The sequence below is a fragment of the Tropicimonas marinistellae genome, assembly GCF_001509585.1.
Classification (GTDB): Bacteria; Pseudomonadota; Alphaproteobacteria; order Rhodobacterales; family Rhodobacteraceae; genus Tropicimonas; species Tropicimonas marinistellae.
On sequence record NZ_LNCI01000008.1, the window covers coordinates 169,560 to 260,240 of the forward strand.

Sequence of the window (90,681 nt, forward strand, 5' to 3'; positions counted from 1 at the left end):
ACATGAAAGTGGTAGTGATGCCCGTAGAAGGGACGGATCTTCTGGAGCCACTTGGTGTCCTTCCGTCGCGCAGATTTGCACAGCTCGATCTTGACCGGCGGGGTGACGAAAATCCGGTCTACTCGCGGGTCGGAAGCAGCGCGTTTGAGTATGGCGGCGTGCGCCTGGGTCCAGTTGCCATTGACGCGCCGCTGATCGGAGGAACGCACGCTGATGGATGAAATACTCTCACGCTGCTTCCGGCTTAGGCGTAGATTCGTGGCCGGAAGCATCCAGATATCGGCGTCCAACCCGACCTGGTGAGACGCGTGCCCGGATGTCATCGGACCTCCGCGTGGCTGGGAGATATCGCCGACGTAGAGACCCTTCCAACCAACAGTCGTCGCATAGGCCGAGAGGTCGCGGATGAAATCGATCATCTCGGGTTGACCCCAGTTGCGGTTGCGCGAGAGGCGCATCGCCTGCCACGTTGGTCCGGTTTCGGGGAGCTGTACATTTCCGGCCGCACAGCCCTTCGAGTAAAAGCCGATTGGCTGGGATTTCTGACGCGATGGTACATCCTTCGCACCAAACAATTGATTCGCCTTGGGCTCGGCCGCTACCGACACGGCGGCCAGAACCATCAGGATGGCGGCAACGGCGGTTCGGATGGTGGACATGCTGCTCTCTCCCCATCTGGTTTTACCCAGCGTAGCAGCAACAGGCCCAACAAAAAAAGGGCTATCAGGGGTGTAATGCCCATTTGTTGCGAGCCGGTCAAATCGGTCGCGATGCCGATGCTGAGTGGCGCGAGGTAGGAGGTTGCCTTTCCAGCGAGTGCGTAGAGGCCAAATACCTGGGTCATGCGATCATGCCGCCCCTGCCGGCAGACCATTGTGCGGCTGGCCGATTGCAAGGCGCCACCTGCGGCACCGATCCCGGCCCCGAGAACAAAAAAGGCAATGTCGGGCAGGCGCGATTGCCGTTCCACGGGAATGCCGAAGACGCTCTCTCGCGAGATGAACACGACGATCACGCACAACACGGTGAGGATGGCCACACAGCAGGCAATGACCGGTTTCGGTCCGAACCGACTGTCCGCACGACCACCGATCCAGGCAAAGATCGCAGCGGTTACGACGGCGATAATGCCGAAAATACCGGTTTCGACGACGCTCCATCCAAGAACGCCGGCTGCATACAGCCCGCCGAAGACGTAAAGCCCGTTGAGCGCATCGCGGTAGAACATGGAGGCCGCAAGGAACGAAAAAAGCGACGGCGCCGACGGCAATTGCCGAAGTGTCGATAGCAATTCGGGCCAAGCCGCGCGCGCGGCTTGCACGATGGGCACTTGAGGCCTGTTTCCGGTGTCCCTGACCCAAAGGAAGAACGGAATCATGAAGACCGCGTACCATATTGCCGTGAATGGTCCCACCAGGCGTGTACCCTCGCGCGCGCTAGCGTCGAGCCCGAACGCTGGCGGCGTGCCGAGCAAAGTCACTCCTTCCGCGTTCTCCGCAAAGAAAAGGAGCATGATGACGAGGGCCAGCAACCCGCCAACGTATCCGAAAGCCCAACCGCTTCCCGAGATCCGGCCGATCTCGTCACGATTTCCCAAGTCAGGAAGAATCGAATTTGTGAAGATCGTTGCGAACTCCATCCCCAACAGGCCGAGGGCGAAAAGGAGCAAGACGAGCGTTAGACTGAATTGCGCTGGATGGGCCAACCAGATGCCGCCTGCACCGATGACGTAGAGCGCCGAGAACACCCAGATCCAGGCAATGCGATGTCCGCTCTTGTCGGCCATGGCGCCAAGCAACGGTGCCAGAAGTGCAATCGCCAAGCCTGTGAATCCGATGGTGTATCCCCAAGTGGCCTGCGCGGCGGCCCCGTCCTGCAACAATTCCTTAACGTAGGGTGCAAAAATGAATGTGAGCAGCAGCGTATTGTAGGGCTGGCTGGCCCAATCGAAGAAGTACCATCCCCATAGACGTTTTCTTTGGGAGATCGCTTCCATTTTCTGCCCTGTGCCGCCGCCGCCTACGTGACGGCCATAGAGCATGTTCGAACGCAAGCCGGCAAGACGGTGTGCTTGGATTGACCCTCAATCGGTTACACGAAGCACTTTTCGGTGCGCGACCGGTAAGCCGTATATCGCCTGGTGCCGTCCGGTTTCCGTGGACAGGGGACTTGGATGGGTCAGCTCGACAACCTGAACACCGGAGCGTCTGACCACTGGATGCTCGGTCCGTGGGGCGTTCATCCCGGGTGTAGGCGATCGTAGGTCTTGACCGTTGCTTGAACGGATCCCGGTAAATGCTGGAACAATTGGCGCAGGATCTACCGCAGCGAGACTTGGCCTGGGCCCCAACGGGGTCCTGAACGCGGTGTCGGTGCCAAACTCAACGGACACTTCCGGCGTGGTGCTACTTGCGACCGTGATGGATTGCTTCCGACGAATCGCATCCCGCGTGGCAACCGCTGATTCATTTGCTCGCATATCCTTGTCGGACACACCTTCTGAACCTTGATTGTCGCCCTCCGCGAGGAGCGGTATGCCCGCTCTGACACGGGACGTTTCGCCCTTGCGGGCTCCGATGCGATCAGACAGGTTCCGTTGCGTCTGCGCATGCTGCGGGGCATCCACCGCCGAGACATGTGTAGCAGAGGGTGCGAGGACAGCGCCGAGTGTAAGCCCTGCCACGAGGAGGATTGCCGCTACAGCGGATAGGTGAACGAGGCTCAATCGGGTCATGGCTGCCTGCCTAGGGTTCCTTCGGAAGGATTCTCGCGTGTCGCTTCGGCAGCAGCAGGGTGACGTCATCGTCGCCTGCCGGCCGCTAATGCGAACATTGCGCGGTTTGCCCTAAGAATGCGTTACCGCCTAATGGAGTCAGTCGAAGAAGGGGGTGATCTGGGCAACGACGACGGAGTTTTCCGCAAGTGCGCGGTCCATCAGGTTCCGCTCTTCCTCAGGTACGTCGTGGCCGTCTGCAAGGCGCTCCTCCAGCGTGCCATATCCCGTCACGTCGAGAGGCGCGAGATCGGCTTGCTTGAGAAGTGCGACCGTCTCCCGAACGGCTTCGGCTTCGTCGACCCCCGATGCATAACACATGAGTGCCGCCCCGGTAGACGACTCCGGCAATCCGTCGCCGGCAGCGCGACCGACCTCGACCAAAAGCGTGAACACTTCCTGTCGGCGCTTCGCGGCATTTGACTTGGACTTCTTGTCTTTCATGAGCGGGGCCTATTCGTTCCGGCGCGCGATTCCAAGCCCCGTGCGCCGTTCGGGCGCCATTGTGGCGCTCACTCGGCGATACAGGCATCCGGCGACGGCAGAAGCGGTAGGTTGTGCGCGTGATCGGGACTTGCGAATACCTCCGGGATCGGGACCCAGGCGCGGTCGGCTTCGTAGAGATAGCGAAGCCCCGCGTGAATTGCCCGGCCGTCGCTGTCGTTGGAACGGAACCAATTCGCGGCATGATCAGCCCAAAGCGTTACGGCAAACCATCCCTCGGCATCTCCGGTCCGGATAGCTTCGGCCAGCAGTATTGCCGTCGCCGCGGACCAGCACGGATCGGTTGCGAGGCTGGCTGCGTAGAGCAGTGGGGCGAAGATCGGACTGTCTCCAGACAACGGCTCCGCCTCGTCGGCGACCAGTTGTTGCAGATGCGCGGCGGCGCACGTGAAGCTCGTGTTCGGAATCCTGTCTTCCAGCAGGCGTTGCAAAGCCGGCATCTCCCGTCTGGCGCAAGCTAGAAGCGGGGCACGCGCCTCGCCGGATGTCAGCGCAACTTGCGACTGGACATGTGGCAATGTTGGACATCGCACCCGACCGAGGTCGGCGGCCGTCAGATACCCCTGCAAGATGGCGGCTCGATCATGTGGTGGGAGTGCGGAATACGCCGGTTGCAGAGCCGCCCAGTAATCTGCGAGATCGTCGCGACCTAACCCGTCTTGCAGGAGATCCGCCAAGAGGATGGCCGTCGCGCCCGAAAATGCCGCCCGATCTGTATCCGGCTGACAGGCCGACATGCGGATTGCATCGTAGAGAGCCAGATCAGCCGACGTTTCGAGACGCCCGCCCTGGTCTTCTATGACGCGGGCAATCGCGTGGTGGTCTGCGCCGCGAACGCGGTCTGTTGGGGGGAACTGACGCGCGATTCCGCGAATGGTCGCCGGGCAGTTGCGTTCGACCGTCGCACGGAGATCCATGATCGCCTGCAGCGCCCGAAATCCAACCACGGGGAACCGATTTGCCAGCCTCACAGGGGAGAACCCCGCCCACGGGATTCGTCGGGTAGACGCTGCCTAGCTATATGATTCCATGCGTCTTTCGTTTTCGTTCACCGATTGGTCGCACATCGAGGACAATGCCGCCTCGCAGGGCGGCACTGGCCGGATTTCCGACAAAATGGTGAACGTTCTATGAAGAAACACCCGACATTTCCGTAGGATCAAGTCGCTACCTCGGGTCGCTTTCGCGAAATCAGTCCCGCAAGAGGTCGTTGATGCCGGTTTTCGAACGGGTTTGGGCATCCACCCTCTTAACGATCACCGCACAGTAGAGGTTGACCCCACCGCTTGACGGCATCGAGCCAGAGACCACCACGGAATAGGGCGGGACCTCGCCATACGTCACCTCGCCCGTGGTCCGGTCAACGATCTTTGTCGATTTTCCGATGAAGACGCCCATGCCGAGCACCGAACCTTCACGAACGATGCAACCCTCGACTACCTCTGATCGGGCGCCGATGAAGCAATTGTCCTCGATGATGGTCGGGCCGGCCTGCATGGGTTCGAGCACGCCGCCGATACCGACGCCGCCCGAGAGGTGCACGTTTTTGCCGATCTGGGCACAGGAGCCGACTGTCGCCCAGGTATCCACCATGGTTCCCTCGTCCACGTAAGCGCCGAGGTTCACGAAGGAGGGCATGAGTACAACGCCCGGCGCAACAAATGCCGATTTGCGTACAATGCAATTGGGAACCGCGCGAAAGCCCGCTGCCTTCCACTCGTTGTCGCCCCAGCCCTTGAACTTACTGTCGACCTTGTCCCACCAATGGCCGCCCTGCGGGCCACCGTCTTGCTGCTCCATGTCTTTCACGCGAAAGCCGAGCAACACGGCCTTCTTTGCCCATTGGTTCACGTGCCAGTCGCCGCTATCGAGCTTCTCGGCAACGCGCAATTGCCCGCGATCGAGGGCATTGAGCGTGTCCTCGATCGCTTCCAGCGTTTCGCCACCGGTGTGCGGGGTGATCGTGTCCCGGATCTCCCAGGCGGCTTCGATGGCAGCTTCCAGCTGCGCGTTGGTCTCGGCGGTCGACATGCGGCCTCTCCCTTGGTCCAATGCTTCCCGCCGAGCCTATAGTGCGGTGCTGCCCGGGTGGCAATCTGCCCGGTCAGGCGAAGAGCAGATCATCCACGACTTGGCCGTCGCCATCGGCATCCTCGACACCCAACAGACGGATAACGTCGCCGTCGCCCTTCAGAGTCAGCTTCCACCCCTCGTCGAACTCGGTCTGCCGGACGACAGCCTTTGCGCCGCCGCGCAGAGCCAGCGCATCAAGGTCTTCCGCGTCGTAGTCCGTGATCGTGTCCCGTTCGACCTTCCCATTCCGAAGGCCATTGAATACGAACGTGTCACCGTCTGCTCCGCCGACGAGCGTGTCGTGTCCACGACCGCCGTTCAGCCGATCGTAGCCCTCGCCGCCACGCAGCGTATCCGCGCCCTTGTGGCCCGCGAGTTCATCATTGCCGGTCAGTCCTCGAAGTGTGTCGTCACCGGCCCGGCCAAACAAATGGTCTCCGCCAGCGTACCCCAGAAGTGTGTCGGCCCCGGCCCCGCCACGTACCTCAATACGCAGGAGGCGCTCGTGGCTGCCATCCTCGTCGACCGTCAGCACGCCGCCCACGTTCTCGACCCAATAGGAGATCTCCACCTCGGGATCGAGCGGATTGACATCGCGGTGCTTGTACGCGCCGTCAAACTGGCCATAGGGAACCGCAACTTCCGTGTCGAGGTCGACGACCTTAGTCCAGTCCTCGGCCTCGCCTTCGTAGAATTCGTTATAGTACCTATCGCCAACCGCCGGATCGGCAAGCATGACGATGCCGGCCTCGGCACCGTCGACACCGGTTTCCCAGGCGCCTTCGGGCTCGCGAACATCCGGATCGCGCGGGTCGAGTTCGTAGGTTTCTTCGCCGAAATACCAGACGTTTCCCTCGCTGTCCTGGGCGTACCAGTCATAGGTATCTTCGATGACGAACCCGTTCTGGGTCACCACATCGTGCACCACCAAGCAGGTCACGCCATCCACCACACGGGTCTCGTCCGTCACGGTCACGGTGATGATCTCACCTTCGATGGCATTCTCGCTAATGAAAGTCGTGCCCGGTCGAAACGTCAGGTAGGGATTGTCGATGATTGTCGAGAAGTCGGAGTCGTCGGGACGGCTGGGCAATGTAATCATGATCTGTCTCCTGAGTGGCGCGTCGAAAATCGCTGACCCGGTCCCCCGCGCCTACTCGACGATGGCCGGGTCGCATCGAGTGGGCACCTAGACCGGGCGGCACACCATCCGGCGCTTGTCGGATTGGCCGCGGTCGTGGGCGCGTCGCGGCATATCCGACGGATGTCAGATGGCGTTTGCAGGGTTGTTCGTGGTAATTTTCCGCGCGACCAACGAGGGGAATCCACCATGTCCCGTTCCCTGCTGATCGCTCTTGCCGGCTTGGGCGTCGTGTTGATGGCCCTCACGCTGACCATGGCGGATGCGCTTTTGGAAGGTTCGGACGAAGTCTGGCTTGGCGGTGCGGCATTCGATTTTCTCGAACGTTTGATGCTGATCGGTGCACCGGTGATGCTGACATTCGTAGTATTGCGTCTGTCGCGGCTCGCTGCCCGGACGGATGACCTGGCACTCGGGCTCGAACGCGCCGCGCTCGAAGGCCGTGCGTGGAGGGCCCAGAGCCGAAGGTTTGTTCAGGGCCTGTCGCGGGCCATTGAGGATCAGTTCGACGCCTGGGGACTTACGCCCGCGGAGGCCGACGTTGCCGGTCTGCTGCTCAAGGGCGCAACCTTGCGCGAAATCGCGATTCTTCGCAGGACCTCCGAGGCGACGACACGCCAGCAGGCCCAAGGTGTGTATCGCAAGTCGGGGTTGGCGAGCCGGGCAGAGTTGTCAGCCTATTTCCTCGAGGATCTCTTCACTCTGAGCGAGGTTCAGACCGGCCCGTCTCAGAATGTCGAAAAAGCCCGTTTCGACGCCTGACGCGATTGAACTGATCATCCTCGAACGACGGTCGGGTGAATCACGAAAACGGCAAACCGGGCATGGCCTGTCACAACTTCACCCTTTTTTCGTAGCGGCTATGGCCTTTCTTCTGCCCGTCGGGCGGGCTAGCGTTCGTGCGTTAAAACGAGGGCAACAGGCGCAATGAACGACGATCCCCGAAACCGATCCTTCCGCGACGCACAGGAGGACATCCGGTCCACCTCCGGCGTTCCGGACACCGAGCAGACACGTTCGCCCGTGTATCGGCTGGCCTATGACGACTTGGACTTCATTCTGCGGGACGAATTGCGGCCGGTGCGGCTCCAACTCGAGCTTCTCAAGCCCGAAATCATGATGACCGAGCAGGGCGTCGATTCCACCATCGTCTTGTTTGGCGGCGCCCGGATCAAGCCGCCTGAGCAGACAACGGAGGCCACGACGCCCGCAATGGCAGAGATGAGCCGCTTCTACGAAGAGGCGCGCAGGTTCGCCCGCATCATGACCGAGCGCAGCCTCGCACGGTCCGGTGGGCGGGAGGACATCATTGTCACGGGGGGTGGTCCGGGCGTCATGGAGGCCGGCAACCGTGGCGCGGCCGACGCGGGTGGCAAGTCCATCGGCCTCAACATCGTGCTGCCGCACGAACAGGCGCCAAACCAATACGTAACACCGGAACTGTGCTTCAATTTCCACTACTTCGGTGTGCGAAAAATGCATTTCCTGATGCGCGCCCGTGCCATCGCCATCTTCCCCGGTGGATTTGGCACCATGGACGAATTGTTCGAGGCGCTCACCCTGATCCAGACCGGGCGGATGCGGCAGGTTCCGTTCTTGCTCTTCGGTCGGGATTTCTGGGAACGTGTGATCGATTTCGAGGCGTTGGCCGAGGTGGGCACGATCAGCGACGATGACCTCACGCTGTTCCGTATCGTGGAGACTGCCGAAGAGGCGGTGACGGCGATCGACACTTGGGACGGAGCCGGTACCAAGCGTGGGGTGATCCCCGGGCGGTAATCCGGAGGATGCCCCGGCGTTAAATGCGCGGGAATCGTTGCTATTTGGCGTGGATGGGCGCACCAAGGGACTGATTATTCAATCACTTGGAGCGACAGATATGACCAACCGCATATTGTGGATCCTGATGGGCCTCCTGGCCATTGTCGGCGGTGTTTTCGCCCTGGCCAATCCTTTTGCTGCCAGCCTGGCGGCCACCACGATCGCGGCCTGGATGTTCCTGATCATCGGAGTGCTGGAACTCGTCGCCGGCTTCCGGGTATCGGGCATCGGCGCCAAGATCTGGACTCTGCTGATGGGTGCGCTGGCGATCTATCTCGGCATCACCATCCTCAACAATCCGCTTCAGGGCATGGTGACTCTGACAGTAATGGTGGCGATCTTGTTTGCTGTCGGCGGAATTACCAAGATCGTGCTGGCGCTGTCTCTCAAGGACCGGCGGTTCTTCTGGCCAATTCTTCTGTCGGGCGTCGTCACGCTGATACTGGCGGTGATGATCTTCACCAACTTCCCGCAATCGGCGGTGAGCGTGCTGGGAATTCTGCTTGGTGTTCAGCTCATCTCCGATGGTGTCGGCGCGCTGTTCATGGCCATGACAGGGGATGGGCAGGAGGCCGGAGCGCCCGGTTCGGAATCCGAAGCTTGAAGTTACGGCGCGCGTCCTAGGCGCGCGCCCCGGTTTCCGCCGCGATCTGGGCCCGGCTTTTGCGGGCACGTTCGGTGGCCGACTTGAGCTGGCCGCAGGCCGCCATGATATCCTCGCCGCGCGGGGTCCGGATGGGGCTCGCGTAACCGGCCTTGTAGATGATATCGGCGAAACTCTCGATGCGCTCCCAGTCGGACCGCTCATAAGGCGCGCCGGGCCATTCGTTAAACGGGATCAGATTGATCTTGGCCGGGATGCCGGCGATGAGCTTGACCAGACGGCGCGCGTCGGCGTCGCTGTCGTTCACGCCGTTGAGCATCACGTATTCGAACGTGATCCGCTCGGAGTTGCTGAGGCGCGGGTAGTCGCGCAACGCGTTCAGCAAAGTCTCGATATTCCACTTCTTGTTGATCGGTACCAATCGGTCACGCACCTCGTCAGTGGTCGCGTGAAAGCTCACCGCAAGCAGGCATCCGATTTCTTCGGCGGCGCGCGCGATCTCCGGCACGATGCCAGAGGTCGAGAGCGTAATACGGCGGCGCGAGAGCGATATCCCTTCGCCGTCCATGACGATCTGCATAGCGTCGCGCACCGCATCGAAATTGTAGAGTGGCTCGCCCATGCCCATCAGCACGACGTTGGACACCAGCCGTGTTTCGTCCTTCGGGTTGCGGCCGGGCTCCGGCCACTCGCCCAGATCATCGCGCGCCAGCATGACCTGGCCCACGATCTCGCCGGCCGTGAGGTTACGCACGAGTTTCTGCGTCCCGGTGTGGCAGAACGAACAGGTGAGCGTGCAGCCGACCTGGCTGGAGATGCAAAGCGTGCCACGCCCCTCTTCGGGGATGTAGACGGTCTCCACCTCGTGCCCGCCGGCGATCCGCAGGAGGTATTTCCGCGTGCCATCCGCAGAGACCTGCCGGGAGACGACCTCGGGCACCTCGATGGTGAAGGCGTCCGACAGGTCTGCCCGATACGCCTTACCGAGATTGGTCATAGCGTCGAAGTCGCGAACACCCTTCTGGTAGATCCACTGCCAGATCTGATCGACCCGCATCTTGGCCTTCTTTTCCGGCGTTCCATGCGCGATCAGTACTTCACGCAACTGCGGCCGCGTCAGCCCAACCAGGTTGATCCGGTCGGTTTCGGGCAGTTTGCGGGCAATGGTGACAACGTCCTGCGTGACGGGGGCGCTGGCTGGCATGGAGGCAGATCCTTTGGGGTTGAGGCCCCGATATACAGTTTGTGCCGGGTTTTTCCAAGAGGGGCGGCGCGCTGTAATACGCTGGCGGCTCCACGATCAGGTCGCGCGTGACAACGGAAGCCCGATCTGCGCTGGCAGGTCGCGGGCCTCGTCAACATCAGCCAGCCAATCGGTCATCGCAACGCGGCACCCGTCGAGGCTCCGCAACGTATCATCCCTTGCATGAGGCGTTGACCAGCGGACGTTGCGAAAGAGCGTGGTGGGCGCCGGTGTCTGGCGCTTCAGGCCGATCAGCCAGTAACCGCCGTCGGGCGCAGGGCCGAGCACGGCGTCGTGGCGCCCGAGGGCGGAGAAGGCGTTGGCGATGTGACTACGACGGATACCGGGAATGTCGGCACCGACAAGTATGACCGGCCCCGGCGGCGCCGTGCGAAAAAGCCTCCGCATCCGCTCGCCCAGATCGCCACGCCCCTGCGGACGGCGCGGAAGGTGCGCAGGCCAGATGCGCGATGCCGCTCCTTCGGTATCGGGCGAAACAGCGAGCACGAGGGTCCATCGCGGGTCTTCGAGGCGTCGCAGGAGGTCAAGGGATTGATGGCGAAACCACCACGCGGCCTCCACCATGCCGATCTCACGGCCCAGTCGGGTCTTGACCCTACCCGGCCGTGGTTCCTTGAGCATCACGAGAAGCTGGGGTTGGGGCATCGTCAGGTGAAATAGGTGCGCAGTATACGATCGTAGATCGCCTTGAGTTGGCCAATTTGCTCCACGGAAACCCGCTCGTCTACCGCGTGCATGGTCTGGCCCACGAGGCCGAACTCCACCACCGGGCAATGGTGTTTCATGAACCGGGCATCCGAGGTGCCACCGGAAGTGGACAGCTCCGGCCGACGACCGCATTCCACTTGCACGGCATTGGCGACCAGATCCGACAGCGGACCGGGCGGCGTCACGAACGCCTCACCCGAAACGCGGGTACGTAGTTCGATCTCCACCCCGGTTTCCTCCGAAACCGCCTGTGCCTGCGCTGCCATCCAGGCGGTCAGGCTGTCGCCGCCGTGCAGATCGTTGAACCGGATGTTCACCGTGGCTGTGCAGCTCGCCGGGATCACGTTGGTGGCAGGGTTCCCGGCGTCGATCGTGGTCACGGCCAGTGTCGACGGATCGAAGTGCGCGGTCCCGTTATCCAGTTTGGCCTCCGAAAGCCGTGCCGCGAGCATCGCAATGGCCGCGACGGGGTTCTTTGCCCGGTGTGGATAGGCCACATGGCCCTGCACGCCGCGCGCCGTGAACCAGCCGGTGATCGACCCCCGCCGGCCGATCTTCATCATCTCGCCCATTTCGCTGGGGCAGGTGGGTTCGCCCACGAGGCAAACAGACATTGCTTCGCCTTCCGCCGCCATCCAGTCCAGCAATGCGACAGTCCCGTCGGTCGCGTCGCCTTCCTCATCACCGGTGATCGCCAGGAGGATCGCGCCATCGGGCGGTGCGTCACGTACCAAATCCACCGCCGCAGCGGCAAAGGCCGCCACGCCGGATTTCATATCCACCGCGCCGCGCCCCCAGAGAATGCCGTCGCGAATCTCAGCGGCGAAGGGTGCCACGCTCCACGCAGCTTCGTCGCCAACTGGCACCACATCCGTGTGTCCGTTGAACCCGAAGCTGCGCGCATGGCCCTTCGCGCCCCAGCGGGCAAAAAGGTTGGGAGTGCCGTTGCGGTCGACCCGCGTGCAGGTGAAACCCGCTGCTCCGAGCAACCGCGCCAGTAGTACAAGCGCGCCGCCCTCTTCTGGCGTCACGGATGGGCACCGTACGAGGTCGGCGGTCAACAGCACGGGGTCGGTCATCGGCTCTCCTTCGGGTCCTGTCCCGTTGGCCTAGCCGCTTTGCCGTCAGGCCGCAATCTTGGCCCGTTCCGAGGCAGTCTGCATCGGCGGCCAGGGGCGATCGGCGTCGGCGTCGATCCAGCGTATCACCCAACCTGGTATGGGTGGGCTCTCCGTCATTCCGCCGAGCGCCTCGATTACGCGGGTGGTCCGCACCAGACCATCGCGATCGGTAATCGCCATCCGCAAGAGCCCGTGTGACGTGCACTCTCCCGTCCGCCACATGGATTGCTCGGCGTAGAAGAATTTCTCGTCCCAGCCGATCATCCGCGTGCGCAATTCATAGCGGTCGAAGGCGCGTACTCGCTTGCGGTAGCGGAAGGAAGACCCGGCAATCGTCCCGCCCCAGCCGTTTGCCTTCAGCAGCGGCACGATACCGATCCGGTAGAACAGGGCCACGCGGCCAAGATCGTAGAGCGTGAGCGTGCGCCCATTATTGAGCTCCATCCACGGGTCGATGTCCCACGGCCAGCAGATGTGCTGCGCCACATGGGTGCCGGTCAGGGGCAAGGTCGACGCGTTCCGGGCGCGGAACACTTCCTTGGCGAGACGGAAGACGGGATACATGCGCGGCTCCTTTTCTGTCTCCCGTCAACTGAATGTTTACGTTCGCGTCAACTGTTACATTGCGGCAGAGCGGTTGCGCATGGAGCGCCTGCAGCTTACATCCTTCGCGCGAAAAGCATCGGAGCCACAGCACATGATCGCGATTATTCAGTTCATCGACCTGCTTCTCAGCGTCGCCTTCTTCATCATGATCGTGCACATCATCATGAGCTGGCTGCTGAACTTCAACGTCCTGAATTACAATCAGCCTCTGGTGCGCGGTATCTGGGACGGGCTGAACAAGCTTCTGGAGCCGATCTACGCGCCGATCCGTCGGTTCCTGCCAGATACCAGGCCGCTGGATCTCGCGCCACTGGCCGTGTTCATCCTGATCATCGCGGCGCGGGACATCTTCCTGCCTGCACTGGCCCGCTCCGTCTACTGATCCCGGTCCGCTCCCTGCTCTTGTTTACCGATTCCCGGTATGAAATGCTGCACGAATAACGAGCAGCAGAAAACACAGCAGGACCGGCCATGGCCGCCCCTAACCCCCACGACCTTCTGTCGACGGTTTTCGGATTCGATGCGTTCCGCTCGGGTCAGGCGGAGATCGTGGAAGCCGTGACCGCAGGCGAAAACACGCTGGCGATCATGCCGACGGGCGGCGGCAAGTCGCTCTGCTTCCAACTCCCGGCGCTATGCCGCGAGGGCGTGACGGTCGTGATTTCACCGCTGATCGCCCTGATGCGGGACCAGGTGCGCGCGTTGCGCGCCGCTGGGGTCGCCGCCGGAGCACTGACCTCCGGCAACACGCCGGAGGAAACAGATGCAGTGTTCGATGCGTTGGATCGCGGTGCGTTAAAGCTCCTTTACATGGCTCCCGAACGGTTGGCCTCTGGTGCAGCTGCCAACTTGCTCCGCCGCGCGGGTGTTTCGCTCATCGCAGTAGACGAGGCCCATTGCGTGAGCCAGTGGGGCCACGACTTCCGTCCGGACTATCTGCGGATCGGGGATCTGCGACAGGCACTCGGCGTCCCGCTGGCCGCCTTCACGGCGACGGCCGACGAGGAAACCCGGGAAGAAATCGTCACGCGGCTCTTTGACGGGTGCGCACCGCGGGTCTTCCTGCACGGGTTCGACCGGCCAAACATCCACCTCGCCTTTCAGGCCAAAAAGTCGCCGCGAAATCAGATTCTTGGTTTTGCCGCTGCGCGAAAGGGGCTTCCCGGTATCGTCTACTGCGGTACGCGCTCAAAAACGGAGGGGCTGGCCCGGGCTCTCGGCGAAGCCGGGCACGCGGCCTGCCACTACCACGGCGGCATGGAGCCCGATGCGCGGCGCGAAGTGGAACACCGGTTCCAGAGCGAGGACGGATTGATCGTCGTGGCGACTGTCGCCTTCGGTATGGGAGTGGACAAACCCGATATCCGATGGGTGGCGCATGCCGACCTGCCGAAATCCATCGAGGCCTACTACCAGGAAATCGGCCGCGCCGGCCGGGATGGAGCGCCTGCCGAGACGCTGACGCTCTTCGGCCCTGACGATATTCGGCTGCGCCGCTCGCAGATCGATGAGAGTCTTGCCCCACCGGAACGCAAGGCGGCGGATCATGCGCGGCTGAATGCACTGCTCGGTCTGGCCGAAGCATTGGGGTGTCGGCGGCAGGCATTATTGGCGTACTTCGGTGAAGCGCCGGAAGAACCGTGCGGGCATTGCGACCTTTGCGACCGGCCGCCAGAGACATTCGATGGCACAACTGCGGTCCGCAAAGCGCTCTCGGCAATCCTCCGGACGGGGGAGTTTTTTGGCACCGGCCATCTTACGGACATCCTGCTGGGTATCGTGACTGACAAGGTCTCCGCTCGCGGCCACGAGTCACTGCCGACCTTCGGCGTTGGAACCGAATATGACAGGCGCCAATGGCAGGCTGTGTTCCGGCAAATGATGGGGCACGACCTGGTACGCCCCGATCCGGAGCGGCACGGGGCGCTTCGGATGACCGACGCTGCGCGCCCGATCCTCCGCGGCGAGGCCTCGATCACGCTGCGTAAGGACAGTGTCGAGCGTGCAAAGGACCGGCCAGTCGTTCGGACGCTTGTGAGCGAGGAGGACGCACCGCTTTTGTCCGCACTAAAGGCAAAGCGTCGCGCGATAGCGGAAGCAGCGCGGGTTCCCGCTTATGTCGTTTTCAACGACCGCACGCTGATCGAGATGGCAGAGCGCCGGCCTTGCACGCTTGACGAAATGGCACAGATCGCCGGTGTCGGTGCGACCAAGCTGGAACGATACGGCGCGGATTTCCTGGAGGTCGTCTCAGGTGCCGGCAAAACGCCAATGCACCCCGCCCGCCGGCGACTTGCCGGTCGCGCGGAGGGTCAGGTGTTCGATCGGCTGCAAGCGGTGCAGAGCGAGTTGGTAAGGGGGCCAGATGGGATCGACAAGTTCCTGACATGCACCCAGTCGACGCTACGCCAGATTGCGGAACGGCGGCCGGGTTCACTGGAGGATATGTCGCGCATTCCTGGCATGGGAATGCAAAAGGTCGAGCGCTTCGGCTCGGCCTTCCTCGAGGTTCTCGAAGAAGCGTCGTGATCGGGGTGGAATCCGCCGGTACATGCGCTAGGTTCCGGTCCGCAGAATTTGGCAGGAGTTCCGAATGCTCGTTGTTATCTCGCCGGCGAAACGCCTTGACTGGTCCGCAGTGCCCGGCAAAACCATGTCACAACCCGCGTTCTCCGATGCCGCGGTCGAACTCGCCACGGTCGCGAGCCGGTTGTCGACAGGGGACCTCCAGGCGCTCATGGGCATCAGTGCCGAACTTGCACGACTCAACTCGGGGCGGTTCGCTGCGTTTGAACCGGACCCGGCACCGGATGCAACGCGCCCAGCGGCATTCGGATTTGCCGGCGATACCTATGCTGGACTTGAGGCGCGATCGCTCGAGCCGGACGAACTGGAATGGGCGCAGCGGCATTTGCGGATTTTGTCGGGGCTTTACGGCCTGTTGCGTCCACTCGACGCGATCCAGCCATACAGGCTGGAAATGGGCTGCCGGTTGAAGACCGACCGGGGCCGCTCGTTGTATGAATACTGGGCTGACCGGCTGTCTCGTGCGCTCAACGAAACAGCCGCCGAAATCGGTACGGACGTGTTGGTGAACTGCGCGAGCCAGGAGTATTTCGGGGCAGTCCCAGAGGCGTCTCTCGGGTTGCGGATCGTAACGCCGGTGTTTCTCGAGGATCGGCCGGGCGGGCCGAAGGTCGTCAGTTTCTATGCAAAGAAAGCCCGCGGGGCGATGGCCAGGTTCATCGTGCAGAACCGCCTAACGGACCCACGGTCGCTCGCAGAGTTCGATGCGGGTGGGTATGCATTCGATCGGCATCGCTCCGACCCAGATCGCCCGGTTTTTCTCCGTTGCGATCAGAACCGCGACGCCGCTTGAAGAGCGTTAACCGCAGGTTGCCACTCATTCCGCAGCAGTGGGCAACGGGTTGACCGGCGGACGGCGGCCGGGCGGGCAGTGCGACGTGATCATTTCGATGATGGGGTCCTTGCGCAAAGGTTTCGTCAGGTAGTCGTCGAGCCCGGAAGCGATGATTTCCTCCCGGTCTTCCGACAAGGCATTTGCGGTAAGGGCTATGATCGGGATGCGGCGTTCGGGCCGTTCTGTCTCGCGAATGCGGCGTGTCGCTTCCTTGCCGTCAACGATGGGCATGGAAATGTCCATGAATACCAAGTCCGGCGCGAAGCTTCCAAAAAGGTCAATTGCTTCCTGACCGTTTGACGCGAAGGCGAGGTCGATGTCGAGTTCCTTTATGATCTTTTGGAATACGAACTGGTTGGTGCGGTTGTCCTCGGCGGCGAGGACGCGCATTCGTGGCTGGTCAACGCGCGTTGCAGAGGGTCCGGGTTCAAGCGGCGCCGACGTTGATTGTGCCCCTGACGGTCGTGTCACTCCGGGCGATGGTTGTTCAGGAGCGGGTCCGGACCGGGTGGGCACGCGGCGGCGCGATGAAAAGGTGACCGCCGGCACTCCGGTTTCCATGGCTTGTTCGCTTGGCGGTGCTTCCGAGGTGTCTTCTTTGCACGAAGGGATCGAAGCCTTCAGGGGTGCCGCAGGGTTGGTCGCGGTGGCAGCCAACGTCGAAAGCGTTCGGAACAACTGGCTGCGAAGGATGGGGCGGACCAGCGTCGCGTCGACGGCTGCCTGCACCGCAGGCGCTGCAGCATTGTGTGGATCGGCGCACAAAAGGACCGTGGCCGTGTGCAAGCCCGCCCGGCGAAGTGCAGCCGCGAGATCCGTGCCGGTCGTGTCGGGTAGGTGCTCATCGATCATGACGATCTGTGGCGGAGCCTCCGTCCGTAGGGCGGCGAGCGCATCGCTGCCACCGCCCGCCTGACGGACCTGCAACCCCAACTGCCGGAGTTGCTTTGTGAGGATCACCTGGTCCAAGTCGTCGCCGCTGCCGACCATCATGGCGCGCACCTGTCCGGGTTCCAACCCGCGCGGAGCGGGACGCCGCGGCTCCGTCCCGGGAAGGGTTACGCCGAAGCCGAAGCAGGAGCCCTTGCCCTTCTCCGACTCAACCCAGATATCTCCACCCATACGGGTTACAATCTCCCGGCTGATCGCCAGACCTAACCCCGTGCCCTCGAAGCTCCGGTTCTTGTCTTCCTCCACCTGGGCGAAGGAGGCGAAGATGTGCTCCTGCATTTCCGGTTCGATACCGATCCCCGTGTCCTCCACGGTGACATGAATCTGCCAGGAGTTTTCCTCCGCCTCCATGCCGACCAACCGAACGAGCACATAGCCTTTTTCCGTGAACTTCACGGCATTGCCGATGAGATTCGTCAGAACCTGCCGGATGCGGCCAGGGTCGCCGACCAGCGTCGTCGGCAAGAAGAGATCGTAGTCCACATGAAGGTCCAGCCCCTTGTCGCGCGCCATCGGAGCGACAAGGGTCAGGACTTCGTGCAGCATACGCTCCATGTCGAACGGCTCCGGGCGCAGCGTCACGTGCTCTGCTTCCAGGCGCGAGAAATCCAGAACGTCGTTAATGATGGACAGAAGCGCTTCCCCGGAACTGCGGATCGTGCGCAGGTAGAGCCGTTGTTCTTCGTCCAACTCGCTTTCCAGCAGCAACTCGGTCATTGCCACAACCCCGTTCATTGGGGTTCGTAGTTCGTGGCTCATGTTGGCAAGGAAAGCCGACTTTGCCCGGCTCGCGGCCTCGGCGCGTGTTCTGGCCTCGCGCAGTTCCTCCTCGCGGGCAATCATCGATGTTATGTCCAGCGCCAGGCACACCATGTCGCCGTCTCGAGAGCGGCGATCCAGCATTCGGCAATACTGCCCGTTCCACAACCGGATGGTCACTTCCGGAATTTCCGGCCCATCCCATCTGTCCAGCATCTCACCGATCCAGTCGCTGGGGCTAGAATCGCCAGTATCGACAAATCCTTCATCGGTCGCGAGACGTAGGACCTCGAGGTAAGGAATTCCGGGCTGGATCGTTTCAGAGTAGTCAAAGAGTGCGAGCCAGGCAGAATTCGCGGCAATTAACCGGTCCTGCTGGTCGAATACCGCAAAACCGTCGGCAATCGTCTCCACCGAATCCCACAATCTGCGCTCTGCCGTTTCAACCATTTCTTCGGCGCGCGCCAACTCCTCCTGGGTCTGCGCGGCGCGGTCCTTGAGTTGTTCTGCCTCGTTTCGGACAACACGCACTTCTTCCCTCTGTTCCACAATCTGATCGGAGAGTTTCAGGGCGTGTTTGGATAGTTTCCGGTTTGCCTCGAACAGTTCGCGGCTCTTGAGATCCAGAAGCCGTTCGGCTGCTAGTCGAGCCCGGCGCTCCGATGCCAGCTTGTCCGTCAGTTTCATCGTCCGAATCTCCAAGGGGGCGGCAACAGGGCCGGGGGCCTTGCGAAGATCCTGACGTGACTAGGTGAAAGGAGATTTAATCGGCGCGGGATACGTCGTGGGGAATCGTTGTCAAACGGGACCGCGCCGTGCGACCGTTAAAGCAAGATCATTTCAGGGAGCAGATTTCCCATGCGCCGCATCCTGACGCCCGTTCTCATTCTCGCTGCCGCAATTATTCATCCGATCTCGACGGCTGCGCAACCGGCTGAGGATACCATTCCTCAGCGTCGGGTGATTGTGGAGCGGGACATGGATTATTACGGCGCGGACCTACGGGCGTTGTTTGACACGACCTATGAGGCATGTCGTAACGCCTGCCTGAATGACGCGGCCTGCACTGCATTCACGTTCAACGGGCGATCGAACAGTTGTTTTCCCAAGCGGGAGATGATCCGGCGGGAGCCGTACGAAGGGGCGCTGTCCGCCATCGTGGTCAATAGGCCACCGGGGGTGATGGAACGGGCACGGCTCCGAGCCGCCGAACTTCCGTTCATTCAATCCGGCGATCTCGAATTTGCCCGGGCTGAGGCTGAGGAACTGCCGCGCAGACATATCGTTGGTGGCTGGACGGTCGAGGCACTGGAGGCAGCTGTGCGCGAGGCACAGGACCGGGGCGATGCGGCCGCGGCAATGCGTTGGGCGGGCGGCGCCGTCGTCCTGACTGATCGACCGGATCATTGGCTGGATTACGCGCGGCACGCACTTCAGGCAACGGGCGGTGACAGGTCGCAAACGCGGCGCCTTCGAGCGCGTGCCTTGCCGGCGACGATAAACGCATACCTCCGTGCGGCCGCTCCCACCCTGCGCGGAGAAATCCTGCAGACAATGGCCGAAGCTCTTGAGGCGGCGAACCGGGGGCCTGCGGCCATACCGGCCCTTCGACTGGCAGAATCCGTCGCACCGAACCCGCGGGTATCCGCGGCCCTGGATCGGGCAATCGGGGCGTACGGATTCCGTATTGTCGATCACGAGGTACACAGCGATATCGCCGCGCCCGAATTCTGCGTGACGTTCAGCGAAGCGCTGGACGAAGGTACGGATTATGCACCCTATCTCCGGGTTCCGGGCGAAAGCCTTTCGGTCGAGGCTGACGGGCGGCAGATCTGCGTTGGTGGTCTCGAACACGGTCGCCGATATTCGGCATCTTTCCGCGCGGGCCTGCCCTCCACATCGGGCGAGCGGATGCTGCGGGACGTTTCGCTCAATATCTACGTTCGCGATCGTGCACCGTCGGCGCGGTTTCCGGGCCGGGCCTTCGTTCTGCCGCGGGTACCAGACGCCGCCCTGCCGATCGTCACGGTCAACTTGTCGGAGGTTGAACTGACCCTTCGGCGGGTGAGTGACCGCAATCTGATCCAGATGATCCAGGATAACCTGTTCGGTCAGCCGCTATCAGAATGGGAGGACCGGCGCTTCGCGGACTCGCTGGCCGAGGAGGTCTGGTCCGGCACCGGAGAGGTGGCGTCTGCACTCAACAAGGATGTCACGACGCTTCTGCCGATGACCGATGCGGTCGACGGCCTTCCTCCCGGGCTCTATGTCCTCAGAGCGGCTGTTCCCGGCACGGAAGCCCATGAGTTGGCGCCAGCGACGCAGTGGTTCGTGATTTCCGATATTGGTCTGTCGAGCATGAGCGGTGTGGACGGGTTACACGTTTTCGCGCGCGGGCTTGGCAGCGCCGAACCGCTCGCCGGGGCGGAAGCCTCTCTCGTGTCGCGGTCCAACCGCGTGCTCGCGGTCGCCGAGATGGATGACCAGGGCTACGCGCATTTTGCGCCCGGCCTGATGACAGGGCACGGAGGGGCATCGCCGGCGCTCGTAGTCGTTCGCCGTGGTACCGAGGATATGGCCTTCCTGCCGTTGACGGACCCCGAGTTCGACCTTTCCGACCGGGGCGTGGAGGGCCGCCCGGCGGCAGGACCGATAGACGTTTTCCTCGCAACGGATCGCGGCGCCTATCGCGCGGGCGAGACCGTCCACGCCACAGTGCTTGCCCGTGACGGAAATGCGCGCGCTATCGACATGCTGCCGTTGACCGCCGTCCTGACACGTCCCGACGGTGTGGAATACAGCCGCGTTGTGAGTGACGGAGGCCGTGTTGGCGGGCACGTCTTTTCGCTTTCGGTCGGGGCGACTGTGCCGCGTGGGACCTGGCGACTGGCAATCCACGCTGACCCGGAGATGCCGGCACTCGCCAGCCAGACGGTGCTGGTCGAGGATTTCCTGCCTGAACGGATCGACGTGAACTTGCAGTTGCCAGATACAGAGTTTGGCTTGATGGACAGCCCGCTGCTGCAGGTGTCCGCAACGTACCTTTTCGGTGCGCCGGGTGGCGACCTGCCAGTCGAAGGAGAGGTGCAACTGCGCGCTGCCGACGGCATTCGAGGCTTTCCCGGATTCCGGTTTGGTCTGCACGATGCGCCTTTCTCACCACACATGGCGGTGCTGGCCGCCGCTCGTACGAATGACGTGGGCGAAGCAGAGTTCCCGGTCGAGTTTCCGCAAGTCGATGCGCCAAACGGCCCGTTGGAAGCACATGTCACAGTGCGAGTCGCCGAAGGCTCGGGCCGCCCTGTGGAACGTCGTCTGGTCCGTGCGCTGGCTCCGGCGGCTCCGCTTGTCGGAATCCGCCCGGCGTTCGATGGCGTTGTGCCGGAAGGAACCGAGGCGATCTTCGACCTGATCGCCGTGGGTACGAGTGGGGCTGCAATGCCCATGCGGGTTTCCTGGAAGCTGAACCGGATCGAAACCCGTTATCAGTGGTTCTCACAATACGGAAACTGGGACTGGGAACCCGTTACCCGGCGCAGCCCGGTTGCGTCCGGCGAAGCTATGCTCGGCGTTGATCCTGTTCGCGTCGCGGCTCCGGTCGACTGGGGGCGCTACGAGTTAGTCGTGGAACGCAGCGACGGCCCTTACGTGGCTTCGTCGGTCGACTTCCATGCGGGCTGGTTCGCGCCGGCAGACGCTTCGTCGACGCCGGACATGCTCGAGGTATCGCTCGACAAACCCGCCTATCTACCGGGTGAAACGGCGTATCTTCGCGTTGTCCCTCGGCAGGCGGGAAAGGCCCTGGTGACAGTCGTTTCCAACCGGCTGATCGCAATGAAGACGCTGGAGCTCCCGGCGGGGGAGACCGTAGTCGACCTGCCCGTGACGGATGATTGGGGCGCTGGCGCCTACGTCACCGCGTCGTTTTTCCGCCCGCTCGACGGGGATGCCGACGTGCCGGCGGCGCGCGGGCCGGTAAGGGCGCTCGGTCTGGCGCATGCGGCAATCGACCCTGGCGCCGCGCGGCTCAACGCAACCTTTGATGTGCCGTCCACGGCGCCCCCGCGCGCGCCCCTTGACGTGGCGCTGAGGGTGGAGGGGATCGCACCCGGTACGGAAGCCTTCGCCACGATTGCTGCCGTCGATCAGGGGATCCTGAACCTCACCGGTCATCAGCCGCCCGACGCCTCTGGCTACTACTTCGGTCAGCGAAAACTCGGAATGGGGCTGCGCGACCTCTACGGCCGGCTGATCGACGGACGGACCGGCGTGCGTGGGCGCATTCGATCCGGTGGCGACGCCATGGCAGAGATGCGCATGCAGAGTCCGCCGCCCACCGAGGACTTGGTGGCGTTTTTTTCCGGCCCTGTCGAGGTCGGGACAGACGGCTATGCGCGGGCACGGTTCAACCTTCCGGCCTTTAATGGGCAGGTAAAACTGATGGCTGTCGTGTGGAGCGCCGACGCGGTTGGCGAGGCATCGGCAGATGTCCTGGTGCGCGATCCGGTGGTGCTCACAGCGTCGCTGCCCCGGTTCCTGGCGCCGGGGGATGATAGCCGATTGCTGGTTGAGTTTACGCAGGCAGAGGGAGCAACCGGGACTACGCACCTGTCACTCGCAGCCGATGGGATAGTACTCGACACAAGTGCCGTGCCCGCGGAGATTTCTCTGTCCGAAGGGGCGACAGAGCGGCTGGCAGTGCCGATGCAGGCGGAGGCATCGGGAGTTGCCACCATCGACATCGCGTTGGTGACACCCGGCGGCGATCGACTGGAGAAAAACCTGACACTTCCGATCGTGGTCAACGATCCGGAAAGCGCGCGGACCTCCCGTTTCTCCCTCGCGCCGGGCGCGCGGTTCTCCCTGTCGACAGACGTCTTCGCCGGGTTTGTTCCCGGTACCGGGTCAGCCACGCTGGCGATTGGCCCGCTGGGGCGGTTCGATGCACCGGGTCTCTTGCGGGCGCTCGATCGGTATCCCTATGGATGTACCGAGCAGGTCACAAGCCAAGCGTTGCCTTTGCTCTACTTCGATCACGTTTCGCGCGCGATGGGACTCGGCAATGGCGAGACGGTTACAGAGCGGATTGGGCAGGCCGTCGACACCGTGCTTTCGAGGCAATCCACAAGCGGTGGGTTCGGCCTTTGGCACCCGGGCGAAGACGACTTCTGGCTGGATGCGTATGTTACGGATTTCCTGGCGCGTGTGCGAACGCATGGGCATACCGTCCCTGAGCGCGCCTTTTCCCAGGCGCTGGACAACCTGCGCAACAAGTTGAACTACGCGCCGGACTTCGAGACCGGAGGCGAGGACGTGGCTTATGCGTTGTTCGTGCTGGCTCGCGAAGGAGCGGTGCCCGTCGGCGATCTGAGGTACTATGCAGACGTGAAGGGTCGGGCGTTTGCAACGCCGCTGGCCATGGCGCAACTCGGCGCGGCGTTGGCGCTCTACGGTGACCAAACCCGTGCGGATCGCATGTTCGCCTTTGCTGCCGACCAGCTCCTGTCCTCAATGCAGGACGAGGCGACGCCGCTTTGGCGGGCCGACTACGGTACCAACCTACGGGATCGTGCCGGTGTTCTCGCCCTGGCTTCGGAAGCTGGAACCATGGCAGTCGACCGCGAGCTGCTTTCGCAAACTGTCACGTCGATCGGCCGACCACGCTCAACACAAGAAGCTGCCTGGTCGCTGCTTGCGGCCCATGCTCTGATTGAGTCCGACAGTGCCGATTTCCTGATCGACGGCCAACCCGCGTCCGGACCTCTGGTGCGCATGTTGGAGGATAGCACCGCAGTCGCCCCCGTTGTCGTTACCAATGCGTCGAACAGGACAGCAGAACTCACATTGACGACGTTTGGCGTGCCGATCCAACCGGAACTCCGCGGCGGCAACGGCTATGCAATCGAGCGAGCGTATTTCACCATGGATGGCGTGCCGGCCTCTCCCGAGCAGGTGCCGCTGGGCACGCGCTTGGTGAGCGTGCTCACCGTCACGCCCTTCGATATGGTCGAGGCACGGCTCATGGTGGTGGACCCGTTACCGGCTGGGTTTGAGATCGACAATCCGAGCCTCGTACGCGGCGGCGACATCCGGCAGCTACCATGGCTGGAAACCGCAGATACGCGCACTGCCGAGTTTCGTGCGGATCGGTTTCTTGCTGCCGTCGACTGGCGGTCCGGCGAGCCGTTCCGCTTGGCCTACATCGTTCGGGCCATCACGCCGGGTAGCTACCACCACCCGGCGGCCAGCGTGGAGGACATGTACCGCCCGCAATTCCGCGGCCGGTCTGACAGCGGCCGGGTTATGGTGGTACCGTGAGGCGCCACGGAGTGCTGCTGCTGGCGCTGCTGCTTTTTCTGACGGCGGCGCTGAGGGACGCAGTCGATCGCTGGATCGTTGCCACCGAATTGCCGGTGCTCGTGTCCGAGACCTCCGTCGAGGTTCTGGATCGCGAGGGCCGCCTGCTACGGGCTTTCACCGTGGAGGACGGTCGCTGGCGGCTCGCTACCCGCCCGGACCGGGTCGACCCGCTCTATTTCCAGATGCTTGTGACCTACGAGGACAAACGGTTTTACCGGCATCGGGGCGTGGATTGGCTGGCGATGGCTCGGGCGGCGGGCCAAGCGCTCCGGTATGGGGAGGTTGTGTCCGGTGGCTCAACACTGACCATGCAGGTGGCGCGGCTACTCGAAAACGGAACGACCGGCGAGGTGAGGGGCAAGTTGCGGCAGATGCGGGTGGCGCTTGCATTGGAACGCGAGCTGTCGAAAGACCAGATTCTCGCACTCTATGTCGACCGTGCGCCATTCGGGGGAAACCTCGAAGGACTACGCGCAGCAACGCTTGCGTATTTCGGCAAGGAACCAAGGCGGCTCACACCGGCACAGGTGGCGCTCCTGGTCGCGCTGCCGCAATCGCCAGGGACCCGGCGACCGGATCGCGGACACGCGCGCGCTACCGAAGCCCGCGACAGGGTATTGTCGCGAATGGTGCGCGCCGGCGTTCTCTCAGCGGAGGCGTCCCGGGCGGCACGTGGCACACCCGTACCGATGGTTCGGCGGCCATTTCCCGCACATGCCCCGCACCTTGCCGAGCGGTTGCGAGCGGAGCATCCGTTGCGGAGCATTCATGCCACCACGCTGGACCGAGACCTGCAGATCGCGCTGGAGTATCTGGCGGCCGAGGTCGCGGCGGGCGCTGGAGAACGTTTGTCAGCGGCAATCATGGTGGCCGATCATCGGACGGGCGCGGTGCTCGCCAGCGTTGGTTCGGCCGGGTACGTCGATGAAAGGCGTGGTGGCTGGGTCGACATGACCCGCGCCCTGAGGTCCCCAGGATCTACCCTGAAACCGCTTGTCTACGGCCTCGCCTTCGACCTTGGTCTCGCGCATCCCCAAACATTGATCGAGGATCGTCCGGTTGCATTCGGCGGTTACGCGCCAGGCAATTTCGACGGGCAGTTTCGTGGCACGGTACGGGTGTCACAAGCTCTTCAGCTTTCGCTCAACGTTCCTGTCGTGCAACTTGCGGAAGCGATCGGCCCGCCACGCCTGATGGCGCGGTTGCGGCGGGCTGGCGTGGCGCCGGTTCTGCCAAACGGCACGCCCGGGTTGGCCGTCGCACTCGGCGGAGTCGGCGTGACACTTGAAGATCTCTTGAGACTCTACGGATCACTGGCCCGCGGCGGCCGCGTGATGCCTCTGCATACGAGTGTGACGGATGCGCCCCTGCCGTCGCCTCGGCTGGTGTTGTCACCCGAATCCGCTTGGCAAGTCGGGCACATCCTCTCTGGGGTCGCCCCGCCTCCACATGCCGCAAGGGTGAAACTCGCGTACAAGACCGGCACGAGCTACGGCCACCGCGATGCCTGGGCGTTGGGATATGACGGGCGGCATGTCGTCGGCGTCTGGATCGGCCGACCGGATGGCACTTCCGTTCCCGGGGCATTCGGTGGCGCCTTGGCGGCGCCGGCGTTGTTTCAGGTTTTCGACATCGTTGGATCTCGCACTGTGCCACTGCCACCGCCGCCACCGAGTGTTCTGCTCGTACCCACGGCCGAACTACCGCGGCCACTGCAGCGGTTTCGTCTGCGCAACGCGGCCTTCACCACACCCGCCGACGCGCCGAAACTGGCCTTTCCACCCGACGGTGCGGAGGTGCATGCGCCGGAGGGGCTGGTTCTCAAGGTCCGGGATGGGACGCCGCCATTCACTTGGCTGGTCAACGGAGCGCCACTGGTGCGGCAGACGCGCGCACGTGAGAGCATTGTGGACGTCGAGGGTCCGGGCTCCGTCACACTCTCGGTCATAGATTCCGCCGGGCGTGCGGCCCGCGGTTCCGTGACGCTCAGATAGACATCGCGGTTGCCGGACGGTTCTGCGGTCTCAGTCGGTTTGGTCGGACTTCTGCGCCAGCCTCGCCATCCCGTCGGTAAGACCCTCTGCGGAGGGACCCAACCGTGCAAGGAGCTCCTCCTGATACGACCGCGCCATTTCACTCAACTCCGTCATCATCTGGTGCCCGGCCTCAGTAAGAGTGAGAGTCACAAGCCGCCCATCGTCCGGGTTGGCTTCCTTGCGGATGTAGCCGGCCTCTTCCAACCGGGTTGCTGCGCGGGAAACCCGCGATTTGTCCATATCGACACGCCGGTGGATTTCCCGGACGCTGACCGGTCCGGAATGTGCCAGATGCGCCACGACCCGCCACTCCGGGCGTGAAATCCCGTACCGCTCGTGGTAGCGGCGCGAAAACTCGCGGCTCACCCGACCGGTGAGAACGGCGAGGCGATAGGGCAGGAAGGTCTCGAGGTCGAATGCGCTCACGGGGGGTCTCTTCTACAAGGTGCCCCTTTGCTGCGGCAAAGCCGCGAATACGTCAAGCGGGCTCGCCATTTCGCGACATTCCGGCCACGATAGAATGCGATCGCACATGAGTCCCCGAGGAGGTCCAATGACACCGGATTTCGCCCACAACCTCGCCGAGCGTCTCGCCGAGATCGAGGCCCAGGGTCTGATGAAGTACGAACGACCCATCGCCTCGCCGCAGGCCGGCCGGATCTCGGTTGATGGGCGCGAGATGCTGAATCTGTGCGCCAATAACTATCTTGGCCTTGCGGATGATCCTCGGCTCATCGCTGCCGCGAAAGCCTCGCTGGATCGCGACGGGTTTGGCATGGCCTCGGTGCGCTTCATCTGCGGAACCAAACCGATTCACAGGGAGCTTGAGCATGCGCTTGCGGACTTCCTGGGCAAGGATGACGCGATACTCTTCGCCGCCTGTTTCGACGCCAATGGAGGGCTGTTTGAGCCGCTGCTTGGGCCGGAGGATGCCATCATCTCCGACGCGCTGAACCACGCTTCGATCATCGACGGCATCCGTCTCTGCAAGGCGCGGCGCTATCGCTATTCCAACTCCGACATGGACGATCTGGAATCCCAACTTCGGACCGCGCGGGCAGAAGGTGCGCGGCACATCATGATCGCAACGGACGGCGTGTTTTCCATGGATGGGTACCTTGCGAGGCTGCCGGAGATCACCGCTCTGGCGGAACGCTATGAGGCGCTGGTCATGGTGGATGATTGCCATGCAACGGGATTCATGGGTCCGCAGGGGCGCGGCACACCGCATCACCATGGCGTCGCGCAGAAGGTGGACGTTGTGACCGGCACGCTTGGTAAGGCTTTGGGCGGCGCCATTGGGGGCTACATTGCCGGGCCGCAGGGCATGGTTGATCTCCTGCGGCAGCGAGCCAGACCCTATCTCTTCTCCAATTCGCTGCCCCCCTCCGTGGTGGCGGCCGGGATTGAGGCCTTGAAGATCGTCGAGGCGGGAGACGACATGCGCGCGAGGCTCTTCGACAACGCCGCCTATTGGCGAATGGGGTTGGAGCGGCTCGGTTTCGACCTGCTACCCGGCGAACATCCGATCATCCCCGTGATGCTGGGGGATGCCCGGCTCAGTCAGCAGATGGCAGCAGCGCTCTATGACTTGGGCGTCTATGTTGCCGGGTTCTTCTTCCCGGTGGTGCCGAAGGGGACGGCACGCATCCGGACCCAGATGAATGCCGCTCTCACCCGGGATAACCTGGACCAAGCGCTCGAGGCCTTCGCGCAGGCAGGCAAGGACAGCGGGGTGCTCGCATGACGACCACGTCAGGATCGGCCGCGGCCATCGCGCTCTACGAGGACCGTGCCGACATGCTCGCGGCGCGCTACGACGCGGTGCCGAACGAGCGGTTCTACGCTCCTGTGCGGCATCTGATCCCAATGCGCCCCTCCCGTGTCGCAGACATTGGCACCGCAACCGGTCGGGACGCGCGGTGGTTTGCCGACATGGGGCACAGCGTCGTCGCCGTCGATCCGGTCGCCGGGTTTCTAGACAGGGCGCGCCGGTCCGATACCAGGATCGACTGGGTTCGGGATGCGCTTCCCGACCTGCCGCGCCTCGTGGAACGGGGAGAAACATTCGATTTCATCAACCTGTCGGGCGTCTGGCAGCATCTCGACCCCGAGGAATGCGCCCGTGCAGCACCCGTGCTTCGCCGCATCGCTGCACCAAGCGCACTGTTGAACCTCGCGCTCCGCATCGGCCCGTCGCCACAGGGTCTGCCTGTCTTCCCGATCGATCCGAACGCGACCGCCGGTCTGTTCACGCAAGCCGGATTTGAGGAAGTGCTGCGTGCCGAGGTTGAATCGACCCAGGAGGCAAACAGGGCTGCCGGCGTCCGCTGGACTTGGCTCGTCCTGCGGGCCAAGGAGGGATGCAAATGACCCATGACATGAAGGCCCTCGCAAAAACGAAAGCCGCGCCCGGCCTCGACATGATCCGCGCCCCGATTCCCGAGATCGGGCCGGATGACGTGCTGATCAAGGTCCACAAGACCGGGATCTGCGGCACCGACATCCACATCTGGAACTGGGACGAGTGGGCGCAGCGCACCGTGCCTGTGCCGCTGGTGACGGGTCACGAATTCGCTGGTGAGATCGTGGAGATTGGTCGGCGGGTGGATGACCTGACCATCGGTCAGCGCTGCTCGGGCGAGGGTCACCTGATCGGCCATCATTCGCGGCAGGTCCGGGCGGGCAAGTTCCATCTGGACCCGGAAACCCGTGGTGTCGGGGTCAACGTGCCGGGAGCCTTCGCGGAATTCCTCTGTCTGCCTGCCTTCAATGTCGTGCCGCTGCCCGACGAGATCGATGACGAGATCGGCGCGATCCTCGATCCGCTGGGCAACGCGGTTCATACCGCGCTCTCCTTCGACCTCGTGGGTGAGGACGTGCTGATTACCGGTGCCGGCCCAATCGGGATCATGGCAGCCGCTGTCGCCCGGCACGTGGGGGCGCGTCATGTGGTGATTACCGATGTGAATCCGGACCGGCTGGCGCTGGCCGTGCAGGTCGCCGATGTGCGCCCGGTCAACGTGGCCGAGGAAGACCTACGGGATGTCATCGCCGAACTGGGTATGACGCAGGGGTTCGACATCGGGCTGGAGATGTCCGGCAATCAGGCGGCGCTGGATCAGATGGTGGAATCGCTCACCATGGGCGGGCGTATCGCCCTGCTCGGTATCCCTCCCGGCAAGTCGCCTGTCGATTGGTCGCGTATCGTCTTCAAGGCGATCACGATCAAGGGTGTCTATGGTCGCGAGATTTTCGAGACCTGGTACAAGATGATCGCCATGCTCCAGAACGGGCTGGAGGTTCGCAACGTGATCACGCACCGCTTCAGGGCGGCAGACTTTCGTGAAGGCTTCGAGACGATGCGCGGGGGATCTTCCGGCAAGGTGGTGCTCGATTGGACCTGAGTGACGGTTACTCAGCCGCGTGGCGCCGGTGCCCAGACCCAGATCGGTAGAGCGCGAGCAGCGGGGTCGGGTCGAGCCGCATCCTTCGCATCACGTTTTTCACGCGCCACAACATGTCCCATTCAAGCTTGGCCAGGGCGGGGTGGTGCGTCTTCCATATCCGTCGCCGGTGCAGCAGCCACCCGAGCCGCGATCTGCGAGACGAGGGGACCGGTACGTCGCCGAGCATTTCGAGCAGCAGGCGAGACTGCAATTCAAGCGCGAGCTCGAACTTCCAATGTCGGCATTTGCGGGCGATCCAGACCTGATCGAACCGGTTGGCCCCGGCCCTCGCCAGATCGGCGAGTTCGAGAAGGTAGCGCAAGTTGATATCGCCTTTCGACATGCCTTCGTCGTGCAGCATGTCGTGGGCGACGTTCATCACGAGTTGCAGCGTCAAGTCAGGGACACGGATCCGCGCAGCGCCAAAGGGCACCTCGCGCGTGCGCTCTTCCAATTCGCGTGGCGAGATGACCTCTGCCATGCGGTCGCCGAGGCGGAAATGCAGATCGACCGCGCCGACATCCTGCACCCGGTAGTAGCTGCCTGTGGAATGGCAATCGGCGCTGTCGGCAAAGACGTCATACCCAAGCCCGCGCAGAACGCGGTCCGCCACCTCGACCTCACCACGGTCAATAACGATGTCCAGGTCAGCCAGCATGCGCGCCACGTTTTCCACGGCCTCTGCCTCGGCAAGAACGGCGGCGCCTTTGATGGCAAGAGGCACGATTCCGGCCCGGTTCATCGCAACGGTGAGTTCTTCCAGCTGGGCCGCGAAGCGACTGTTGCGCTCCCCGTTGAGATGGAAGATCTCTTCAAGATAGGCAAGCGCCTCGGGCTCGACCGAACCGGCGACGGAGTCCCGACACAGTGAAAGATACAGGCGCGGTGTGATCAGATGCTCATTGGCCGTCGCAATACACTGCATCCAGTCGGTCTCGTCATTCACATCCCCGCGGATGCAAGCGGCGACCTGACCGAATGGAGATGTGCGTGGTAGATGACTTCCACGTGCCGTGGAGGGATCGTGAATCATATCAGATCCTTCCGGTTCGGGCCGGTCTGTGCCCAGACCTCGTTGATTCGCGCTACCCCGTCATCAAGATCACTGTAGGTCAGCTTGACGAAGTCGAGACCATCGGCGCACGCGGCCAGCGCATCGAAATCCTCTGACGTCATGCGCAGGTCGTTCGACCATGCGCCTTCGACGATAGTTGCAATGAATGAATCCTCGCCAAGCGGTTCGAGCTGTGCCGGTGCGTTGGTCTCGCGGTTAAGAACAACGGCGCACCGAACGCGCAGCGGTTGCGGGTCCGCAGAGGAAACGAGCGGCAGGTATTGGACGCACATCTGATCGTGCCGGACGAACCCAACATCTTCCTGAAGGTCCGGATGCAGGTGCGCCAGGATCGGCCATGCCCCGTCCTTCAAGGTGATGGGAAGCGGGATCGCTCGAACGGTTCCATCGGATTGCAAAGCCGCGAGATCGTCCCCCAACAAATCGAAACCGTGTGATGCAAGAGTTACGGAAAGCGTTGACTTGCCCGCACCGGGCGGGCCGACGATCAGCAAGGCTTCACCGTCCCGATGGAGCGTCGCCACGTGCAACGTGACACCCTCCGTCGCGCGCAAGGCAAGTTCGGTGATTGCCGATTTCAACCCGGGCCCGGCTTCTGTCCAACTGAACTCGTGGCTGTCCTCGCCACTCCGCGCAATTCCCACACCGTTCTCATGTTCGGTTACGATGATGTGTTTCTGTGCCGGCACCTGCGTTTCCAAATGCGAGAAAAGACCCCGCAACATCCGGTGTGCGCGATCGCCGGTGAAATGGATGCCGAGCCCGACGCCACAGATCGAAATGTTCGTGCGAGAGGTGATGCGGGCCGGGGATTTGCCAACCGAGATGAAATCGATTGCGCCAATCTCAGGGAGGTCATCGAGTATCGCCTGTGCATCGTAACCAATTGCATCGGCTTCTTCGGCGAGTTCTTCGACGCCGATGCCCCGTTCGATCAATGGCCAGAGGCGTTCAACCTGCGGACCGACGCCAAAAAGGTTCTGGCGTTCCGGCACGAACAAGTAGGGCGTTCCCTTTATTCGTGCGAGTCGGACGCCTTTTGCAGGAACGATGACGTAGTCCGGATCGGAAAAAAACGCACCAGACTTACTGGCTGGCTGTACGGCGGCACATAACATTGAACTCATCTCCACATTGAAACGTGCCCAATCAAACTCGATGGGGCACGTTTGCTAGGGTCAGTCGGCTACTGGCCTTATCGAAGCATCAGCGCTCTAGATGCCGTCGAATCCGCCACCGCCGCGGCCACCACGACCGCCACCGCCGCCGAAACCGCCGCCGCCGCCACCGTGGCCGCCACGCCCGCCGCCACCGTAGCCGCCACCACCGTGACCGCCACGACCGCCGCCACCATGTCCGCGTCTGGGACCTTTATCCCACCAGGATTCCGCACCGCCCGATTTCGCGACGTCCTGACCGGCCATTGCGGTCGAGAGCAGGAACGAGACTGTCGGAGGCGTCACAACTGCGTATTTGCCGGCTTTCGCGAGCATTTTACGGCGGGACGGCGACTGCAGCCCTTCGTCTTTTTCATGTTCGTTCATTGACTTTATCCATTCAAAAATTCATACCAAAATCAAAGCCCCACCCTCGTGGACCAGGCGATGATTTCCGATCGTTGCGAATTGAAGTGATTGGGTCAAGAATATTTGGAATTCCGCGTCATATTTTTAACTTATTCGTCGGAAATTGATTGTTTCTTCCCGAAATTTCTGGATAAGTTGCTGAAAATTAACGATCATATTTTCGCCACTATTGTCTCTATTTTGTAAACTAGAGCTTCGATTGTTTCCCGATTTGATATCTCCTTAGAAACAATCCTCGATATATCTCCCAATAGGTTCCCAGCGGAAACAAATCCTCCAGTCGTTCTGAATTACAATCGGCCATTTCGCTGCTGAGGCAAAAGGTCGGGTCATTGTGCGGGTTGCGATTCCGGACACCGCCGTGCGCGTTAGTCCTTGACATCGTTGCAAGTGCAACGATATGCGGTGGCAGCAACATTCTGACGTGCAGGAACCGTGAGGAGAACCAAATGACCCGCCACGATCTCCCCGAAGGCATGATCCGTGCCGCCTCGATCACCGGCCCGCATGAGGGATACATGCCGGGCTTTGGCAACGATTTCGAAACCGAGGCGCTCCCGGATGCGTTGCCCCAGGGGATGAACTCGCCGCAGAAGTGCAACTACGGCCTATATGGTGAGCAACTATCCGGAACCGCCTTTACCGCGCCGAGCCATCAGAACGAGCGCACGTGGTGCTACCGCATCCGCCCCTCGGTGAAACACTCCAGCCGCTATTCCAGGATCGACGTGCCCCATTGGCAGTCAGCGCCCAATGTCGTGCCGGACGTACAGTCGCTCGGCCAGTATCGGTGGGATCCGATACCGCACACTGATGTTCCGCTGACCTGGATCTCCGGAATGCGCACGATGACCACAGCGGGCGACGTGAACACCCAGGTTGGTATGGCGAGCCACATCTACCTCGTCACGGAGTCCATGACCGACGACTATTTCTTTTCGGCGGATTCCGAATTGCTTGTCGTGCCGCAGGAGGGCCGCCTGCGGTTTTCGACCGAACTCGGAATAATCGACCTGGAACCCAAAGAGATCGCCATCATCCCCCGGGGACTGCTGTACCGGGTGGAAGTGCTGGAAGGGCCTGCGCGCGGGTTCGTCTGCGAGAACTACGGGCAGAAGTTCGAATTGCCGGGGCGCGGACCAATCGGCGCGAATTGCATGGCGAACCGCCGTGACTTCAAGACGCCTGTTGCCGCGTTCGAAGACCGTGAAACTCCCTCGACAGTGACGATCAAGTGGTGCGGCCAGTTTCATCGCTGCGAGATCGGGCACAGCCCGCTCGACGTGGTCGCCTGGCATGGGAACTACGCACCCTGCAAATATGACCTCCGGACCTACTGCCCGGTTGGTGCAATCCTGTTCGACCACCCCGATCCCTCGATCTTCACAGTTCTGACGGCGCCGTCGGGCGTTCCGGGAACGGCCAATATCGACTTCGTTCTGTTCCGGGAGCGCTGGATGGTGATGGAGGATACCTTCCGCCCGCCGTGGTATCACAAGAACATCATGTCTGAGCTGATGGGCAACATCTATGGCCAGTACGACGCAAAGCCGAAGGGGTTCGTGCCGGGGGGCATGTCGTTGCACAACATGATGATCCCCCATGGGCCGGACAAGAACGCTTTCGAAGGGGCGTCGAATGTCGACCTGGGGCCGGAGAAGCTCGACAACACGATGTCGTTCATGTTCGAGACCCGCTTCCCGCAACATCTCACCGAGTTCGCGGGACAACAGGCGCCGTTGCAGGATGATTACATCGATTGCTGGAGCGATCTGGAAAAGAAGTTCGACGGTACGCCTGGCCGGAAGTGATCGGCCCAAGAAACGGCCGACGCTACCTGGGTTAAACCCGAGCGGCGTCGGTTTCTTTGGGTGTCAGGCTTTGACCGGCAGGACTGGTTCTCTTCCGGTCTCGGTCAGGAGCCACACATCCCGCCCCTCGATTACAACGGCGGAGAGGGGTCGGCCGTATCCGGCCCCGGTGTCGAGGTTCAGCCGATTGCCGCAATGCATGACTTCTTCGACGGGCGTATGGCCATGAACGATGAGCGGGCCGTGGTCGCGCGTGTCGGACAGGAACGGTTCCCTGATCCAGACCAGATCGTCACGTGACTGCTGGTCGAGCGGAATGCCCGGCCTGATCCCTGCATGGACGAACAGGCACGCGCCCTCCGAATATGGCGTTTCCAGACTGTCGAGCAGGGCAAGGTGCCGGGCCGGAACGGCCCGTTGGGCGTCCTCGTGAATTGCCTCGGCTGGCCGCTTGTCCGAAACGTCTACTCCATAGGACGCGAGTGTCTGCCGCCCGCCCAATGGAGGCGCGAGCCAGTCCAGATCGTCTCTGAGCTGGTCGCGGAGACGTTCGGGGTGCAGGAAACGTCGCATCATCCGGTCGTGGTTCCCAAGAAGGATGACATGTGGAGCGCCGGCTTCCCTGCAGTCCAGAAGGTAGTCTATGACTCCGCGCGTGTCTGGCCCACGGTCGGGCAGGTCTCCAAGGTGGACGACCGTGGCATCCGGATCGTTCACCGCGGACTTGTCCTCGGCAATTCGCCGATGCGCCAGCTTGAGCTTGTCGAGCTGACCGTGGATGTCTCCGATTGCGTAGGTTCGCATGATCCGCGCTCACAAATGCGGGCGCTCCGGTAGGGAGCGCCCGGGTGTCGGCTTGCATCCGGTTTGGCGGCCAAGCGGCCATTCGTCAAGCGACGGCGAACTCCAGCGGGCTTACATTGCGGAACAAGCCAGTCGCCTTGAGCTTGCCGATAACTTCCGGTGCAACGGGCGCGTCGACATAGAGTAGCGCGATGGCGTCCTTTCCCGGTTCAGAACGGCCAAGGGTGAAGTTGGCGATATTGACGCCGTTTTCGCCCATCGTTTGACCCAGCGTACCGATAATTCCCGGTACGTCTTCGTTGGTCGTGTAGAGCATGTGCGCGCCGATTTCCGCGTCGATGTTGATCCCCTTGATTTGGATGAAGCGCGGTTTTCCATCGGAAAAGACCGTGCCGGCGATGGAGCGTTCGCGCTGTTCGGTCACGACGGTCAGTTTAATGAAGGCATCGAAGACGCCCGACTTGCCCTGGGTTGTGCGCGAGACCTTCACACCGCGTTCGGCCGCCTGCAGCGGGGCGGAGACGAGGTTCACATCCGGATTGGACGCTTTCATCACCCCAGCGATGGCCGCGCAACCGAGTGCGTCGAGGTTCATCTCTGCAACCTTGCCGTCGTAGAGAATGTTGATCGCCTTGATCGGCTCTTCCGTCATCTGGCCAATGAATGCCCCAAGGTGCTCGGCCAGTTTGAGCCACGGTCCCATTACCTTGGCCTCTTCGGCGGTGACCGAAGGCATGTTCAGCGCGTTTTCCACGGCACCGGTGTTCAAGTAGTTCGACATTTGCTGCGCCACTTGCAGCGCGACATTCTCCTGCGCTTCGGTCGTGGAGGCGCCGAGGTGCGGCGTAACAACTACATTCGGCAAATCGAATAGCGGGTTTTCCTTCGCCGGTTCCTCGGCGAAGACGTCAAAGGCCGCACCGGCAACATGTCCGGATTTCAGCATCTCCGCCAGCGCCGCTTCGTCCACGAGGCCCCCGCGGGCGCAGTTGACGATCCGGACGCCCTTCTTGGTTTTGGCGAGGTTCTCTGCACTCAGGATATTCCGGGTTTTCTCGGTCAGGGGTACGTGAAGCGTGATGAAGTCGGCGCGCTGCAAAAGCTCGTCCAACTCCACCTTGGTCACGCCGAGCTTTGCGGCACGCTCGTCGCTGAGGAATGGGTCGTAGGCAACGACCTTCATGCGAAGGCCCACCGCGCGCTCGCAGACAATGCCGCCGATGTTGCCGGCGCCGATCACGCCCAGTGTCTTGCCGGTGAGTTCCACGCCCATGAACTTGGACTTCTCCCACTTGCCGGCGTGGGTCGACGCACTGGCTTCGGGGATCTGGCGCGCAACGGCGAACATCATCGCAATGGCGTGTTCGGCCGTGGTGATCATATTGCCATAGGGCGTGTTCATCACGATCACACCCTTCTTGGAGGCCGCCGTGATATCGACGTTGTCGACACCGATACCGGCGCGTCCGATCACCTTGAGGTTCGTTGCACGCTCAAGGACCTTCTCGGTCACCTTGGTTGCGGACCGGATGGCGAGGCCGTCGTAGTTGTGGATAAGCTCCAGCAGCTTTTCCGGCTCCTTGCCGAGCGTCGGCAGGAAATCCACCTCAATGCCATTGTCGCGAAAGATCTGGACGGCGGTTTCGCTGAGCTTGTCGGAAACGAGAACTTTGGGGGCCATATCAGGCACTCCTGTCTGAATAGGGAGAGACGGGGGGGGGGGCGGCGCCCCCCCCGGTGCATGCAGTGCTCGACGGGATCAGGCGTCGGCCAGTTGGGCGTTCATCTCGGTTTCGAAAGCCCAGACCAGCCATGGCACGAGTGCTTCGACGTCCGTGGTCTCGACCGTCGCGCCGCACCAGATGCGCAGGCCCGGAGGTGCATCGCGATAGGCGCCGAGGTCGTAGGCAACGCCTTCGGCATCCAGCCGCTTGGCCACGGCTTTCGCGAAGGCTGCGCCGTCCTTGATCCGGTCGTCGGTGAACTTGAGACAAACGCTTGTGTTGGACCGAACCGCGGGGTCGTCTGCAAGGAAATCGATCCAGTCGTTCTCGGCGACGAATTTCTCGATCACGGCGGTATTGGCGTCGGCGCGGGCAATCAGGCCCGCCAGCCCGCCCACGGATTTCGCCCAGGCCAGTGCGACGAGGTAATCCTCAACCGCCAGCATCGACGGGGTGTTGATCGTTTCGCCCCGGAAGATGCCCTCGATCAGCTTTCCACCCTTGGTCAGGCGGAAGATCTTCGGCAGCGGCCACGACGGCGTGTAGCTTTCGAGCCTTTCCACGGCGCGCGGGCTAAGGATCAGAACGCCATGCGCGGCTTCGCCGCCCAGCACTTTCTGCCAGGAGAACGTGGTCACATCGAGTTTGTCCCACGGAAGGTCCACCGCGAAGGCGGCAGAGGTTGCGTCGCAGATCGTCAGTCCCGACCGGTCTGCGGGGATCGCATCGCCGCTCGGCAGGCGCACACCTGACGTCGTGCCGTTCCAGGTAAAGACAACATCGCGGTCAAAATCCACCTCGGCCAGATCGACGATGTCGCCATACTCGGCGGTTCTCACCGTGGCATCGAGCTTCAGTTGCTTAACCACATCGGTCACCCACCCGGCGCCGAAGCTTTCCCAGGCCAGCATCTCCACCGGGCGCTCGCCCAGCAGCGACCACATCGCCATTTCCATCGCTCCGGTGTCGGACGCAGGAACGATTCCGATGCGGTAATCGGCGGGAATGCCAAGAACCTCGCGTGTCGTCTCGATGGCATCCTTGAGCTTCGCCTTGCCGATGGCGGCGCGATGTGAGCGGCCGAGGGCAGCGTCCTTCAGGGCGTCGAGCGTGAACGTGGGGGGTTTGGCACAGGGGCCCGAGGAGAAACGGGGGTTCGCCGGCCGCGCAGCCGGAGATTGAGTCGCCATTGGTGCTATCCTTCCAGATATATGCCCCTCGTTGGGGAGGGGTGTCCCGGGGCCGCTCATACGTCGCACGTGGTTGGTCTGGCAAGTCGCAATATCGGCGGGAACGGAGAGTTCGGCATCAAATGGCGACGGACGTGTTCACTATCGGAAACGTGCCCTGGCTGACTACAGGGATACCCGTGTCACCGCTCGGCAACGGCAAGGGGTGGCGAACGCCGCGCGTTCCTGCTTTATGCGCGTCGACTCGAACAAGCCGGAACGCGCCATGTATATCGTCACGTTGCTGACCGATCCCGCGACACCTCGTCTGGACCCTTCGTTCGTGTCCGCGCTTCGCACCGCCTGGGGCGGAGGCGCGGCACGCGCGTTATCGCCAGGTGTCGCGGTCGAGTTTCCGGTGCCGGATCTGCCATCGAACCGCTGGCAGGTCTGGGACGACATGCAACGCCTCGGTATCGACCTGGTGGTTCAACCGGCCGACAACCGCCGCAAACGGATGCTGTTGGCGGACATGGATAGCACGATGATTGGCCAGGAGTGCATCGACGAACTTGCCGATGAGGCCGGTGTGGGCGCCCGGGTCAAGGAGATCACCGCGCGGGCCATGAACGGTGAGCTGGATTTCGAGGGCGCGCTGCGCGAACGTGTCGGGTTGCTCAAGGGACTCCCCGAAACCGTGATCGGGAAGGTGCTGGCCGAACGCATCACGCTGACGCCGGGTGGGCGCGAACTGATCGCCACGATGAAGGCGTCCGGTGGCTATACAGCGCTGGTTTCCGGGGGATTCACGGCCTTCACGTCTCAGGTGGCGGCGGATCTTGGCTTTGACGAGAACCGGGCGAACCTGCTGCTCGTCGAGGACGGCCGACTGACCGGCGAGCCAGCGGAACCGATCCTTGGCAAGGAGGCGAAGGTTGCCGCCCTGAAGGAAATCGCCGCGCGGCTCGGGATTTCTCCCGACGACGTGCTCGCGGTGGGCGATGGGGCCAACGACCTCGGCATGCTGCATCTGGCAGGTACCGGTGTGGCGCTTCATGCAAAGCCCAGCGTTGCTGCCGAGTGCGATATCCGGATCAACCACGGAGACCTGACAGCGCTGCTCTTCATCCAAGGCTATGCGGCCGAGGATTTCGTCGCAGCACGCTAGGTCCATGGCCGGCCGTTCCTCACGGAAATTTGTTTACAAAATTGTTAATTAACGGTTGTGCTAAATAAATGAATGTCGCAGGTTGGGCGTATGACACGCCTGACTGACACATTTGCCGCCCTTGCCGACGAAACCCGCTTTGCCATCGTGGAGCGCTTGCTTGAGGCCGGGGCACGTTCCGCCGGCGAGCTTGCGGATGTCGCGCCCATATCCGCGCCCGCGATCTCTCGCCATCTCAAGGTGCTGCGCGAGGCCGGTGTCATCGACCAGCGCGTACAGGGCAGCCGGCGGATCTATTCGGCCAATCCGGCGGCGATCCGGGCGATTTCAGACTGGACCGTTTCGCATCGCACCTTCTGGGAAGGTGGTCTCGAACGGCTCGCAAAGGCATTGAAGGAAGAGGAGACAGACAATGGAAACGCTTGAAGATGTCCGGCTGGAACGGGTTTTTCCGGTCAGCGCGGAAGTTCTATTCCGCTTCATCAGCACGCCGGAAGGGCTGACAAGTTGGTGGGGCCCGGAAGGATTGTCAGTGCCGGAGCACGACCTCGATTTCTCCCGCAAGGGGCCGTGGTTCTCTGTCATGGTCAATGGCGAGGGGCAACGTTTCAAGGTCTCCGGCCACGTGACTCACGTGGACCCGCCGAAGTCGGTGGGATTCACGTGGGCCTGGCATGACGACGCGGACCGCCGCGGTTTCGAAAGCCACGTGACCTTCACGGTGACGGAAACCGACCGCGGCGCGCATTTGGTCATCGACCACCGCGGCCTGCCGGACACGGAGGCCGCCGAGAACCACACGAAAGGCTGGACCTCGTCGCTCGTCAAACTCGAGCGCCTGGCTGTTTGACATCGGATTTTCCACGCATCTCAACAGGAAAGGAAATCGGGATGCCCAAGTATGTATTTGCCTATCATGGCGGAAAGAAACCAGAGAGCGCCGAAGAGGGTGCGAAGGTCATGGCGGAGTGGCAGGCCTGGTACGAAGGGATGGGCGCGTCCGTCGTGGATGGCGGGAACCCGGTCGGGAAATCCTATACTGTTCACTCCGGCGGTGTGGACGAGAATGGCGGCGCGAACCCGCTTTCAGGCTACACCCTGATCAATGCCGACGACTACGAATCCGCAATCGCCCACGCCAAGGGATGTCCAATGGTGAAGGACGGCAGCGGCTCGGTCGAAGTGGCTGAAGCGATCGACATGTAGATCAATCGAAGACGCCGGGCACCGGCTGCATCTGGCCGGTGTCCAGCCCGCGCCGGCTGAGGACACGCGGGTCGAGAAATCTCGTAACCTCGGGGTGGTGGCGTTCCAGAACACCCAATGCCACAAGAATAGCCGCAATGGCGCATTCGCTGGCGCGCGTTGTCCCGTCTTCGATCTTGACTGCCACGCCGAGTTGCCGCTCGGGCAGGATCGCGACGAAGAACCCTTCTGCGCCGGTCTTCACTGCGCCGGCACCGCGCAGGGCCCGCATTAGTTCGGTGCAGGCGCGTCCTTCGCCAGCCACGAGATCGGGGTGGGACATCATTGCAGCGACCAACCTTGCTTGCGCTGACTGCCGCGTCCCCATTCCCTCCCTTGCAGCGGCAAAACCGGCCATGGCGCGTGCGACACCGGTGAGCGTGGCGGCGAAATTCGGCGCCGAGCAACCGTCGATCCCGAAGCCGGGGCTGGTTTCTCCCGTGACCTCTTCCCATGTCGCCCGCACGGCACTCTGAACGAGGTGGCCTGGGTCGATATACTCCGGCCCCGCACCCATGTACTTGGTGAGGGTCAGAAAGCCACTGTGCTTGCCGGAGCAGTTGTTGTGCAGTTGGCAGGGGCGTTCGTCGGCGCATAGCAAGTGCTTCAATGCCGCCCGATCCTCCGGTTCCTGTGGGCCGCAGCGCAGATCGGCGTCCGAAAGACCGAGGTCCGCAAGCCAGCGGGCCACGCGAGATGTGTGGATCGCCGCGCCGCTGTGGCTGGCGCAAGCCAATGCGAGGTGTTCGGTACCGAGGCCCGCCGCGTCTGCCGCGCCGCTTTCCACCAACGGCAAGGCCTGGACCATCTTCGCAGAGGACCGCGGGAGGACGACCTTGTCGATATCGCCCCAGGCGCGAACGACCTCGCCACGGGCATTGCAGACAACCGCATTCCCCCGATGCACGGATTCGCGGAACCCGCCACGCCAGAATTCCACCATTTCCACCGCTGGCATTGGGCCGCTCCTCACGCAAAATTCCGCCGGGAGGGCTTCACCCGCCCGGCAAATCTGCGTTACCATGCGAGACAGCAGGTTGAAATTCCTTCCGCGATCCGAAGAGTCCCCAGCCAGGGACCGTACGCGGTAGATGTGAGGCAGAGACAGCTGGAGGCTGTGAACGACATGATTTCCCGGATTACGACCGGCGTACTGGCCGGTACCATGCTCTTTGCGGGCGCGGCGATGGCGCAGGAATCCACCAATCGCGTTGCCGCAAAGACGGATTGGAGCGTCTTCGTGGAGTCCGACCCCACGGAATGCTGGGGCGTTTCCTCGCCCAAGACAACGGTCAACACCAAGGACGGCAAGCCCGTGTCGGTGAATCGCGGTGACATTCTGCTCTTCGTAACCTACCGGCCCAACGTGTCCGGCGAGGTTTCGTTCACGGGTGGATATCCTTTCGCCGGTGGTTCGACCGTGACGGTAGAGGTCGGTGGTTCAAGCTATGAGTTGTTCACCGACGGCGAATGGGCCTGGCCGGCCTCGCCCGAAGATGACGCCAAGCTTGTGACGGCGCTGAAACGCGGCTCTGAAGCGGTGCTCACCGGGCGTTCGTCGCGCGGGACGACGACAAAGGATACGTTCTCCCTGATGGGTTTCACGGCGGCGATGGAAGAGGCGGAGAAGCGCTGCGCAGAGTGACGCTGGAAGCATCTGCCACGCGTTGCCTTGCCAAGACAGCCGACCCCGTCCTTACCGGGCGTTGCGATTGACGGTGCGCACGTCCCGGACCCACCTCGCTCAGAGATTGTCTTCGACGCGGAGCCCATGCGGAATTGCGTCGCGACCGTCCAGTATCAGATCGGCCACGACCTGAGACACCTTCGGCGCCATTCCGAAACCGATCTTGAAGCCCCCGTTCGCAACAAAATGCCCCGGGCGCTTTGGCCAATAGCCCAGCATCGGCGCACGGCTGCGCGCACGCGGACGCAGACCGGCCCATGTGCCGATGACCGGCGCAGTCGCGAGCGCCGGGCAGGCGGCCCGTGCACGTTCAACAACGGCGTCGATCTGTGAATCCGTCGTGTCCGGCTCCGTGAACTCGCGTTCGGTGGTCGATCCTATTGCAACCGTACCATCCATGTGCGGGATCGCATGGACCGAATCGGCGAGGTACTGTGGCGCATGTGGGCGGTCGAGTTGCAGCAGGGCTGCTTGCCCCTTGATCGGAACGCCGACCGTCTTCCCGAGATCCGCGCTCAGATCGGCCAAGCCCCAGTGCCCCGTCGCCCAGCGAACCGCTCCCTCGTCGTCGCCGTCGCCAAAAACGATCTCTCCCCCCAAGGCGGAAATCCCCGCCGCCAATGCCTTCGCGGCGTTGCGCGGGTGAAGCCGTGCGCTCAGCGTATCATGGATGAGCCAGCCGGTCGGACTGTGCGGCGCCCAGTCTCCGAATGTCTCTGACCGCACCACGGACCAACGCGCCTTGCCTTGCCAGAGCGTTTCGGCCTCTGTTCCGCGCGCGCGCGCCCGTTCCAACGCTGCGTCGTCGAGGATTGGCTGCAAACGCCCGCTGCGCAGGTAGCCCGGATCTTCGCCCGAGGTCGCGGCGACGTCGGCCCAGAATTTCTCGGCCATGACCAGGCTTTCGAACTGAAACGCCTTCTTCGGATTCCACAGTTCCGGCACATGCGGCGCCAGCGCACCGACCAGCCCGCCGGACGCGCCGGCCCCCAGTTTTTCCCGCTCTATCAACCGTATTTTCGCGCCACGACGGCACATCTCCCAGGCGCAGGCCAGGCCGAAAATGCCGCCGCCGCGCACGGTCACGTCGATCCTTGCCAAGACCTTTCCTCTCGCCCATGCTCCGCGCGTTTCAAGAGAGGTCTAGACCACGTGCAGATGAGTGACCAGATCGACCGACCGACCTGGCGGGCGGGCGACGTGCCGGTTTCGGCGCGGTTCGATGATCCCTACTACTCGCTGGAGGACGGTCTCGCGGAGACACGGCATGTTTTCCTTGCAGGAAACGACCTTCCAACGCGCCTTCGACCGGGTTTTTTCGTCGCGGAACTGGGTTTCGGCACTGGCCTGAACCTCCTCGCATTGGCCGAGTGCGCGTCTTCGGCCGGTGTGAGCGGCGTCCGGTATTGTGGCTTCGAGGCCTATCCGCTGCCACGAGAAGATCTGACCCGTGCGCTCGCAGCGTTCCAGACGCTTTCGCCATGGCGCGACGCGCTCCTGGACGTGTGGAACCCGGATGGCTTTGAGGCGGTGGTCGGGCCAGTGGAGGTTCGGATGATCCGCGGCGATGCCCGTGCCACCTTGGCCACATGGGACGGCGCGGCGGACGCGTGGTTCCTCGATGGCTTTGCCCCGGCGCGGAATCCGGAGCTCTGGGAAGCAGGCTTGATGGCAGAGGTCGGCCGCCACACGCGGCCGGGTGGCAGTTTCGCCACCTACACGGCTGCCGGTGCCGTCCGCCGCGCGCTGGCCGCGGCCGGATTTGCCGTGGAACGACGCCCGGGGTTCGGCCGGAAGCGTCACATGAGCGTCGGGCGTCTCGAAGGATGACGACGCAGACCGCCAACCCGCGTCTTGGCGTGCTGCTGATGGTGGTGACGACCTTCGTCTTCGCCGTGCAGGACGGTATCTCGCGTCATCTGGCGGGAGAGTACAACGTCCTCATGGTGGTGATGATCCGCTACTGGTTCTTCGCGGCATTCGTTCTCACGGTCACGTCGCGGCGGGCCGGCAGTCTGCGGGCCGCGGCCGCCACACGGCAACCGCTGCTGCAGATCGGGCGCGGCGTCCTGCTGGCGCTGGAAATCGTCGTTACGGTGCAGGCGTTCGTATTGCTGGGTCTGGTTGAGGCGCACGCGATTTTTGCTTGCTATCCGCTGATCATCGCGGCGTTGTCGGGGCCGTTCCTGGGGGAGCGCGTCGGGTGGCGGCGATGGCTGGCCATCGCGGCGGGGTTCGTCGGCATTCTCGTCATTTTGCAGCCGGGACGCGCAGTGTTTTCCCCCAATGCCCTCTACGCCCTCGTGGCGGCGCTCATGTTCGCGCTCTACGGCCTTTTGACCCGTTTCGCGGCACGTCTGGACAAATCGGCGACAAGTTTCTTTTGGACGGGTGTCGCGGGGGCTGTCGTCATGACCATCGCGGGAGCCGCCCATTGGGAGCCGATGAGCGGTGCCGACTGGGGGTGGATGGCAACGCTGTGTCTGACCGGTGCGCTCGGACACTACATGCTCATTCGCTGCTACGAAGTTGCCGAGGCGAGTGCGGTGCAGCCCTTCGCGTACCTTCAGCTCGTCTTCGCGAGCACGATCGGCTTTGCCGTGTTTGGCGACCGTGTGGAACCGAATGTCGTCCTTGGAGCGGTGATTGTCATCGGTGCGGGGCTGTTTACGCTCTGGCGCGAGCGTGTGAAGCGCTGACTGCGCTCGCGGCGTGCCGCACCAGACGATCCTTGTCAGTTCGGAAATGGCGCCGCCGGCGGTCTCCCGCCCCCGGGTCAGCGCCGCATGCGGCTTGACCGGTGTTGGGCCGGGCTGCGCCATGGGCGCAGATGCACTTGGGCGACCGTCGCGACGGTCTCCGGAGCTTTCGACGGGCTCAGCCCTTGCGGAGAAACTCTGTTATTTCCACCGGGCCGGGGTCTGTCTTGTTCGACAGCCGCGCGCGGTAAACGATGATGCTCTCTGCAACTCGCATCACGTAGTTTCTCGTCTCTCGGAACGGGATCATCTCAACCCAGTCGACCACGTCCACTTTCTCAGTGCGCGGATCGCCAAACCGCGCAACCCAATCCACGGATCTGCCCGGCCCTGCGTTATATCCGGCCGAAACCAGGACCGGCGCGTCGCCGAACACCTCCAGCAGTCCCGCCAAGTAGGCGGTTCCGAGGGTGACATTGTAAGCGGGATCCCGCGTCAGCCCGTCGCGGTCATACGGAACGCGCAATTCCGCCGACACATCACGGGCAGTGCCGGGCATGATCTGCATCAATCCGCGAGCGCCGGCCGGGCTCACGACGACCGGGTCGAATTCGCTTTCCCGGCGGGCGATGGCGAGCGCGAATTCGGTTGGCACTGGCAGCTCGTGTTGCAGCAATGGGCTGAGCGGGAAATAGGCGTCAGGAAGGATGACGCCGCTGCTTGCGGCGCGCTTGCCAACCATCAATGCGATATGGGTTTCACCCTTGTCTAGCAGGAGCCTTGCAAGTGCGCCGACGTCCTGCCGAGGCAGGCCCTCTGCGAGATGCGTGAAGAAGCGTTCGGCCAACACGGCATCACCGGCTTCCAAAAGCAGGAGCCCCGCCGTCAGCACCGAATTCTGGTGCAGATTGCTGGCCTCGATGTCCGGGAACTCTTCCCCGCCTGCGAGACCCGGATCAAGCGGCAGGCCGGCCGCTTCCGCCGCCAGAAGTCCATAGTAGCTCGTTTGATATTTCGCGCCCTCGGCGAAAGCAGCGGTGGCGCCCTCTGAGTTGCCGAGGTCGGCCAATGCCCGCCCGCGCCAGTATCCCGCACGTCCCAAGCTGATCGGGGTACGCACTGCGGCCGCAAACCGATCGAAATGCAGCAGGGCCAGTTCGGGGTCGTCGAGAAACCGCAACGCAATGAATCCCGCCAGCCACTCAAGATCGGCGAAATGGGATCCTTCCACGAGGAAGTGCTGGCTGGCCAGCGAATACGCTTCTGCCGGCTTTTTTTCCCGCAGGAGGCGCCGTGAATAGATCCGGCGCCAGTTCGCCCACTTCTCCGGGCGGCCAAGCGCGTCCGGTGTCGTTGATCGCGCCGCCATCAATGCGATGGCATCCTCGCTGCGTCCTTTTCGGACGCGCCAGTTAAACCGCTCGTATGCGAGTCCCGCGTCCCCCGACAGCGCCTCGGGCACGGCTTCTATTCGTGAATCCACGCCTGGGGCTTGTGCGGCGAGAGCCAGGCGCGCCTCCGCCAGTTTCTGCCAGCCTTCGGGCACGCGAGGCAACATCCGACGCGCGGCATTGATCTCGCCCTGCCACAACAGATCGTCGAGACGCGCGGTGTGGTGCTGTCGAAGCAAGTCCCGGAACAGACCAAGTAGCACGTCTTCCGTTTCGGGTGACAGCGTGCGTGTGCGCCAGGCCAAAACGGCAACCGCCTCGGCGTCTCCCTGATGACCCATGGCCAGATGCGCCTGCACCAACCTGACAACGCCGGTGCCTGTCTGCGGCAATCTCTCCTCGAAATACGCAAGAACCTCCTTCGGTTCCGCGTCTTCCGGGATCGATCCCTCGCCACGGGTGTGCATCAGCGGCAGGCCCGGCCAATCCGGTCGCCTGGCAAGGAAATCGCGATACGCATCGAATGGTGCCTGTCCGCCCTGCCGCAATCGGTGCCATTCAACGAGATCACGCCCGATCTCGCCGGCCGGACGGGCCGCCAGGGAAGCCCCACGCCAATTCTGCGCGGGTATCTGCGCGAGTGCTGCGGCCAGAGCTTCGCCCTGCGTCGATTGGGCCGCCGCGCCCTGCAGCGGAAGCCAGAGGGTCAGAAATGCGAGGAGGAGACGTCCCAAGTGCGCGATCCGGGTTCGGGAAGGGTAAAGCGGGTCCGAAAGACCCTAGCCATCACACCGGCGTGCGCAACTCACAAACTTGGCAAGTTCGACAGGTACCTATAGGGTCCGCCGCGTTTTGTACGAAGCGACTCGGCCATCCCGGCCGCCACGGACGCGCGGAATCGCGCGGGAAACGGAGGAAATCATGTTCAAAGGCTCAATTCCCGCTCTGGTCACGCCGTTCAAGGACGAGAAACTGGACCTTGGCGCAATCGATGCGCTGGTGGAATGGCAAATAGGGCAGGGCAGCAACGGATTCGTGCCCGTCGGAACAACCGGCGAGAGCCCGACGCTCAGTCACGCCGAGCACGGCGAGGTTGTGGCGCGCGTGGTCAAGGCGGCCGCTGGGCGGGTGCCGGTCATCGCTGGCGCGGGGTCGAACAACACTGCCGAAGGCGTCGAACTGATCCGGCATGCCGAATCCGTCGGGGCCGATGCCGCTCTGGTTGTCACACCCTACTACAACAAGCCGACGCAAGAGGGGCTCTACGCGCATTTCAAGGCGATGCACGACGCCTGCGGTTTGCCGATCATCATCTACAATATTCCGGGCCGGTCGGTGATCGACATGTCCCCCGCCACGATGGGTCGCCTGGCAGAACTCCCGCGCATCGTCGGCGTGAAGGATGCGACCGGCGACGTCACGCGGGTGAGCAAGCAGCGGCAGACCTGCGGAGCGGATTTCGTCCAACTCTCCGGTGAGGATGCCTCGGCGCTTGGTTTCAATGCCCACGGCGGTCAGGGATGTATCTCGGTCACTGCGAATGTTGCGCCGAAGCTATGCGCCGAATTCCAGGCCGCGACTCTCGCTGGTGACTACGCCACGGCGCTCGAATACCAGGATCGCTTGATGCCGCTGCACACCGCGGTGTTCCTGGAGCCGGGTCTTGCCGGCGCCAAGTATGGGCTGTCGCTGCTCGGCAAGTGCTCCGAAGAGGTTCGGTTGCCGTTGGTCGGCCTGTCGGAAGCCACCAAGACCGCCATCAATGACGCCATGGTCTTTGCGGGTCTGATCGACTGAATCGCCGCAGAGCTACTGCACGCGCCGTGAAAGGTATTTCGCGGCGCGCGTTCCCTTTCAAGGAGACGGTCGATGGAGGTTGTAGCCGGGGGGGGCCTCTGCGGTGATATCCGGTTTGAAGCGTTGGGGCAGCCGCTTCGCGTCGGTATCTACCACTGTCTCGAATGCCGCAAACACCACGGTGCAGTGATTTATGCGGCAGCGGTGTTCCGGGCTGTGAATGTCACGGTCCGGGGTGAAACCCGGAGCTTCAACGGCCGGCATTTCTGCCCACGGTGCGGTTCATCCGTCTTTGCGCGGAGTGGCGAAGACATCGAAGTTCACCTAGGCAGCTTTGACGAAACCGACCGGTTCATACCGACCTACGAGCTTTGGGCGACCCGCCGCGAAAGCTGGTTGCCCGCGTTCCCCGTCCGCTCCTACGAGAGGGATCGCGACGAGAATCGTCCGTCCGAGACGTAACCGGCGGTACGGGACCGCCAGGATTCCTGTTGTTTTGCGTCGTCACGGTCGACCGGGTTCAATCGCGCTTGGAACTTGCCCGGCGAACGCCTATATCCGGCGCCGATGGCCAAACCGAAGGACAATCCGAACTACAAGGTGATCGCCGAGAACAGGCGGGCACGCTACGACTACGCGATCGAGGACGATCTTGAGTGCGGTATCGCGCTGACGGGATCCGAGGTGAAGAGCCTGCGCACCGTATCGGCCAATATCGCGGAGAGCTATGCGGCCGTCGAGGAAGGCGAATTGTGGTTGGTCAACAGCTACATCGCGCCTTACGAGCGCGCCATGTTCGGTCACGAAGAGCGCCGTCGGCGCAAGCTACTCGTTTCGCGCAAGGAACTCTCCCGGTTGTGGAACGAAACGCAGCGGAAAGGCATGACCCTTGTTCCACTGGTGCTCTATTTCAACCACAAGGGCATCGCGAAGCTGAAGATCGGTATCGCCAAGGGCAAGAAGACGCAGGACAAACGCGCGACAGAGGCAAAGCGGGACTGGAACCGTCAGAAGCAGAGGTTGTTGCGGCACGGCGAATGACGCCGTTGCGCAGTACCAGCTTTCTGCGTGCACTGGATTGGCCAAACATCGTTGGGAGTTGTGGGATTTTTGCGCTAGGATCGGATTGTACCGATCCCATAAATTCGTGCGTTCTTCACAAAAATCCTTTCGGAAGTGGACTCCCATGGAACTCCTTATCTCTCTGCTTTCCGGTGCGGCCGGTGGCAATATCGCAGGCGCTCTGCTCAAGAACCAAAGCCTCGGAACCCTCGGCAATTCGATCGCCGGTATACTCGGCGGTGGAATCGGTGGTCAGATCCTGTCCATGCTCGGCGCCACGGGGGCCGCGGCAGACGCGGCCGGTGGTGGTCTCGACCTCGGCAGCATCCTCGGCTCGGTGGCCTCGGGTGGGGTCGGTGGTGGCGTGCTCATGGTAATTGTCGGCATCATCAAGCAGATGATGGCCAAGTCGTAGCAACACGCGTGTGGCCGGCCCTGCAAAACTGGCATGGCCGGGCCGCCCCGGGTTTGGCTTGCGTCCCGGCGCTGCCGAAGGTAGCCCTTTCTGACGACATGCGCGTATGGAGGGGCGGATGTACAAGGACGATCCCAGGACGCTCGTCAGCACCGCGTGGCTGGCAGCACATCTGAACGATCCGGATCTCAGGGTTCTGGACGCATCCTGGTACCTGTCCGCCATGAACCGGGATGCGCGAGCGGAGTACGAGGCGAGCCACATCCCCGGCGCCCGTTTCTTCGATATCGACGAGATCAGCGACAACAGGTCGGAACTTCCGCATATGGTTCCACCGGCGGAAAAGTTCATCAGCCGGATGCGAAAGCTCGGCGTTGGCGATGGGCACCAGGTTGTCGTTTATGACGGGTTGGGCCTTTTTTCGGCGGCTCGTGTGTGGTGGCTTTTCCGCCTGATGGGGCATTCCGACATTGCGGTGCTCGATGGTGGATTCCCGAAATGGTCGGCCGAAGGGCGACCGGTTGAGGATGTGCCGCCAGTCATTCGAGACAGGCACATTACGGTCCGGCGACAAGCGCATATGGTTAAGGACGTCACGCAGGTTGCCCGGGCCGTCAAGCTCCGGGACTGGCAGATCGTCGACGCCCGCAGCCCCGAGCGTTTCCGAGGAGAGGAGCCGGAGCCGCGTCCTGGCCTGCGGTCAGGGCATATCCCGGGATCTTTCAACGTTTATTGGGCCGACCTTGTGAACGACGACGGTACGGTAAGGCCGCCGGCGGAGCTGCGTCAGCTGTTCACGGCGGCCGGCATGGACATTGAGCGCCCGGTGATAACGACCTGTGGTTCCGGCGTGACGGCCGCGGCGCTCAGCCTCGCGCTCGCCCTGTTGGGGAATTCGCAAACGGCGGTCTACGACGGATCGTGGTCGGAGTGGGGCATGTATCCCGATCTGAAAGTGGAAACCGGATGAGCGTGACACCGGCCGGAACGGAGCTTCGATATACGGTCACGTGGCTGGAGATGGCAGAGCCGCCGACCTACGCTTGGCCGGTCCAGCCCGCGGGCGCACCGGCCTCCCTGCTCAAGGCGGAAGAACCTCCTGTCTGGTTCTTTCTCGGTCTCTACGATGCGGTCGGTCGAGATTACGCTTGGGAGGACATGCATGATCGCAGCGAGGACGACCTCGCGCGCTGGCTGTCGCACCCGGATACGGCACTCTACACGCTCATGCACAAGGGATGGCCGCACGGGTTCTTCATGCTCGATCATCGCAAGCCCGATGTTTGCGATTTGGCCTATTTCGGGCTCGTTCCGCAGGCGATTGGCCGTGGTCTGGGCCGGTTTTTGCTGCAGAGTGCGGTTCTCACGGGGTGGTCCCGAGAGGGCGTCAGCAAGATGACGCTGAATACCAACACGCTCGATCACCCCCGTGCGCTCGGCCTCTACCAGCGCTGCGGATTCGTGCCGGTGCGCCGAAGCGATCACTCGCGGGTACTGAAACGTCCGCTCGACAGCAGTCGCGTCCCCACCTGAGCCCGGACATGTTCGAGAACCACGTCGCGCCGCCACCTGACCCGATCCTGCGGGTAATGAAGGAGTTCGCTGACGATCCGCGCCCGGAGAAGATCGACCTCGGTGTTGGCGTCTATCGGACTCCTGACGGACGAACGCCGGTCATGCGCGCGGTCAAACTTGCGGAACGACGGTTGCTGGAGAGCCAGACGAGCAAAGGCTACGTGGCGCTGGCGGGTGACTCAGGGTTTCACGACGCGCTGCGCAACCTGGTTCTGGGGGATTGTGTGCACGCCAGTCGGATCGCGGCGCTCGCCACGCCGGGCGGAACGGGTGCCGTCCGCCACGCATTCGAATTGGTGCGCAGCATTCGCCCGGAAGCCAGGGTCTGGGTTCCCGACCCCACGTGGCCCAACCACGAGGCAATTCTCGAAACGTTGGGGATGCCCTGGCGGCGGTACAAGTACTATCGGCCTGAAACGGGCGCGCTCGACCGGAGCGGCTTGCTATCGGATCTTGCCACGGTTCGCGAGGGCGATATCGTTCTGCTCCACGGATGCTGTCATAATCCAACGGGTGCCGATCTGGTCCTGCCTGCGTGGGAAGATATTGCGTCGGTGCTGGCCAGCCGAGGCGCCGTTGCGATGGTCGACCTCGCCTACCAGGGTTTCGGCGAGGGTCTGACGGAGGACGTTGCCGGCCTGCGTCTGCTCTGCCGGCAGGTTCCGGAAGTCCTGATCACGGTTTCCGCGTCGAAGAATTTCGGCCTCTACCGGGATCGCGTGGGGCTGTTGCTTGTGCAATGTACGACGCCTGAGGCCGCTGAAGCGGTGCAAGGGAGCCTCGCGTGGCTCAATCGCCAGTCCTACGCCTTTCCTCCGGACCACGGTGCGCGGGTGGTCACCGAGATCCTGTCGGATCCGGACCTTCGCGCGGTCTGGGAGGGGGAGTTGACGGAAATGCGCACCGGCGTCATCGGGTTGCGCCGTGCGCTGGCCGATGCTTTGGCTGACGATTTCGGCTCCGACCGGTTTGGCTGGCTGCGTGCCCAAAATGGCCTGTTCTCCCGACTGCCGGCGACATCCGAGCACGTGGCCGCCCTTCGACGCGACCATGCGCTCTACGTGGTTGGAGACGGACGCATCAACGTAGCGGGGTTGACGCCGGACACGATCGTACCGGTCGCGCGGGCGATCGCGTCAGTTCTGGGCTGATCGCAGCGGATTGCGTTTCTTCCAATCGTGTCGCGAATTCCAATGGCACCACGCGCCGTGGCCGAAAAGGAATATTTGCCGCATACCTTATGGATTGACCGGCAACGCGGCGTGACGCAACCCTCAATCGGCAATGCCTCCCAAACCCAACTGGAGATATCCGATGGACATCGAAACGACTCCGACTGGCGACTTGGAGACCTGGACGGTCGAGGAAGTGGCCAAGGCGTTCCGCGCTGGAGAAATCGTCCTGATCGACGTGCGTACGATTCAGGAATACGCCTTCGAGCATATTCGTGGCGAACTGCTATTGCCGCTTCCCTTCCTGGAACCTGAGCGGTTGCCGTCTCAGGACGGCAAGAGGATCGTGTTCCACTGCGGGTCCGGTGTCCGTTCCGAGAAGGTCGCGCGAATGGCACTGGCTGCGGGAATCACGCCAGTGGCGCACATGCAGGGCGGTTTTGCGGCGTGGAAACAGGCGAACGAAGCCTACATGGGCACTGACATAGCCACCGGGAATTCGGTGCGCGTACCTGGAAAGGACGGCTGACTACCACAGCATCATGCAGAATAGAAAAGGCCCCGGGCGCGATGCGTCCGGGGCCGAGGCTGACAGGAAGGAGGATCAGCCTTTTGCGAATTCGGGGTAGGCTTCCATCCCCAGTTCCGCCATGTCGAGGCCGGTGATCTCGTCTTCTTCCGGCACGCGGATACCCATGGTGGCTTTCAGGATGAACCAGACCACGGCCGAGACCACGAAGACGAAGACGCCGACAATGATGATCGAGATGATCTGACCGAAGAACGAGGCGTCCGAGTTGGTCAGGCAGACCGCCAGGGTGCCCCAGATCCCGCAAACCAGGTGGACCGGGATGGCGCCGACGACGTCGTCGATCTTCATCTTGTCGAGCATCGGCACGGCGAAGACGATCAGTACGCCGCCCACGGCACCGATCAGCGTGGCAGCCCCGAGCGAGGGCGTCAGCGGCTCGGCGGTGATGGAAACCAGGCCGGCCAGAGCGCCGTTCAGCACCATGGTGAGGTCGACCTTGCCGTACATGACCTGGGTCATGATCAGAGCGGCAATGGCGCCACCGGCAGCCGCCGTGTTGGTGTTGGCGAAGATCCGCGACACGTCGGCAGCATCACCAACGGTGCCCATGGCGAGCTGCGAGCCGCCGTTGAAACCGAACCAGCCGAGCCACAGGATGAACGTGCCAAGCGTGGCGAGCGACAGGTTCGAACCCGGATACGGATGCACGCGGCCATCCTTGTACTTGCCAATACGCGGGCCGAGGATCAGGGCACCTGCAAGAGCGGCCCAGCCACCCACGGAGTGCACAACGGTCGAACCGGCGAAGTCGAGGAAGCCGTACTGGCTGTCGAGGAAGCCGCCGCCCCACTTCCAGGAGGCCTGGATCGGGTAGATCAGCGCGGTCAGGACGATCGTGAAGATCAGGAAGGGCCACAGCTTGATGCGCTCGGCCAGCGTGCCCGAAACGATCGAGGCCGTGGTCGCACAGAACATCAACTGGAAGAAGAAGTCGGAGCCGGTCGAGGCGTAGCCATAGTCGTCGGCAGCGTCGCGGCCGATTCCAACGGCTTCAAGAACGGCAGGCCCGAATGCGCCCAGGTAGCCGCCGGTTTCGTCCGATCCGATGCTCCAGCTGCCGAGCGGGTACATCAGGTTGTAGCCGATCAGGTAGTAGAAGATCGCGGCCAGCGAGAACAGTGCAACGTTCTTGGTGAGCTGCATCGTCACGTTTTTCTGACGAACCAGACCGGCTTCAAGCATCGCGAAGCCCGCAGCCATCCACATCACCAGGAAGCCGCCGATCAGGAAAAGCAGAGTGTTAAGGATGAAGATGCTGTCCGTGGACGCATCCACGCCCGGAACCGCTTCTTCCTGCGCAAGAGCAATCGCTGGCAGCGCAATGGCGGCCCCGGCGATCGCAGGAATGAACTTGTTGAGTTTCATGTCTCGTATGTATCCCCTGTCCCGAACGCTTCAGAGCGCGTCGTCGTTGGTTTCGCCCGTCCGAACGCGCACCGCCTGGTTCACGTCGAGGACGAAGATCTTTCCGTCGCCGATCTTGTCGGTCTTTGCTGTCTTTTGGATCGTTTCGACCACCTGGTCGGCCATCGCGGCGTTGACCACGATCTCCAGCTTGACCTTGGGCACGAAGTTCACGGCATATTCCGCACCGCGATAGATCTCGGTGTGGCCGGACTGAGACCCGAAGCCCTTGATCTCTGTCACCATCATGCCGCGGACGCCGATAGCGGTGAGCGCCTCGCGCACCTCCTCGAGCTTGAACGGCTTGATTGCTGCAATGATGAGTTTCACTTTGCTCCCCTTCCTATTAGCCGGGGCGGAGGTCCCCGGCGGGTGTACGCAGTGAGACAGCAGGCGGAAGGCCGGAGGTTCAAGGAATCGAAGGGTTCATTGGCAGGCAGAATCGACCCAATTTGCACAATTTTTGCACAAATGGCCCACGCAGCCTAATTTTTGAGCAGCAGTGAAACGGCCGTTGACGACCTCACCTCTCCCATTCATCCGGAATCCACGGTATCAAGTCGAAAACGAGCAGGCATCAAGCACAGAGGCGCCCATGAGCACCAAAGGCGGAAAACGCCCGGTCCTTCGGGCCGACAAGCGCCCTACCAAGGCGAAATCGCGCGGCAAAACGACGAAGCGCGCAGTCAAGACCGCGGATGCGACGAAACGGAAGCCGGCCGCGCGGAAGTCGCGCCGAAACGCAAGCTCGCGCCGTCGTCGGGGTCCGATCGGCTGGATTACAGGCTTGTTTGCGTTCGTTTTTGGCCTGATCTGGAGCCTGACCTGGCGGTCTGGCCTGGTATTTGCGCTGATTCTCGCCGGTGCGGTGCTGTATTTCTATGCACAGCTACCGCCCTTCACCGAATTGATCGACGGCCGCACGCGTGGTTCCGTCACGCTGATCGACCGCGAGGGGGATGTCTATGCGTGGCGCGGTGAGCAATTCGATTCGATCACCGATATTCACCAGGTGTCGGGACACTTGAAGAATGCCGTGGTCGCAACGGAAGACCGGCGATTCTATTGGCATCTTGGCGTCAGCCCCCGTGGCGTGGCATCGGCGATCAAGATCAACCTGAGCGAGGGCCGGGGCGCGCTGTCCGGGCACGGCGGCTCCACGCTCACCCAGCAAACGGCAAAGCTCCTGTGTCTTGGAGTGCCCTATGATGCCCGCACGTGGGAGACGGAGGCGGCCTATGAGGCCGACTGCCGCCGCACGACAATCTGGCGCAAGGTGAAGGAAGCCATCTACGCCATGGCGCTGGAAGCGAAGTACACCAAGGACGAGATCCTGGTGATCTATTTCAACCGAGCCTATCTCGGAGCGTCTGCGCGCGGTTTCGAGGCAGCCTCGCAACGCTATTTTGGCGTTCCGGCTGCACAGCTTGACCCTGCCCAGGCGGCAATGCTTGCAGGGCTTCTGAAAGCGCCGACACGCTACGCGCCGACCAACAACCTTCAACGCTCCCAGGACCGCGCCGACACGGTGGTTAAGCTGATGTACGATCAGGGCTATATCAGCGCGGCCGAACGTGACGCTGCCTGGAACCATCCGGCGACACTGAGCGAGGCGGCAGAGGCCAACGCGGGCGGCTACTTCGCCGACTGGGTGATGGACACTGGCCCCAACTACCTTACCCGCGATACGACAGAGGACGTCCTGCTCTTCACGACGCTCGACCAGCGTATTCAGGAAGCCGCAGAGGGCGCTATGCGCGACATCTTCGAGAGCAAGCTGAAGGAAGGCTCCGAAGCGCAGGCCGCAATCGTGGTGATGTCCGCCGACGGCGCGGTGCGTGCGATGGTCGGCGGGCGGGAGACACAGGTTTCGGGCGCGTTCAACAGGGCAACGATGGCCAAGCGCCAAACCGGATCGTCCTTCAAACCCTTTGTCTATGCTGCCGCAATGGATCTCGGCTTCACACCGTTGGCAACGGTTGTGGACGAGCCCTACTGCGTCGATGTTCCCGGCTCCGGACCGTATTGCCCGAAGAACTACAGCCGCGATTTCAAGGGGCGCGTGACGCTCACGGCGGCCCTGCAGGACAGTTTGAATATCCCGGCGGTGAAAGTCTCCGAGGCCGTCGGCCGGGAAAACGTGCGCAAGATCGCAAGCGACTTCGGGATCGACAACGAACTGGCCGCAGGCCCGGCACTGGCGCTCGGCGTGTCCGAGTCGACGCTGCTGGAAATGACCGGCGCCTATGCCGGCATCTTGAACGGTGGCCGCGCCGTCACCCCCTATGGGCTCAACGAGCTGCGGATTCAGGGCGACGACGACCCGCTGATGGGGCAGGGCGGCGGCTTTGGCGAGCGTGTCGTAACCGATCAGGCCGCGCGGTATCTTGTCTATATGATGAGCCGCGTCGTTGATGCCGGCACCGGGCAACGCGCGAATCTGGGGGAACGCCCAGCGGCGGGCAAGACCGGCACGACGCAGGCGGCGCGCGATGCGTGGTTCATCGGTTTCACTGCAGACTACGTCACGGGCGTCTGGATGGGGTATGACGACAACACGCCCCTGACCGGCGTAACCGGAGGCGGATTGCCGGCGGAGATCTGGAAGGAGGCGATGGTACGAATTCACGAAGGCATGCCAGTTACGCCGCTGCCCATGACCGTGCCGACCGCCGCCATGGCACAGGCCAGCACGCCGCCCCGCTACGAAGGCAGTTCGACTGCAGCGCGCAGCGGCGGCTCCGGTCAGGCCCGTCAGCAGCCGGCGCGGTCAGACAACCTCGCAGAGCGCGTGTTGCAGGACGTTTTGGGGATATTCGGGCGCGGGAACTGATTGCAGCAGGCGATCAGACCCAGTCACTTCATTGGTGGCCGGGCGCGGAAACGTGTTGGTCCAGGAAGACGGCGTTGCCGTCGGGGTCCCGCACCAGCAGGCTCGCCGGCCCCGTTGCATCCGGATCCGTTTCTGACTCGATTGCGATTCCCTGCGCCAATAACCGCGTCTGAATCTCCCGGATGTCGGTGAAATCCGGGTCGGGAGTCTCCTCGTTCAGCCAGCCAGGGTTGAAGGTCAGCATATTGCCCTCGAACATTCCCTGGAACAGGCCGAGCGTGCAGCCGCCGTTGCGAAGGATGATCCACCCCTCCTCGGGGGCGCCTGCCACCTGTGCAAAGCCCAGGGCCTCGTAGAACGCACGTGAGGCCGGGAGATCGGCCACGCTCAAACTCATGGAAAATGCGCCCAGTTTCATCTCTCGCTCCCGTGGGGACGGTCCGTCTTGCCCAACGCTCCGGGCCTAGCTGATCGATTGGAGATCCTTCGTGAGTGCGCCGAGGTTCCCGCCCCTGCGATCGAGCATCGCCCCGATTTCAGTACGTTCGGTGAGCAGCATGTTTACGCCCTCAATGAACATGTTGAAGAACTTGCTCTTGCCCGAACGGTCCGAGACGAGGAACGTGACCTCGAAGGGATCTTCTCCGCGCAGATACGCAGTTGTGCTGACCTCGACGAAGCTCTTCACGGGTTTCGCACCGTTCACTTCCAATCGTCCGCCAATGAACTCGCGGAATCGTTTCCCATATTTCCGGGAGATGTAGCCCGTGAACGCCTTGGTGTAGGCATTGAGCTCTGCCGAACTGGCGGAACGTGCAGTCGCACCAAGCGAATACCGGGCAATGGTTGGAACATCGGCGTAGCGCAGAAAGATCTTCTCGAAATCGCGATACATCGCGCTCTCGGATTTGCCGGAGGCAATCACCTTGTTGATGTCGGCCACCAGCGCATCTACCAGCTTCTGCGCGTTTCCGGTTGTCAGGGCAAATGCCGGAAAGGGAAGCGCGGCAACTGCGATGCCGCCAACGAGACCGCTCAGCGTTTTTCGCCGTGAGATGTCATTCCGCGTCAATGTCGTCACCATAAAGTTCCTCGTAGGGGTCAAAATAGTCTTCCTCGGCAACCTCGCCACGTGACATCTCGAATCGCCGGTTCTGCAGATAGACCAGCCGGGTTTGCGCGTAGCTATCGGCCGAGTCGTAGAGTAGTGAATCGACGGTCTCCGCGTATCGCACACGATCGGTGGCCTCGCCCGCCCAGGTGAATCCGTTGGCCGCGAGATTCTGTGGCCACGGGAAGATATACCACAGCGGATTTCCCACGAAGTCCACGGCCATTCCGACCGTGTCACGCTGAGTTGACGGGCCAATGACCGGCAACTCCTGGTACGTGCCTTCAGGTACGCCCCAGACGTGCAGGGTTTCGCCGAAGTCGGTATCGATCTCCGGCAAGCCGGCCGCGCGTGCGACGTCGATCAGTCCGAAAATCCCGATCGTGGAGTTGATTCCCAGCCGGAGCGTATTGTGTGCCGCGTCACCCGGGCGCACTTGCAACAAGCTGTTTGCGATGCGGCGCGGGTTGTCGAGATTTGCGCCGAAGTTCGCCAGGGCGATGAGTGCGGGACTTACCGGCGCCAAAGGTGCGTCGGCGACAGGCGCTGCCGGAGCCACCTCTGGTGCCAGTGCCTCAGGTTCCGTCTCGTCGATCTCGGGAAGGGCAGCGCCGCCACCCTCCGCTACGTCGCCACCACCGAGGATCTGTTCGTCCAGCCGCTTGTTGAACGCGTGAATCTCGCGGTTGCGCGCCTCGTTCGGGTCGTTGATTTCGGTTGGTATGGCCGCCGGTCCGCAAGCCGTCAGAGCGACCAGCGCCGACAACAAACCGATTGCACTGAATGGGCGCCGGCAATATCCCGTCTGTGAGACCAGTGGTGTTGTCAAAGACTTCATCCTATTTTGCCATCCGAACCCTGCCCCGAATTCGCCGGCCCGATGTCGGTGCAACCTAGCGGCGGGCAGGATGGGTGACAACCGGCGGGAACCGAGGAGAGCGGCAACAATGCGCGCAGCGGAAACCAGAGCGGGGCGGATGGAACTTCAGGAGGCGCGGGCGAAGAGCCGCAACCTCTTCGGAGCGGCCTTTCTCTTCTCGATATTCGTAAACCTGTTGATGCTGACGGGTCCGCTTTACATGTTGCAGGTTTACGACAGAGTGTTGGGGTCACGCTCGGTCGAGACGCTGCTCGCGCTCACCGTGCTCGTTGCCTTTCTCTACATGATGATGGGTATTCTTGACTATGCCCGTGGCCGCGTGATGGCCCGTGCCGGTGCGCGTTTCCAGACATTGCTCGACAGTCGCGTCTTTTCCGCGGTGCTGCGAAGCGAAACGGGTCGGCCGGGAGCAGAAGTCGCGCAGACGGGCCTGCGTGATCTGGAGATCGTGCAGCGGTTCCTCTCCTCGCCGGCGCTGTTGGCGTTCTTCGACATGCCCTGGACGCCGATATTCCTGCTGGCGATCTTTGTCTTCCACACGTGGTTGGGCGTGCTCGCCGTCGTGGGCGGCGCGACGCTCGTCTGCGTGACGCTTCTCAACCAGTGGTTGACGCGTCAGCCGGCGCTGGAAGCCGCTGGCATGAATCAGCGCGCCGAGCGGATGTCGGACCAGATGCGCGACGAGGCCGAGGCGATCGAGGCGCTCGGGATGCGTGGCGCCACGTTTGACCGTTGGCAGATGGCCCGTGGCCGGGCCGTCGATCAGCAACTCGCGGCCTCCGACCGGGCCGGGGCATTTACCGCAACGACGAAATCGCTGCGGCTCTTCCTGCAATCGGCGATGCTCGGTCTGGGTGCGTACCTCGTGTTGCAAGGGGAATTGTCCGCAGGCGCGATGATCGCCGGTTCGATCCTGCTCGGCCGGGCGCTGGCGCCGGTAGAACTTGCGATTGGACAATGGGAACTGCTGCAGCGCGCCTCACGCGGCTGGCAGAACCTTGCTCAGCTACTGTCGGATATCCCGCCGGAGATCCAGCGCACGCCGCTTCCGAAACCGGCGGCACGGCTGGAAGGGCAGCAGGTCACCGTCGTCCCGCCGGGCGAACATCAGGCTTCGCTTCGGATGGTCAGCTTCACCCTGCCGCCGGGCAAGGCGCTCGGCGTGATTGGCCCATCCGGATCGGGCAAGACGACGCTGGCGCGGGCGATCATCGGAGTCTGGCGCTGCGCAGGCGGCAAGATCCGTCTCGATGGCGCGGCGCTCGATCAGTACGACCCAGACGTTCTGGGGGAACACATCGGCTACCTGCCGCAGCGGATCAGCCTTTTCGACGGAACGATTGCCGAGAATATCGCGCGGCTCTCCACGCAGCCCGATCCCAAGCTTGTCGTGGAAGCGGCACGCAAGGCAGACGCCCATGAGATGATCCTGCGACTGCCCAGGGGCTATGATACGCCGCTCATCGCGGCATCCAGCCGGCTGTCGGGCGGGCAAATCCAGCGTATCGGCCTGGCGCGGGCGCTCTACGGCGATCCGGTGATCCTGGTGCTCGACGAGCCCAACTCGAACCTCGACAACGAGGGATCCGAGGCGCTCAACAGCGCAATCCGCCAAATGAAGGCTGAAGAGAAATCCGTGATCATCATGGCGCACCGGCCGGCGGCGATCCAGGAATGCGAATTGCTGCTGGTGCTTGATGGCGGTGTGCGCCGCGCCTTCGGTCCGCGGGACGAGGTGTTGCAGGAAGTTGTGCAGAACGCGGCCCAGATCCAGAGCTCCAAGGGGCACGGAGGTGTGACATGAGCGAACGCAAGATCCCATCGGCACGGTTTCCGCTCGTGCTCGGTTTCATCGGCCTCCTGATCCTTGTGGGCGGATTCGGAACGTGGTCTGTCGGCACGACAATTGCCGGTGCGATCATCGCGCACGGGCAACTCGAGGTGGAGCAGAACCGGCAGGTCGTGCAGCATCTCGACGGCGGCATCGTCGCCGAGGTGATGGTTCAGGAAGGCGATCAGGTTGACGCGGGAAGCGTGCTCATCCGGCTCGACCCGACCGACCTGAATTCCGAATTGGCAATCGTAGAGGGTCAGCTTCACGAGTTGATGGCCCGCGCAAGTCGTCTGGTTGCCGAGCGTGACGGGCTGGAGGAGGTTGCATTCCCGGAGGACCTGCAACAGGCCGCGGCCGATAGTGCGGAGGTGTCCGAACTGCTCGATGGGCAGACCCGACTCTTTGAAGCGCGCCGCGTATCGCTGGACAAGGAATCCGAGCAATTGGCGCGCCGGCGGGAGCAGATCGAGTCCCAGATCACCGGCATCGACGCGCAAAGCAACGCGCTGCAACAACAGCTGGACCTGATCGACGAGGAATTGCGTGACCAGCAGTCGCTGCTCGACCGTGGGCTTGCACAGGCGGCGCGGGTTCTGGCGCTTCAGCGCGAACGTGCCAGCCTCTCGGGCACCATCGGGGAGTTGACCGCGAGTCGAGCCGAAGCGCTCGGGCGGATGACCGAGATAGATATCGAGATCCTCAAGCTGGAAACCTCCCGGCGGGAAGAATCGATCAGCCGCCTGCGGGACTTGCAGTACAACCTGTTGGAACTCGCGGAGCGGCGGCACAGCCTGAGGGCCCGCCTTGCCCGGATGGAGATCACCGCGCCGGTCTCAGGCGTCGTTTACGGGATGACTGTCAACACGCCGCGTTCGGTCGTGCGGGCAGCCGAGGCCGTGGCCTACATCGTGCCGCAAGACCGCCCTCTGGTCATCGCGGCCAAGATCGAACCGATTCACGTGGACGAGGTCCACGTGGGGCAGGACGTGATCCTGCGATTCTCCGCCTTTTCCTCGCGCACCACGCCGGAAATGAATGGCCATGTCGCGAAGATGTCGGCCGACGCCTTCACCGACGAACGCACCATGCAATCCTTCTACCGCGCCGAAATCGAGTTGAACGACGGGGAGATCGAGAAACTGGAAGGACAGGAGATCATTCCGGGCATGCCGGTGGAGGCCTATATCCGGACCGTCGACCGAACCCCGATGGCCTATCTGCTAAAACCGTTCACGGATTACTTCAACAAGGCGTTCCGGGAAACCTAACAGATCCGGGAGCCGACCTTTGCAACAGGAGCCAGGCCAATGTCCGGTGTCATCGAATCCCGTCTTGCGGAACTGGGCGTAACGCTTCCGGATGCCCCGGCGCCAGCGGCCAACTACGTGCCCTATGTGCAGGTGGGCGATCTCCTCCATGTTTCGGGCCAGGTCAGCAGCGGCCCCGATGGTTTCATCACGGGCAAGCTGGGCGCGGATATGGATGTTGAGGCCGGTGCATCCGCGGCACGAAGCTGCGCAATCTCGCTCCTTGCCCAGTGCAAAGCCGCCTGTGGCGGCGATTTGGACAGGCTTAAGCGCGTGGTGAAGCTGACCGGCTTCGTCAATTCCACTGCCGATTTCACCGATCAGCCGAAGGTGGTGAACGGTGCTTCGGACTTCCTCGTGGCCGCGCTCGGTGATGCCGGGCGGCACGCGCGCTCGGCCGTGTCCGCCGCGTCTCTTCCGCTCGGCGTTGCGGTGGAAATCGAGGCAATTTTCGAGATCGACTGACCGGACCGCCGCCAATGCGCTTGCCCGCGTCCTTCCTTGCCCGACCGATTGCCCACCGGGCCCTGCACGATTTGGCGGCGGGCCGCCCGGAGAACTCCCGTGCCGCGGTCGAGGCCGCGATTGCGGCCGGATATGGCATCGAAATTGACCTGCAAATGTCAGCCGACGAACAGGCATTGGTCTTCCACGACCGTGATTTGAACCGGTTGACAGGCGTGCGGGGCCCCATCCGTCGGCGCACGGCAGAGGAGCTCTCTGGCATTCGCCTCCTGGGTAGCAGCGAAACGATTCCGACATTCGGGGAAGTGCTTGCGCTCGTGGGGGGGCGTGTGCCGCTACTCGTTGAGATCAAGGATCAGGATGGAGCGCTCGGCCCCGGCGTCGGTGCACTTGAACGTGCGGCAGCATCGGCGGCGGCGGACTACACCGGCCCGCTGGCGTTCATGTCGTTCAACCCCAACGCGATGATTGAACTCGGACGGATATTCCCGGATTCCGTGCGCGGGCTGACCACGTCCGGGTTTTCCCGGAAGGATTGGCCGATGGTGCCGGCGGCGGTGCGAAAACGGCTGGCCACGATCCCCGATCTGGAAGCGGCTGGCGCCTGCTTCGTCAGCCACGACGCAAAGGATCTGGACAGAGACGACCTTCTGAAGCTTCGTGCGAAGGGTCTTCCCGTCTTGTGCTGGACAATCCGCTCGCCCGCGGCCGAGGCTGCTGCACGGCGCTTCGCCGACAATGTGACCTTCGAAGGCTATTTGGCGGCTTGAAGCACGGCGCGGCTGCGCCAAGTGTAGGCGTGACTGGATAAGCATGGCAAAGGCGCAAATGACCGTGGCGCAAACGGCAATCGAGATTCAGGTCCTGCCGAGCATCGACGCGATTGCCGCTGCCGAATGGGATGCCTGTGCCTGTCCGGAAGCCGCCGATGGGTTCCGGCCGCTCGACCCATTCACAACGCACCGGTTTCTGAAGGCATTGGAGGACAGCGGGTCCGTCGGGCCGGGCACGGGCTGGCAGCCGTCCTATCTGGTTGCGCGCCAGGAGCGCGACCTCATTGCCTGCGCCCCGCTCTATGCCAAGCAGCACAGCCAGGGCGAATATGTATTCGACCACTCCTGGGCCCATGCGTTTGAAAATGCCGGCGGCGCCTACTACCCGAAATTGCAGGTTGCCGTCCCCTTCACCCCGGCCACCGGCCGGCGTTTCTTGGTGAAACCGGGGTTCGAGCAGATCGGGATGGGTGCGCTTGTTCAGGGTGCGGTGAAACTAGCGGCCGACAACGATGTGTCATCTATGCACGCGACCTTCTGCACCGCCGATGAAGCCGACGCTGGCCGGCAAATGGGGTTGATGCACCGGATCGGACAGCAGTTTCACTGGGAGAACGCCGGGTACGAATCCTTCGCTGGTTTCCTCGATGCCTTGTCGTCACGCAAGCGCAAGAACATCCGCAAGGAGCGCGCCACGGCGCAGGGCTTTGGCGGGCAGATCCGGGCATTGACCGGCGAAGAAATCGAGCCGCACCATTGGGACGATTTCTGGGCCTTCTACCAGGACACCGGCAGTCGCAAGTGGGGCAGCCCCTACCTGACCCGCACCTTCTTCGAAATTGCTCACGAAACGATGCGGGACGACATGCTCCTCGTGATGGCGGAGCGCGAGGGGTTCAACGTCGCCGGCGCGCTGAATTTCATCGGGCGGAGCGCACTCTATGGCAGGTACTGGGGCGCGCTTGAGCGCCACCCGTGCCTGCATTTCGAATTGTGCTACTATCAGGCAATGGATTTTGCCATTGAACACGGTTTAGCAACAGTTGAGGCCGGGGCGCAAGGTGAGCACAAGCTTGCGCGCGGTTACCTACCGGTTGCGACCCATTCGTTGCACTGGATCGCGAATCCCGGCTTTGCCCGGGCGGTGCGGGAGTTTCTGGAAGCCGAGACCCGGGCGGTGGACGAGGAGATGGAGATCCTCACCAGCTACGGGCCTTTCAAGCGATCGGGGGAGGATCACGATTGAACGGGAATGACATGGAACCGTCTGTTGACGCCGCTGCGCTCGAGCGGTGCGTGGCCAGTGGCTGGACGCTGGAGGAGGGTGGCAAGGCGCTCACCAAGACCTTCCAGTTCGCGAACTTCGTGGAGGCCTTCGGTTGGATGACGCGCGTCGCGATCCATGCCGAGAAAGCGAACCACCATCCGGAGTGGAGCAACGTGTACCGAACCGTCTCCGTGCGACTCACGACGCATGACACAGGCGGTCTGAGCGACCGTGACATGGCGCTTGCCAAAACCATGGACGCGCTGGCGGGATGAGCGGCCGCGAAGGTCCGGCGACACCGCGACCGTGAATCACACCAGATCGAGCAGTGCCTCGCCACTGGTGAGTTCGCATGTGCCGCGCGCGGCTTCGACCTGAAGCGCGGTTACGATCCCGTCCTCCGCCACGAGAGCGTACCGTTTCGACCGGGCGATAAGCCCGGCCGGGGGGGCGTCGAAACGCATCCCGATGGCTTCCGTGAATTCGCACGCCGCATCGGCCAGAAGGGAGATCCCGGCTGCCTTTGCGCCCGTCTGTTCACCCCAGACGCGCATCACATGCGGGTCGTTCACGGAGATGCAGATGATCTCGTCGATACCCTTCGCCGCCAGTTCCACGGCCTTGCGCACGAAACTCGGCATATGGGCGGAGTCGCAGGTCGGCGTGAAGGCACCGGGCAGGCCGAAGATAATTACACGCCGCCCGCGCAGCCTCTCGGAGAGCTCGACCGGCTCCGGCCCGTTTGCACCGATCACCGTGAACTGAGCCTCGGGAAGTCTGTCTCCCACCGCAATGGTCATGCGCGCCTCCGATTGCCATTCGCCACCGCCGGGATATAGGGTTTGCCCGATGAATGCCCAGCCTTGGGAGGGAAAAATGTCAGGCATCGTTGTTGTCGGGGCAGGGCAGGCCGGTGCGTCGCTTGCCGCGCGGCTCCGGGCAGATGGGTACGACGGAAAACTGACGCTGATCGGCGAGGAACACGCACCGCCCTACCAGCGGCCGCCACTGTCAAAGAAGTACCTGCTCGGAGAGATGCCGCTGGAGCGGCTCTACCTTCGGCCGGAGAGCTTCTATGAAGACAACGGGATCGACTTGCGAACCGATTGCCGGGTGGACGCGGTCGACACCCGCGAGCGTGTGGCGATTCTCGGATCTGAAGCATTGCGATATGAAAAGCTCGCGTTCACCACCGGTGCCGTACCAAGGCGCCTCCCGCCAGCCATTGGCGGCCTTTTGGGTGGTGTCCACGTTGTCCGCAATCTGCGTGACGTCGACCGCATCGCCGCCGAGGTACGGGAAGGCGGACGGGTACTAATCGTCGGCGGCGGCTATATCGGGCTAGAGGCTGCCGCGGTGGCACGCGGTCTCGGAATGGAAGTCACGCTGGTGGAAATGGCCGAAAGGGTGCTGCAGAGGGTCGCCGCGCCGGAAACCTCGGAGTATTTCCGCGCGCTGCACCGGGAGCATGGCGTGGACTTGCGCGAAGGCGTTGGCCTTGAGTGCCTCACCGGCGAGACGCGGGTCTCCGGGGCGCGGTTGACGGACGGGACCGAGTTGGAGCTCGACCTGGTGATTGTCGGGATCGGCGTCGCGCCGGCGACGGAGCTGGCGGAGGCCACGGGGCTGGTGCTCGACAATGGGATCGCCGTGGATACCTTCGGACGCACGTTTGACCCGCATATCTGGGCCGCCGGCGATTGCGCGTCATTCCCATGGCGCGGCGGACGAATTCGCCTCGAAAGCGTGCAGAACGCCATCGACCAAGCGGAACTCGTCGCCCGCAACATGCTCGGCGCAGAGGCGCCTTACGATCCCAAGATCTGGTTCTGGTCCGACCAATACGACACGAAGCTGCAAATCGCCGGCTTGAACACTGGGTATGATCGGATCGTGGTCCGGCCGGGCGAGTCCGCGGGATCGGTATCGCACTGGTACTATGCCGGCGACCGGTTGCTGGCTGTGGATGCGATGAATGACGCGCGCGCCTATATGGTCGGGAAACGCCTCATCGACGGGGGCCGATCTGCCGATCCGGCGGCAATTGCCGACCCGGCGACGGTATTGAAGGGCTTGCTTCGCTGATGCGGATCATATCCGGAACTCACCGCGGTTTGGCCCTCGCGTCTGTCGGGCGCGGCGACCCGGCGGCGCATCTGCGGCCGACCTCCGACCGGGTGCGTGAAAGCCTGTTCAACCTGCTGGCGCATAGCCAGGGCGACCCGGTGACCGGCGCGCGTGTTCTGGACCTCTTTTCCGGCACCGGCGCACTCGGGTTGGAGGCACTGTCGCGCGGCGCGGTCCAGGTGACCTTTGTCGACGAGGGCGCCAAGGCGCGCGCGCTGTGCCGGGAGAACATCGAAAAGATGCGTGCCTACGGGACGACGAAGCTCTATCGGCGCGATGCGACGCGCATGGGCGAGAACCGTGGTGAACCATTCGACCTGATTTTTCTCGATCCGCCCTACGGAAAGGGCCTGGGTGAGCGCGCGCTTGCATCGGCCCGCGCGGGCAACTGGATCGCCCCCGGTGCGCTTGTCATATGGGAGGAAAACGCGCCACAAGAGCCGCCCGATGGCTTCGAATTGTTGGACAGGCGCGCGTATGGCGACACGCATGTTACCGTGCTCCGAGCGCCGGATTCGTAATCCAAAGGAGGCGCGTTCCGCGCCACACGGTCTGCCTCGCGCCCTTTCGGGCGCTCAGGCGACGCAAGTTCCCACGTGACGCAAGTTCCCACGTGAAGCACTAAGGCGGGCGGTTGTTTCCTGTTCACTTACGGGGTGGCCTCGCAGGCCGCTTCCGGCATCGGCGGCGCAAGCAATCAGACTACGATAGCAGCGTTCACGCCCAGGTCGGATGGAACTTGCCCGCTGGCGACAAGGTGAAGATCTCGCAACCGTCCGCCGTGACGCCGATCGAATGCTCGAATTGCGCCGACAGCGACTTGTCGCGCGTCACGGCTGTCCAGTCATCGGCCAGCACCTTGGTTTCCGGCCGCCCGAGGTTCACCATTGGTTCAATGGTGAAGAACATGCCCTCTTCCAACACCGGACCGGTGCCGGGCCGGCCATAGTGCAGGACGTTCGGCGGGGCATGGAACACACGACCCAGACCATGTCCGCAGAAGTCACGCACCACGCTCATCCGTTGCGCCTCGACGAAACTCTGAATCGCGTGGCCGATGTCGCCGAAGGTATTGCCGGGGCGCACTGCCTCGATCCCTCGGAACAGCGCGTCATGGGTGACGTCGATCAGCCGTTCTGCCTTGCGGGTACGTTTCCCGGCCACATACATGCGGCTGGTGTCGCCGAACCAGCCATCGACGATAACGGTCACGTCGACATTCAGGATGTCGCCATCGTGAAGCTTCTTCTCGCCCGGGATACCGTGGCAGACAACGTGGTTCACGCTGATGCAGGTGGCGTGCTGGTAGCCCTTGTAGCCAATGGTTGCCGAGGTCGCGCCGGCGGCGTTCACCATGTCTTCCACGGCCTTGTCGATGGCAGCGGTTGTCTGGCCCGGTTCCACCAGTGGGGCCACCCGGTCGAGGATTTCGGCGGCCAGGCGGCCAGCCTCGTGCATCCCGGCGAAATCTGCCGGATCGTAAAGCCGAATGCCGTCTTTTGTCAGCCGCGTGCGGGTATCGTCCACGTTATTCACTTTGACTCGCTTCGTGATCTCCGGGCGAACATAGGGATGTCCTCCGGGAATTGCCAGATCGGCCCTTACCCCTGCAAACCGGAGTCGACGGGAAGCGCCGGGCCGACCCGCACGCCGGTGCGGTCGATTTCCGTACCGTGGCAGAGCATTTCCACGCCTGCCGCCCGTGCTGCGTCGAAGGCTGTCGCATAGGCCGGGTCCAAATCGCTGGCCATACGCAGCCGCCCGCAGTCGGTCCGCTGAACGAGGTAGAGCATAACCGCACGGTCGCCCTGGCCTACCATGCGCGCAAGTTCCGCCAGGTGCCGTGCGCCCCGTTTCGTCACACAATCGGGAAACTCGGCCCAGTCCTCTTGCCGTCGCAAGTGAACGTTCTTCACCTCCGCCCAGAGGTTCGGGAGCCCCGGTTCGCACAGCAGGAAGTCGACCCGGCTGGCGTCGCCGTAGCGAACTTCGGGCCGGACTACCGAATAGCCCGCGAGCGCCGGAATCGCCCTCGCATGCAGCGCCTCCTTGACGACCCGATTTGGAATACCGGTGTCAATGCCAGCAAGGTGTCCGTCGGGCAGCTCGGCGAGACGCCAGCCGTATTTCAGTTTCTTTCTGGGGTCATCGTTGGGTTCGAGCCAGATCCTCATGCCCGGTTCCTGCAATCCGAGCATCGCGCCGGGGTTCGGGCAATGCGCAACGATCTCCGTGCCGGAATCTTCGAGAACGGCATCGGCCAGAAACCGCTTGTAGCGACGGATCAGCCGGGCAGGGACGAGCGGGGTTTGAAAGCGCATGCTGCGGGCCTATACCGCTCATCGGGTCCCGACAAGCAGGAGGAAGCACGATGACCAATCCCACAGCCGCAATGTTGGTGATCGGCGACGAGATCCTCTCGGGGCGTACCCGCGATACCAACACGCATTACCTCGCCGGTGAACTGACCAAGCACGGCATCCGCCTTGCAGAGGTGCGCGTGGTGCCGGATGATCGGCAGGCTGTTGTCGATGCGGTACGCGCGTTGTCTGCAGGGTACGATACGGTCTTCACCTCGGGCGGCATCGGGCCGACCCACGACGATATCACCGCCGAATGCATCGCTGCCGCCTTTGATACGCCCATTGACGTGCGCGCCGATGCGCGGGAGCGGTTGGCGGCGTTCAGCGAGGCACGTGGTACGGAGCTGAACGAGGCGCGTCTGCGCATGGCTCGGATCCCCGAAGGCGCTACCCTCATCGACAATCCGATCAGCGCGGCGCCCGGGTTCACCCTCCGCAACGTGCACGTAATGGCCGGCGTTCCGACGATCTTCGAAGCGATGGTCTCCGCGGTATTGCCCACGCTTTCCGGTGGTGCGCCGCTGCTTTCCCAATCGCTGACAGTGCACCGGCCTGAAGGGGAGATCGCGGGGCCACTGGGGGAGCTGGCCGCAGCGTTTCCCGATCTTTCCATAGGTTCCTATCCATTCGTGCGTGACGGCGCATATGGCTCGAATATCGTTGTTCGTGGCACCGATGCAGCGCAGATCGATACCGCGATGACGCAATTGGCCGCGCGTTTTCCCGAGGCGACCGCGTGACACGGCCCGCACGTGCGGCGCTGTTCGCCGCCATCGACGCAACATGGCCCGCGGCAAGTATCGAGTCGGTGCCGGGCTGGACGATTCGTAGAGGCGACGGTGGCGGCAACCGCGTTTCCGCGGCCACGGCGGCCGATACCTCCGCCGATATCAAGACCATGGAGGCGGTCCAGACGGCGCTCGGGCAACGCCCTTTGGTGATGGTGCGTCCGGGCGAGACAGGGTTGGATGCGCGGTTGGAAGCCGCCGGCTATCGTGTGAAGGATCCGGTGGTGCTTCTCGTCGCGCCGGCAGCCATGCTCGCGCAAGCGCCACCGCCGGTTTCAACCTTTCACGTCGCCTGGCCACCGGTGCAGATCCAGTACGAGATCTGGCAGGAGGGCGGTATTGGGCCTGCGCGTTGGGCCGTGATGGACCGCGTCGCCAACCCGCGAACTGCGCTTCTCGGCCGGGTGAATGACCGTCCAGCCGGGACCGCCTTCGCGGCGATTCACGACGGAATCGCCATGGTTCATGCGGTGGAGGTATGTCCCGACCTGCGTCGACTAGGGACAGCCCGTCACATGATGCAAGCGGCCGCGATCTGGGCAGTGGCGCAGCGCGCGCCCTGGCTGGCCGTTCTGGTTACGCGGGCGAATGCCCCGGCCCGCGCGCTTTACGCTTCGCTGGGGCTCGAACCTGTGGAAGAGTACCACTACCGCGAGAAGTGACACCGGGACGGACGTGGTGAGGGAGGGACGGAAATGACTGACGGCCTGATGGCGCTTGACTTGCCACCGCTGGAGCCGTTGCCGGACGAGACGCAGGCCTACTTCGACCTTTGCGTCGAGAAACTGGGGATTCTTCCGAATGTCCTGCGGGCCTACGCCTTCGACATTGCCAAGCTCGAAGCGTTCACGACCATGTACAACGAAGTGATGCTGGGCGAGAGCGGGTTGAGCAAGCTGGAGCGGGAGATGATCGCCGTCGTCGTTTCCGCCGAGAATCGATGCTATTACTGCCAGGTGGCACATGGGCAGGCGGTTCGTCAGATCTCGGGCGACCCCGAGCTTGGCGAACGGTTGGTCATGAACTACCGAACCGCGGATCTCGACGCCAGGCAGCGTGCAATGCTGGATTTCGCGATTCTTCTGACCCGCGCAAGCGCGGAGGTGCGCGAAAATGATCGGCAGACGTTGCGCGATGCTGGATTCACGGACCGGGACATATGGGACATTGCCGCGGTTGCCGGCTTCTTCAACATGAGCAATCGGATGTCATCTGCGGTCGATATGCAGCCCAACCGGGAGTACCACGCGCGGAATCGATGAGACCTGGAGTGTATCGTTTGCTGATCGCTCTCGCCGGGTGTCTCGGCGCGACAGGGGGTCTGGCCTTCGAGCCGGACCTGCCGACCAGTGCACGCCCGACGGCGGAGGAATTGGACGCTTTGGGCAGTGTCGACATTGCGCTCTCGGGGTGGCGCGATGGGAACATGGTTTTTCGGCAGGTCGAAGGAACGGTCCGGCACCGCAGCTGGCAGATCACCACATCCGACCTGACGACGCTACAGATCCTGGAGCCGCTGCGGCGGCAGTTTCTGGAGACGGGCTACGAAGAGCTTTTTTCCTGCGAGGCACGTGCTTGTGGCGGGTTTGACTTCCGCTACGCGATCGACGTGGTGGCGGAACCGGCGATGCATGTGGATCTGGGCGATTTTCGCTATCTCTCGCTCCGACGCTCGGAGGGGGAGCAGGACGAGTATGCAGCCCTCCTGGTGAGCCGGTCGAGCGGGCGGGGGTTCGTGCAACTGACGCAGATCAGCCAAAGCAATACGCCCGCGGCGAGCATCGCGGAAGGCCAGGTTGCAGAAGCGGAGACGCCTGTACCATCGCCGGCCAGTCCCTCGCCGTCGCTTCGGGGTATCGCCGCCACGCTCGTTGCGACGGGCCACGCGGTACTGCCCGACCTCACATTTCCGACCGGGTCCTCCCAACTGGCAGAGGGGCCATTTGGGTCTCTCGACGAACTTGCCCAGTATTTGGCGGACAATCCGCAAGCGCGCGTGGTGCTTGTGGGGCATACCGATGCCGAAGGGACGCTTCCCGCCAATATCTCGCTGTCAAGAAAGCGCGCGCTCGCCGTGCGCGACCGCCTTTTGCGTGACTACGACCTGCCTCAGGATCGTGTCGTGGCCGAAGGAGTTGGCTACCTCTCACCCCTTACGAGCAATGCGACGGAGGCGGGGCGGAACACCAACCGGCGCGTCGAGGTTGTGCTGTCGAACGTGGAGTAGGCACCGCGCCGATGGAACGCAAGGACGGTGGGTCGACAGCGCGCAACCATGCCGCGAAAAAAAAGGGCCGGAGCACCCGGCTCCGGCCTGTGAGGTACACGGGGGAATTCGTTGTCAGAAATCCGGGCCTTTCTCGGCAAAGCTCCGGACCAGGAAGTCGATGAAGGCGCGCACCTTTGGCTGCGTGAATCGTCCCGGGGGGTAGACCGCGTAGATGCCGAGCGGGTCGATCGGCAAATCGGGAATGGCCTCTTGTACGAGACCCTGTTTCATCGCTTCGGCGTAGAGGAAGCTCGGCAGGTAGGCGATGCCGAGGCCGGAAATCGCGGCGTTGAGCAGCGACTGCCCGTCATTGACCGTTAGCCACCCGGCGGTGCGCACCTGGCGCTTCTCGCCAGACGGGGCGGTGAGTTTCCAGACATTGCCAGACGATTGGTTCGAATAGTGCAGCAGCTTGTGCTCATTCAGGTCGTCGATCTTTTGCGGCCGGCCATATTTCTCAAAGTACTCCGGGCTCGCGATCATGCGCTTGGCCGTTTCGGTCAGCTTGCGTGCACGCAGCGTGCTGTCTTCCAACTCGCCGATACGGATCGCCATGTCGAAGCCTTCGCTGATCAACTCCACGTAGCGGTTGTTCAGCACCATGTTCACCGTGATATCGGGGTATTCCTGAAGGAACCCGCCGAGAATGGGCGATAGGTGGTTCACCCCGAAATCGGTCGCAACGGAGATCCGTAACAGCCCCGACGGCGCCGATTGCATCGAGGTAACGAGCGCATCGGCTTCACCGGCATCGTTCAACACCCTTCGGGCGCGGTCGTAGTACGCCAGCCCGATCTCGGTCGGCGAGACACGGCGGGTGGTGCGGTTCAGAAGGCGCGCGCCGAGCCGCGCCTCCAGCGACGAAACATGTTTGGAGACAGCGGACTTCGATATCCCCATTTTTTTGGCAGCATCGGTGAATCCGCCCTGGTCCACAACGGTGGCAAACGCTTCCATTTCGGTCAGTCGATCCATGGCATCCTCACGAACTCTTTGACTTACGCCAAGTCTATCGAGGGAAATTCCGGCAAGACTGGGGCGATCAGCCGACAATGTCGGGAATTTGTCCGGCATCGTTGTGACGGTGGAAACACTTTACACATATCGCCGCAGGCAAGGTGTTAATAACTGGCGATAATTCCGGAAACAGACCTGCCCAAATCATGAAATTGGAGTCCGAATGGGAATCGCTCGGTTCCAATCCGGAAACGCACCGGAACCCGAATGTTGCCGTTTCAGAGCCGCGCAGCAAGGCGCGTGCCCTGGTCGATGGCCCGTTTCGCATCCAGTTCGGCCGCAACATCCGCGCCGCCAATCACGTGGACCGGCCGGCCCAAGGCCTCCAACTCGGTCGCAAGTCTGCGTTCAGGTTCCTGACCGGCGCAGAGCACGACCGTGTCAGCCGCGACAACAGTCTGACGCCCATCGGCCGTCGAAACCCGGATACCGTCGTTGTCGATGCTCTCGTATGTCACGCCGCCGCGCATCTCTACGCCCAGCATCGCCAGCTCCATGCGGTGAATCCAGCCGGTCGTTTTCCCGAGCCTCTTGCCCGGTCGCTCGGCCTTGCGCTGTAACAGGGTGATCTTCCGCGCAGCTCGTTCCGGTTGCGGACCCTCCGTGGCGAGGCCGCCAGCCGTGCATTCCGGATCGCCGACACCCCAGAACGCGCGCCAATGTGCCGGATCCTCCGCCGCGCTCGTGCCCGAATGCCCGAGAAACTGGGCGACGTCGAATCCGATCCCGCCCGCTCCGACGATGGCCACACGAGGGCCGACCTCCGCGTCGTTTCGTAGGACGTCGATGTAACTCAGCACATTCGCGCCGCCGGACACGTCGATTCCCGGATCGCGCGGCCGAACGCCTGTCGCAACAATGATCTCGTCGAACGGTTTGAGTTTCTCGGTCGTGGCCTCGGTTCCGAGTTGCAGCTCGATACCGCTGCGTTCCACCATTGTCTCGAACCAGTCAACGAGCCCGTGGAACTCCTCCTTCCCGGGGATCCTGCGCGCCATGTTGAGTTGCCCTCCGATACTCGCATCGCGTTCAAAGAGCGTCACCGAATGCCCTCGCTCAGCCGCGGTGAGCGCGGCCGCAAGCCCGGCAGGCCCGGCTCCGACCACGGCAATTTGCTTGGGCGACGCCGCCGGTTCTATCCGCAGTTCGGTTTCGTGGCAGGCGCGCGGATTGACCAGGCAGGAGGTGAGTTTGCCGCTGAAAGTGTGATCCAGACAGGCCTGGTTGCACGCGATACAGGGGGCGATTTCTGCCGCGCGGCCCTCAGCGGCCTTCCGGACGAAATCGGGGTCGGCGAGGAACGGGCGCGCCATGGACACCATATCGGCGCAACCGTCGGCCAACACCTGTTCGGCCACATCTGGCGTGTTGATCCGGTTGGACGTGATGACCGGAATCGAAACCTCTCCCATCAGCTTCTTCGTCACCCAGGTAAACGCGCGGCGGGGTACGGAGGTTGCTATGGTAGGAATGCGTGCCTCGTGCCAGCCGATCCCGGTATTGATGATCGTGGCGCCAGCCGCCTCCACGGCCTTCGCAAGTGTCACCACTTCGTCCCAGGTCGACCCGTTGGGTACCAGGTCGATCATCGACAACCGAAAGATCACGATGAAATCGTCACCGACCGCGGCCCGCACGCGGCGGACGACTTCCAACGGCAGGCGCATTCGGTTTTCGTAGGGGCCGCCCCAGCGATCGGAGCGATGGTTCGTGTGACGCACCAGGAACTGGTTGAGGAAATATCCTTCGGAGCCCATCACCTCCACCCCGTCATAGCCCGCGTCGCGTGCGCGGGCGGCGGCTGTGGCGATGTCGGCGATCTGCTTCTCGATGCCGTCTTCGTCGAGCTCGTTAGGCGGAAAGGGAGAAATCGGGGATTTGATCGCGCTCGGCGCCACGCAATCCGGCCCATAGGCATAGCGCCCGGCGTGCAGGATCTGCATCGCGATCTTGCCGCCTTCGTCGTGGACGCGATCGGTTACGACCCGATGATCGGCAATGTCCTTTGGCGAGAAAAGGCCGGCGGCGCCCGGAAACACACCGCCCTCGCGATTGGGTGCCATGCCACCGGTCACGATCAGGCCGACTCCACCGGCGGCGCGTTCACCGTAGAAAGCCGCGACACGCTGCCAGTCGCGCGTTTCTTCCAGACCGGTGTGCATCGAGCCCATCAGAACGCGATTTCTCAGCTGCGTGAAGCCGAGGTCAAGCGGTGCAAGAAGACGTGGGTACGCGGTCATATGTCCCTCCCTTAGACGCATCAGACTGCCGGCGGCGGCGGTCCGTGTCACGCAGGACGCGGCGTCAAAGTTCGGCGCGGGGGCGACGGTACATCACGAGGTCGCAGAGTGTGGTGTGCGTGCCGGCGGGCGACTGGAGTATCACGTCGAGCCAGGCGGCTTCCACGCGTTTCTCGTTGATTTCCACGTAGGCCAGGTCGAATTCCACCGTCACGCGGCCCGTTTCGGGATCAGCAGGCGGCAATTCGCGCGGTATGGTCTCGGTATTTGGGCCGTGGCGCAAGTTGTAGCGTAGAAAGATCGTCGCCGATGGATCCTGATCCAGCCCGACCGACACACCGACAAGGTCCCGCCGTCGGATACCGGCGATACCGGCGGGGGGACACTCCAGCACCATCGACAGGAACGTTCCGTCGAAATGCCGTACGTCCACATCCAACTCGAAGGGGGCGGCTGACTCCGGCGCGGCCGCTGACGGTGACTGCCGAAGGTTGGCTTCGATCGCGCTTGCGTCGTGGTAGAGCGTCGCGTCTGCCGAGACACGTGTGCCTGACTCGCGAAACGTGACGGGCCCCTCCATCACCGGGAGCGCCCAGGGGTTTGGGCGCCATGCCCATTCGGCGGTGTGAGGCAGTTCGAAACCGGAGATCCCGGCGTGGGCGAGCAGGCTCGCGGCGGATCGCCCGGTCTCGGTTGCCGGCCAGCGCGCGAGGAGCCGGCCGAGGGATGAACGCGGACGCCTTGCGCGCGGCCGCGCAAGGGTGTTCGACATCATGTTCCTGCTCCGTGACATCGGTCCGGTTCCCTTGGGCTGACCCGGACCGTCATAGGCGAAAACCGGGGGCGCGTGCAAACCGGAGTCCTGCGGCACGTCGCTTTTGTGCTGTCGGAATCACGGAGGCCGATTGGCGGCCTGCAATCCCGCTCAAAGCGGCGGAATATCCGAGGTGTGAGCGCACCTATTGCGGGCTCGCCCGGCGTATGTCTCGGGCAAATCGCTCGATGGTTCGGAAGCCCTCTCCGACCGAAATCGGAGACTCGACCATTTCCCGCAGAGTGGCGGTGACGAGTCTCTCATTGACCTCGAATACAGCGCGCCAGCTTTGGCTACCCATCACCGGGTCATCGGTGCGTTCCCGAACGTGGAGCATGTAAGCGCCATCGCGGAAGCGTCTCTCCCCTATGTCAACCGCGTCCGGGTCGCCTTTGCGGGAGAGAGCCGACCGGCCGATGGGAGAGGCAAAGAAGGTGTCGAGATCCTGTTGCGGGGGCATTGTCCCGGTGCCGGCACCATCGACGCTTGCCGTCAGGAGTCCGGCGGCGGCCGGTACCGGTGCATCGGTGTCTCCGGTGACAGACTGGCACGAGGCCAGGAGTACGAATGCATCCTGACGCTCGGAACGACTGGCCGGAATGTCGATGCAGTATCCCGGCGGCGCCGCGATCACCACGGCGCTGTCGAGAACCGGCAACCAGCGAAGCGCATCCGGCACGCTCGCCGCGCGACTGGCGGGCGATTGCGATGTGCAGGCGGTCATGAGCAGAAACGCGGCGCCAAAAAGCGCCGCAGAGAAGAGTGCTGGATTAGAGATCCATGTAGACATGCCGCTCGTCTTTACCACCCGGATGGGTCACGGCGCCGAGTTTGGCTCCACCCACCAGCTGCGCGTATTTCCACAGCGCACCGGAGGCGTAGATCGTTTCTCGGGGGCCAGCCCAATTCTTCTTGCGTTCGGCAAGCTCGTCCTCGCTGAGCGCGACGGATATCTCGCCGTTGATGGCATCGATGGTAATCTGGTCGCCGTTCTCGAGCAATGCGATCGGGCCTCCGTGGGCGGCTTCTGGCCCAACATGGCCGACGCAGAATCCGCGGGTTGCACCGGAGAAGCGGCCGTCGGTGATCAGTGCCACTTTTTTGCCCATGCCCTGTCCGGAAAGCGCGGCCGTGGTGGCCAGCATTTCGCGCATGCCGGGGCCGCCGGCAGGGCCTTCGTTGCGGATGACGATGACCTCGCCTTCCTTATACTGGCGCGCCTTGACGGCTTCGAACGCGTCCTCCTCGCATTCGAACACGCGGGCCGGGCCGGAGAAGACCTGCTGGTCGCGCTCCATGCCGGCGACCTTCACGATCGCCCCGTCCGGCGCGAGGTTCCCTTTCAACCCGACAACCCCGCCGGTGGGCGTGATCGGGGTCTCGATGGGGTAGATCACCTTGCCATCGGCCTCTCCCTCGATCCTGTCCAATGCCTCGCCCATGGTCTCGCCGGAAGCGGTCATGCAATCCTCGTGGATGAGACCCGCCTTGCGCAGCTCTTTCATGACGACCGGCACGCCGCCGGCCTCGTAGAGGTCCTTGGCCACGTATTGCCCGCCGGGCTTGAGGTCGACGAAATACGGCGTGTCATGGAAGATCTCACAGACGTCGAAGAGATCGAAATCGATGCCGGCTTCGTGGGCAATCGCAGGAAGGTGCAGCCCTGCGTTGGTCGACCCACCGGTGCAGGCCACGACGCGGGCGGCGTTTTCGAGCGATTTGCGCGTGACCACGTCGCGGGCGCGGATGTTCTTCTCCAAGAGGTTCATAACCGCCTCGCCGGAGGCCGTCGCGTATTGGTCGCGGCTCTCGTAGGGTGCGGGCGCGCCGGAGGAGTTGAGCAACGCGAGCCCGATCGCCTCCGAGACACAGGCCATGGTATTGGCGGTGAACTGGCCGCCGCAGGCGCCCGCCGACGGGCAGGCGACCTTTTCCAGTGCGCGCAGTTCTTCGTCGGAATTGGCGCCGGCCTGGTGCTTGCCCACCGCCTCGAACACGTCCTGCACGGTCACGTCCCGGCCTTCGAACCGGCCCGGCATGATCGAGCCGCCGTAGATGAAGACCGAGGGCGTGTTGAGCCGTACCATCGCCATCATCATTCCCGGCAGGGACTTGTCGCAACCGGCAAGGCCGACGATGGCGTCGTAGCCATGACCGCGCATGGTCAGTTCCACCGTGTCCGCAATCGCTTCCCGCGAGGCAAGCGAGGAACGCATCCCCTCGTGCCCCATGGCGATCCCGTCGGTGACGGTGATCGTGGTGAACTCCCGCGGCGTGCCGTCTGCGGCCTTCACCCCGAGCTTCACTGCCTGGGCCTGGCGGTTGAGCGCGATATTGCACGGCGCAGCCTCGTTCCAGCACGTCGCCACGCCGACGAAGGGCTGCGCGATTTCTTCCTCGCTCAGGCCCATCGCATAATAGTACGAGCGGTGCGGTGCCCGTGCAGGCCCCTCCGTCACATGGCGGCTGGGCAATCTGGATTTGTCGAACGGACGCTTGAGCATGGCTCTCCCCTCTCTGGCTTGTCAGATGGAATAGACGCGGCGAAAGGGGGGAGCAAGCGGCTTTGACCCGTCGCACCGGTCCTCAACGCATCGAGGCGATTGCGTTAACCCCTCGCGCGTCCTACCTCTTCGACCGAAAGGGGCGCGCGATGAGGTATCAGGCACATCAGGAGTTCATCGCGGCAGCGCGCCGCGCGCCGGATCTTTGGCGCACGGTGGCCGGCGCTGGTCTGACCCTTGTCGCCGGTTTCGCATTGTTTCAACTCGTCTTCGCGATCGTGTCAAACGTGATTGGCCCGGACGCAACGCAAGCGTTGGCGGATGCGACCACTTTCGACCGTGACAGCGCGTTGGCAACGCTCTACGGCCTGTTCACTTTCGGGTTCTTCGTGGCAGGGCTCGCAATGGCGTTGCAGGGGCTCCACGGGCGGAGCCTCGCCACGCTCTTTGGTCCGTGGGAAGCGGTCGTATCTGACTTCATCCGCGTCTTCCTGGGCGTTGGGGCGTTGATGCTCTTTCTCATGGTCGTGCTTCCGCAAGACGTGGAAACGGTGCGAAACCCGGAAATGTCGCGCCGGACGTGGCTCCTGCTGCTGCCGCTCTCGATGTCAGCCGTCCTCGTTCAGGCAACCACCGAGGAGCTGTTTTTTCGGGGATATCTTCAACAGCAACTCGCGGTGCGGTTTCCGGAGCTTCCGGTGTGGCTCATCCTGCCATCGTTTCTGTTCGGACTCGCGCATTTCTCGCCGGGTCTCGCGGGGGCCAACGCTACGCTCTTCGCCGCCTGGGCGATCCTCTTCGGCCTTGCCGCCGCCGACCTTACCGCGCGTACGGGTTCCATCGGGGCGGCGCTCGCGTTCCATGCGGTCAACAACGTTGCGGCGGTGCTTCTGGTCTCGCTCGACGGTCCGGGGTCTGGTCTCGCGCTCTACCACCTGCCGATGGCGATGGACGATCCGAGGATCGCGGCGATGATCCTCCCGGAATGTGCGATTACGCTTTGTGGCTGGCTCGTCGCACGGCTGGCGCTCAAGGTCTGATTGGCCTAACTCTTGGCGCAGCGCCGGAAGCTGACGACAGGAGACCAACGAAAGATGCGCACCGAGGCCTTCGAGTTATCGTTGGACGAAGCCAGGGATTATCCGCAGATCTGGCGACTTCTGCTTGGCTGTCTGCTGATTATCTTCATCTACCTTTCCGGGGCGGCTTTTCTGATTGGCGTCACGATTGGAGCGGCGGGCGCGATCGACCCAGCCTACACGACGAATGTGACGGCCGCGCTCATGCGGATCACATCGTCGGCCCAGGGCTATGGCGGGATCGACACGCCGCTGGCAACGCTGATCGTGCTGGGAACATTCCTGGGGTTTTTCATCGGGCCACTCCTCGCGGCGGCCGCATTACATTTTCGCGGGCCGGGTTCGCTTTTTGGTGAATGGGAGGACTGGCTGGAGGGTTTCACAACGGCACTGGTCGTGCTCGTGCCGGTCTATGCCGTCGTGGTCGGGCTCGCGTTCTGGCTCGATCCGCCCAATCCGGGGCTGCCCTTCAATCGATGGCTGTTGCTGCTGCCGCTGGCGGTGCCACTCATCTTCGTGCAGACGGCCGCCGAGGAATTGGTGTTCCGTGGCTACCTGCAACAACAGCTCGCCGCGCGATTCCGCGCCCGGTGGATCTGGATGGGTCTGCCGGCCTTGATTTTTGCGGCGCTCCATTGGATGCCCTCGGCAGAAGCCAACCTGCCGCTGGTGCTGCTTGGCGCGCTGGTATTCGGCCTGCTTGCCGCCGATCTGACGGCACAGACCGGCAATCTTGGCGCCGCAATGGGGCTGCACTTCGGCAACAATCTCGTGGCGCTGCTCGGTGTTGCCACCGCCGACACGATCACCGGCCTCGCGCTCTTTGTCACACCGACGCCTGTCAGTGAAACCGGGGTCCAGAGTATTTCGATCCTCATATCGGTTACCCTGATGGTTCTCGTGTGGTGGCTGGTGCGTCGGCGTCTGACACGTTGACCGCGCGACAATTGCAATTGCCGGCAGCGGGGCCTATTTCATGCACCGCAACTGGCGCGGAGACCTTCGCATGAATTGGATATCCAACTACGTCCGGCCCAAGATCAACTCGCTCTTCTCGCGCCGCGAGATGCCGGAAAACCTTTGGACCAAGTGCCCCGAGTGCGGGACGATGCTTTTTCATCGAGAGTTGAAAGACAATCTGAACGTTTGCACAAGCTGCGATCACCACATGGCGCTGACCCCGCGCGAACGGTTCGAGGACCTGTTCGACGGTGGTATCTTTACCGAGGTCACGGTGCCCGAGCCGGTGGCGGATCCGCTTCATTTCCGCGATCAAAAGAAATACCCCGACCGGCTCAAGGCGGCGCAGAAGGCGACCGGCGAGGTGGAAGCGATGCTTGTCGCCGAAGGGGAGATGGGGCGCACTCCCATTGTAGCGGCGGCACAGGATTTCACCTTCATGGGCGGATCCATGGGCATGTATGTGGGAAACGCCATTATTGCCGCCGCCGAACGGGCGCTTGAACTGAAACGTCCGTTGATCCTGTTTTCCGCTGCTGGCGGGGCGCGGATGCAGGAGGGCATTCTAAGCCTGATGCAGATGCCGCGCACGACCGTCGCGGTGGAGATGCTGCGCGAGGCCGGGCTTCCCTACATCGTCGTGCTCACCGACCCGACCACCGGCGGCGTGACCGCGAGCTATGCCATGCTGGGCGACGTTCATATTGCAGAGCCCAACGCGCTGATCTGTTTTGCCGGTCCCCGTGTGATAGAACAGACGATCCGGGAAAAGCTGCCGGATGGTTTCCAGCGCTCGGAGTACCTGCTGGATCACGGCATGCTGGATCGGGTAACGCATCGGAAAGCCATGCGCGACGAGCTTGTGTCCATCACCCGCATGCTGCTGGGCCTACCGCCCGCGGTGCGGGGCGACCTCCCGGCCCCGACGGACACGGTTGACGCAGCCGATGTGCCCGGCGCGCTGCCCAATACAGCGGAACCGGACGCGCCGGCGTGACGCGCTGCCGGAGCGATGCCCTTCTGGCGCAGATGATGGATCTGCACCCGAAGGAGATCGATTTGTCGCTCGATCGGACGTGGCGCCTTCTGGATGCGTTGGGCAATCCGCAGGACTCGCTCCCTCCCGTCATCCATATCGCCGGAACCAACGGGAAGGGTTCCACACTCGCGATGTTGCGCGCCGGGTTGGAGCACGCGGGAAAACGGGTGCATGCCTATACTTCGCCGCATCTGGTACGGTTTCACGAGCGCATCAGGCTTGCCGGTCGGGAGATTTCCGAAGACGCGCTTTGTGAGTTGCTGGAACGTACGCTCGCAGCCAATGCAGGCCACGCGGTAACGTTTTTCGAGGCAACAACTTGTGCGGCGTTCGTAGCCTATGCCGAGGTGCCGGGCGATGTACTGCTTCTGGAGGTCGGCATGGGCGGTCGGATGGACACGACCAATGTCGTTTCGCACCCAAACCTCACCGTGATTACCCCTGTCGCGTTCGACCACCAGGCGTTTCTCGGCGACACACTGGCGGCAATTGCTTCTGAAAAGGCCGGTATCCTGAAACGTGGTGTGCCCTGTGTCGTCGGGCGGCAGCAGGAGGAAGCGCTCGACGTCATCGAGGCCGCGGCAGCGCGCTTGGGTGTTCCCCTCATCGCACGCGGGCAGCATTGGCATGTGTGGGAGGAACGTGGCCGGCTGGTCTTTCAGGACGAACAGGGCTTGCTCGATCTGCCGCTGCCGGTGCTCACCGGGCGGCACCAGATTGACAACGCGGGAACCGCGCTGGCCGCCCTCCGTGCCCTCGGACACGGCGAGGCCACGTGTGAGGCCGCGGTCACGCGAGCCGTATGGCCGGCGCGGATGCAACGGCTCCGCCATGGCCCGCTCGCCGCGGCCGCGCCCGATGCCGAACTGTGGCTTGATGGCGGTCACAACGCCCACGCGTCGCAGGCGATCGCGGCAACACTGGCTGACCTGCCGCGCCGCCCGACGCATCTGGTCTTCGCAATTCTGGCAAATCGCGATCCCGCGGATGTTCTGGCGCCGTTGGCGGAACTCGCGGAGAGCCTCACGGCGATCGCAATTCCTGACGAGGCCGCCTCGGCAGCGCCCGACGACGTGGCCGATGCAGCGTCGCAACTCGGTATCCCGGCGTCAGTGGCACCGGATGTCACTGTCGCCGTTCGAGAAATCGCAGACCGCGACCCCGCCGCGCGAATCGTGATTTGCGGCTCGCTCTACCTTGCGGGAAAGGTTTTGGAGGCCGCTGGCGATCACGGGTCGACGTAGTCTGTGCTACTCCACGGCGGGCGGCCAATCGGCGGATTGCATCTCCCGAAGGCGGCTCGCGGTGCGTTCGAACTCGAACACGCCCTCGCCTTCGACATAGAGCACTTCGGGTTGTGCGGCGGCCGAGCAGATGAGCCGGACCTTGGCCTCGTAGAGCGCATCGATCAGCGTCACGAAGCGCTTTGCCTCGTTGAAATTCGACCGCCCAAGACTGGGAATATCGGTTAACACGAGGACCTTTACGGTCTCCGCGATTGCCAGGTAGTCGGCCGGCCCAAGCGGATGACCGCAGAGGTCGAAGAACCCAGCCCGCGCCACGCCGTTTCGGAACGCCGGGATTTCCACCGGCCGTGCCTTCACGGTCAATACCAATGGCGGCGCGTCGCCGCCTGACAGATCGTCCCAGATTTCCTGGATTGCCTGTCTGGCCGCGTGATCGTTCGGCGTGAAGTAGACCGGCGACCCGGCCAGGCGATTCTGCCGATAATCCTTGTCGCTTGCCAGTTCCCGCACGACCATGCGGTTCTTGATCATGTCGATGAACGGCAGGAACAACTGGCGATTGAGACCGTCCTTGTAAAGATCGTCCGGCACACGGTTGGAGGTTGTCACCACCACGACGCCTGCCGCGAACAGCCGTTCGAACAACCGCCCGACGATCATCGCATCGGTGATGTCGGTGATCTGCATCTCGTCGAAGCAGAGCAGATCCACGTGGGCGATCACCTCGTCGGCCACTGGCAGGATTGCGTCGTCTACCCCGCGTTTGCGCGCCTCGTGCAGGCCGGCATGGATCTCCTGCATGAACGCGTGAAAATGCACGCGGCGCTTTCGGTCGCTGCGGACGGCCTCGAAGAACATGTCCATCAGCATCGACTTGCCGCGCCCGACTCCGCCCCAGAGATAGAGGCCGTGCACCGGCGCTGGTTCCTCCGGTTTCGAGAACAGACCACGCAGGCCACCACGCGGCTGGGACACCGGGCGATGCGCCAGGTCGTACCGCACACGTTCGAGTTCCGGCAAGGCGGCGGCCTGCGCGGCATCGGGGGTCAGATGCCCTTCGGCCGCTCGCGCGTTGTAGATGTCGATCAGCGTCTGTGTCATCGCGGCGTGTTTAGGCGGGCCGGCGCGGTTTGAAAAGCACGCAGCCGCAGGCTCACCTCTTCGCTGTACCCGCCCGCCATGACTCGAGGATGTAGCGGCTTGTCATAAGATCCAGGTGCGCGCCGCCTCCGTTCTTGAAAACCGTGATATCGTCCGGCGCGCGGCAAAAGGCGTCGAGATCGCGGAAATCGGCCAGCACATCGCTGCGCGTCAGTGCACCAGAGGCAAGCGGCGCGATCAACTCGCCGATGTGTGACAGCGTTGTCCCGAAGCAATCGACGAAAACACGCCCCATTCGCATCGCCGTGTCATCCGCTTCCCGCATGTCGGGTGCAAAGGCGCCGATAAGATCGAGGTGTTGGCCGCGGCGCAACCATTCGCCGTGAATGATCGGGGTTTTCGCCATTGTTGCCGTGCAAATTATGTCCGCGGTCGATACGGCGAGCTTCAGGTCATCGGCTACCTTGGCGTCGATTTGTTGGGCGAACGCCTCCGCTTTGTCTCGCGTGCGATTCCAAAGGGTGAACTCGGCGGCCGGGAAGCCCTGGCGATAGGCTTCGACGAGAGACGTGGCGACAGCGCCTGCCCCCACGATCAGGATTCTGCGGCTGTCCGGGCGCGCCAGTCGGCGGGCAGCGAGCAGGCTGTCGCCAGCGGTTTTCCATTTGGTCACGAGGTGGAAGTCCAGCATCGCCTCTGCCTCGCCCGTGGCGTCGGAATAGAGCGTGACGGTTCCGTTCACCGACGGCACGCCCCTTGCCGGGTTGCCCGGAAAGATCGTGGCCGCTTTCACCAGGCCGCCCAGACCATCGATCCAGGCCGAGCGGTTGAGAAGACGGTCGGTGCCACGGGAAATGACCGTGTCGGCGACCACGGCTTCGGGCAGCCTGTGTCCGGCGGCCAGTACCTGCGTCAGCGCGAGCCAGTCCAGGTACGTCTCTGCCTCTCCGGGAACGAACGGTAGGGTCACGCGGCTTCGTCCGACGTTAGCAGCCCTTCCGCCACCAGCCGGTTGGCCCAACCCGCCGGCCCATCGAACAGATGTGTCTGCCAGCCGCGCGCCTCGGCGGCGGCAATGTTGTCGGCGCGGTCGTCGGTGAAGAGGATAGCCTCCGGAACATGGCCGCAGCTGTCCTCGACGAGCTCATAGATCCGAATGTCCGGTTTGATCACCCCGAGGTGGCCGGAGATATGCCGTGCGTCAAACTCGTTCAGAAAGTCGTACATGCCGGCCGCGACCTCGAAGCTTCCAATACCGAAATTCGTCAGCGCGTGTACCGGTACCCCCCGCGCTCGCAGGGCCCGGAGCAACCGAACTGAGCGATCGATCGCGGGCGTGGCAAGCTCCGCCCACTTGTCGTGCCACATGCGAATCTCGTCGCGCCATTCCGGGTAGCGCTCCGCGGTCGCATAGATCGTGTCGCGGAAATCGGCGCCGCGGTCGACCTCGTCGTTCATACCATGCAGGTCCACCTCGGCGAACATCGCTTCCCGCCGGTCGCGGCCGATCACGGTGTCATAGTAGCGTTCGGGCTGCCATTCGATCAGCACGTTGCCGATATCGAAGATCACGAGATCCACGGGCATGGGGCGTTCTCCATTTGTGAGTTGCGCCTACCCTCGCCGTTTGGCCTCGCGTGTCAACGCCCGGTCGAGCGCCTGTGAAAATCGGGCACGGTCAGCCTTCGAAAAAGGGCGGCCGCCGCCAGGACGAAGCGGATCGGCACTTCGTAATTCTGTCATCAGGTTTCGATTGGCGAGCGCGTTTGCGATGTTGCGATCGTTCAGCTCCTCGCCATCGGGTTTGAGCACCAGCGCGCCTGCGGTCACGCAATCGGCGGCCAGCGGAATATCGGCGGTGATCACCACATCGCCGGTCGTGGCGTTGGCCGCGATCCACCGGTCGGCCACATCGAGCCCCTCATCCACGTAGACGACGCGCAGCAGGGGGTTCTCCGGCGGCCGTAGCCCGCCGTTGCACACAAGGACCATTGGGATCCGGTGGCGGGTGGCAACTCTCTCGGCCTCCGATTTCACGGGGCAGGCATCTGCGTCGACGTAGATCGTGGTCATGTCGGCCGACACTCCAATGAGGAATAAGCTCGCCGGTGGCCGGAATTTGACTGCATCGTTCCGGTCTCCCAATTGTTTCGCACAGCCGTATCGCGGGGCGCGGTGGCCGGCAAGTTGTCAGCCGCTCACCCAGGCGATGACTGCCGAGACTGTGAATACCGATGCGGCCGTTGTAACGAGGATGGCCGTGGAGACGCGGTGCGGCGCGATACCGTAGTGGCGGGCCAGGATGTAGACATTGCCAGCCACGGGCAACGAGGCGGCCGCAATCATCACACCCGCCGCGAAACGTTCGACGGGGAACAGAACCAGTGCCGCGACCGCCACGGCGGCCGGGTGCAGGATAAGCTTGCAGAAGGAGAGCCAGAGCGCGACGGAAAGCCGTTCCGCGGACTTCGACGCAAGCGATGCTCCGATGGCAAAGAGCGCCCCGGGCGTCGCGGCGGCCCCAAGCAGGCTCAGGAATTCGTTCATCGGCGCGGGAATCGGCAGTTTCAGCGCGGCCCAAAGGAATCCAGCGCCGATCGAAACGATCATCGGGTTGTGCAGGAGGCCCCGACCCACCGAGAGCAACACCCCCAGGCCAACCCGACCGTCGCGGCTGGCCGTCACGATTACGACGATCAGGCTCGAGAATACCAGCAGATCCACCGCCAGAACTAGCATCACAGGGCCAATGGCGGCCTCGCCCAGGAGCAAAACGAACATGGGTACGCCGAGGAAACCGGTGTTGCCGATCACTGCGCATTGCGCCTCAACCGCTGCTTCGGCCATCGGCAGGCGTCGAAACAATGCGACCAGCGTGGCAATCACGTAGATCAAGATGCTGCCGGACAGATAGGCCAGCACGAATGTCCAGTCGAGCACCTCGCCCAGCGACAGGTTGGCCGAGAATCGGAACAGCATTGCCGACAGGGCGAAATAGAAGACGAATTTCGTCAACCAGGCGGTGGCTTCGTCGGTGAAGAACCGCGTGCGCCCGGCGACGTAACCGAGGGCAATGAGGCCGAAGAACGGCAGTGTTTTCAGGAAGATCGGCAGCATTACTTGCCCCTTAGCACGCCCGAGTTTGTCCGTCACCGCGTATTGGGGGCCACCTGTCGGCAACCTGACCTGAAAACCAGCATCCGACGGTGGGGGGCTCGTGGTAGTCTATTCCCATTCATCACGTCCATTTAGGAGAGTCCAATGTTTCGACTGCCAGGTCTTGCTATCCTTGTGTTATTCGCCTGGACGTTGCCCGCGTCCGCGCTTGTCAGCTTCGATATCCCGCACCTCACCTTCCCGTCCGAGGCCACGGGCGATGTCGATACGACCCGAACCAACCAGTCCGTAACCGCGGTCAGCCCAGAGCAATAGGCGCCGAGACGCCTGTCTTTCTGGCTACTTGCCGGAAGTGAACTGAACGGTTTAAACTTCGGCCCAAACGGAGGGCCGCGGATGGGCGCGTTTGACAATCAGATAAAACGCGGGCGGAAGTACGATCAGGTGGTCGAAGGCGCTCGCGAAGTCTTCCTGCAGGACGGCTTCGAAGGTGCGAGCGTCGACGACATTGCGCGCGCCGCGGGCGTCTCGAAGGCGACGCTCTACAGTTATTTCCCCGACAAGCGGCTGCTCTTTCTGGAGGTCGCGAAGGCCGGCTGTTGTCAGAAGGCCTATGACGCGGTTCAGGAGATCGATGCGGATCGTGCGCCGGAGGATGTGCTCATGGCGGCGGCAACGCAGATGATGTGCTTCTTCTTGTCCGATATCGGTCGGGCGGCATTCCGCGTGGTCATCGCGGAATCCGAGCGGTTTCCCGAACTGGGGCGCGAATACTGGCTGAACGGCCCTGCGCGGGCGCGCGAGGTGCTGATCGCGTATTTCGACAAGGCCATCCCGCGCGGCGAGTTGAAGATCGACGATCTGGAGCTCGCGGCGGACCAGTTCATCGAGCTTTGCAAGGTGGATCTCTTTCCACGTCTCCTGATGGGGCTGGATCAGGAGTTCTCCGCGGCAGAACACGAGCGCATCGCGCGCGGCGCGGTGGAAATGTTCATGGCGCGTTACGGCGCCTGAGACGCTCCCGCGCATTGCACGGGAGCGGTCCATTGTAGCTGATCAGAAGATGAAGTCGCCCGAATCCAAACCGTCGGTATAGTCCTGCAGGATTACTTCCGAGTTGGCGTTCAGCTTGATGTGGGTATCCCCGGACTTCGTCGAGATGTTCAGGTCGGAGAACTTATTCGCCGCCCGGATCTGGATCTTGTCATTTTCTGTGGGGTCGAAGTCGACAATCGTGTCGGTGCCGAACTTCTTGCCGTTGAAGATGAACTTGTCCTTCGCGTCGCCGCCCTTGAAGCGGTTGTTGGCGTTGTTTCCGGTGAACACGTCACGGCTGTTGGTTCCATCGACTTGCTCGATGCTCTTCACCTGGTCGACGGTCCCGAATCCGTCCCGGATCGTCCCTTTCGAAAGATTGGCAACGATCCCGTCATGGCCACCGTAGCTCGCGTCGCGAACGTAGATTGCCCGGTCAAATCCATCGCCACCGTCAATAACGTCCTTCCCGCGTAGTCCGGCAAAGGTGTTGTTGCTGTCGTTGCCGATCAACGTGTCCTTCTTGAAGGTTCCGATCACCTGGTCGATATTGACAAGCTTGTCGACGAGCCCGTCCGGGCCGGTGGCCTTTTCGTTCGCAAGGTTGACCTTGACGCCCGAATCCAGCGGTCGCCGGTCGTAGGTCCAGGACGCGTAGCTCAGGATGTCCCATTTAGTCGCAGACCCGTAGTACTGGTCGGCGCCGCCATTGTCTTCGATGTAGCTGCCGCCGCCGCGGGCCCGGAACACATCGTCGCCGCTGCCGGTTTCAGCGTTGGTTCCGCTGGCGCTGCCCTTCGGTCCGAGGAAGGTGCTGCCGTCGGCCACGAGGTTGTCGTAGGTGCGGGCGGAATGCTCAAGGAAAAGATAATGGAACTCGCCGGCGTCCAGCGAGATATCGGTCATCTTCACTTCCAGCTTGTTGGACTTGCTGAACCAGCGGATCGACTCGATGTCGCCGGAGGTGACGATCGTATCGCCCTGGTACTTGCCGTCGGTGGCTTTGTAGGTCTTGAAGTCCTTGAGCTGGATCGTGACCTTCCACGGTGACCGGTCCGGATCGTAAGGGACGCCCTCACGGCTCGCGTCGTACTTCAGGGTCATCTTCCCGGATTTCGCGTCAAAGCTCTTGATGCTGTAATTCTCGAACTCCGCGTACCCGAAGTGGAAATCGTGAGCCTTATTGAATACAAGTTTCGCCATATCAGTCCCCATTTTACCCGAGGCATGATGCCCCTCAAACACTCGTGTGCATTCGGCCATGCCAACAAGTGCGTAATCTATCAAGTGATTTCGACTCGGTGGAGTCGCGTGATCGCGCGTTCCGATCACTTTTAGGGGGGGATCGCTGCGCCTGCAAAGCTCCTGTGCCTGTCTTTGCAAGGTGTCGGCGGTAGATTGCGCACCGAATGCGCGACAATCGCCGGACCGGAAAAAGACTGTTTCAGTGCCGGTGGAGTCCGGATGTGCGCGGGTCGCGCAAGCCTGTCTGTTTCCGTATCGGGATCAATCGAGGCGGCGGACCTGCAATTGGTTTCCCGGACCCCGCCGCGTCTCGAAGATCTTGATCGATTGCACGAGGTCGGACAGCTTTTTCTTGCCATAGGTGCGCGTGTCGAAATCCGGGTTGGCGGCGACGACGAACTGGCCCAGTGGTCCGAGAGGATACCAGTCGTCGTCCTGGTCGATCCCGTCCATTGCCTTCAGGATAAGGTCGCGGGCTTCGTTGAGTGGCCGCGATTTCGGCTCGTCCTTCTTCTCGGTGCTGGGCGCTTCGGCCGTGGCCGCGCGCGTGTCGATGTTCTCCACGTAGATGAAGCGCTTGCAGGCTTTCCGGAATGCTTCCGGCGTCTTGCGTTGACCGATCCCGTACACATCGAGCCCCTGCTCGCGGATCCGGCTCGCGAGGCGCGTGAAATCACTGTCGGAGGAAACCAGAACGAAACCGTCGAACCGGCCGGAGTGCAGCAGATCCATTGCGTCGATCACCAACGCGATATCGGAGGCGTTCTTGCCCACCGTGTTGGCTGGCTGATGGTGCGGCACGAGACCGAATTCGGCCTGAACCTTCGACCAGCCCTTCATCTGCGAGGAGGAGAAGTCGCCGTAGACCCGCCGCACGGAGGCTTCACCGTAGGCGGCGATCTCGTCGAAGATCGATTTCGCGAATTGCGGCGACGTGTTGTCGGCGTCGATCAGGATGGCGAGGAGGGGGCGCTGGTCAGGCATTCGGGCTCCGGTTCTGGGGGCGGGACCGGGGGTTTTGCACCCCCGGACCCCGCAGGATATTTCCCGACAGAAGAAACTCCGTCAGGCGCTTCGGGGCAATACCTCCGGCTTGCGCACCCGGCAACCGGTCCGGAGAGGTGTCTCAGTTGGCAAGCCGGATATCTCGCGTAGTGCAGGTGGCGGGGATCCCGGCACGCTGTTCCGCCTCACTTGTCCGCCCGGTGATGGTCGGGGCGCGGTATTGGGATCGGTTTGCCTCATGGGGTCAATACACAACGACACTTCTGATGGATTCGCCTTTGTGCATGAGGTCGA

The 90,681-nt window shown here is 62.9% G+C and carries 87 protein-coding genes (1 of these 87 cut by a window edge); 46 read left to right on the top strand and 41 right to left on the bottom strand.

Features of this window, described 5'->3' with window-relative positions; translation table 11 throughout:
- The 6 genes from mepA to ARC39_RS26425 form a co-directional block, all read right to left on the bottom strand.
- Nucleotides 1–659: the 5' portion of a penicillin-insensitive murein endopeptidase gene (gene mepA / locus ARC39_RS17875; RefSeq protein WP_068116201.1), read on the bottom strand. Its footprint begins 235 nt before the window's first position; only the first 659 of its 894 coding nucleotides appear in the window; its start codon is at nt 657–659; its stop codon lies beyond the left edge, outside the window.
- Nucleotides 623–1,996 carry an MFS transporter gene (locus ARC39_RS17880; protein WP_068116202.1) on the bottom strand — a complete coding sequence of 458 codons (1,374 nt, stop codon included), beginning with the start codon at nt 1,994–1,996 and terminating at the stop codon, nt 623–625. Before ARC39_RS17880 ends, mepA begins: the two co-directional genes overlap by 37 nt.
- An 876-nt stretch (nt 1,997–2,872) precedes the next feature.
- Nucleotides 2,873–3,217, bottom strand: a complete 345-nt coding sequence (locus tag ARC39_RS17885) for a DUF8846 family protein (RefSeq protein WP_068116203.1) — start codon at nt 3,215–3,217, stop codon at nt 2,873–2,875.
- A 68-nt stretch (nt 3,218–3,285) separates the two neighbouring features.
- On the bottom strand, nt 3,286–4,194 hold the full coding sequence (locus tag ARC39_RS17890) for a hypothetical protein (protein WP_149866477.1): 909 nt from the start codon (nt 4,192–4,194) through the stop codon (nt 3,286–3,288).
- 274 nt (nt 4,195–4,468) lie between these two features.
- Nucleotides 4,469–5,308, bottom strand: coding sequence for a 2,3,4,5-tetrahydropyridine-2,6-dicarboxylate N-succinyltransferase (gene dapD / locus ARC39_RS17895; protein WP_068116205.1), 840 nt, complete (start codon nt 5,306–5,308; stop codon nt 4,469–4,471).
- 73 nt (nt 5,309–5,381) lie between these two features.
- Complete coding sequence (locus ARC39_RS26425) at nt 5,382–6,452, bottom strand: calcium-binding protein (RefSeq protein ID WP_068116206.1); 1,071 nt, start codon at nt 6,450–6,452, stop codon at nt 5,382–5,384.
- 228 nt (nt 6,453–6,680) lie between these two features.
- Between ARC39_RS26425 and ARC39_RS17905 the strand changes: the two genes are divergently transcribed.
- The 3 genes from ARC39_RS17905 (at nt 6,681) to ARC39_RS17915 (ending at nt 8,916) form a co-directional block, all read left to right on the top strand.
- On the top strand, nt 6,681–7,253 hold the full coding sequence (locus ARC39_RS17905) for a helix-turn-helix transcriptional regulator (protein ID WP_068116207.1): 573 nt from the start codon (nt 6,681–6,683) through the stop codon (nt 7,251–7,253).
- 165 nt (nt 7,254–7,418) lie between these two features.
- Entirely contained in the window at nt 7,419–8,270 is an 852-nt protein-coding gene (locus ARC39_RS17910; RefSeq protein ID WP_068116208.1) for an LOG family protein, read from the top strand.
- A 100-nt stretch (nt 8,271–8,370) separates the two neighbouring features.
- Nucleotides 8,371–8,916, top strand: a complete 546-nt coding sequence (locus ARC39_RS17915; RefSeq protein WP_236545302.1) for an HdeD family acid-resistance protein — start codon at nt 8,371–8,373, stop codon at nt 8,914–8,916.
- A 16-nt stretch (nt 8,917–8,932) separates the two neighbouring features.
- Here ARC39_RS17915 and rlmN read toward each other — a convergent pair whose 3' ends face one another.
- The 4 genes from rlmN to ARC39_RS17935 form a co-directional block, all read right to left on the bottom strand.
- On the bottom strand, nt 8,933–10,120 hold the full coding sequence (gene rlmN, locus ARC39_RS17920; RefSeq protein WP_068116209.1) for a dual-specificity RNA methyltransferase RlmN: 1,188 nt from the start codon (nt 10,118–10,120) through the stop codon (nt 8,933–8,935).
- 96 nt (nt 10,121–10,216) lie between these two features.
- Entirely contained in the window at nt 10,217–10,825 is a 609-nt protein-coding gene (locus ARC39_RS17925; RefSeq protein ID WP_068116210.1) for a TIGR04282 family arsenosugar biosynthesis glycosyltransferase, read from the bottom strand.
- Between the two features lie 2 nt (nt 10,826–10,827).
- Nucleotides 10,828–11,967 (bottom strand): succinyl-diaminopimelate desuccinylase, encoded by a 1,140-nt coding sequence (dapE, locus tag ARC39_RS17930; RefSeq protein ID WP_068116211.1) that lies wholly within the window; start codon nt 11,965–11,967, stop codon nt 10,828–10,830.
- Nucleotides 11,968–12,012: 45 nt separating this feature from the next.
- Entirely contained in the window at nt 12,013–12,573 is a 561-nt protein-coding gene (locus tag ARC39_RS17935) for an acyl-CoA thioesterase (RefSeq protein WP_068116212.1), read from the bottom strand.
- A 133-nt stretch (nt 12,574–12,706) separates the two neighbouring features.
- Here ARC39_RS17935 and ARC39_RS17940 point away from each other — a divergent pair, with 133 nt between their 5' ends.
- The 3 genes from ARC39_RS17940 to yaaA all read left to right on the top strand — a co-directional run bounded on the left by ARC39_RS17940 (nt 12,707) and on the right by yaaA (nt 15,994).
- On the top strand, nt 12,707–12,997 hold the full coding sequence (locus ARC39_RS17940; RefSeq protein ID WP_068116302.1) for a YggT family protein: 291 nt from the start codon (nt 12,707–12,709) through the stop codon (nt 12,995–12,997).
- Nucleotides 12,998–13,086: 89 nt separating this feature from the next.
- A complete protein-coding gene (gene recQ / locus ARC39_RS17945) occupies nt 13,087–15,144 on the top strand; it encodes a DNA helicase RecQ (RefSeq protein WP_068116213.1) in 2,058 nt (685 codons plus the stop codon).
- 64 nt (nt 15,145–15,208) lie between these two features.
- Complete coding sequence (gene yaaA, locus ARC39_RS17950; RefSeq protein ID WP_068116214.1) at nt 15,209–15,994, top strand: peroxide stress protein YaaA; 786 nt, start codon at nt 15,209–15,211, stop codon at nt 15,992–15,994.
- A gap of 24 nt (nt 15,995–16,018) precedes the next feature.
- Here the strand turns inward: yaaA and ARC39_RS17955 are convergent, their stop codons facing one another.
- Nucleotides 16,019–18,433 (bottom strand): response regulator, encoded by a 2,415-nt coding sequence (locus tag ARC39_RS17955; protein ID WP_068116215.1) that lies wholly within the window; start codon nt 18,431–18,433, stop codon nt 16,019–16,021.
- A 171-nt stretch (nt 18,434–18,604) separates the two neighbouring features.
- Here ARC39_RS17955 and ARC39_RS17960 point away from each other — a divergent pair, with 171 nt between their 5' ends.
- Both ARC39_RS17960 and pbpC read left to right on the top strand, forming a co-directional pair.
- A complete protein-coding gene (locus ARC39_RS17960; protein ID WP_068116216.1) occupies nt 18,605–24,064 on the top strand; it encodes an alpha-2-macroglobulin family protein in 5,460 nt (1,819 codons plus the stop codon).
- On the top strand, nt 24,061–26,100 hold the full coding sequence (gene pbpC, locus ARC39_RS17965; RefSeq protein ID WP_068116217.1) for a penicillin-binding protein 1C: 2,040 nt from the start codon (nt 24,061–24,063) through the stop codon (nt 26,098–26,100). Before ARC39_RS17960 ends, pbpC begins: the two co-directional genes overlap by 4 nt.
- 30 nt (nt 26,101–26,130) lie before the next feature.
- Here the strand turns inward: pbpC and ARC39_RS17970 are convergent, their stop codons facing one another.
- Nucleotides 26,131–26,568 carry a MarR family winged helix-turn-helix transcriptional regulator gene (locus ARC39_RS17970; protein WP_068116218.1) on the bottom strand — a complete coding sequence of 146 codons (438 nt, stop codon included), beginning with the start codon at nt 26,566–26,568 and terminating at the stop codon, nt 26,131–26,133.
- Nucleotides 26,569–26,695: 127 nt separating this feature from the next.
- On the opposite strand from ARC39_RS17970, the gene ARC39_RS17975 reads away from it, so the two are divergent.
- Genes ARC39_RS17975 through tdh form a run of 3 tightly spaced genes read left to right on the top strand, consistent with a single transcriptional unit; the run spans nt 26,696 to nt 29,549 of the window.
- A complete protein-coding gene (locus tag ARC39_RS17975) occupies nt 26,696–27,889 on the top strand; it encodes a glycine C-acetyltransferase (RefSeq protein ID WP_068116219.1) in 1,194 nt (397 codons plus the stop codon).
- Nucleotides 27,886–28,515, top strand: coding sequence for a class I SAM-dependent methyltransferase (locus ARC39_RS17980; RefSeq protein WP_068116220.1), 630 nt, complete (start codon nt 27,886–27,888; stop codon nt 28,513–28,515). Before ARC39_RS17975 ends, ARC39_RS17980 begins: the two co-directional genes overlap by 4 nt.
- A gap of 8 nt (nt 28,516–28,523) precedes the next feature.
- Complete coding sequence (gene tdh, locus ARC39_RS17985) at nt 28,524–29,549, top strand: L-threonine 3-dehydrogenase (protein ID WP_149866485.1); 1,026 nt, start codon at nt 28,524–28,526, stop codon at nt 29,547–29,549.
- Nucleotides 29,550–29,556: 7 nt separating this feature from the next.
- On the opposite strand, the gene ARC39_RS17990 is transcribed toward tdh, so the two are convergent.
- The 3 genes from ARC39_RS17990 to ARC39_RS25685 form a co-directional block, all read right to left on the bottom strand.
- The gene (locus ARC39_RS17990; protein WP_068116222.1) at nt 29,557–30,624 is read right to left on the bottom strand and encodes a nucleotidyltransferase family protein; all 1,068 of its coding nucleotides are present in this window, start codon (nt 30,622–30,624) and stop codon (nt 29,557–29,559) included.
- Nucleotides 30,621–31,784: a hypothetical protein gene (locus ARC39_RS17995; RefSeq protein WP_149866478.1), complete on the bottom strand. Its 1,164-nt coding sequence runs from the start codon at nt 31,782–31,784 to the stop codon at nt 30,621–30,623. The genes ARC39_RS17990 and ARC39_RS17995 overlap by 4 nt, the downstream gene beginning before the upstream one ends.
- A gap of 96 nt (nt 31,785–31,880) precedes the next feature.
- Nucleotides 31,881–32,210: a hypothetical protein gene (locus ARC39_RS25685; RefSeq protein ID WP_149866479.1), complete on the bottom strand. Its 330-nt coding sequence runs from the start codon at nt 32,208–32,210 to the stop codon at nt 31,881–31,883.
- A 491-nt stretch (nt 32,211–32,701) separates the two neighbouring features.
- On the opposite strand from ARC39_RS25685, the gene hmgA reads away from it, so the two are divergent.
- Nucleotides 32,702–34,063: a homogentisate 1,2-dioxygenase gene (hmgA, locus tag ARC39_RS18005; protein WP_068116224.1), complete on the top strand. Its 1,362-nt coding sequence runs from the start codon at nt 32,702–32,704 to the stop codon at nt 34,061–34,063.
- A gap of 63 nt (nt 34,064–34,126) precedes the next feature.
- Here the strand turns inward: hmgA and ARC39_RS18010 are convergent, their stop codons facing one another.
- The 3 genes from ARC39_RS18010 to ARC39_RS18020 all read right to left on the bottom strand — a co-directional run bounded on the left by ARC39_RS18010 (nt 34,127) and on the right by ARC39_RS18020 (nt 37,781).
- The gene (locus tag ARC39_RS18010) at nt 34,127–34,867 is read right to left on the bottom strand and encodes a metallophosphoesterase (protein ID WP_068116225.1); all 741 of its coding nucleotides are present in this window, start codon (nt 34,865–34,867) and stop codon (nt 34,127–34,129) included.
- Between the two features lie 85 nt (nt 34,868–34,952).
- Nucleotides 34,953–36,548 carry a phosphoglycerate dehydrogenase gene (serA, locus tag ARC39_RS18015; protein WP_068116226.1) on the bottom strand — a complete coding sequence of 532 codons (1,596 nt, stop codon included), beginning with the start codon at nt 36,546–36,548 and terminating at the stop codon, nt 34,953–34,955.
- A 78-nt stretch (nt 36,549–36,626) separates the two neighbouring features.
- Nucleotides 36,627–37,781, bottom strand: a complete 1,155-nt coding sequence (locus tag ARC39_RS18020) for a phosphoserine transaminase (protein WP_068116227.1) — start codon at nt 37,779–37,781, stop codon at nt 36,627–36,629.
- Nucleotides 37,782–38,046: 265 nt separating this feature from the next.
- Here ARC39_RS18020 and serB point away from each other — a divergent pair, with 265 nt between their 5' ends.
- The 4 genes from serB to ARC39_RS18040 all read left to right on the top strand — a co-directional run bounded on the left by serB (nt 38,047) and on the right by ARC39_RS18040 (nt 40,134).
- The gene (gene serB, locus ARC39_RS18025; protein ID WP_068116303.1) at nt 38,047–38,928 is read left to right on the top strand and encodes a phosphoserine phosphatase SerB; all 882 of its coding nucleotides are present in this window, start codon (nt 38,047–38,049) and stop codon (nt 38,926–38,928) included.
- A gap of 90 nt (nt 38,929–39,018) precedes the next feature.
- Nucleotides 39,019–39,354 (top strand): ArsR/SmtB family transcription factor, encoded by a 336-nt coding sequence (locus ARC39_RS18030; protein WP_068116228.1) that lies wholly within the window; start codon nt 39,019–39,021, stop codon nt 39,352–39,354.
- Nucleotides 39,341–39,778, top strand: a complete 438-nt coding sequence (locus ARC39_RS18035; RefSeq protein WP_068116229.1) for an SRPBCC family protein — start codon at nt 39,341–39,343, stop codon at nt 39,776–39,778. Before ARC39_RS18030 ends, ARC39_RS18035 begins: the two co-directional genes overlap by 14 nt.
- Nucleotides 39,779–39,819: 41 nt before the next feature.
- Nucleotides 39,820–40,134, top strand: a complete 315-nt coding sequence (locus ARC39_RS18040; RefSeq protein ID WP_068116230.1) for a YciI family protein — start codon at nt 39,820–39,822, stop codon at nt 40,132–40,134.
- Nucleotide 40,135: 1 nt separating this feature from the next.
- On the opposite strand, the gene ARC39_RS18045 is transcribed toward ARC39_RS18040, so the two are convergent.
- Complete coding sequence (locus tag ARC39_RS18045) at nt 40,136–41,131, bottom strand: asparaginase (protein WP_068116231.1); 996 nt, start codon at nt 41,129–41,131, stop codon at nt 40,136–40,138.
- A gap of 168 nt (nt 41,132–41,299) precedes the next feature.
- Between ARC39_RS18045 and ARC39_RS18050 the strand changes: the two genes are divergently transcribed.
- A complete protein-coding gene (locus ARC39_RS18050; RefSeq protein WP_068116232.1) occupies nt 41,300–41,818 on the top strand; it encodes an invasion associated locus B family protein in 519 nt (172 codons plus the stop codon).
- Nucleotides 41,819–41,917: 99 nt separating this feature from the next.
- Here ARC39_RS18050 and ARC39_RS18055 read toward each other — a convergent pair whose 3' ends face one another.
- Nucleotides 41,918–42,961 (bottom strand): NAD(P)/FAD-dependent oxidoreductase, encoded by a 1,044-nt coding sequence (locus tag ARC39_RS18055; RefSeq protein WP_068116233.1) that lies wholly within the window; start codon nt 42,959–42,961, stop codon nt 41,918–41,920.
- A gap of 57 nt (nt 42,962–43,018) precedes the next feature.
- Here ARC39_RS18055 and mnmC2 point away from each other — a divergent pair, with 57 nt between their 5' ends.
- Nucleotides 43,019–43,690 carry a tRNA (5-methylaminomethyl-2-thiouridine)(34)-methyltransferase MnmC2 gene (mnmC2, locus tag ARC39_RS18060; RefSeq protein WP_068116234.1) on the top strand — a complete coding sequence of 224 codons (672 nt, stop codon included), beginning with the start codon at nt 43,019–43,021 and terminating at the stop codon, nt 43,688–43,690.
- On the top strand, nt 43,687–44,559 hold the full coding sequence (locus ARC39_RS18065; protein WP_068116235.1) for a DMT family transporter: 873 nt from the start codon (nt 43,687–43,689) through the stop codon (nt 44,557–44,559). The genes mnmC2 and ARC39_RS18065 overlap by 4 nt, the downstream gene beginning before the upstream one ends.
- Nucleotides 44,560–44,737: 178 nt before the next feature.
- Here the strand turns inward: ARC39_RS18065 and ARC39_RS18070 are convergent, their stop codons facing one another.
- On the bottom strand, nt 44,738–46,684 hold the full coding sequence (locus ARC39_RS18070; RefSeq protein ID WP_236545303.1) for a lytic transglycosylase domain-containing protein: 1,947 nt from the start codon (nt 46,682–46,684) through the stop codon (nt 44,738–44,740).
- 187 nt (nt 46,685–46,871) lie between these two features.
- Between ARC39_RS18070 and dapA the strand changes: the two genes are divergently transcribed.
- From dapA to ARC39_RS18110, 8 genes are all read left to right on the top strand, one after another.
- Nucleotides 46,872–47,747 (top strand): 4-hydroxy-tetrahydrodipicolinate synthase, encoded by an 876-nt coding sequence (dapA, locus tag ARC39_RS18075; protein ID WP_068116237.1) that lies wholly within the window; start codon nt 46,872–46,874, stop codon nt 47,745–47,747.
- Nucleotides 47,748–47,819: 72 nt separating this feature from the next.
- Nucleotides 47,820–48,209, top strand: coding sequence for a GFA family protein (locus tag ARC39_RS18080; RefSeq protein WP_068116238.1), 390 nt, complete (start codon nt 47,820–47,822; stop codon nt 48,207–48,209).
- Between the two features lie 105 nt (nt 48,210–48,314).
- Nucleotides 48,315–48,788 carry an SsrA-binding protein SmpB gene (gene smpB / locus ARC39_RS18085; protein WP_068116239.1) on the top strand — a complete coding sequence of 158 codons (474 nt, stop codon included), beginning with the start codon at nt 48,315–48,317 and terminating at the stop codon, nt 48,786–48,788.
- Between the two features lie 145 nt (nt 48,789–48,933).
- Complete coding sequence (locus ARC39_RS18090) at nt 48,934–49,224, top strand: DNA methyltransferase (RefSeq protein WP_068116240.1); 291 nt, start codon at nt 48,934–48,936, stop codon at nt 49,222–49,224.
- Between the two features lie 118 nt (nt 49,225–49,342).
- Nucleotides 49,343–50,194 (top strand): 3-mercaptopyruvate sulfurtransferase, encoded by an 852-nt coding sequence (gene sseA, locus ARC39_RS18095; protein WP_068116241.1) that lies wholly within the window; start codon nt 49,343–49,345, stop codon nt 50,192–50,194.
- Nucleotides 50,191–50,757, top strand: coding sequence for a GNAT family N-acetyltransferase (locus ARC39_RS18100; protein WP_068116242.1), 567 nt, complete (start codon nt 50,191–50,193; stop codon nt 50,755–50,757). The genes sseA and ARC39_RS18100 overlap by 4 nt, the downstream gene beginning before the upstream one ends.
- An 8-nt stretch (nt 50,758–50,765) precedes the next feature.
- Nucleotides 50,766–51,950 (top strand): amino acid aminotransferase, encoded by a 1,185-nt coding sequence (locus ARC39_RS18105; protein WP_068116243.1) that lies wholly within the window; start codon nt 50,766–50,768, stop codon nt 51,948–51,950.
- Between the two features lie 163 nt (nt 51,951–52,113).
- Nucleotides 52,114–52,500, top strand: a complete 387-nt coding sequence (locus tag ARC39_RS18110) for a rhodanese-like domain-containing protein (protein ID WP_068116244.1) — start codon at nt 52,114–52,116, stop codon at nt 52,498–52,500.
- 75 nt (nt 52,501–52,575) lie between these two features.
- Here ARC39_RS18110 and ARC39_RS18115 read toward each other — a convergent pair whose 3' ends face one another.
- Both ARC39_RS18115 and ARC39_RS18120 read right to left on the bottom strand, forming a co-directional pair.
- On the bottom strand, nt 52,576–53,928 hold the full coding sequence (locus ARC39_RS18115) for an ammonium transporter (protein WP_068116245.1): 1,353 nt from the start codon (nt 53,926–53,928) through the stop codon (nt 52,576–52,578).
- 30 nt (nt 53,929–53,958) lie between these two features.
- Nucleotides 53,959–54,297, bottom strand: a complete 339-nt coding sequence (locus ARC39_RS18120; RefSeq protein ID WP_068116246.1) for a P-II family nitrogen regulator — start codon at nt 54,295–54,297, stop codon at nt 53,959–53,961.
- Nucleotides 54,298–54,562: 265 nt separating this feature from the next.
- Here ARC39_RS18120 and ARC39_RS18125 point away from each other — a divergent pair, with 265 nt between their 5' ends.
- Nucleotides 54,563–56,800: a transglycosylase domain-containing protein gene (locus ARC39_RS18125; RefSeq protein ID WP_068116247.1), complete on the top strand. Its 2,238-nt coding sequence runs from the start codon at nt 54,563–54,565 to the stop codon at nt 56,798–56,800.
- A 28-nt stretch (nt 56,801–56,828) separates the two neighbouring features.
- Here ARC39_RS18125 and ARC39_RS18130 read toward each other — a convergent pair whose 3' ends face one another.
- The 3 genes from ARC39_RS18130 to ARC39_RS18140 are packed head-to-tail and all read right to left on the bottom strand — an operon-like array spanning nt 56,829 to nt 58,740.
- Nucleotides 56,829–57,218 (bottom strand): VOC family protein, encoded by a 390-nt coding sequence (locus ARC39_RS18130; protein ID WP_068116248.1) that lies wholly within the window; start codon nt 57,216–57,218, stop codon nt 56,829–56,831.
- A 45-nt stretch (nt 57,219–57,263) separates the two neighbouring features.
- The gene (locus tag ARC39_RS18135; protein WP_068116249.1) at nt 57,264–57,884 is read right to left on the bottom strand and encodes an MlaC/ttg2D family ABC transporter substrate-binding protein; all 621 of its coding nucleotides are present in this window, start codon (nt 57,882–57,884) and stop codon (nt 57,264–57,266) included.
- Nucleotides 57,859–58,740 (bottom strand): MlaA family lipoprotein, encoded by an 882-nt coding sequence (locus ARC39_RS18140; protein ID WP_161470989.1) that lies wholly within the window; start codon nt 58,738–58,740, stop codon nt 57,859–57,861. The genes ARC39_RS18135 and ARC39_RS18140 overlap by 26 nt, the downstream gene beginning before the upstream one ends.
- 118 nt (nt 58,741–58,858) lie before the next feature.
- Here ARC39_RS18140 and ARC39_RS18145 point away from each other — a divergent pair, with 118 nt between their 5' ends.
- The 6 genes from ARC39_RS18145 (at nt 58,859) to ARC39_RS18170 (ending at nt 64,712) form a co-directional block, all read left to right on the top strand.
- Entirely contained in the window at nt 58,859–60,595 is a 1,737-nt protein-coding gene (locus tag ARC39_RS18145; RefSeq protein ID WP_068116251.1) for a type I secretion system permease/ATPase, read from the top strand.
- Nucleotides 60,592–61,893 carry an HlyD family type I secretion periplasmic adaptor subunit gene (locus ARC39_RS18150; RefSeq protein WP_068116252.1) on the top strand — a complete coding sequence of 434 codons (1,302 nt, stop codon included), beginning with the start codon at nt 60,592–60,594 and terminating at the stop codon, nt 61,891–61,893. The genes ARC39_RS18145 and ARC39_RS18150 overlap by 4 nt, the downstream gene beginning before the upstream one ends.
- Nucleotides 61,894–61,932: 39 nt before the next feature.
- Nucleotides 61,933–62,397 carry a RidA family protein gene (locus ARC39_RS18155; RefSeq protein ID WP_068116253.1) on the top strand — a complete coding sequence of 155 codons (465 nt, stop codon included), beginning with the start codon at nt 61,933–61,935 and terminating at the stop codon, nt 62,395–62,397.
- 14 nt (nt 62,398–62,411) lie between these two features.
- Nucleotides 62,412–63,167: a glycerophosphodiester phosphodiesterase family protein gene (locus tag ARC39_RS18160; RefSeq protein WP_068116254.1), complete on the top strand. Its 756-nt coding sequence runs from the start codon at nt 62,412–62,414 to the stop codon at nt 63,165–63,167.
- A gap of 64 nt (nt 63,168–63,231) precedes the next feature.
- A complete protein-coding gene (locus tag ARC39_RS18165; protein ID WP_149866487.1) occupies nt 63,232–64,416 on the top strand; it encodes a GNAT family N-acetyltransferase in 1,185 nt (394 codons plus the stop codon).
- Nucleotides 64,417–64,427: 11 nt separating this feature from the next.
- Entirely contained in the window at nt 64,428–64,712 is a 285-nt protein-coding gene (locus ARC39_RS18170) for a 4a-hydroxytetrahydrobiopterin dehydratase (protein WP_068116255.1), read from the top strand.
- Between the two features lie 36 nt (nt 64,713–64,748).
- On the opposite strand, the gene ARC39_RS18175 is transcribed toward ARC39_RS18170, so the two are convergent.
- Nucleotides 64,749–65,237, bottom strand: a complete 489-nt coding sequence (locus ARC39_RS18175; protein WP_068116256.1) for a peroxiredoxin — start codon at nt 65,235–65,237, stop codon at nt 64,749–64,751.
- Nucleotides 65,238–65,313: 76 nt separating this feature from the next.
- Here ARC39_RS18175 and ARC39_RS18180 point away from each other — a divergent pair, with 76 nt between their 5' ends.
- Both ARC39_RS18180 and rsmD read left to right on the top strand, forming a co-directional pair.
- Nucleotides 65,314–66,522 (top strand): NAD(P)/FAD-dependent oxidoreductase, encoded by a 1,209-nt coding sequence (locus ARC39_RS18180; RefSeq protein WP_068116257.1) that lies wholly within the window; start codon nt 65,314–65,316, stop codon nt 66,520–66,522.
- The gene (rsmD, locus tag ARC39_RS18185; RefSeq protein ID WP_068116258.1) at nt 66,522–67,085 is read left to right on the top strand and encodes a 16S rRNA (guanine(966)-N(2))-methyltransferase RsmD; all 564 of its coding nucleotides are present in this window, start codon (nt 66,522–66,524) and stop codon (nt 67,083–67,085) included. The genes ARC39_RS18180 and rsmD overlap by 1 nt, the downstream gene beginning before the upstream one ends.
- 196 nt (nt 67,086–67,281) lie before the next feature.
- On the opposite strand, the gene map is transcribed toward rsmD, so the two are convergent.
- Complete coding sequence (map, locus tag ARC39_RS18190; RefSeq protein ID WP_068116259.1) at nt 67,282–68,091, bottom strand: type I methionyl aminopeptidase; 810 nt, start codon at nt 68,089–68,091, stop codon at nt 67,282–67,284.
- A gap of 74 nt (nt 68,092–68,165) precedes the next feature.
- A complete protein-coding gene (gene sfsA / locus ARC39_RS18195; protein ID WP_068116260.1) occupies nt 68,166–68,885 on the bottom strand; it encodes a DNA/RNA nuclease SfsA in 720 nt (239 codons plus the stop codon).
- A 50-nt stretch (nt 68,886–68,935) separates the two neighbouring features.
- Here sfsA and ARC39_RS18200 point away from each other — a divergent pair, with 50 nt between their 5' ends.
- The 4 genes from ARC39_RS18200 to ARC39_RS18215 are packed head-to-tail and all read left to right on the top strand — an operon-like array spanning nt 68,936 to nt 71,942.
- A complete protein-coding gene (locus tag ARC39_RS18200) occupies nt 68,936–69,667 on the top strand; it encodes a competence/damage-inducible protein A (RefSeq protein WP_068116261.1) in 732 nt (243 codons plus the stop codon).
- Entirely contained in the window at nt 69,664–70,377 is a 714-nt protein-coding gene (locus ARC39_RS18205) for a GNAT family N-acetyltransferase (RefSeq protein ID WP_068116262.1), read from the top strand. The genes ARC39_RS18200 and ARC39_RS18205 overlap by 4 nt, the downstream gene beginning before the upstream one ends.
- A 33-nt stretch (nt 70,378–70,410) precedes the next feature.
- Entirely contained in the window at nt 70,411–70,977 is a 567-nt protein-coding gene (locus ARC39_RS18210) for a peroxidase-related enzyme (protein WP_068116263.1), read from the top strand.
- 8 nt (nt 70,978–70,985) lie between these two features.
- A complete protein-coding gene (locus ARC39_RS18215) occupies nt 70,986–71,942 on the top strand; it encodes an OmpA family protein (protein ID WP_068116264.1) in 957 nt (318 codons plus the stop codon).
- Nucleotides 71,943–72,056: 114 nt separating this feature from the next.
- Here ARC39_RS18215 and ARC39_RS18220 read toward each other — a convergent pair whose 3' ends face one another.
- From ARC39_RS18220 to ilvD, 5 genes are all read right to left on the bottom strand, one after another.
- Nucleotides 72,057–72,959, bottom strand: a complete 903-nt coding sequence (locus ARC39_RS18220) for a LysR family transcriptional regulator (protein WP_068116265.1) — start codon at nt 72,957–72,959, stop codon at nt 72,057–72,059.
- Between the two features lie 260 nt (nt 72,960–73,219).
- Complete coding sequence (locus ARC39_RS18225; RefSeq protein ID WP_068116266.1) at nt 73,220–75,241, bottom strand: FAD-dependent oxidoreductase; 2,022 nt, start codon at nt 75,239–75,241, stop codon at nt 73,220–73,222.
- Between the two features lie 64 nt (nt 75,242–75,305).
- A complete protein-coding gene (locus ARC39_RS18230; protein WP_068116267.1) occupies nt 75,306–76,016 on the bottom strand; it encodes a DUF6478 family protein in 711 nt (236 codons plus the stop codon).
- 184 nt (nt 76,017–76,200) lie between these two features.
- The gene (locus tag ARC39_RS18235; protein WP_149866480.1) at nt 76,201–76,845 is read right to left on the bottom strand and encodes a hypothetical protein; all 645 of its coding nucleotides are present in this window, start codon (nt 76,843–76,845) and stop codon (nt 76,201–76,203) included.
- A complete protein-coding gene (gene ilvD / locus ARC39_RS18240) occupies nt 76,826–78,559 on the bottom strand; it encodes a dihydroxy-acid dehydratase (protein WP_068116269.1) in 1,734 nt (577 codons plus the stop codon). The genes ARC39_RS18235 and ilvD overlap by 20 nt, the downstream gene beginning before the upstream one ends.
- Before the next feature lie 149 nt (nt 78,560–78,708).
- Here ilvD and ARC39_RS18245 point away from each other — a divergent pair, with 149 nt between their 5' ends.
- From ARC39_RS18245 to ARC39_RS18260, 4 genes are all read left to right on the top strand, one after another.
- Nucleotides 78,709–79,599, top strand: a complete 891-nt coding sequence (locus ARC39_RS18245) for a CPBP family intramembrane glutamic endopeptidase (protein WP_068116270.1) — start codon at nt 78,709–78,711, stop codon at nt 79,597–79,599.
- Nucleotides 79,600–79,653: 54 nt separating this feature from the next.
- Nucleotides 79,654–80,574 (top strand): CPBP family intramembrane glutamic endopeptidase, encoded by a 921-nt coding sequence (locus ARC39_RS18250; protein ID WP_068116271.1) that lies wholly within the window; start codon nt 79,654–79,656, stop codon nt 80,572–80,574.
- Between the two features lie 70 nt (nt 80,575–80,644).
- Complete coding sequence (accD, locus tag ARC39_RS18255) at nt 80,645–81,595, top strand: acetyl-CoA carboxylase, carboxyltransferase subunit beta (protein ID WP_068116272.1); 951 nt, start codon at nt 80,645–80,647, stop codon at nt 81,593–81,595.
- Nucleotides 81,596–81,630: 35 nt separating this feature from the next.
- Nucleotides 81,631–82,881, top strand: coding sequence for a bifunctional folylpolyglutamate synthase/dihydrofolate synthase (locus ARC39_RS18260; RefSeq protein WP_438273272.1), 1,251 nt, complete (start codon nt 81,631–81,633; stop codon nt 82,879–82,881).
- Between the two features lie 6 nt (nt 82,882–82,887).
- On the opposite strand, the gene zapE is transcribed toward ARC39_RS18260, so the two are convergent.
- The 5 genes from zapE to ARC39_RS18285 all read right to left on the bottom strand — a co-directional run bounded on the left by zapE (nt 82,888) and on the right by ARC39_RS18285 (nt 87,102).
- On the bottom strand, nt 82,888–83,985 hold the full coding sequence (gene zapE / locus ARC39_RS18265; protein WP_068116274.1) for a cell division protein ZapE: 1,098 nt from the start codon (nt 83,983–83,985) through the stop codon (nt 82,888–82,890).
- Between the two features lie 52 nt (nt 83,986–84,037).
- Nucleotides 84,038–84,955: an ornithine cyclodeaminase family protein gene (locus ARC39_RS18270; protein WP_068116275.1), complete on the bottom strand. Its 918-nt coding sequence runs from the start codon at nt 84,953–84,955 to the stop codon at nt 84,038–84,040.
- On the bottom strand, nt 84,952–85,572 hold the full coding sequence (locus tag ARC39_RS18275) for an HAD family hydrolase (RefSeq protein WP_068116276.1): 621 nt from the start codon (nt 85,570–85,572) through the stop codon (nt 84,952–84,954). Before ARC39_RS18275 ends, ARC39_RS18270 begins: the two co-directional genes overlap by 4 nt.
- 27 nt (nt 85,573–85,599) lie before the next feature.
- Entirely contained in the window at nt 85,600–86,058 is a 459-nt protein-coding gene (locus ARC39_RS18280) for a YaiI/YqxD family protein (RefSeq protein WP_068116277.1), read from the bottom strand.
- Between the two features lie 117 nt (nt 86,059–86,175).
- Complete coding sequence (locus ARC39_RS18285; RefSeq protein ID WP_068116278.1) at nt 86,176–87,102, bottom strand: AEC family transporter; 927 nt, start codon at nt 87,100–87,102, stop codon at nt 86,176–86,178.
- Between the two features lie 144 nt (nt 87,103–87,246).
- On the opposite strand from ARC39_RS18285, the gene ARC39_RS25890 reads away from it, so the two are divergent.
- A complete protein-coding gene (locus ARC39_RS25890) occupies nt 87,247–87,417 on the top strand; it encodes a hypothetical protein (RefSeq protein WP_161470990.1) in 171 nt (56 codons plus the stop codon).
- Nucleotides 87,418–87,498: 81 nt separating this feature from the next.
- Nucleotides 87,499–88,116 (top strand): TetR/AcrR family transcriptional regulator, encoded by a 618-nt coding sequence (locus tag ARC39_RS18290; protein ID WP_068116279.1) that lies wholly within the window; start codon nt 87,499–87,501, stop codon nt 88,114–88,116.
- 42 nt (nt 88,117–88,158) lie between these two features.
- Here the strand turns inward: ARC39_RS18290 and ARC39_RS18295 are convergent, their stop codons facing one another.
- Nucleotides 88,159–89,340, bottom strand: coding sequence for a hypothetical protein (locus tag ARC39_RS18295; RefSeq protein ID WP_068116280.1), 1,182 nt, complete (start codon nt 89,338–89,340; stop codon nt 88,159–88,161).
- Between the two features lie 303 nt (nt 89,341–89,643).
- The gene (locus ARC39_RS18300; protein WP_068116281.1) at nt 89,644–90,366 is read right to left on the bottom strand and encodes an NYN domain-containing protein; all 723 of its coding nucleotides are present in this window, start codon (nt 90,364–90,366) and stop codon (nt 89,644–89,646) included.
- Nucleotides 90,367–90,681: the final 315 nt, after the last annotated feature.

Bases quoted from the DNA above. Each gene is read 5' to 3' on its own strand.
- ARC39_RS17880 (WP_068116202.1), bottom strand. From the start codon at position 1,996: ATGGAAGCGATCTCCCAAAGAAAACGTCTATGGGGATGGTACTTCTTC.
- ARC39_RS17885 (WP_068116203.1), bottom strand. From the start codon at position 3,217: ATGAAAGACAAGAAGTCCAAGTCAAATGCCGCGAAGCGCCGACAGGAA.
- ARC39_RS17890 (WP_149866477.1), bottom strand. From the start codon at position 4,194: ATGGATCTCCGTGCGACGGTCGAACGCAACTGCCCGGCGACCATTCGC.
- dapD (WP_068116205.1), bottom strand. From the start codon at position 5,308: ATGTCGACCGCCGAGACCAACGCGCAGCTGGAAGCTGCCATCGAAGCC.
- ARC39_RS26425 (WP_068116206.1), bottom strand. From the start codon at position 6,452: ATGATTACATTGCCCAGCCGTCCCGACGACTCCGACTTCTCGACAATC.
- ARC39_RS17905 (WP_068116207.1), top strand. From the start codon at position 6,681: ATGTCCCGTTCCCTGCTGATCGCTCTTGCCGGCTTGGGCGTCGTGTTG.
- ARC39_RS17910 (WP_068116208.1), top strand. From the start codon at position 7,419: ATGAACGACGATCCCCGAAACCGATCCTTCCGCGACGCACAGGAGGAC.
- ARC39_RS17915 (WP_236545302.1), top strand. From the start codon at position 8,371: ATGACCAACCGCATATTGTGGATCCTGATGGGCCTCCTGGCCATTGTC.
- rlmN (WP_068116209.1), bottom strand. From the start codon at position 10,120: ATGCCAGCCAGCGCCCCCGTCACGCAGGACGTTGTCACCATTGCCCGC.
- ARC39_RS17925 (WP_068116210.1), bottom strand. From the start codon at position 10,825: ATGCCCCAACCCCAGCTTCTCGTGATGCTCAAGGAACCACGGCCGGGT.
- dapE (WP_068116211.1), bottom strand. From the start codon at position 11,967: ATGACCGACCCCGTGCTGTTGACCGCCGACCTCGTACGGTGCCCATCC.
- ARC39_RS17935 (WP_068116212.1), bottom strand. From the start codon at position 12,573: ATGTATCCCGTCTTCCGTCTCGCCAAGGAAGTGTTCCGCGCCCGGAAC.
- ARC39_RS17940 (WP_068116302.1), top strand. From the start codon at position 12,707: ATGATCGCGATTATTCAGTTCATCGACCTGCTTCTCAGCGTCGCCTTC.
- recQ (WP_068116213.1), top strand. From the start codon at position 13,087: ATGGCCGCCCCTAACCCCCACGACCTTCTGTCGACGGTTTTCGGATTC.
- yaaA (WP_068116214.1), top strand. From the start codon at position 15,209: ATGCTCGTTGTTATCTCGCCGGCGAAACGCCTTGACTGGTCCGCAGTG.
- ARC39_RS17955 (WP_068116215.1), bottom strand. From the start codon at position 18,433: ATGAAACTGACGGACAAGCTGGCATCGGAGCGCCGGGCTCGACTAGCA.
- ARC39_RS17960 (WP_068116216.1), top strand. From the start codon at position 18,605: ATGCGCCGCATCCTGACGCCCGTTCTCATTCTCGCTGCCGCAATTATT.
- ARC39_RS17975 (WP_068116219.1), top strand. From the start codon at position 26,696: ATGACACCGGATTTCGCCCACAACCTCGCCGAGCGTCTCGCCGAGATC.
- ARC39_RS17980 (WP_068116220.1), top strand. From the start codon at position 27,886: ATGACGACCACGTCAGGATCGGCCGCGGCCATCGCGCTCTACGAGGAC.
- tdh (WP_149866485.1), top strand. From the start codon at position 28,524: ATGAAGGCCCTCGCAAAAACGAAAGCCGCGCCCGGCCTCGACATGATC.
- ARC39_RS17990 (WP_068116222.1), bottom strand. From the start codon at position 30,624: ATGATTCACGATCCCTCCACGGCACGTGGAAGTCATCTACCACGCACA.
- ARC39_RS17995 (WP_149866478.1), bottom strand. From the start codon at position 31,784: ATGTTATGTGCCGCCGTACAGCCAGCCAGTAAGTCTGGTGCGTTTTTT.
- ARC39_RS25685 (WP_149866479.1), bottom strand. From the start codon at position 32,210: ATGAACGAACATGAAAAAGACGAAGGGCTGCAGTCGCCGTCCCGCCGT.
- hmgA (WP_068116224.1), top strand. From the start codon at position 32,702: ATGACCCGCCACGATCTCCCCGAAGGCATGATCCGTGCCGCCTCGATC.
- ARC39_RS18010 (WP_068116225.1), bottom strand. From the start codon at position 34,867: ATGCGAACCTACGCAATCGGAGACATCCACGGTCAGCTCGACAAGCTC.
- serA (WP_068116226.1), bottom strand. From the start codon at position 36,548: ATGGCCCCCAAAGTTCTCGTTTCCGACAAGCTCAGCGAAACCGCCGTC.
- ARC39_RS18020 (WP_068116227.1), bottom strand. From the start codon at position 37,781: ATGGCGACTCAATCTCCGGCTGCGCGGCCGGCGAACCCCCGTTTCTCC.
- serB (WP_068116303.1), top strand. From the start codon at position 38,047: ATGTATATCGTCACGTTGCTGACCGATCCCGCGACACCTCGTCTGGAC.
- ARC39_RS18030 (WP_068116228.1), top strand. From the start codon at position 39,019: ATGACACGCCTGACTGACACATTTGCCGCCCTTGCCGACGAAACCCGC.
- ARC39_RS18035 (WP_068116229.1), top strand. From the start codon at position 39,341: ATGGAAACGCTTGAAGATGTCCGGCTGGAACGGGTTTTTCCGGTCAGC.
- ARC39_RS18040 (WP_068116230.1), top strand. From the start codon at position 39,820: ATGCCCAAGTATGTATTTGCCTATCATGGCGGAAAGAAACCAGAGAGC.
- ARC39_RS18045 (WP_068116231.1), bottom strand. From the start codon at position 41,131: ATGCCAGCGGTGGAAATGGTGGAATTCTGGCGTGGCGGGTTCCGCGAA.
- ARC39_RS18050 (WP_068116232.1), top strand. From the start codon at position 41,300: ATGATTTCCCGGATTACGACCGGCGTACTGGCCGGTACCATGCTCTTT.
- mnmC2 (WP_068116234.1), top strand. From the start codon at position 43,019: ATGAGTGACCAGATCGACCGACCGACCTGGCGGGCGGGCGACGTGCCG.
- ARC39_RS18065 (WP_068116235.1), top strand. From the start codon at position 43,687: ATGACGACGCAGACCGCCAACCCGCGTCTTGGCGTGCTGCTGATGGTG.
- dapA (WP_068116237.1), top strand. From the start codon at position 46,872: ATGTTCAAAGGCTCAATTCCCGCTCTGGTCACGCCGTTCAAGGACGAG.
- ARC39_RS18080 (WP_068116238.1), top strand. From the start codon at position 47,820: ATGGAGGTTGTAGCCGGGGGGGGCCTCTGCGGTGATATCCGGTTTGAA.
- smpB (WP_068116239.1), top strand. From the start codon at position 48,315: ATGGCCAAACCGAAGGACAATCCGAACTACAAGGTGATCGCCGAGAAC.
- ARC39_RS18090 (WP_068116240.1), top strand. From the start codon at position 48,934: ATGGAACTCCTTATCTCTCTGCTTTCCGGTGCGGCCGGTGGCAATATC.
- sseA (WP_068116241.1), top strand. From the start codon at position 49,343: ATGTACAAGGACGATCCCAGGACGCTCGTCAGCACCGCGTGGCTGGCA.
- ARC39_RS18100 (WP_068116242.1), top strand. From the start codon at position 50,191: ATGAGCGTGACACCGGCCGGAACGGAGCTTCGATATACGGTCACGTGG.
- ARC39_RS18105 (WP_068116243.1), top strand. From the start codon at position 50,766: ATGTTCGAGAACCACGTCGCGCCGCCACCTGACCCGATCCTGCGGGTA.
- ARC39_RS18110 (WP_068116244.1), top strand. From the start codon at position 52,114: ATGGACATCGAAACGACTCCGACTGGCGACTTGGAGACCTGGACGGTC.
- ARC39_RS18115 (WP_068116245.1), bottom strand. From the start codon at position 53,928: ATGAAACTCAACAAGTTCATTCCTGCGATCGCCGGGGCCGCCATTGCG.
- ARC39_RS18125 (WP_068116247.1), top strand. From the start codon at position 54,563: ATGAGCACCAAAGGCGGAAAACGCCCGGTCCTTCGGGCCGACAAGCGC.
- ARC39_RS18130 (WP_068116248.1), bottom strand. From the start codon at position 57,218: ATGAAACTGGGCGCATTTTCCATGAGTTTGAGCGTGGCCGATCTCCCG.
- ARC39_RS18135 (WP_068116249.1), bottom strand. From the start codon at position 57,884: ATGGTGACGACATTGACGCGGAATGACATCTCACGGCGAAAAACGCTG.
- ARC39_RS18145 (WP_068116251.1), top strand. From the start codon at position 58,859: ATGCGCGCAGCGGAAACCAGAGCGGGGCGGATGGAACTTCAGGAGGCG.
- ARC39_RS18150 (WP_068116252.1), top strand. From the start codon at position 60,592: ATGAGCGAACGCAAGATCCCATCGGCACGGTTTCCGCTCGTGCTCGGT.
- ARC39_RS18155 (WP_068116253.1), top strand. From the start codon at position 61,933: ATGTCCGGTGTCATCGAATCCCGTCTTGCGGAACTGGGCGTAACGCTT.
- ARC39_RS18160 (WP_068116254.1), top strand. From the start codon at position 62,412: ATGCGCTTGCCCGCGTCCTTCCTTGCCCGACCGATTGCCCACCGGGCC.
- ARC39_RS18170 (WP_068116255.1), top strand. From the start codon at position 64,428: ATGGAACCGTCTGTTGACGCCGCTGCGCTCGAGCGGTGCGTGGCCAGT.
- ARC39_RS18175 (WP_068116256.1), bottom strand. From the start codon at position 65,237: ATGACCATTGCGGTGGGAGACAGACTTCCCGAGGCTCAGTTCACGGTG.
- ARC39_RS18180 (WP_068116257.1), top strand. From the start codon at position 65,314: ATGTCAGGCATCGTTGTTGTCGGGGCAGGGCAGGCCGGTGCGTCGCTT.
- rsmD (WP_068116258.1), top strand. From the start codon at position 66,522: ATGCGGATCATATCCGGAACTCACCGCGGTTTGGCCCTCGCGTCTGTC.
- sfsA (WP_068116260.1), bottom strand. From the start codon at position 68,885: ATGCGCTTTCAAACCCCGCTCGTCCCTGCCCGGCTGATCCGTCGCTAC.
- ARC39_RS18200 (WP_068116261.1), top strand. From the start codon at position 68,936: ATGACCAATCCCACAGCCGCAATGTTGGTGATCGGCGACGAGATCCTC.
- ARC39_RS18210 (WP_068116263.1), top strand. From the start codon at position 70,411: ATGACTGACGGCCTGATGGCGCTTGACTTGCCACCGCTGGAGCCGTTG.
- ARC39_RS18220 (WP_068116265.1), bottom strand. From the start codon at position 72,959: ATGGATCGACTGACCGAAATGGAAGCGTTTGCCACCGTTGTGGACCAG.
- ARC39_RS18225 (WP_068116266.1), bottom strand. From the start codon at position 75,241: ATGACCGCGTACCCACGTCTTCTTGCACCGCTTGACCTCGGCTTCACG.
- ARC39_RS18230 (WP_068116267.1), bottom strand. From the start codon at position 76,016: ATGATGTCGAACACCCTTGCGCGGCCGCGCGCAAGGCGTCCGCGTTCA.
- ARC39_RS18235 (WP_149866480.1), bottom strand. From the start codon at position 76,845: ATGTCTACATGGATCTCTAATCCAGCACTCTTCTCTGCGGCGCTTTTT.
- ilvD (WP_068116269.1), bottom strand. From the start codon at position 78,559: ATGCTCAAGCGTCCGTTCGACAAATCCAGATTGCCCAGCCGCCATGTG.
- ARC39_RS18245 (WP_068116270.1), top strand. From the start codon at position 78,709: ATGAGGTATCAGGCACATCAGGAGTTCATCGCGGCAGCGCGCCGCGCG.
- ARC39_RS18250 (WP_068116271.1), top strand. From the start codon at position 79,654: ATGCGCACCGAGGCCTTCGAGTTATCGTTGGACGAAGCCAGGGATTAT.
- accD (WP_068116272.1), top strand. From the start codon at position 80,645: ATGAATTGGATATCCAACTACGTCCGGCCCAAGATCAACTCGCTCTTC.
- ARC39_RS18260 (WP_438273272.1), top strand. From the start codon at position 81,631: ATGGATCTGCACCCGAAGGAGATCGATTTGTCGCTCGATCGGACGTGG.
- zapE (WP_068116274.1), bottom strand. From the start codon at position 83,985: ATGACACAGACGCTGATCGACATCTACAACGCGCGAGCGGCCGAAGGG.
- ARC39_RS18275 (WP_068116276.1), bottom strand. From the start codon at position 85,572: ATGCCCGTGGATCTCGTGATCTTCGATATCGGCAACGTGCTGATCGAA.
- ARC39_RS18280 (WP_068116277.1), bottom strand. From the start codon at position 86,058: ATGACCACGATCTACGTCGACGCAGATGCCTGCCCCGTGAAATCGGAG.
- ARC39_RS18285 (WP_068116278.1), bottom strand. From the start codon at position 87,102: ATGCTGCCGATCTTCCTGAAAACACTGCCGTTCTTCGGCCTCATTGCC.
- ARC39_RS25890 (WP_161470990.1), top strand. From the start codon at position 87,247: ATGTTTCGACTGCCAGGTCTTGCTATCCTTGTGTTATTCGCCTGGACG.
- ARC39_RS18290 (WP_068116279.1), top strand. From the start codon at position 87,499: ATGGGCGCGTTTGACAATCAGATAAAACGCGGGCGGAAGTACGATCAG.
- ARC39_RS18295 (WP_068116280.1), bottom strand. From the start codon at position 89,340: ATGGCGAAACTTGTATTCAATAAGGCTCACGATTTCCACTTCGGGTAC.
- ARC39_RS18300 (WP_068116281.1), bottom strand. From the start codon at position 90,366: ATGCCTGACCAGCGCCCCCTCCTCGCCATCCTGATCGACGCCGACAAC.